The organism is Bacillus sp. FSL R5-0603 (assembly GCF_038050295.1).
GTDB lineage: Bacteria > Bacillota > Bacilli > Bacillales > Bacillaceae > Bacillus > Bacillus subtilis.
Window position 1 is genome coordinate 2171597 of sequence record NZ_JBBOYP010000001.1, and the last position, 112673, is coordinate 2284269.

The window sequence follows — 112673 nt, forward strand, 5'->3', positions numbered from 1 at the left end:
TGGCTCTTTCAGGGCATCGATTCCTTTTCCGTGAATCACTACATCGCTGCTGCTTTGCTCAATGTGAACACCCATTTTTCTAAAGCAATCGATCGTGCTCAGACAATCTGCTCCCGGCAGAAAGTTTTTAACTGTTGTTGTGCCTGTCGCTAGCGCGCCAAACATAACAGAGCGGTGAGAAATGGATTTATCACCGGGAATATGTATTTCTCCATGTAAGGCCTGCACCTTTTCTCGTTTCATTTTTTCCACCTCAATCAGCATAAAAAGTTTCATATTCCGCCCGGGCTTCAATGCATTGTTCTGCCCTTTTGCGGTCGTCATCAGACTGAAAACTGATCCTTAAAATCCCGTTAATATCTTCTCGTGTTTCGATAATGCGGATATTCGTGATACTGATGCGCTCCGCAGCTAAGATCGCTGTTATCTCGGATATCACACCCGGATGATCGGGTACATCCACATATAAATCATAAAATGCAGGTATCGCTCCCTTTTGCCGAAGCGGCAGCCCGTCACGATAATCCTTGGCTGTTTTAAAATAACGAAATAGATTTTCCGCATCTTCTTGTTCTACATATGTACGGATCTTGTCAATTTCACGAATCCACTCATCAAAACGGTCTAAGATTTTATCTTTATTATGTAATAAAATATCCCGCCACATTGCCGGGCTGCTTGATGCAATCCTTGTAATATCTCTGAACCCGCCGGCAGCAAAACGCTTAACAAGCGGATACAGGTTTTCCGAATGATGGGTTTGGTGAACAAGACTGGCTGCTACAATATGCGGAAAATGACTGATTACACTTGTAACACCATCATGCTCCTCTGGCGACATTTCCACAAAATGGGCATTCGTCCCCTTCAGCAGGTTTTTTAACTGTTCCACAGCTTGTTTGTCCGTTTTCTGGCCTGGGGTTAAAATATAAAATGCATTTTCAAACAGGAACTCCTTCGCAGCGGCCACTCCCGATTTATGTGAACCCGCCATCGGATGCCCTCCGACAAATTGATAGCGGCTAGGCAGCACTTGATCAGCGTAATCAACCACTTTTTGCTTTGTGCTTCCTACATCCGTAATCAAAAGCTCATGTTCAATTCCTGAATGAGCCAGCTCTTCAAGCATAACCAGTGTTTGTTCAACAGGTGTCGCAATGATTACTGTAGCTGCCTCTTTCGCACCGCTAATAAACGAATCAGCACGATCGTCTATCACACCTAATTTTAATGCCGCTACCGCCTGTTCATCAGAGATGTCGATTCCGATAATCCGTTTGCCGGGATGATTTTTTTTGATGGCTAGGGCAATCGAACCGCCTATCAATCCGAGACCGGCGAGCAATATTGTATCTTTCATTTGATTCATACGTCATCACCTGGTTTATAGACTAAAGAGGTGATATTTGATCACCTCTTATAAAATTTCAGCTAAAATGGCAAGTATTTCTTCATTTTGCTCTTTTGTTCCGATCGTAATCCGGAGTGATGTCGGGAAACCTAATGCATTTCCTGACCGGACGATATAGCCTTTTTCCAGCAGAGCCTGAAACAGTTCATCAGCAGGACGTTTAAAGTCAATTAACACAAAATTTGTCTGTGAAGGGTAGCACTTTAAACCATGAGTTTTCGCAAAATCATAATACTGCTGAAGGCCTGCATTATTTTGCTCGACACAGGAAGCAATAAACGCTTGATCATCAAGTGCGGCAATCGCCGCAGCCTGGCCCAGACGGCTCGTATTAAACGGCTCTCTCGCCGGCTCAATCTGGCGAATCAGGTTCTCGTCAGCAATTCCGTATCCGACCCTGAGCGCTGCCAGACCGTATGCCTTTGAAAATGTGCGCAAAATCATCAAATTGGAATACTTGCTTAAGAGCGGCACGGTTTCCGGGTAATCCTCTGCTGTTACATATTCATAATATGCTTCGTCAAGAACGACAAGGACACGAGAAGGAACGCGCTCCAGAAATGCGAGTAATTCTCCTTCAGATGTATAAGTGCCAGTCGGATTATTCGGGCTGCATATCCAAACGACTTGTGTCTGTTCGTCGATGGCTTCTAACATGGCGTCTAAATCATGTGAGCCGTCGGGACGAAGTGCAATTTCACGTACTTCAGCACCTTCAATAACCGCATTATGTTTATATTGCGGAAAAGTCGGAACAGCAGTGATCGTATTGGTTTTATTGTTTAGAAATGCCCGGCAGATGATCTGAATGATTTCATCAGAACCGTTGCCGAAAATAAGTGATGTTTCGCTGACATCGAGGTGCTTACTGAGCCTTGTCCGCAAAGCGGCGCTATACCCGTCCGGGTAAAGGGCTAGCTGTTGAATCTCATGATGAAGCGCCTCTTTTGCAGCCTCTGAACAGCCGTAAGGATTTTCGTTTGAAGCAAGCTTCACAACTTTGTCCAAGCCATATTCTGATTTCACTGCTTCAATCGGCTTTCCAGGCTGATAAGGCTTCAGCTGTTTTAAATGTTCTTTGATACGCAAATCAGTCACCTCATTTTAAACTGTACAAGCCGCCAAACGCCATTGCATAATCCTCAAACTCCTGCAGCGCCTGATTTCTCGTTTCAGCGCTGATGAGCCGGTCCTTTAATTCTTCTATTTTTCTGACGAGCGCACTTCCCACTACGACACCGTCACTAATCTCATTCATCTTTATGACTTGTTCACGGTTTGATATACCGAACCCTACGGCAACCGGAACAGTGCTGAGATTCTTCACTGTCCGAATGAACGGGTACACGGATGAATTGAACTCATTGCGGACACCGGTCACACCCAGAGAAGACACACAGTAGACGAAGCCCTCGGCTTGTTCAATAATGGTTTTCAAACGGCTTTCGCTTGTCGGCGCAACCAAAGAAATATACGTCACCTCATGGCTTTTACATTCCTCTTGAAGGCTGTTGCTTTCTTCTAGTGGCAGATCCGGAACAAGCAGACCGTCAATATGATTTTCCCGCAGTAAAGCGAAAAAGTATTCTTTGTTCAATTGTAACACAGGATTATAATACGTAAAGAGGATAATCGGAATATTCACTCCGTTTTTTTTCATTTCTCCGCCTAATTCGATTGCCTTTACGATATTCATTCCTTGATCAAGTGCCCGCTTTGAAGCCCGCTGGATCACCGGACCGTCTGCAAGCGGGTCAGAGTATGCAACACCAAGCTCCAATGCAGTGGCGCCTGCTTTTTGGAGTGACTTCGCCAGTTCAATCGAAACCTCAGGAACTGGATCGCCCGCCGTAATAAACGGGATAAACAATTTTTCTGATGGTTGAAGATCCAATTTAAACATGGGCTTTCACCTCTTCTTCCAATACCTTCATTAATGTGTTGACATCCTTGTCTCCCCGTCCTGATAAACAGACGAGAATGAGTTGACCGCGATCCATTCCTTTGGCGAGTTTGAATGCTTTCGCTAAAGCATGGGCAGATTCGATTGCCGGCAAAATCCCCTCTTTTTCTGACAAAAGCTTTAATGCATCCACCGCTTCTTCATCAGTGATACTGTCATAAGTGACACGGCCGCTCTTATGCAAGTATGCGTGCTCCGGACCGATTCCAGGATAGTCGAGACCGGCTGAAATAGAGTAGGGCTCAATAATTTGCCCGAACTCATCCTGAATGAGATAAGTCAATGAACCGTGAATAACCCCTACGGTTCCTTTCGAAATAGTGGCGGCATGAAGAGGCGTATCAATTCCTTTTCCTGCTGCTTCAGCGCCGATCAGTTCAACATCTTCATTTAAAAATGCCTGAAACATACCCATCGCATTGCTTCCTCCGCCTACACATGCCACTACTTTATCAGGCAGAGTGCCTTCAATACGTTTCAACTGATCCTTCGCTTCCTCTCCGATCATTTTTTGAAATTCACGGACCACTTGCGGATAAGGATGCGGGCCGACAACTGATCCAATCATATAAAAGTGATCCTCACAATGCTGAACCCAGTACCGGATCGCCTCATTTGTGGCATCCTTCAATGTTCCGTTTCCGCTTGTTACAGGCACTACCTCCGCTCCAAGAAGCTTCATGCGGAAAACGTTCAGAGACTGGCGGGCAACATCCTCTTCACCCATAAACACAGTACAGGAAAAGCCGAATTTGGCTGCAACTGTTGCAGCGGCAACGCCATGCTGGCCGGCACCAGTTTCAGCAATGATTTTCGTTTTGCCCATTTTTTTAGCAAGCAGCGCTTGACCTAGCGCATTATTGATTTTATGAGAACCTGTATGGTTTAAATCTTCTCGTTTCAAATAGATTTTCGCGCCGCCTAAGTATTCAGTGACTCGATCAGCGTATGTTAATGCAGTCGGCCGTCCGGAATAGTCCTTTAACAGCTTATAATATTCTTCACGAAAAACAGGATCATCCTTGATTTGCTTAAATGCTGTTTCTATTTCATCTAACGGCTGCATGAGTGTTTCCGGAACAAACTTTCCGCCAAAATCACCGTATCTGCCTATTTCATTCGGATATGGATACATATCGGTTCATCCTTTCTTCTAAAAGCCTCATCAGATTCTGATCTTTTTGTCCGTTTTTTTCAATTCCGCTGGCAAGGTCAATTCCTTCTGGCTGCCATTTCAATAGGCCTGTGATGCTATCCGGATTCACGCCGCCAGCGATAAAGCAGCGTTTACCAATAGCCGCCTGCTGATATTCCGGCACACATTCCCAAGAAAATGCAACACCAGTTCCGCCTCTAGACCCTTTTACAGATGAATCAATCACAAAGCCGTCAACATGATCTTTAAAGCGGGCTATTTCTTGAGTTGTGTTATCTTGATGGTGAAGCGCCTTCCATATTTCACAGCCTGTCAGCTTGCGAAGAGCATCAGCATCCGCCGGTTTTTCATCACCGTGAAGCTGAATAACGTCGAGCTTCAAGCTCTTGGCAACACGTGACATCGTCTCTAGTGATTCATTAACAAAAACACCTGCAACCTGTTTTTCGACACGAACTTGGTTCAGCCATTTTTTCACATCTTGCGGAGATACTTTTCGTTTGCTTTCAGCAAAAATAAATCCTAGGTAATCAGCCTGTGATTCCGCCGCAAGATGCAAATCATTTAGTGACCGAATACCGCAATATTTTAATGCCGGTTTCTTCACAACCTCACTCCCCAAACAAAGCATGGATTGCTTTACGCTGAGAAGTTTGTCTCATCAATGATTCACCGATAAGTACAGCTCGCGCCCCATGTTCATTGACAAATGTTAAATGTTCTAAAGAACCGATTCCGCTTTCGCTGACAAGCAAGGATTCTTTCGGAACGAGAGATGCGATTTGTTCTGTCTGCTTTACAGATGTTTCAAACGTTTTTAGGTTTCGATTATTTACGCCGAGAATGTCGGGTGTGAATTCTTTCAATATTTGTTCTAGCGTTGATGCATCATGAACCTCCACTAACACGTCCATCCCCTTTTCACCTGCTTCAAGATATAATTCATGAAGGTGTAAGGGATCAAGCACCTCGCCGATTAACAATATGGCATCCGCTCCGATTCTTCTTGATTCCTCTACTTGAAGAGAATCAATAATAAAATCTTTTCTAAGTACAGGAATCGAAACAGCACGCTTTACGTCTGATAAATAGCTGTTTTCCCCTTGAAAAAACGGGGTGTCTGTTAAAACGGAAATCGCATCTGCCTTCGCAGCCTTATAGTCTTTTGCAATCTGCACAGGCACAAAATCCTCTTTAATAAGCCCTTTTGACGGCGATGCTTTCTTCACTTCGGCAATCAACCCGATAAACCGATTCGGGCTTGCCAGCGCCTCCTTAAATGAACGTTTCTCGAAAGGCTGCTCTACCGGCAGAACCAGTGTTTTCACTTCTTCTTTCTTTTGTTTGATGATTTTTTCAAGCATAGATCTCTTCCTCTTTCTGCTTTAGTCGTTCAAGCTGCGCAGCAGCGCCTCCGCTTGTAATCGTCTCTAACGCCAGCTCCGTTCCTTCCTTGAGTGAGGCGGTAATTCCCGCCGTGTAAATCGCAGCACCCGCATTTAAGGCCGTAATAGATAAAGCGGAACTGCTGCTTTTATTTTCAAAAATATTCTGAATGAGATAGGCGCTCTCTTTCGGTGACTGCACCTGTAAATCTTCAAGTCTGCCATTTGTGAAACCGAAATCTTCGGGTGAAACGGTATATTCCCGGCGCTCTCCGTCCTTTAATTCAATCACGTCGGTCGGTGCTGTAATTGAAAGCTCATCTAAACCGTCACGGCTTGATACAAACATAACGTGCTTCGGCTGAAACGTCTCCAGTGCGCTTGCCATCAGTCCAGCTTTTTCAACAGAATAGACCCCAATCACCTGACGCTTCGCCTGTAAAGGATTGCTGAGCGGCCCAAGCAGATTAAATACCGTTCTGAAACCTAGCTCTTTTCTAGTACCTGCTACATGTTTCATAGACGAATAGTAAAGCGGCGCAAAAAGAAATCCCATGTTGTTTGTTTCAATGCTGCTTTTGACCTTTTCGGGAGTGGTTTGAATAGAAACCTCTAGCTCCTCTAAAACATCAGCGCTTCCGCTTTTAGAAGAGACAGAGCGATTGCCATGCTTAGCGATTTTTGCGCCAGCTGCCGAGGCAACAATTGCCGAGGCCGTTGAAATATTAAAAGTGGAAATACCGTCTCCCCCGGTTCCGCATGTATCAACAATATCAGGAAGTCCATCGACTGTAAGAGCGTGTGCCCGCATTGCCTTCACAAAACCCGCAAGTTCTTCTGGCGTCTCCCCCCGATGAGCAAGAATAGACAATATGCCACCCATTTCAGAAGGAGTCATTTCCGCTGCCATCATCATATTCATCAGCGTTTCAGCCTCACCGGCAGTAAGGGTTTTTCCGTCAACGCACAATTGTAGAAATCTGTTCATCAGCTTTATCCTCCTTGCTATGAAACATGTCTTCTGCAATATGAATCGTTTTCAGCAGCGCACCGGCTTTATTACAGCTTTCTTCGTATTCGGCTTCCGGAACTGAATCAGCAACAATGCCCGCACCTGCCTGTATCGATGCAACACCGTTCTTTACACTCATCGTGCGAATCGTAATACAAGAGTCGATATTCCCGTCAAACCCAATGTAGGCAATACACCCTCCGTATGTCTCTCTCGGTGTTGGTTCGAGCTCTTGCAAAAGCTGCATGGCACGGATTTTGGGTGCGCCTGTTAAAGTCCCCGCCGGGAAAGCAGACATCAGTGCATCGACAGGATGAACCCCTTTTTTCAATCGGCCTGTAACCACCGAGATAATGTGCATGACATGTGAAAAGGAGACAATTTTTGTGAACTCCGGCACAGAAACAGAACCATACTCTGCTACTCTGCCGATATCGTTTCGGGCAAGATCAACGAGCATGTAATGCTCCGCCTTTTCTTTTTCATCCTTCATCAGCTCAACCTTCAGTCTCTCATCTTCAGCTTTGTCTGCGCCGCGTTTTCTCGTACCGGCAATCGGATGGATTTCTAAGTGCCCGTCTTGAACGTGTATTAACCGTTCCGGAGAGCTGCCGACTATTTCTCTGTCTTGCAGTTTCATATAATACATATACGGAGAAGGATTGACGATCCTAAGCACTCGGTATAACTCAAAAGCATCTGCTTTTATCGGCACCTCAAATTTCTGTGACAAAACGCCCTGAAAGATATCGCCTGCTTTTATATAGCTTTTGATTTTTTCTACATCAGCCATAAAAGCCGATTTTTCATAATTAGAAGATACCGTCTCAAAGCTGGGCGTCTTGTATGAATCAGCAGAGAGAAACAGCTCTTTTATGTTTTTTTGGTCCATCATTTTTTCGATGAGATTTTGGAGCTCTAGATGATTTTGATGGAATACATCCATTTTTTCGTCTTCTGTTTCCTCTCCATTGAGTCTTGCATATTGGATAAAGTGGACGTTTTTGGTTTCATGATCATACGCAATTAATGTCCGGCAAACAAACAGCATACACTTTTCCATGTCTGTCTCTTTTGTATGCGAAGGAACAGAAGGCTCAATCAGCGGGATCATATCATAGCTTAAGTACCCGACAGCTCCGCCGACAAAAGGAATGCCAAGCTGAGGTGTTTTGATTTTGTATGTGGTATTCATCCAGTTCAGCACTTCTTTTAGTTCATCTCCTGTGTAAAGAGATTTGCTGTCCTGATCAGCGGCCGAAAAACGGCCCTGCTCTTCTTTAATTGTGAGAAATGGATTCAGGCCGATAAACGAATATCTGGACCAAGTGGATGTATCGTCCTTGCTTTCAAGAAGATACGTAATCTCCCTGTCAAGCTTCTCTATCATTTGAATGGGTGTCAGTGTATCGACTGTGAAGGTCTCCACAATCGGTATCGTGTGGTGGGACAAGCTGTCCTCTAAAAATGCGGAAATGTTTGATTGGAAATTCATTGCTCTCACTCCTTATGGCAAGGAGAATGAGAAGATGGCATGAGAGGATAAAATACTATATAACAAATAAACCCAAAAGAAAGACTTCTTTTGGGTAGAATAAACATACATGTCTCAGCTCAACTAAACTCATTCTCTGCTACCCTATTCTCTAACTCAACTCATTCTAATCGCTTTATACACACTCTTGTGTATTTCTAAGCTATTCTTATCGTATTACAATTCAGTATTTTTTGTCAATGATAAATCGGGCCTCAATACGACGGCTTTTTCTAAATATACATGTCTGATCTGATCCTGAGGGACATCTGTCTGGACGGTCATCATGACTCTTATGCACTTTTTCAGACCGCCTGTTACGTCCATTTCCTGCATACATGTTACCGGTACATACTGCCATCCTGAAAGCTCGCGAACAGCTTTTGCCGGGAAAACAGCGTGCAAATCAGGTGTAGCCGAAAGAAGCATTTGAACAACATCTTCCGGTTTTGTATGATTTTCTTCTATGATTTTCTCTAACAGCTGTTTTGTTTTTTGTAAAATTTCTTCTTCAGTATCCCGTTCAACTGTAGTTGCTCCGCGAATTCCGCGAATCATCATGATGTCTCCTCCAATCGCCATTTGTTCAGCCAGCTCTCAAGTTCATTTCTGGAAAATGTATGATCAGCAACTTTCCCTAATTCGTTGAGCACAATAAACTGAATCTTCCCGCCACGGGTTTTCTTATCATTCATCATACGGTCCAAGAGAACCGAAGTTTCCGTCTCTTTTCTGATTTGACTTGGATAACCCAGGCTTTTTAGCCAGCTGACCAAACGTTTTCTGTCCATTTCACAGCCTACAGTCTTTTCGCTTATATATAAAGCAAACTGCATTCCGAGGGCTACGGCATCACCGTGAGTGATCTGCCCGTATCCATATTCCGCCTCAACGGCATGACCGAGCGTATGCCCGAAGTTTAAGTAAGCTCTTATCCCCTCTTCTTTTTCATCCTGCTGAACGACAGACGCTTTAATTGAAATGCCTTTAAAAATCATGTCATTCAGCTGATCACTTGTGATATCACGCAGTGAGTGGATATTCAGCAGCTCCTCCAGAAACGCTCTGTCATAGATAAAAGCGTGTTTAATCACTTCTGCCATTCCGGACCTAAGCTCTTTTTCAGGCAGAGAACGCAGGAAATCTGTATCATAGAGCACGGCTTTCGGCTGATAAAACGCACCGATTAGATTTTTTCCAAGCGGATGGTTCACGGCTACTTTTCCTCCGACTGCGCTGTCATGCGCCAAGAGCGTCGTAGGCATTTGGATGAAATCAATGCCGCGCATAAAAGTGGCTGCCACAAAACCGGCAAGATCTCCTACTACACCGCCTCCAAAAGCGATGATGCATGAGGAGCGATCCATATGAAATCGAATCGCTTCACTCTGCAGCTTTGTGTACATGTCCATGGATTTCGCCTGCTCTCCACTCGGTACCATCACTTTTTTCACAGGCCATTTATCTTGCAGCAAATGAAGCATTTCATCACCATACAGGCGGTCCACTTCTTCATCCGTGACAAGCATAATCCTTGTTAAAGGCCTGTTTAAAGAGGTTAATAGTTCGCAAGCCTTTTTTCTGATACCTTGTCCGATAAAAACAGGATATGACGAGGAAGCAGTTTGAACATGCAGTGTCTTCATTAAAATTCCCTCGACAGTTTTCTCATATTCTCCACATTTTCTCTAATGCGGTCAATTTGATCTAATCCGAATTGTTCAACGACTGCGTTCGCAATTTCCCAAGCGACAGCCGCTTCAGCGACTACACTTGCCGCAGGAACAGCACAGCTGTCTGAACGTTCTATGCTGGCGGAAAACGGTTCTTTCGTTTCAATATCGACACTTTTCAGCGGTTTATACAAAGTCGGAATCGGCTTCATGACTCCACGGACAACGATTGGCATTCCTGTCGTCATGCCGCCTTCCAGTCCTCCAAGTCTGTTAGTAGCACGGGTGTATCCTTTTTCCTCGTCCCAAATGATCTCGTCATGGACTTCGCTTCCATTTCGGCCTGCTGCCTCAAATCCGATGCCGAATTCCACACCTTTAAATGCGTTAATTGACAGAACAGCGGCAGCAAGCTTGCTATCCAGCTTGCGGTCATAATGGACATAGCTGCCCACGCCTACCGGCATTCCCTCGACAATGACTTCTACTATTCCGCCGATGGAATCTCCGTTTGCCTTTGCTTCATCAATGGCAGCCATCATTTTTTTGCCTGCCTCTTCATCGTAGCATCTGACAGGAGACTCTTCCGTTACGCGCTGCAGGTCTTCAATTGACGTATATTCTGTTTTTTCAGCTTTAACAGCGCCAATTTGCAACACGTGGCCCGCCACCTTAATGCCAAGCTCAGAAAGAATCTTTTTAGCTACAGCCCCTGCCGCCACTCTGACAGTTGTTTCCCTTGCTGAAGAACGCTCAAGCACATTTCTCATATCACGATGATTATATTTAATTGCACCGTTTAAGTCAGCGTGCCCAGGTCTAGGTCTGGAAATCTGGCGCTTCATTTCCTTTTCTTCATCTTCTGTAATTGGAGCGGCGCCCATGATTTTTGTCCAATGCTTCCAATCGTTATTTTCAACTACGAGAGCAATTGGTGAACCGAGTGTACGTGCATGGCGCACCCCGCTCATAATTTTGGCCTGGTCTTTTTCGATCTGCATGCGGCGGCCGCGGCCGTGTCCTTTTTGGCGTCTGGCAAGCTCAAAATTGATATCTTCCTCCGTTATGTAAAGCCCGGCAGGTACACCCTCAATAATGGTTGTCAGTTGGGGGCCGTGTGATTCTCCGGCTGTTAAATATCTCATGACTTCTTCTCCCTTCATCGCATTAACGCTTTTAAGTAAGACTACTATAACATATTTTTCAGCAAAAAGTCAGTCTATCTTTTTTGATAAAAGAATGTATCGGCTGGGACTAGGCCAAATTTCTCGGGATTGAAGATTTGCTCGGTGCTGCCGACAAAAAGAACTCCATTCTTCTTCAAGCTATGTGCCATTTTTAAATACAGCTCTTCCTTCGCGCTTTCTGTAAAATAAATAAATACATTGCGGCACACGATTAAGTCAAAGTCTTGTTCATAACGATCCGCCAGCAAATTGTGCTTTTTGAATGTAATATTCTTTTTGATTTCCGGTTTCACTTCATAACTTCTATTTGCGTTTTGCGTAAAATAACGATCTTTCACAGATAGCGGCACTTCCTGTAAAGACCGCTCCTGATAAACGCCTTTTTTCGCTTTTTCCAATGCTTTTTCATCAATATCCGTCGCCAAAATCTGATAGCCCGGAAGACCTTTTTGCTGGTCCAAAAGCATGGCAAGCGTGTATGGCTCCTCCCCCGTTGAGCAGGCGGCACTCCAAATCTTTAAAGGCCTAGAGGTCTTGATTAACGGCAGAATTGCAGTCTCAAGAACTTCCCATCTTTTATAATTACGATAAAATTCTGAAACATTGATCGTCATTCTGTCCAATGTTTCATTTAAGAGAGCTTGATCCTTTTCCAATGCCGCAGCAAAGTCCTTAAAGCTTTGGAACCCCTTTTTCTCATAAAGTGACGTTAGCCTTCTCTTCATTTGTGCTTCTTTATATAGTGTCAAATCGACTCCGGTTAATTGTTTCCATTTCGTTGTAAATACGCTGTATGTATCCATCTCTACTCTCCCAGTCTCGCTGTCTTTTTGTCCTAGTATAGCTTGTTTTATCAGGAAATTGTATTGTTTCAATAAAAAAATCAGCTTTTCAGCTGATTTTAGATCGTTGGGAAAGGCAGAGGTCTGATGCACACTGCCATTCAACCCTTTATTCACTTTAATGTAAACCTTTACAAAACAGATCAAAAACCGGCGGCGTTATATGATGCCGGCTCTGTTACTTATTTTCACAATGATTAATAGATCCAGCCTGCCATAAGCTGCTGATATGATACTAATTCTTCATTCTTAAAGAAAATGTTAATCTCGCGTTCTGCACTTTCGAGAGAATCAGAGCCGTGGATGATATTTTTTCCGACAAACATGCCATAATCCCCACGAATCGTACCAGGTAAAGCTTCTTTAGGGTTTGTCTTCCCGATCAGCTGTCTCGTCACTTCAATGACATTTTCGCCTTCCCACACCATTGCGAATACAGGTCCTGAAGTAATAAACTCAACGAGCTCTCCGAAGAAAGGCTTTCCTTGATGTTCGGCGTAGTGTTTCTCAGCCATTTGTTCAGTCACTCTCATTAACTTGGCGCCAGCTAATTGTAAGCCCTTACGTTCGAATCTAGATAAAATGTCCCCAATGAGCTGACGTTGGACACCGTCTGGTTTCACCATGATAAAAGTCTTTTCCATCATATTCTCCACCCCATCATTATGTATGTATAGGCTTTCACACTGCACACCGAAATCGTAACATCTTTCTGACTATTAATCAATCCGGGGCGGAGAAATTTCTTAATATCTACAAAAATTAAAATTTTCTTTTACCGATATATTTTGCGATGGCTGCAAGAGACGAGCGTGCGCGCCCTCGAGGAAGCGTGTTTAATTTCTGAAAAGCTTTCTGCAGATACATTTCGCTTACTGCCATAGATGCTTCAATTGCATCTGTTTTTTTGATTTCTTCAATGATTGGTTCAAGCTGTTCCTGCGTTGTCTCACTGTTAATCAATTTAAGCTGGTTTTTTAATGCAGGATTTTTCAGGGCATACAGCACTGGCAATGTGACGTTTCCTTGAAGCAAATCTCCTCCAACGGGTTTACCCAGTTCTTCTTCAGTTGAAGTAAAATCAAGAATATCATCAATAATCTGATAAGACATGCCGACGTAATACCCAAACCAGTACAATGCCTTATGAATCTTCTCATCAGCTCCAGACGCAATGGCACCAAGCTGGCAGCTGACCGCGATCAAGAGAGCCGTTTTTCTTTTGATACGGCGGAGATACGTTCTGAGATTTTGTTCCATGTTGTATTTGTCTTTGATCTGCTCAATTTCCCCTAGACAAACTTCAACGATCGTCTGTGACAAAATCCTATGGGCTTTCGGTTCGTTAATTCTCGTCATCATTTCAAGAGATCCCGCAAGCATATAATCGCCTGTGTACATCGCAATACGATTGTCCCACTTTGCTTTGATTGTCGGTTTCCCTCGGCGAAGCTCCGCATCATCAATGACATCATCATGAACCAAAGATGCCATGTGAATCATTTCCAGAGTGACGGCGACATATTTAATCTTATTAATATCGTAATCGCCAAACATGCCGGAAAGCAGCACGAAAACAGGCCGAATACGTTTCCCTCCGGCCTGCAGCAGGTGAAGACCTGCCTCGCTTAAAAGCGGGTAATCGGAACGTACGGTTTGTTCAAGTTCTCTTTCGATTACATCAATATCGTCATTTAAAAAAGAGTAGGCCATTTTAAATTTCATATCATTCACCCAAACATCTGTGTTTTCATTTCCATCCGATATGCGTGGCAGCGACTCCGCCAGTAAACGAATGATATTTAACATTTTTCAGGCCCGCCTCTTCAAACAGGCCTGCCAGTTCCTTCATTCCAGGGAAATCTCTGGCTGATTCTTGAAGCCAAGAATATTCTTTATAGCTCTTCGCAAACAGTTTCCCGAAAAACGGCATAATGTACTTAAAGTACATAAAGTAAGCCTGTCTGAATCCGAACATTTCAGGCTGGGACGTTTCCAGACATACAACCTGCCCGCCCGGCTTCACTACACGTCTCATCTCTTTCAGTACAGTCAAGTAATCAGGGACATTGCGGAGTCCGAAGCCAATGGTGACATAATCAAATGTATCATCATCAAAAGGAAGCTCCATCGCATTTCCGTGCAGCAGTTCAACTTGGCTGAAGCCGCCGTCTTTTACTTTCTGCTCGCCGACACTCAGCATATTTTCACTGAAATCCAAGCCCTTGATCTCGCCGCTTTTGCCGGCCGCTTTTGCAAGAGCGATCGTCCAGTCAGCCGTTCCGCAGCAGACATCAAGTGCTTTTGCGCCTTCTTTTACATTCATGATGCGCATCGTTTTGTCGCGCCATTTTTTATGCTGCTGAAAACTGATGACAGAGTTCATTTGGTCATAGTTTTTATATATTTTTTCAAATACTCCGTGTACGCGCTGTTCTTTTGAGTCCTGCATAATGGTTTACCCTTCTTCCACTTTCTGATGATAGGTTTGATCTTGGCTGATTGTCTTCAGGCGGTTTATTAAAATGTTCTGAATAGGTGAATTTAGAGGCAGAAGTGACTCAATGCTGTTTTTCGCTTTTTTAAAACAATCTTCTAATATCTCTTCTTTTGTTTTTCCCAGCTGTATAAAACTGCCGATCACATCCAGAAATGCATCATTTCCGTTCATAAGCCGCTTAAATACAAAAAAATCACTCGACAGCTTTTTCCAGCGCGGAAGGCTGAAGTGTTCCGCCACACGATGGAATAAAGCTGATTCAACGATGCCGACACTTTCGAAAAAATCGTTTTCGTCCTTGAAAGAACGGTCATACAGACGAATTTTATGTTCGTTGATTTCTTTAATGGCTGTAGCAAGCGTCCGAATCATGTAGATATCCTTCATTTCAGATAGTAAAGAGTAGTACAGCCCGCTGAAATAATCGCCCGCGAGAACAGTCAATTGGCGGTTTTTGTTTTCGTCTCGTTTTATGACTCTAGCTGTCGTCACTTCATCATGGGTATCAAGGGCGCTTTGTACAAGCATCGCTGTTACAATATAATTTTCTCTGTCGTTGTTTTTTATGTCAGCTTCTTCAAATAAAGCATGAAAAAGAAGAAGCTTATCCTCATCAATTTTCGGCGCAGAAATATGCTTCGCTAAATAAGGATGAGACAGCTTTTGTTTTAATTTCGTGTTCAGATTGGCTAAAGTTCCGTAGATGTCTTGCAAAAATATCACCCTTGTCCCCAAATTCACATTTATTTCTTAATCTATGTATGAGTTTTATCTTTTCATTCGCTTACGCAGGTATCATTATAGCATAAAAAAAAGAAATTGGCTGTATCCTCCCGCTGTTTGCGAGCATTTGCTTTTAACAGCGGGGACAGCCAGCTTATTTTTTTTCGCTTTTCATTTCTCCGTACGCGGTTTGAATCAGTGCCTCTCCTCTGACTTTAATGGCAGAAGTATGCTCTGTAAACTGAGCGATGATCACTTCTCCCTTGTCGAGTTTTTCGGAATGGTGAAACTTTGTGTCTGTTCCTCTTGTCAGGCCGATCACATTCACTCCGTCCTCAACGGCTTTAATGACGACAAAATCACTTGAATGCTTTTGGTTCATTTATAGCACCCTCTATCTTTATTAGTCCTGGCGTTTAATATGTTCCAATACTTCTGCACGGGCAGCGGCATCATCTTTAAAAACGCCTCTGACTGCTGAAGTCACAGTTTTCGCACCCGGTTTTCTTACACCGCGCATCGTCATGCACATGTGTTCCGCTTCAACCACTACCATTACGCCATGCGGATCAAGCGTTTCTACGATGCTTTCTGCAATTGTAGAAGTGATGCGTTCCTGAAGCTGCGGGCGCTTTGCAACGGCTTCAACGGCACGTGCCAGTTTGCTGAGTCCTGTGACCTTTCCGCCTCGCGGGATATATGCAACATGTGCTTTTCCATAAAAGGGAACAAGGTGATGCTCACACATAGAATGAAACGCGATATCTTTTACAAGAACAAGCTCCTCATGGTTTTCACCGAAGATAGTCTGGAAATGTTCTTTTGGATCTTCATTCAAGCCGGAGAATACTTCGGCATACATCTTTGCGACTCTTTTCGGAGTATCAAGAAGCCCTTCTCTATTCGGGTCTTCTCCGATCGCTTCTAAAATTTGACGAACAGCTTGTTCGATTTGCTCTTTATTAACTTCTTTCATGTTCTATGTCCTCCACCAATGAATACATTTAATTTCGATTCTAGCACATATGCCCCGCTAAAAGCAAAGTGAATGCCCTGTCAGGAAGCCCATGCTCTTGAAATATGAAAAGCCCCTTAGAAAGGGGCTTTTCTGTGAAGAAATAAAGTGTATGTAAGCTAGATGCATACACGATCTATATTCACAATTATTTTCCGGCAACTGCGTCTTTAAGCGCTTTACCTGGTTTGAAAGCAGGTACTTTGCTTGCTGGAATTTCGATTTCTTCACCTGTTTGAGGGTTGCGTCCTTTACGTGCAGAACGTTCACGCACCTCGAAGTTACCAAAACCGATCAGTTGGATTTTATCACCGTTTTTAAGTGCATCTAAGATCGTATCAAAAACAGAGTCAACTGCTTTTGTAGCGTCTTTTTTAGACAATTCGCTTGCTTCAGCAACCGCATTGATAAGTTCTGTTTTGTTCATGCCTTTCACCTCCTCCCAAAAGGATACATTCAGTTCGTTTATTATCATTTCTTCACAGTTCAGTCTGATTCTAAACCTGTCTCAGAAAAAAATGAGAGCAAGTAAGAGAAAGACAATTAAACGGCTTTTTAAGAAAAACTGCACTCTGAGGAATGTTTGTCCAACAAAGTGAAGAATTTCTGTATGTAGAGTAACACATATAAAAAGCCATATCAAGCATTTTAAAGCGTCAATCCCTTGCTCGTCAAGGATTTAAGGTGATTTGCCGAACAAATATTCCTTTTTTTCCTTTTTTCATCCTATTCCTTGATCCTTTTCCATTATTAAGAGCAAAGAAAAAAGACCTCCCATTCTATAAAGAGGTCTACCGGTATTACAGGATGATGGCGATTAAGCCGCCAGAGCCTTCGTTTATGATTCTTTCTAATGTTTCTTTTAATTTATACCGTGCGTTTTCAGGCATTAATGACAGCTTTGCCTGAATCCCTTCTCTCACAATTGAGCTCAGCGACCTTCCGAAGATATCGGAATTCCAGATGGAGAGCGGATCATCCTCAAAGTCCTGCATTAAATAGCGTACAAGCTCTTCACTTTGTTTTTCCGTTCCGATAATCGGGGCGAATTCGCTTTCGACATCGACTTTGATCATATGGATCGACGGAGCGACAGCTTTCAGCCTCACACCGAATCGCGAGCCCTGCCTTATAATTTCCGGCTCATCGAGACTCATATCAGCTAAAGCAGGCGCTGCAATGCCGTATCCCGTCTGTTTGACCATTTTTAAGGCATCAGATACTTGATCATATTCTGTTTTCGCATGGGCGAAGTCTTGCATGAGCTCAAGCAGATGGTCTCTTCCTCTGATTTCGACGCCCACAACTTCTTTTAAGATTTGATCATATAGATGATCCGGCGCGTACAAATCAATTTCTGCCACTCCTTGGCCCAGCTCAATTCCGGCTAATCCGGCACTTTCAATGAATTCAAACTCGCTGAATTGGCCGACAACCCTGTCTACGTCCCGGAGCCGTTTAATATCCTTAACCGTTTCCTTTACGGACTCCTGATAGCTTTCACGCAGCCAATGGTTTTCTTTCAGCACCATTACCCAGCTTGGGAGATTGACATTCACTTCTAGCACCGGAAACTCGTAGAGGGCCTCTCTGAGCACATTCAGCACATCTGATTCCCGCATGCTCTCTACACTCATTGCCAATACCGGGATATCATATTTTTCGCTTAAATCCTGGCGCATGGCTTCCGTTTCCGGGTGATACGGCCTGACTGAGTTGATGACCATAATAAAAGGTTTGCCAACCTCTTTCAGCTCTTCAATGACTCTTTCTTCAGCCTCTATATAGTCACTTCTGGCGATATCTCCAATGGTGCCGTCTGTCGTAATGACAACCCCGATGGTCGAGTGTTCTTGAATGACTTTTCGTGTGCCGATTTCAGCAGCCTCATGAAATGGAATCGGTTCTTCGTACCAAGGCGTATTGATCATCCGCGGCCCGTTTTCATCTTCATATCCTTTAGCGCCGGGCACTGTGTAACCTACACAATCTACTAATCTTATATTCACATCGAGTCCGTCTGACACATGAACAGACATCGCCTGATTCGGAACAAATTTAGGCTCTGTAGTCATAATGGTTTTGCCGGCTGCGCTCTGCGGCAGTTCATCCTGCGCTCGGGCCCGGTCTGCTTCGTTACTGATATTCGGGAGCACCACAAGCTCCATAAATTTTTTAATGAACGTGGATTTTCCTGTACGGACAGCACCTACGACTCCTAAGTATATATCGCCTCCTGTTCGTTCAGCGATATCCTTGAAAATATCGACCTTTTCCAAGTGATCCCCTCCCGGACTTCCTATCCTTTTCAATTTTATTAAGCTCTTTCAATCAAACACAGGACACTATATGTGTATGACGTTGTCCTATTTGAATATGACATCTTTAGAAAATTTCTCATCCTCAATCTATTAATATAAAAAAACCTTTCTCCCTATTTGTATGCAAGGGAGAAAGGTTCATTCCTTTTTCAAATCATTTTCTAAAAAAACAGGTTCCTGTTTGTCATTTACCGTATATTTTACAGAAAACGCGGGGACAAAGGGGGTTTCCTGCCAAATCATATCCTGGATTTCAGTCCCGGGTTTAAACGTTTTTTTGCTTTTTTTGAGGCAAGAAGCCAGCTCAGTCCGGTAATCGGCATATATTTCTCCGTCTCCGTCAATCATAAGCGGCAACGAATTCCCTGAGATTGGGCTTGTCACTGTAAGAGAGCTGCCATCCCCAAGCTTCTTCTCATCGAGTGTAAATAAATCACGAGATAGCACACTCTTGTAAGGCGGATATTGATGCTCCTGACGATACATTTGGATGCGCAATTTCACATCGCGAATTTTTTCTGCCATCTTTAGATCAATTAATTTAACAGTCGGATCGTTCTCTACGTCAACAAGCACGTATTGATAGTCTCCCCCGCTTTCAAATGCCGTACTTGGAGGTTCAGCTATGTATCTTGGCGCTAACCGGTTAAAGTCTATCGGATATTTTTGATATAGCGGTGTCGACATATCTTTGGTTTGAATAGGAAGCAGCCCTCCATTTGCCTTTTGAAATTCATCAACAGCAGATTGAACCTGCTTTAGCTGGTCTTGATAAGGAATGGCATGCACACTGCTCTTCCTTTCATTTGGATATAAACATCCGGATAAAAACACGACTGCCGCAAAAATGATTGCGCACTTCAGTTTACCCATACAGCACTTCCTTTTACAGCTTTATTCATTGACAGGGCCGCTAAAAACCACGACAAACACAATAATTCCAGATATGAGCATACACATGTATGCGAATGATGAAATCGCAATCTTCAAAAAACGGTTTTGGCACTTAAAGCGGCTTAAATAGATGGAAGCTACAGCCAGAAACATCAGACCCATGGACCCTAGAGCAAACCACATTTTCATCAATGCCAGATTCAATGACGTGCGCCTCCCCGATATGTATGATGTAAGCGTTATATTATATTTTAATATACAGCGCCGGAAAAGATCAACCAGATTTTCCATCCTTTGATAGAACAAAAAAAACTGAAGCAAAGAGGGGGACCTTCGCTTCAGTCAACTTGACTATATTCACCTGCACGTTTAAGAAACACTCTCTTGGACTTCGATGCTATAGTATGCGACTTGGCATACAGATGCATCCTCTATTGCCTAAATCGGCAAAATGTTTCAGGAGATCCCAAGACTTGGGTGTTCTTCTGTTTTTCGGGCTTTCGTTCAATTAAGATATGCGATTCACCATTTGATTGACACTTTTACTTCACTTGATTTTCAAACGTATTTACCAAATCCTCCATCTCGTGGGTTTTCCCTCTCGCCATTAAAGATTCAACAGCGGTTTCCACTTTTTGTCCGTTGAATAGGACCTGATGGAGAGCTTCTGTAATCGGCATTTTAACATCATATTTCTTCGAAAGCTGGTAAGCCGCTTTCGTCGTGCGGACGCCTTCGACTACCATTCCCATCTCTTCAAGAACATCTTCAAGCTTGTACCCTTTTCCGAGCAAATTGCCCGCACGCCAGTTTCTGGAATGAACACTTGTGCACGTCACAATCAGATCGCCTACTCCTGTCAATCCAGAGAACGTCAAAGGATTTCCGCCCATTTTCGTTCCGAGTCTCGCGATTTCGGCAAGTCCGCGTGTAATCAAAGCAGCTTTGGCATTGTCGCCGTACCCTAAACCATCTGTAATTCCTGCAGCAAGGGCAATAATATTCTTTAAAGCCCCTCCGATTTCAACTCCGATAATGTCAGGATTTGTGTACACCCGAAAATTGTGATTAATAAATAGATCCTGCACCTCTTCTGCTGCCCTCATGCTCTTTGAAGATGCAGTAACAGTTGTGGGGTGCCGCAGCCCTACTTCTTCCGCATGACTCGGGCCGGAAAGGACAACGATATCTTTCCTGACATCACTCGGGAGCTCAATTTCCATAATTTCAGAAATGCGCAGAAGTGAATCTGGCTCAATACCCTTGCTGACATGAACAAAGACTGCCTTTTTCGTTATAAAAGGGACAGCCTGTCTCAGCACTTCCCGAATTGCTTTTGTCGGGACCGCAACGATAATAACATCTGCGTCTGAAACAGCCTCTTTCATATCTGTTGTTCCTTTAATGGATGTAGACAGCTTAACATTCGGCAAATAATCTTTGTTTTCATGCAACTCATTAATTTGATGAATTAAATCTGCACGGTGAGCCCACACACACACTTCATTTCCATTATCAGTTAGAACTAAAGCCAGTGCTGTTCCCCAACTCCCCGCTCCAAGCATTGTGACTTTTTTCATGTTTGATTCACACCTTTTTATTTTCTAGCTCTTGCAAATATTTTGATTGGTGTCCCCTCAAAACCGAACGCGTCTCTGATTCGGTTTTCTAAAAACCGTTCGTATGAAAAATGCATCAATTCCGGATCGTTTACAAACACAACGAAGCTTGGCGGCTTTACAGACACTTGGGTCGCATAGTAAATCTTCAAACGAGAACCGTTATGAGTCGGTGTCGGATTCATTGCCACAGCATCCATGATGACATCATTTAAGACGTTTGTTTGAACTCGAAGTGAATGATTTTCACTTGCTTTAATAATCGCAGGCATCAGCGTATGGATCCGTTTTTTCGTTAAGGCAGACATAAATAGGATTGGCGCATAATCCAGAAATTGAAAATGATCGCGAATATTTTCTTCAAATTCTTTCATCGTGCTCTCATCTTTGTCAACAGCATCCCATTTGTTTACGACGATGACGACGGCCTTGCCCGCTTCGTGTGCATAACCGGCGATACGCTTGTCCTGTTCAATAATGCCTTCTTCGCCATCCAGCACAACCGCCACGACTTCTGAGCGGTCAATCGCTTTCAGCGCCCGCAGTACACTATACTTCTCAGTCGTTTCATAGACTTTCCCTTTTTTTCGCATACCTGCAGTATCGACAATGACAAACTCCTGCTGGTTGTAAGTAAATGACGTATCAACAGCATCTCTTGTCGTTCCAGCCACGTTGCTGACAATAACGCGTTCTTCGCCGAGCATTGCGTTCACAAGTGAGGACTTTCCGACATTCGGACGTCCGATCAGACAGAATTGAACAACTTCCTCATTGTATTTCGTTTCTGGAATGTTTTTAAAATGCTCTGCAACGGCATCCAGTAAATCACCCAGTCCGAGTCCGTGTGTTCCCGAAATTGGATACGGCTCGCCAAAGCCTAGCGAATAAAAATCATAAATATTCGCTCTCATTTCTGTGTTATCCAGTTTATTAACCGCTAAAACAACAGGCTTTTTTGTGCGGTACAAAATTTTCGCCACTTCTTCATCAGCAGCTGTCACGCCTTCACGGCCGTTCACCATAAAAATAATCACGTCCGCTTCATCCATGGCGATTTCAGCCTGCTGGCGAATCTGCGCTAAGAACGGCTCATCACCGATATCAATACCGCCCGTATCAATCAAATTAAAATCATAATTCAGCCATTCAGCCGAGCTGTATATCCGATCCCTTGTCACGCCAGGGGTATCTTCTACTATTGAAATTCTTTCTCCCGCAATCCGGTTAAAGATTGTGGATTTTCCTACATTTGGTCTCCCGACAATGGCTACGACAGGTTTACCCATAGTACCCTTCCTTTCAATCCAGCCGCTTTCATTTTTACATAAATTTTCAACCGGTTATTAAAATCATTTCATTCACTTTTATGAAAAGAAACCCTTCAGAGGAAGGGCTTAACTCATTTATTATATCAGTTTTTACTGGGATCACAACTATTCTTAAAAATGTTTCACGATCAAATACACGTCATCTCCGATTCTGTGAGCTATTCCATCAAGGATCGCCTCAAGATTTTTAGCGAAAAGCTCCATCTCCTTTTGGTCATTACAAAAAAAGACAGGTGCTCCCCCTGCAACCCGGTTTGGATTTGTCGTGATTACAGACAAAATCACTTTCGTAAGAGATTCACTCATCCTATCACCTTATCCTGATTCTTGATAAATTCAGTCGGCATTCTAATCGCATTTTCCAGGGTTGGAACATTGCTAATAATTTGAACAGCCGTTTCGGGATGGTGAATTTGCGGGAGAACAAATACTGCCACTCTCCCATCATTTAAATCCCGTTTTGCAATTGGTGTCAAAGATGGCTCTCCTGAATCCCGATAAACCCCGAGCACATTGGAAACATCAAATAAAATGGCCTGACGCTGCCCTAAATTTGCTATCGTCGCTGCTGAATTAAAGTTTTTTGGCGTTAAAATAAAGCCCATGCCATGCTTTAAAATCAGTTCCTGTTTCTCTGGAAGCCCGATATTCATCATATAAATATTATCAACAAACAGTCCCGGACCGTCAAAGCGCGGCTTTATGTACTCGATGTCTACAATATCCTTCAACACACTGCCCGACATAAATTTCATGGCCAGTAAAAAACAAACGACAGCCGCTATGACAGCAGCCCAGATGGATAAAAACACATACGCAGAGGTTGTCAAAAGCGCTGTAAAGATCACAATATAATTTCTGCTTTCAAACGCAATGGCAATCCCCTCAATATATGTGCTTCCCCTTGAGACAAGTTCATACGAATCCATTTGCGTCAATGTGTTCCGCTCCATGTTTCGGACATCTCTAAATTGCGTCGCTGCCAATGTTAAAAATGTGATGGCCGTAAATTCCTCCTGCAAAAGCGCCGGCATAATAATTGCACCTAAACCAGCCGCTATCAACCCCAGCGCGATGTGAATCACTTTCCCATGAACATAGGTCGGATACTGGCGGTAATCCGTTTTCAGCATATAAAGCCTTGTCGCAATTCCGGCAATGACCCCAGCAATAATCGGATAGATGTAATCACTCATGACATTTTGGTAGCTCCTTTGTTTGATCTTTTGCTTTTCTGACCAATCTGGCTTGCGAGGTGTTCGTATTTAGATATGCCAAACAGCAATATCATCCCCGCAGAACACGCATTCAGCCATTGAAAGCCGCCGACAGCCATAGCCCCGGCCAACTTCTGGATCACAAATGAATACACCAGTTCGCCTTGGCACATCCCTAGGACAAATAAGACAAGCTGCTTCTCAAAATTCCTTTCAACAGAAGCTGTTAAAAGCACTATTAATATAACAGCAGCCCACTCAGGTTTTATGATGAACCAAACCGGGTCATATAATGCAAAAAGATAAACAAACGCATACGCGGCAACAAGCGTCAGATAGACCATGATATAACGAAAACGATACATTCCCAAATACCCGGCATAGACACATCCGCAAACGAAAAACATCAAATATGCAGCATTCAGGGAAAAATATAAAGCGATGTCATGTATGCTTAGAATAATATTAGTTAAAATAAAGACAGAGACGGCAATTCGTCTTTTCGTCTTTTCAAAAATAAATGTTGTCAGAACCCACAGAAACCACATTGACCAATAGTAATAAAATTGTTCCATTTTACTTCCTCCATATTCCCAGTATGGAGTTCAAGCACATTTTTTAAACAATCGATCTCACATTAAGGAGTATGATCATGGGAAAAGACAGACAAGAGAAAAAACTCAAAGCTTCAGGCAGAGTCGAATCAGACCGCGACCAGTCCATTCACTATGACGGAGCGACAAGCCTTGAACAAAACGGAAGATTCAAAAAGCGAAAATCATAATACAAAAAGCCCAAACCACATATGGTTTTGGGCTTTTATCATTTATCGCACACTATAGCTTGATGTATTGATCCCTCTCTCTGTGAGCCAATGATGGGTTTCACCTTTGATCACAAGAGGCGCCTTTTGTAAATCGGCAATCGTTCTGGCACCCAGCACGGTCATAATCATCTTTAATTCCTCAAGGATCAGCTGAATCTCCTCAAGCAGTCCTTCCTCACCGCTGTCAGTCAGCGCTTTTAAAAAATGCCCTGCCATTCCGGTGCAAGAGGCCCCAAGCGCAATTGCCTTTGCCACGTCAAGCGCATCTTGCAGACCGCCAGAGGCGATCATGGTGCTTGCGGGAAACTCAGAGCGGATTTCCGCCAAACTTGCAGCTGTCGAAATGCCCCACGAGTTAAAAAAGGAGATTTGCCGCTGTCTTCGGAGATTTTCGATTTTCGAGAAATTTGTTCCTCCGTAACCGCCAATATCAATAGCTGCAGCACCAGCTTCATACAGCTTCTCTGCTGATTCCTTGCTCATACCGAAGCCGACTTCTTTCACAATGACCGGTACACTGACCCGGCTGCAAATTTGTTCAATACGTTCCAGTGCGCCGCTAAAGCTTCTGTCTCCTTCAGGCATCACAATTTCCTGAATCACATTGAGGTGGATCTGCAGCGCGTTTGCTCCAATCATCTCAACAGCTTCCTTTGCCTGAGCAGCCGTTGCCTCGCTTCCCAGGTTGGCAAAAATCAGCCCGTTTGGGTTTTCCTTTCGAACGATTTCATAGGAAAGACGCTCTGATGGATCTTTTAATGCTGACATTTGCGATCCCACAGCAAGAGGTATTCCAGCCTGAAAAGCCGCCCGTGCAAGCGATTTATTAATCTCATATGTAAGTTGTCCGCCGCCGCCAGTCATTGCATTGATAAAAATCGGCGAACTGCTTGAAAGTTCGCCGATTTTTGTGGAAATATCTACTTGTTCTAATGCAAGATCGGGCAGACTGACATGAACAAACGTAATATCATCAAGACCTGTTTCCCGCTTTTGGCCGGTGGACAGGGCATGATTGATGTGTTGTCTTTTCCGTTCTGCTCGAGTCACGTTTATCACCAATTATTTTAGTTTATTCAGCTTATCTCCGATCAGATCTCCAAGCTGGAAGCCAGTGCTTGTTTCTTCCTTCGCTTGATATTGACGGTAATCTTCCTGGTCAGCTTTAGGCGTTTCTTCAAGTTCACGCATGCTTAATGAAATGCGCTCCTCATTTTCATTCACATCAAGAACCTTCACTTTTACAGTCTGTCCTTCTTCAAGAACTTCATGCGGCGTGCCGATGTGTTTATTGGAAATTTGAGAAATATGAACGAGACCTTCAACACCTGGAAGGATTTCAACAAAGGCACCGAAGCTTACAAGACGCTGTACGGTTCCTTCAAGCACATCGCCAGGCTTCACTTTTTCGCCGATTTGGCTCCAAGGTCCAGGCAGTGTATCTTTGATTGATAAAGAAATACGTTCATTATCACGGTCAACCGATAACACTTTCACTTTTACTTCTTGTCCCTCTTCAACAACGTCAGACGGTTTCTCTACATGAGAGTGGGAAAGCTGTGAAATGTGTACAAGTCCGTCGATGCCGCCGATATCAACAAACGCGCCAAAGTCAGTCAGGCGCTGTACTTTGCCATCAAGTACACTTCCAACTTCAAGAGACTGAAGAAGTTCTTGTTTTTTATTCGCTTGTTCACTTTCAACAACAGCACGGTGTGAAAGGATCACGCGGTTTTTATCACGGTCAAGCTCTACAACGAGCAGTGACAGTGTTTTTCCTTTATAGTCAGTGAAGTCTTCAACGAAATGTGCTTCAACAAGTGATGCCGGAATAAAACCGCGAACGCCGATATCAACGACAAGGCCGCCTTTCACGACATCTTTCACTTCAGCTTCAAACACTTCTTTTGTTTCAAATTTTTTCTCAAGGTCTTCCCAAGCGCGGTCTGCATCAACAGCACGTTTAGATAAAATCAAAGCATCGTCTTCCACTTTTGTTACTTTCAGGTCAAGCTCGTCGTCTACTTTAACAACATCCGATGCTTTCTCTACATGAAGACTTGATAATTCACTGATTGGAATAATACCGGATTGTTTGACATTGATAATTTCTACATCTACATGTTTGTCTTCTACCTTTGTCACAATCCCTTTAACTACATCTCCAACCTCTGGCACTTGAACATCAATTTGATTCATTTCCTCTGTCATTTGAATAACCTCCTTGGTCCAAACCTACACAGCTTAATTAAAACGGTTTGAAAGCTGAACATATAACATGCCCGCTTTTAGCCGAATATGTATTAAAGAATCATCCAAAAAAGTTTTTTGAATGATCAATAAAAAGTTTTATTAGTATTAACTTCTAATAAAAGGACAGGTTTGTCAAGCAATAACATTCTATCTTCGTTGAAAAATTCAAAAAAAGTGGCATTTGCCATCCTCAGCGGGACTTTTGCTCCACAGCCTCGAGGATTTTATCAGCTACCTCTTGAATGGAAAGCGATGTCGTGTCGATTTCAAGAGCATCTTCTGCTTTACGCAGCGGAGATACTTCGCGCTCTGAATCAAGCTTGTCTCTTCTTGCAATTTCCTCAATTAATGTTTCGTAGTTGACATCAAAGCCTTTTTTCACATTTTCTTCATAACGGCGTTTCGCTCTCTCTTCAACAGATGCCAAAAGAAAGATTTTTACTTCTGCATTTGGCAACACATGCGTCCCGATGTCACGACCATCCATGACGACGCCGCCTTTTTCCCCAAGCTGCTGCTGGCGTTTCACCATTTCTTCTCTAACACTTCTGTGCTTGGCCGCAATTGAAACTTGGTTGCTGACTTCATCTGTTCTGATCGCCTCAGTTACATCGGTGCCGTTTACAAGCACTTTTTGTCCATCTTTTGTTGTAATCAGCTCAATGTCTGTCCGCTTTAGCAACTCAGCCAGTTTTTCTTCATCTGTCAGATCAACGTTTTCCTGTAAAGCCGCGTACGTAATCGCCCGATACATCGCTCCTGTATCAATATATATGTACGATTTTTTCTCAGCCACAATTTTGGCAACGGTGCTTTTCCCCGCAGCTGCCGGGCCGTCGATTGCAATCGATAATTTCTTTTCCATAATTCCTCTCCTTGCTCTTTTCTCCTCTATGGATTGTATCACGAACTTTATGAAAAAGGGTGAAAAATTGATGAATAATTAATGTTTGAAGGTTTCAATCCTATTGTTTTCCTCCATTTTATCCACCCCTTCATATTGAATCACTTTTGATACGTATGGTTCAATATGCTGATAGTGAAAAAGAAATTGGACACCAAATAAAATGATGGCCTGAATGAACAATAATTTGATCAGCAGCCGTTCAAATGTTTTCATTGGAGCACCTCCATTACAAATAGTATGGAAGTGTTTGCCGATGTTTATTCCATTCGGGCCTTTCTTCTCTTATTTAACTGGCGCCTGATGCAGTATTGAAGCAAAGCCTGCTGGTCACCTGCTGCAATTTCTGAATACTCTAAAGTCATTTTGCGTTTTCCTGACTTGGGGTCATTAAAGATTCGTCTGACAACTGCTTCTGTTTCTATTTGACGTGTGTGCTCCTCTTCAGGAAGACGAATGATCAGACGCAATGATTCCCCCGATTGAAAAGAAAAGCCATCAGCTAAAACCACGGCGATGCCGCCTGCACTGATGTTATAGGATAGTGTGCGGATCTCTTCCTCATTTCCCGGCTGAATTTGCACATCTAATACCGCATCAGTTCTTACATATTGGCGGCGCTGGATTCTTTTCATTTTTTCACGGGGAGGCATTTCAAGACAGATCATTTGAAGTTTGTCCTTCACTTTACCTTTTATACGGCTTATAAAGCGATAAGGAACTTCGTCTTTTCCCACAAACTCTACCGTTACTTCCATATCGTTATGTAAAATCACAGTTCGCCCTGTAACTACATCAACAGGATACGCGATCAAAAGTTCATTGTTTTCGATGCTGACCGCCTTGCTTTTTGCCTTTTTCAATTCATTTTCTTCTATATATTCTAAAAGTACATTTTCTCCAATCTCTATCATTGACTTCACTCTTTCGCATTCAATATACTCACGTTTTTATTAAAGCACGTAATGAAAAAAAGGAAAAGACATTTAGTCCTTTCCTCCTGTTTTTATAGGTCTTTATATATAGGTTCTGCATTTTTTAGTTTTTCAACCTTTTCTTCCGATCCGTCTTTGGCATTGATATACATTCTGAATGTGTCATTTTCAATTGTCCCAAGCATTTCGTAGCATAACACTTCTTGACCTAGTTCATTTGTAATCAAAGCGAGCCTTGTTTCTCTCACTTGTACATTTTTATTTAATTTAGACTTTGCCTCTGCTTCAGTAATTGCAGGCTTAGGTATGGTTCTTTTTCTGTGAGATGTGAGGAAGTCTCTTGCTGAAAAGCCGACAACCTCACCGTCATCCAAGGCCACTTTCATACGAATTGCCTCCGGGTACATCCGGACTTTATTTTCAACAGGAACATATGAAAATACACCAATTTTATCATATTGGGCACTTTCATCAATTTCCAAATCATCTGTTTCAAATCCGTTTTTCTTTAAAAATGCAAGCGCTCGGTTCGATCCGTCATTTAAACTGATTTTCTGATCTTTCACTTCTCTGTTTTGGATCAAATATACCGGATGCCCGCCCTTCTTCGTAATATCCATATAAATCACTGCTTTATGGTCTGGGTCTTTCATGCTGATGCTATATACATCGCGATTTGTTTTTTTTCCGCTCTTTACCACTTTAATTGAATAATTGTCATCTGGGGCAAAGCGCTCAGCAATTTGTTTTGCTTCCTGTTCGGAAATTTGTTTTCCCTTCAGATGGCTGAAGCCTTTCTCTTCTTTTTTCGTGCTGGTGAAACTCGGGCCAAGATCAGTGCCAGTGGAGAATGCACCAACATTTTTTTCGACTGTTTTAAAGCTGTTGATAATCGTATTATCACTTTGTTTTTCGTCAGAAGCCAAGGCCATTTCTACGTCCATCCAGCGAAGGTTTTTGCTCATGACAAGGTGCTGAACATGACGCAATTCATTTTGTATATCTTCGGACTGCTGATATAGCTTATTTAGTGATGTATACTCGTTTTTATCAAGCGGCTTTTGGTCCAAATCTCTGACTGACGTTTTATAGCTGAAATCGCCGATCTTTGATAATAGCTCTTCAGTTTTATTAAACGGCATTAATGTAAGCGGCAGCTGACTGACACTGTTATGAGCTTCTGATGTAATCCTCCACACATCGATCAATGCAGGCGACAGTGATTTTTGGCTGTTCATGGCAAGTGTTGTTCCGATTTTATCATGAAGCTGATCCATCTGATAGGTAAGCTCATGAAACGCCCGCTGATAGTTATTTTCAGCATGAAGAAGAACTGCGTCTTTTTCCTGGTGTTCTTTGTATCCCCAGTAGCCTGTACCGACTATTGCAATACCAAGCACGGCGATTAAAATTCCTCTGATCATTTATTACACCTCTTTTTATGCTTTCTCATATCTGCTACTCACAGAAAATGTGTTTACCGATTCTTTTAATCTGTGGACGCCCCCAAATCCACGGACTTGTAGCCGTATCCGGATTAAAGTAGTAAAGTGCTTCCTCTGATGGGTCCCAGCCATTGATGGCATCCAGCACTGCTTCTCGGGCCGTTTCATTCGGCTGCATGTAAATTTGTCCGTCGGCTACTGCTGTGAAGGCAAGCGGCTCAAAAATAACCCCCGCTACTGAATTTGGAAATAACGGGCTGTTCAAACGGTTTAAAATGACTGCTGCAATAGCAACCTGCCCCTCGTACGGCTCGCCCCGGGCTTCGCCATAAACCGCTTGAGCAAGCAGCCTGATATCGTTGTTGGAAAATCCACCAGGCATGTTCGCTGCTACCGCATCCTGTTTTCTTGCTTTTGCTGGTGTATTTTTTTGCTGTTTATTCGCATTCGCTTTAGGCTGCTGCGTTGTTTTTTCCGCAGGCTGTTTCTGCCGTGCTTCTGCTTGTTGTCTTGCCTTTTGTGTTGCTGCTTTTGATGGTTTCGTCTGATACTTTAGCGGAATTTTTCCGTAATGCGTGAATGTGTTCCCTTTATTGAGCTGTTCCATGACATATTCACGATAGTATTTTGATTTACATATTAAGGTTTGCTTTGTTTTAGCTCCTACAAGGCCGTCAACCTCTTTTAACCCGAATTGATCCTGAAAATTTCGAACTGCCCAGTACGTCCCCCATCCATAAACCCCGTCAATTTTTCCGTTATAATATCCGTTGTATTGAAGACGCGCCTGAAGCTCGACCACATCATCCCCTGTTGCCCCTCTTTGAATGACCTGATTCGAAAAGGCAGAGATCGTTTCAGTATTAATAAACGTCGTTATTGTAAAGGAAAAAAGGATGAGACATGCCATAATCGATCCTTTGGACTTCATCTTTTCAAGCCTCCTACTGCAAATTTTTAAGTGTAATCGTATTTTCTGTAACGAGGTTATTTTTATACACTCTTTCCTTGTTATCCCTCAGAACATAAAAACTGCACACAAAAAAGCCGCACGGTTGCTGTGCGGCTTCTATACTTGCATCATATTAACGGAACGGGCTTTTTTCGCTTTACGCAAACCAAACCACCATAAAAATACCATAAATGGAAGCATATAATAAATCCAATTGCTAAGCGCTGTTAGGATAAAATCATATGATCCATGCAAAAGGGATGGGACAACTAAAGAAAGAGTAAGCCACTTTACCCGCGCCTTATCAGCGGAAAAACGGGCTTTTCCAAGGTAAAATCCCATTATAACGCCAATCAAGGCATGGCATGAAACAGGCAGCAGCGCCCTGACAAACGCATGCTCCACGCCGTGGCCAATTAAATAAAGAATATTTTCGAGGGTTGCAAAACCGAGTGATACACTTGTACCGTACACAATCCCGTCATAATGCTCATCAAAGTGGGCGTGCGGGTAAACACTGATCATCAGTATAAACCATTTTAATGATTCCTCCAAAAACCCCGAAGATAAAAAAGAAACGAAAAAGCTTCCGCCTCCTACATTCTCTTTTTCAAGTACATACTGGATAAACATTATGGGAAATACAAGAACAACCCCGAGAAAAAACGACCGTAGCACCATATGTACAGGTTCATTATCATACTGATCTTTTAAATAAAAATAACTTAATAACGCGATGCCGGGGGCAATTCCTGCAGAGATGATTGCAAACATCAGGCAACCTCTTTCCTTTATATTCCTACGTCTATCCTACCATGTTGTTTAAAATTTTACATCTGTCTGCACTTAAAAAAACAAAAAGAGCATACGAATGCATCATATGCTCCTCATCTTTAATGGTTTTCTCTTTTGGCGATTTCCGCTGCGATATGCCCCCCGTGAAACCTGCCGTTTTCAATAAATATTTCATTTGCATTGTTTCCCGCAGCAATAACACCGGCAATAAAGACACCTTCAACGTTCGTTTCCATCGTTTCTTCGTTGAAAAATGGACGTCCTGTTTCTTTATCAATTTCAACACCAATTTTTTCAAGAAATTGATGATCGGGATGATAGCCTGTCATGGCAAATACAAAATCATTTTTAATGGTAATGAGTTCTTTCTCTCCGGAGCGAAACACAACTTCATTCTCGGTGATTTTTTCGACACAAGCGCCAAATTCCATACGGATTGTACCGTTTCTGACGAGAGCTTCAAATTCCGGCAGAATCCACGGCTTAATGCTCGGAGAATACTCATTGCCCCTATATAAAACTGTGACACGCGCCCCAGATTTCACGAGTTCAAGGGCGGCGTCCACGCTTGAATTTTTCCCGCCGATGACAACAACATCTTTATCAAAATACGGGTGGCCTTCTTTAAAATAATGAAATACTTTCGGCAAATCCTCACCGGGTACGCCCATATAGTTTGGATGATCATAATAGCCTGTGGCGATGATACAATATGGCGTCGTGTAGGTCTCTTTTGACGTCTCAATAACGAATGTGTTATTTTGCGTTTTCGTCACTTTACGCACCATTTCAAACGCATTTACACGGATGTTTTTCCGTTTAACGACTTCACGGTAATACGATAAAGCCTGAATTCTGACAGGCTTCCTGTTCTCTGTAATAAATGCCACATCTCCGATTTCGAGCTTTTCACTTGAGCTGAAAAAGGTTTGATGCGTCGGATAATTGTAAATACTGTTAACGACATTGCCTTTTTCGATGACGAGGGCATCAATGCCAATTTGTTTTAGGTGAATGGCAGCAGATAGTCCACAAGGTCCTCCGCCTATAATAATTGCTTTTTCTTGAATCATTTCTGTCAACTCCTGCGATTGGCATTTCACTTCATATTTTCTATTTCCGAATAAAAAAATCTCCTATTTTATCATAGGAGAATTTTTATTTTTATGCAAATCATCAACTTATATCCAGCCTCTAAAACGCGAAGCTTCAGCCATTTTGCGAACGCCGACCATATATGCAGCGAGCCTCATGTCAATTCTTCGGTTGTTAGCCATTTCGTAAATATTGTTAAATGATTTGACCATCATTTTTTCTAATTTTTCTTCTACCTCTTCTTCACTCCAGTAGAAGCCTTGGTTATTCTGAACCCATTCAAAATAAGAAACTGTTACGCCACCGGCACTTGCCAGCACGTCTGGTACAAGCAGAATGTCCCGGTCTGAAAGAATTTTTGTTCCTTCAAGCGTTGTTGGTCCGTTCGCTGCTTCAACGACAATTTTAGCCCGGATATTATGGGCATTTTCTTCTGTAATTTGATTTTCAATCGCAGCAGGAACGAGAATATCACAATCCAGCTCCAGCAGCTCTTGGTTGGTAATGGTATCGTTGAAAAGCTTTGTTACGGTACCGAAGCTGTCGCGTCGGTCGAGTAAATAATCGATATCAAGGCCTTCCGGATCATAAAGTCCGCCATACGCATCTGAGATGCCGACAACTTTTGCCCCCGCATCATGCATAAATTTTGCCAAATAGCTTCCCGCGTTTCCGAAGCCTTGGACAACGACACGCGCACCTTTAATATCGATGCCTCTCTTCTTAGCCGCTTCTTTAATACAGATGGTAACACCTTTTGCTGTCGCAGATTCTCTCCCGTGAGATCCGCCAAGCACAAGCGGTTTGCCTGTAATAAATCCAGGCGAATTAAATTCATCAATTCTTGAATACTCATCCATCATCCAAGCCATGATTTGTGAGTTTGTAAATACATCCGGTGCCGGCACGTCTTTTGTCGGGCCGACAATTTGGCTGATCGCTCTGACATACCCTCTGCTCAGACGCTCCAGCTCTCTAAACGACATATCCCTTGGATCACAAACAATTCCGCCTTTACCACCGCCATATGGAAGATCAATTATGCCGCATTTTAAACTCATCCAAATTGAAAGCGCCTTCACCTCTTTTTCTGTTACGTTCGGGTGAAAACGTATCCCGCCTTTCGTTGGACCGACAGAGTCATTGTGCTGCGCACGATATCCTGTGAAAATCTTTACTGAACCGTCGTCCATACGAACAGGTATTTTTACCGTTAATAATCTCATCGGCTCTTTTAACAATTCGTATACCTCTTCAGGATATCCCAATTTTTCCAGAGCCTTATGTATTACGGTTTGGGTTGATTTTAATACATCAAGTTTGTCCTCTTCTGTATGACCGGTGTTTCGATCGGCTGCCATTTGAGTTAACCTCCTAGAATCTTCTGTTTCTCACATGCTCCCTTTCAGAGAATAGTATACACCTTCATATGATCTGTGCATAGAATAAACGTTATGTTTTTCCATGTTTTTTAACGAAAAAAAACTGCTGAAATCAGCAGTTTTCCGTTGCATTCTTATGAAAAATGAGTTTGTATCGTCTCTACGGCATTACCGTCCATAATGAGCTTACCATACTCTTGCAGGCGATAAATCGTTAAAGTTGTCGGATTGCCGTATTCAGCCAGAACCGCCACAACCCCTTCAGCCGTATGTGACCCTAGATCTTCAAGGCTTAAAAAGTACTGCCCGTCATAGTGGTAGACAGTTCCCCCTGTGATACCGATTCGCTGTAAGCTTTCTGAAAGCTGAATGATATCTTCAAAGGAATGGAATTGATATATGATGTCCGCGCTTTCATCAAGCTTGACTTGCATTTCGATGTAATCATCATCATACTCATCGTCTTCTGAATCGGCATCTTGGTTCTTTGTTACAATCACGACCATCCCTTGTGCTTGGAGAGAATACACTTCCACTGCAATCGGTCCATTCGCTTCAAAGCCGAGCTCTGTATTTGCTTCATTCATCATATCTTTAAATAACTGGTGGACTTTGAATGAGTCCTTCCAGAGGTCTTCTTTTGTCAATCCCCGGTCTGTTAAATCATCGAGGGTTAAAAAGATTTTGATCTTATTATAATTCAGACGCTCAAGCCGCATAACGTTCCCTCCTGCCTCTACTTGCACACAAATCATATAACACATTATATGAGATGATGAGTCATAGGTTCTTAATTGTTATCAGTTTACACTGAGTTCACTAGTAAGACAAGCACAATGCAGTTTTTATTGCCATATGGATTTTTGCTTTTTAGAAGTTATTCTGGCGCGCAAAGAGTCACAATGTGTGTTTCAGGCTCAGCACCTAAACGAAGAGGCACTTTTGTCGTGCCGTAGCCGTTGCTGATCAGATATGCCGCGTTTTTAACAATACCTGTTTTCCCCAGTTCATAAGGGCCAAATTTTCCAAACCTGATCTGGCCTCCATGGGTATGTCCGCTGAGTATCACATCAATACCGTCATCTTCATTGATTTGTTCATGAATCTCCGGATTATGGCAAACCAGAATATTCAGCTGGCTTTCATCAAGTTCTTTGATGGCTTCCTCATAATGATCCATCTCCATCCTGATATCATCAACCCCCGCAATCGCAATCGTATGCCCATTGTATGAAAACGGGACTGACTCATTTCTCAGAGTGATGACGCCGTGCGCTTTAAATATGGAATACAGCTTATGCTGCCTGACTTCATAATCATTATTCCCCCACACAAACACGATAGGGACCCCGAAATGTACGAGCCTTTTGATGTTTTCCTCGATTCTCGCACTGGGCACCCCGCCCTCAGCTAAATCACCGCCGATTATAACCAAGTGGGGGGCATGGCTTCGCGCTTTTTCTAAAAGGTCTTGATCGATGAGACGTTTGTGAATGTCTGAAATAAAAAAGATTGTCAGAGGCGGCTTGCCCTTCATCTTTGATAAAGGAAACGTATGTGTCTTCAAATGATTGCCTTTTGCTGTTGCATACATTTTTGCCGTCATTGCCGCTGCCGCAACAGTTAGTACACCGGCAATTTTCACTGATAGCTTCATAAAAAACTCTCCATTCTTTTTAGAACTTATCAATAAGACGGACAATAAAAAAAAGACGTTTCTATCGTTTGAGAAAACGCCCCATTTTATTTACTTTCAAAATATAGATTAATGTCATATTTGTGCTTCATCATGTGAAAAACAGACTCTCTCGCCTTCCATTTATCGGGCTGCGGCCAGAGATCAGTGCTTTTCTGAATAATTTCACATCTCAGTTTATGGAAATCAGTCTCGGATTTTTCTTCCTTTTTCTTGAAATAATATGAAGTGCAGTAGGCAAAAGCGGTTGCCAGCATCCAAAATAAATAAAAGGTATGGCTAAGTATTTCTTGAAGTATAAGCTGAGGCTCCGGGCTTTTGATCATGATCATAACACATAATAAGCCTAGGCAGATAAGTGAAGCCCATCGCCATCTGCGGCATTGTGCTGCATAATTTTCGAATTTTTGTTTTCGTTTTACCAGCGCTTGGAGCATCTGTTTGGTCGGCGCGTCTGTAAACTGATCCAGCTGATTCCATAAGGATTCCATACGCTTCACACCTTGTCCATTTTCATTGCTACAATATATGAACGTAAAATAAAAATAATACCCTATTCATCCATTAAGGGGATGTCCAAAACTTGTCCGGTGTAAACATCATTTCCATTCAGATGATTATACGCTCGAATTTTTTCTTCTCCTGTCCGGCTTTTATAATACTTCATGGAAATGCGGTATAGCGTTTCTTTCTTTTGGACGGTGTGCTTGACAACGCGATTCGGCACATTTTGAACTGGCTCAGCCGGCTGCTGTTGCTGTTCTTGCTGTTGTACTGTTGATTGGGAAGAGGAAGCAGCCGCGGCGGTTGCTTCCTCCTTATTTGCCGAGTCTTCTTTTTCCGCTACAGCAGTCTGTTTCTTATCAGCAGCTGTTTTTGCCGGCTCTTTTGGCTCGGAATCTTCAGGCTCTTTTTTTGACTCCTTCTGCAGTGCGGTCTCTTTAGTGTCTGCGGTATCGTTTTTATCCTCTGATTTCGGGACAACCTCATATTTGCTTTGGCTGCTGTCAATAAAAACATCTTCATAATCGTCATGATTATCCGGGTGGCTCTTTAGATAAAATAAGGTGACTAAAACGATAACCGGCACAAATACAAATATTACTGCAAGTACTGTGAATAATGGCGTTTTTGTTTTGCCTTGCTTTTTTTTCTGTTCTCTTTGATTTTTTACAGATTGTCTTGTCGGAAGGCTTTCTCCATCATCGACATAATCGTCCGCCAATGCGGCGTTTTGATCTTCATAAAGATTCTGGGCTTTTCTTCTCTCTACTCTCGACATGTTCGTCATGTTTATCCCTCCTCACATGTTCAAAACGAATCTGACAGGCAAACACGGCATCAATGATAAAATGCGCCGTCATCGGAACAAATAAGTTGCCGGTCCATTCATACATCAGACCGAGCAAAAAGCTGATTGCTGTCACCATAATAAATAACAGCCATTTTGACAAATACCGAAAGTGCAGAGCGGCAAATATAAGGCTGGCCGCCCATAAACCGATATGAGTCTGCAGCACTCCCCTGAATAACATTTCTTCCGCGAAAGCAATCAGAAGCGTTAAAAATATAATATGAGGGATTGACCTCTTACTGAATATTTTTTTATTGATTCCGCCGTCATCATATAAATGAGACGGAAACCATTTCATTACTGCCATATCGACTAAAATAACAATAACAGCTATAGAAACACCATACCAGATGATTCGCATATCGCGAATGTCCCAGAGCTTTAATACGTCCCGTACATCCTCAAAAAAGAACAGTCCTGCTGCAGCAGCGGCAAAGATGATGAGTAGCTGCGTCAAATATAACTGCTTCAGCATATCACGGTCAGACATATGCTGAATATAATCTTTTTGCTGTTTCAGTTCAGCTCACCTACAGTCTGCAAGCTGAATATCCGGTGCAATTCCGAACTCCAGCTGTCTAATGGCGCCATTTTACTCCGTTCCCCTTTTTGTTCATACAAGGATAAATCAAAACCGCAATGTGAACAGCACGGGAGGTTTCCGTCATCAGGCTCGTATGATTCATCAAAGTAGGTTAACAGTGCCTGCCTTAAACAGCCATCACGCTGAAGCAAAAATGATACACGGTGCATTTTTTCCAGCTTCAGCTCCATGCGATATGAAATTTCTTTCTTCATCAGTTCAACTGATGTTTTTCCCTGCATAAAGAGATGAATCATCATACGGGCCTGTGTCTCTCCGACGCCATAATGAAGTAATACGTCACGCAGCCTTCTCTCATCCCGCTCCTCCGTCTTCTCTAGCACACGGATTACGTCGGCGATTTCTTCAGCTGTGACACTCTCCATCTGGATAATCTGTTCCTGCAATTCAAAATCCCCTGGCGCCCGCAGCAAAATGCTGACACTCGGCTTTCCGTCACGGCCCGCTCTGCCGATTTCCTGCATAAAAGCTTCTGCCGTCTGCGGGAGGTGAAAATGAATCACATATCTGATATCGGGTTTATCGACACCCATTCCAAACGCATTCGTACAACATATCACATCAAGCTGGTTATGAATAAACTGCTGCTGAATTAAAATCCTGTCCCCTGACTCCAAACCGCCATGGTAAAAGTCGGCTCTGCTGCTCGTTTTGCTTTTAATTTCACCCGCTAATTCCTCAGCCCATTTCCGTGTCGGACAATAAACAATTCCCGGGCCTTGCAGGTTTTCAACCAGCTGAATGACCCTATCTATTTTTTCGGCAGTGTCCGCCGCATTTTCAACCCTCAGTGCGATGTTTGGGCGGTTGACTGAGTTGAGATGGCGTACAGCATGCTGCAGCTCCAGCAGGTTCATGACATCTTGCAGCGTTTCCTTTGTAGCCGTGGCGGTCAATGCCAGAACGGGCGGGTGTCCAAGTTTTTTTCTCAGCTGTCCGAGCTTTGAATAATCAGGCCTGAAGTCGTGTCCCCATTCAGAAATACAATGCGCTTCGTCAATAACAAATAGGCTGATCGGGACGCTTTTCAATTTTTCCAATACATATGGAGACTGTAAAGCTTCAGGAGACAAGTACAAAAATTTATATCGATGAATATGTTCTAAAACAAATTGTCTTTCCTGCCTGTTAAGCATGCTGTTCAAAGCTGCAGCACGCTTTTCCCCCCGGGCTTTGAGCTGCTGCACCTGATCCTCCATTAAAGAAAGCAGTGGAGAAACGATTAATACCATGCCGTCAAGCATATAACCAGGCAGCTGGTAGCAAAGCGATTTCCCTCCCCCAGTCGGGAGCATTGCAATGGTATCCTTCCCGCTGAGTATGCTTTCAATAATGTCCTGCTGCCCTTTTTTAAAGGAAGTAAAACCAAAAAACTGATATAACGTTTGCTGTAATTTAGTCATATTGCTGCACCTGCTTTGTCAATGCCAGTCTGATTTGAAAGTAGCTGAACCGCTGTTCCAGCCCGTCGCGAATTTGTTTGATTTTATTCGTCCGCATCCGTTTGGCAAACTCTGCGATTTGAAGCTGGTCTTCTGCTGATACATAGTCATTAATCATAAACGCAGGCTCATGGAGAGAAATCTCGACAATGTGGTCTTCAATCGTCGCTGTTTTCAGCTTTCTGATTTCAGCAATTCGCTGTATCGGAAACCCTTGTTTGACCATCTGCCATGTTTTCCTCGTCGACTCTGTCAGGGCATTATCTAAGTGCACATCAGAAAGGAGATCCTTTAACAAAGCATCTTCACACTCCGGAAGAGAATGAATAAAATAATGTACCGAAGCCCAAAACATGATATAGACATACCATTCGTCTTCTTTCAGCGTATCAGCAAGCTGCCTGCTCGTATAACCGATCCGATGGTGCGAGGTTAAGGAGTAGACAAAAATTTGCGCTGCTTTGTTTTCAATCTTTTTCAAATGCGCCTCAAGCATGGCAAAAAGGCTTTTTGCCATCTCTATATGATCCGTATGCCGGGACAGGTATTTCTTTACCCAGTGAAGTGTCTTATGATCCTTTGTGACAGGGATATACTGCCTGCTCCCTTGCTGTTTATGGGATAGGACCTGCACAAGCAGCGAAAGCCTTTTCCAAAGCACGCCGGCAGCCTGCTGATAATGAGCGCCGTGACAATAAACGGGCCAAGGCCGCTCGCTAAGGGCATGTCTCAAAACTGCTGCGCCGCTGGCTGTCACTTTGTATGTATCTGATTCAGACATTGGCGCGAGATATGAATGCTTTTCAAGCTTGTCAAGCGACGCAGAAATATCGCTTCTCGAACATTTTGCCGCCATTCCAAAGTATTTTGCAGTCTGAAATAAGCCGGCATCTTGAATGGTCTGTGACGATCTCTTGCCTTTGAATAGGTGAAAAACAGCGCTTCCCGACCGTTCCCCGTTTATTTTGCAAAGACAATCGAGAACCATAATATCGAAGTAATTTAATGACAACCTATCCACCTACATTCTTCCTGACAAAAATCGTTGATTTGCTCTTTTTATTTTAACAGATTTCAAACAGAAATCGACGTTTAAAGTCATCATTAAGGGGGATGTTATGTAGATAACCCCTTATGTGATAAGCATTCTCAATCATTTTTCTGTTGAAATGTGGCAGCAACATCATTACAATAAGTAAGAGGAATAGGTGTTAAATTGATTAAATATAAAGATTGATCCATTTGTTCCACCAAGAACAATCTGGGAGGTTTTATTCATGGCAAAGTACACAATCGTAGACAAAGATACATGTATTGCATGCGGCGCTTGCGGAGCTGCTGCACCAGACATTTACGATTACGATGATGAAGGCATCGCGTTCGTAACGCTTGATGAAAACAAAGGTGTTGTCGAAGTTCCTGAGGTACTGGAAGAAGATATGATTGACGCATTTGAAGGATGCCCTACTGATTCCATCAAAGTGGCGGATGAGCCATTTGAAGGCGACCCGCTTAAATTTGAATAGAAGTAAATAAAAAAAGCTCCCGAACGGGAGCTTTTTTATTTAATGGATATGTGCACTTCGCTGCTGCTCAATCCATGGCTTAAGCTTGATAAAAATTAGTGAGAATACAACCGTAATTACAATACCTTTTATCATGTTAAACGGCAGAATACCTGCGACGACTGCTGTTTTTAGCGCGCTGTCGGATAATGCCGGTGAATGTAAAAACCACGTGTATGCCGGAAGAATCAGAACATAATTTAAAATACTCATTAAAATGGTCATCGCTGCAGTTCCCAAAAGCAGGCTGACAGCCAAGCCCTTTGCTGAGTTGAGTTTTTTAAATAAGAAAGCAGTCGGTAATATAAAGAGTGTTCCTGCAATAAAATTCGCAACTTGCCCTACAGGAACTCCGGCCATGCTTCCCTGAATGATATACTGAAGAACATTTTTTATCGCTTCTACGGCAATACCCGCCAAAGGTCCGTAAATCAGAATGGCAATAATAGCGGGAACGTCGCTAAAATCGATTTTTAAATAATCCGGAAGACCCGGAAACGGGAAATTTAACAGCATCAAAACAAATGCAATGCTGCTCAGCATGCTGACCACAACTAATTTTTTTACTTTCACTTCATTCTCTCCTTTTCGATCACATCTTACTCGAAAACGGAAAGGTTCTTTTCCAGCCAATAAAAAAACCGCTTCATATATATAAGCGGGGTTTCGAAAATTAGGCTAGGCAAAGAAACGTTTGAAAAATTCAATTTCAAAACGCTTATGAACCTCCATCTTCTCCCATCCAGACTGTACTGTCGGCTCCGGAATCTCACCGAATCCTGCTGTAAAGACAGCTCGCGGGCTTAGAGCCATTGGCTCATCACCGCCGGTAGGGAATTTCACCCTGCCCCGAAGATTGATCATATGAAATTTAATTACATTATAAACGATAACTGGTTGGCTGTATAGAGAATTGCTTCAAATTATATATATTACCTGCAAGCTGTCAGATCATTGATTTATTAGGCTTTACTTTTATCCTTTACTGCGTCAATACACGTTGACACTCTTTTGAGAATATGTTAAATTATCAGATATTTAGTTTGTCAATTTAGGAGGAAATCTAACGATGTTTCGAGTATTGGTCTCAGACAAAATGAGCAACGACGGTTTACAGCCACTTATTGAATCAGACTTTATTGAAATCGTTCAAAAAAACGTAGCAGATGCAGAAGATGAATTACATACTTTTGATGCTCTTTTGGTGCGAAGCGCGACAAAAGTAACAGAAGACCTTTTTAACAAAATGACTTCTTTAAAAATTGTCGGAAGAGCCGGTGTCGGTGTCGATAATATCGATATTGATGAGGCTACGAAACACGGGGTAATCGTGATCAATGCTCCGAATGGCAACACCATTTCGACAGCTGAGCATACATTTGCAATGATCTCTTCTTTAATGAGACACATTCCGCAGGCTAATATCTCAGTGAAATCCAGAGAGTGGAACCGCACAGCTTACGTCGGTTCAGAGCTTTATGGAAAAACGCTTGGTATTGTAGGATTAGGCCGAATCGGAAGTGAAATTGCACAGCGTGCGAGAGCATTCGGTATGACTGTGCACGTTTTTGATCCTTTCTTAACGGAAGAAAGAGCGAAAAAAATCGGCGTAAACAGCCGTACATTTGAAGAAGTGCTTGAAAGTGCGGATATCATTACCGTTCACACGCCTTTAACAAAAGAAACAAAAGGCTTATTGAATAAAGAAACGATTGCAAAAACGAAAAAAGGCGTTCGCTTAATTAACTGTGCGCGAGGCGGAATTATCGATGAAGCAGCACTTCTCGAAGCTTTGGAAAACGGGCATGTTGCGGGAGCAGCGCTTGACGTTTTCGAAGTTGAACCGCCAGTTGACAACAAACTTGTTGATCATCCATTAGTCATTGCCACTCCTCACTTGGGAGCATCAACGAAAGAAGCACAGCTCAATGTCGCCGCCCAAGTGTCAGAAGAAGTTCTGCAGTTCGCAAAAGGCCTGCCTGTCATGTCAGCTATCAACCTGCCTGCCATGACAAAAGATGAATTTGCTAAAATTAAGCCCTACCATCAAATTGCAGGAAAAATTGGCAGCCTTGTATCACAGTGCATGAAAGAACCAGTACAGGATGTTGCCATTCAATATGAAGGCACAATTGCTAAACTTGAAACATCGTTCATTACAAAAGCCCTTCTGTCAGGCTTTTTAAAACCGCGCGTAGACTCTACTGTTAATGAGGTCAATGCCGGGGGTGTCGCAAAAGAACGCGGCATCAGCTTCAGTGAAAAAATTTCCTCTTCTGAATCTGGATACGATAACTGCATCAGCGTAAAAGTGACAGGAGACCGCAGCACCTTTACTGTAACGGCTACGTATATTCCTCATTTCGGAGAACGAATTGTCGAGATCAATGGATTTAATATTGATTTTTATCCGACAGGTCACTTGGTGTATATCCAGCATCAAGATACAACAGGTGTCATCGGCCGAGTAGGACGTATTCTCGGAGATAATGATATTAACATTGCAACCATGCAGGTTGGCCGTAAGGAAAAAGGCGGAGAAGCCATCATGATGCTTTCCTTTGACAGACATCTGGAAGATAAAATTGTGAAAGAACTAACAAATGTCCCTGATATTGTGTCTGTGAAGCTCATTGATCTGCCATAATCAAAAAAACTCAAGCTATATAGCTTGAGTTTTTTTATTGTTCTATCCTCGTGTGTTTTTATGCAAAATGTCTAAGACACTCCTTAGCTCAGAAACAGGTATTTGACCTGGTGCGGACGCCTCTTCTCCAGCTCCAAAAGTACAAGCCGATCCAAAAACCTCACCGCTCAGCCTGCTGATGAGCCCTATTGCAGCCATTGACATTGTAATAATGGGGCGGTCTGCATATTTTGTTTTCATTGTATACGTCGCATCAAGCAGCGTTAGGAGATCTCCAGTATCATTCGGCATGACAGCCATTTTTGGAATATGCGCGCCTAAGTCCTGCATTTTTCGAAGTCTGGAAAGAATTTCATCTTTCGAAGGCGTTTTTTCAAAGTCATGATTGGACATCACCACATAGACGTTGTTTTCTTCCGCCATCGATACTAACGCTTTTACATTTGCATCTCCTGAAAATAATTCGATGTCTATCAGATCGATGTCTTTTGTTTGGATTGCCGATTCCAGCAAAGCAAGATAGGAGCTTTCGTCCATCTCCATGCTCCCGCCCTCTTTGTGGGTTCTGAATGTAAATAGAAATAGCTTGTCTTCTAAAGATTTACGAAGCTTAGAAATGAGCTTTGTGACCGCTTCTCTGTCATTCGCTTTTTCAAATACGTCGACTCTCCATTCAACAATGTCCGGATTCAGTAATTTTACTGCCTCTGCTTCATTCAGAATTTGTTTTTCCGTCTTTCCCATCAGCGGAACGATGATTTTCGGCATTCCTTCCCCGATGGAAACTCCTTTAATTGTTAACACGTTCACTCATCTCAAATCCTTTCAATCGTTACCTTGTTTTATTATACACGTACAACTTTTTTTTGAAAATTTCTATTATATGAATAGCAACTAAAAAAGAGCCTCAAAGGGCCCATTTTAGTTTAAGAAAATCGGATTTGGAGCAGCCGGTACCGGAATTGCATCTGATACGTCATATTTGCCGATTTTGTTTGTTCTGGTTTCGGTAAAGGTCACTTCTGTGAAGCCAAACTCTTTTGCGGTTAAAAGAAGTCCCTCAATCATTAAAATACCGGCAATAGAATCCTCAACTTCTGAGTCCTTTGAGAAACGGATATATAAGTGCTTCTGTTTCTTCGTTACAGATTGGACAGTACCCGCTTGAATAAGCGGTGTTGTATCTTTTTGACTGCTCGATTCCATTTCATTAATCGCTTCTTTTACTGTATCAAAAGAATTATTTGACGGAACGAGAAAGTCTTGTCCTTGTTTATTTTTGTACAAGTAGTAAGCTCTTTTTGACTGTTTTGGAATCGAAATTTCCGTAAAAGTGCCATATGAGCCAATCCGAACCCCAGTCTCATTTTGATCCGATAAAAATTTGACTTTTTCATAAGGACTCCATTTTAAGGATTCTTTAAGCAATTTTTTTAACAGTGTATCATCTTTTACAGAAAATGCCGTAGCTGGCTGATGGACTCGTATACTTAATTCCTTCTGCTTTGGTTTTTCTTTTATTTCTACTTCATCTATGAAGGATGGAATTGTAATGGCATGATCAAGGATGCCCAATTCACTACTTTCAAACAGCATATCCTGGATCGTTTGGTCTGCATTTGTTTTTTGGATGCTGACGGGTATGATTGCGGATGTATCGGCATCAGCAACTGCTACAGTGATGTAATTGTCTTGTTCCTTTTCAGGAACGACAAACGATGTATGATCCAGGGATGACGCAGCTTTTGGGCTGTCTTCTGTCTCAGTTTTCGTTACTGCGTTCTTTTGGGACGCTTCTTTTTGTTGAGGCTGTGCCTGATCAAAGAAATGAGGAGAAATAATGAAGGCGATAAAAACCGCAATTGCAGCGGCACACGCGGGGCCAATCCACCTGACAGCGGGCTTATTTTTACGCTTTTCCATCGTCAGCCGCTTGTAAATAACCTGAGGCGAACGATGGTCTTTAACTGCCGGAAGTTGACTTAACAACTCCTTTATCTGTTCTTCGTTCCATTCTGACTTCATCATCCATTAGCTCCTCCCTCAAAAGCTCCATATGTTTCCGAAGTACTTTGAGCCCTCTGTGTTGGGTCGTTTTTACTTTGCTTTCCGAGAAGCGCAGAGCCTTGGCTGTTTCCTGTATTGAATATCCCTGAATAAACCGCAAGATAATCACAGCTCTTTGATCGATTGTACATTGATCAAGCGCAGCATAAATTTCCCGGACATTTTCATGTTGAACCGCAAGTTCGTCCGGCAGCAATTGCTGATCCCTGACATCCTGTGTATCCCAGTCAAATGTACCGAGTATACGCTGTCTGATTGTTTGCTGTTTACGAAACCAGTCTATCGCAACATGGCGTGCGATAGACAAAAGCCATGTTTTTTCACTGCTTCTTCCTTCAAACGTATGATAAGAATTTAATACCCGGATATAAACCTCTTGAAGAAGGTCTTCTGTCTGGTTTTTATCCTTTACCATATAAAATAAAAATTGGTACAAATCTTGATGATATGTATCATATAATAATTGAAAGGTTTCTTCCATTTGAAACCCCTCCGTTCACTTTTTTGTCGTATGAATAGCTTGAAAAGTTACATTACAACTATATTACGAGTAACTGGAATTTGGAAGGGAATTTATATTAACATATCCTTAAATTTTATTAATGTTGGCTATTAAAAAAACACCCGCTAGTCAGCGGGTGTTTCTTATGGAACAAGATTCTTCGGCAAATTCAGACTCGATTTTACCGTTTTGTCGGAATATAAAAAGTAAATGTTGTTCCTTTATCTATTCGGCTGTGCACAGTAATTGATCCGTTGTGGGCTTCCACGATATTTTTAACGATAGCCAGCCCTAACCCGGTTCCTGCTCTGCCCCTTGTCCGCGCTTTATCTGCCTTATAAAACCGCTCAAAGATAAATGGCAGATCTTCTTCCGGTATGCCGGACCCGGAGTCTTTGATATCAATTTTCAATCCATCCTTCACAGAATGGACTGAAATGGAGACACTGCCGCCGGCTGAAGTATGCCGCAGCGCGTTATCAATCAAATTGGTAAATACCTGCTCCATCTTGTCTTCATCAAACATAAATTCCTCTTCTGTGAGAGAAATGTCATGATCTAAAGCAATATTTTTTTCTTTCGCAACACCGGAAAACTTCCGAATGATCTTTTCTAAAAACTCATTCACATTGATTTTTTCATAATGTAAGCCTGTATGGCCTGATTCCATTCGGGCTAAATCAAGCAAATCATTAACTAAACGGCCCATTCGGAGTGATTCGTCATAAATGATTTGGGCAATTTCTTTCCGGTCTTCTTCAGAGCTTGCAATGTCATCGACAATTGCTTCACTGTATCCCTGAAGCATGGAGATCGGTGTTCTCAGCTCATGACTGACATTTGCGATAAAATCCTCCCGCAGCTTATCAAGGCGGCGTTCTTCTGTCATGTCACGCAGTACGGCAACCGCTCCTCTGACGTGCGATTCCGCATAAAGCGGCGACATCAAAAGCACCCATGATCTGCCTTGAAGCGTCATCTCAATCATTTGTTCTTTTTCAGTGCTGACAGCGTTTTGAAACAGCTCTTTTGCTTCAGGCGGAAGGTTGTCGCCTTCTTTGATATTCATGTTCTGTTCATAATACCAAGCCTGAAGAAAACGTTCAGCCGGCGGGTTGGTCACAAGAATCGTACCGTCAATATTAATGGTAATAACCCCGTCAGCCATACTGCTCAAAATGTTAGAAAGCTGCTCTTTTTCTTGATTGAGCGCATTGATATGAAAGTTAAGCTGCCGGCCCATTTGATTAAAAGCGGTCGCCAGTTCACCGATTTCATCCTGAGTTAAAATCGGGATTTTTGTATCGAACTTGCCCTTCGCCAAATCCTGCGCGCCTTCTCTCATTTTTCGGAGAGGGTACGTGACCCTGCTTGATAAAAAGAATGCGAAAAATGTGGTCAGCACAATCGCAATTCCAGCGGCAAGAAATATATAGCGGGTCGTATGTTTTGTTGTATCTTTAACGGCAAGCAAAGACTGGGATAAAAAGACCATGCCTTTCTTTCCGTCTTTTTCATACGGGACACCTACAATCAGGCGTTCATTATCCGTGTCTGTATCGCTCAGTCCCGTCCGTTTGCTTACTTTTTTATGGTCTTGGAGAGCTTTATTTAAGTCTTTGTCATGCTGTATTTGCTCAACCGTAATAGACGACAGGCGATTTTTATCATTCGGAGAATACCAGTGGTTTTTCTCATCCTGGATGATGGCAATGCTTGTTAAGTTATCAGCGAGCTCCCAAGTGATTGACCTTGCCAGTGCCTGGTCCTCGTGATTTTCTAGGATGACAGCAACTTTATTCGCAAGCTGTGTTAAATCATTCTCAGCTTCTTCCACATGGTAGTTTTCAATAAACTCCAGCAAAAGAACCGTTAAAATGAACAATACGATCAAGACGAGTGAAAGGATCGTAAACCACAGCTTGCCTACTACGCTTTTCCAAAATTTCATTCAGCGCCGACCTCAAATTTATAACCTACACCCCATACGGTGACAATTTTTTTCGCAGCTTCCGGAGATACCTTGTTCAGCTTCTCTCTCAAGCGTTTGACGTGAGTGTCCACTGTCCGTAAATCACCAAAAAACTCATATTGCCACACTTCTTTCAGAAGCTTTTCCCGATCATACACCTTGTCAGGCGTTTTCGCTAAGAAATATAGAAGCTCATACTCTTTTGGCGTCAGGCTCACTTCTGTTCCATCAGCTGTTACGCGGTGAGCATCATGGTCTATGGACAGATGTGAAAACACGAGCACATTTTTCGTCGGTGTATTGGCATTGAAATAAGAAGTTTGGGATGCTCTTCTCAAAAGGGCCTTTACACGCAGCACGACTTCTCTCGGGCTGAACGGCTTAACAATATAATCATCTGTTCCCGCTTCAAACCCCTGCACCCGGTTTGCTTCTTCTCCTTTTGCGGTCAGCATGATAATGGGTGTCGCTTTTTTTTCACGAATTTGCCGGCACACTTCAATTCCATCAGTCCCCGGCATCATCAGATCAAGCAAAATCAAGTCATAATTGGCTTCAAGCCCTTTGGCAATGGCTTCATCACCATTTTCAGCTTCATCTATAGCATAATTTTCACGTTCAAGATACATTCTTAAAAGGCGGCGAATTCTGGCTTCGTCATCAACTACTAATATTTTTGTTTCGTTCGTTTGGTCCATGTTTTCCCCCTGCTTTCCTTCTGTTACTTTCATTTTATCAAATCGTGAGAAAGTTTGAGAACTGTGTCGCTTTCAAAGGACTATGCATAAGAATGAAGTCCGGCAAGCACAAGATTTACGAATATTAAATTAAACATAATAATAGCAAAACCGATTACGGCCAGCCATGCTGACTTCTCACCGTGCCAGCCTCTTGACAGTCTTAAATGCAAGTAAGCGGCATAGAACAAAAATGTGATCAGCGCCCATACTTCCTTAGGGTCCCAGCCCCAAAATCTGGTCCACGCGAGCTGGGCCCAAATCATTGCAAAGATCAGCGCGCCGAGTGTAAAGATCGGAAATCCAATTGATACGGCCCTGTACCCAACCTCATCCACCAGATCAAGATTGACGTTTTTCACCAGCGGATGTAATAGAGCGCTGATTCTTTTTCTGATGATCAGACGGAGAGCCCCATACAACACAAGACCTGCTCCAAATGACCAAATGACAGTGTTCACTTTTCTGCCTGAGAAAAGCGCGGGAAGATCAACAAGCGGTTCCATTCTTCCTTCGGTCAAAAGCTCTCCCTGATGCGGACCGACAAGCGCGGGCATTTCGTACACCATCACGCTTTTTTCTTTACTTTTGTCCACCCAGTTAAACTCCGCTTCATAGCCTGCAAGACGAAATGCTGATGTGATTGCAATAAAGGCGACGGTTGTGACAAGGATAAACATAATCGCTTCAAGCCAGAAGGTCTTTTTGCTTGGCTTTGTCTGGTCTACATGCTTCAAAAGAAAGATGACACCAGCGACAAAGCTGATGGCAAGTATAGCTTGCCCAAGCGCGGCCGTTGTTACATGAATATACAGCCAGTTACTTTGGAGCGAAGGAATTAAAGGCGAGATATCTGTCGGAAACATGCTGGCGTAGGCAATCAGCAATAAAGCAATTGACAGCGTAAACAGGCCTAATGAAGGCAATCTATAGAGAAAATAAAGAATGATAAACGCCAAAACAAGCATCATGCCAAAAGCGGTGGTGAATTCAAACATATTGCTGACAGGCGCATGGCCGCTGGCAGCCCACCTTGTGATGAAATATCCAAGGTGGCAGAAAAAACCGACAATAGAAAGGGTGATTCCAATGTTGGCCCATCGGTTTGGCCTGCCCTTTTTATCTTTATTCCCGCGTATGGCCCCGCCGAAGATTGGGACAGCGATTAAATACACAAGAAAGGCCGCATAAAGAAAATTTCCGCTCAGCTCTGCCATGACATCACTCCCTTTTCGCCTATTTCTGTGTTTTGATTAATTCTTTTTGGTCCGCCGGTTCAGTCAGTCCGGAATCAGCCAATATAAATGCTAAATCCTTCTTCAGGCCAAACCAGTTTTTATTGGTATGCCCCGCTACCATAACTGCACCGTCCTGTGAGTGCAGCCAAATTCTTCGATGCTGCCAGTACATACCTTGAATGACACCGATCATAAAAATGGCTCCGCCGACAGCAAGCACCCAGAGTGTCAGATCCTTTCTGACTGTAAGTCCAGTAATGTTTTTCGTTTCGACATGGTCAAATTTCAGCTTGTATTTATTATTGCCTGATCCTTCGATGGTTTCTTGGATGGCGACAAAGCTCTTTTCGCCTTTCGGTTTGTCCGGCGTTATAATATTAAAGACAAAAGCCGGATTGTTAGGGATCTTTGTTTTTGTGCTCGGCTCTCCGTCCTGATTAAAATAGAAGTCAGGCAGGTAGCTGGCGATTTCCACCTTGTAACCGTTGCCAAGATCATAGACCGAATCTGGATCCAGAAGGTTGATCTTCAGGCTCCCAAAGGATTTTTTTGTTTTTTTATCAATCAGCTTGAACACCATTTGGTCAAGCTGATTCTCTTTGTAATCCACCTGGTAAACGGAAAAAGAATCAAAACGCAGCGGCTGATTGACACGGATGTCTTCTTCTGTTACTTTTTTCAGGTTCGGCTTCTCGCCATAAACAATTTTTCCTTCTCTCTTGTAGAGTACGGCATCGGTTTGAAAGTTCTTTGCCACTCTACCGTCCCCGACTCTGTCAATGGCATCTGCAAATACCTTTTTTTCTGTTTTGCTGTTATAGGTCTCTACGCTGAATTGATTGTTTTTCAAATAATATTTTCCGTCTGTACCGGGAATTGCGGCGGTTTCGCCTTCTCTGACCCAAAGCGTCTCATCGACGTACATGCCAGGCACAAATCTCAGCATCGCACCAACCAGAAAGATGATCAATCCAATATGGTTGACATACGGGCCCCAGCGGGAAAAGCGTCCTTTTTCAGCAAGAATGCTGCCCTCTTTTTCTCTGATTCTATAATGTTTTTTCTTTAATAGAGCAACTATCTTTTCTTTCGATTCCCCGTTCAGTACAGTAACTGTTTCACTGAACAAGCGCTGCCTTCTTAAAAAAGCTGGGCTCCTTCTGACGCCTTGGTTTTTTAACGCTCTGTACAGCGGAATGACCCGATCAAGGCTGCAAATCACGAGTGAAATGCCGATCGAGGCAATGAGCAGCAAATACCACCAAGAACCATATAAATGATGAAACCCGAGCAAATAATAAAGCTGGCCGAACGTGCCGTACTGCTCCTTGTAATAAGTATCAGCCTGTGCGCCCGGAGGCAGATAGGCTTCCTGGGGAAAAATGGTGCCGAACGCTGATGCGGCAAGGGTTATGACGATAAGCCATATTCCCACCTTAACCGAGGAAAAGAAATTCCAAATTTTATCGATGATCGTTTTGTTATAGGTTTGCGAACGTCTTGCGCTTCCGTCATATCTCATATCAGCGAGCGGAGGTTGAGTTTCCTGAAGAGCTCTTCCGCACGATTCGCATAAAACGGTTCCGACCGGGTTTATATGTCCGCATTCACATTTGACTTGCTTCATCCTGAAGTCTCTCCGGGTTTTATGAGATTCATATAATCGTGTATCATGCTTTCTGTCATAGTGCCGGTCACCACCTTGACAACTTTTCCTTCCGGATTGATCAAAAAGGTTGTCGGAAGCGGAGATACGTCATAGGCATCAAGCACTTGGCGATCTGTATCCAGAACAACCGGGAAATTGACTCCGTAGGATTTCATAAAATTATGTACTGCTATCTTTGACTCCCCAACATTTACAGCGACAATTTCAACACCTTGGCTTTTAAAATGCTTATATTGGTTTGCCATATAAGGAAACTCTTTTTTGCACGGTTCACACCATGTACCCCAGAAATTCAAAAAAACACCTTTCCCTTTTAAGTCACTGAGCTCGATACGTTTCCCATTCGTATCCTCAAGGACAAAATTCGGTGCGTCGGACCCTTCGGATATACTCTCTTTGCCGGCAAATACAGCATTGTAAATGGTATAGCCGAGTGCGCAGATTAAAACGAGAAGGATGCCGGTCCGAATGAATAAACGCCTTTTTTTCTTCATTGTCCACTGCCCCCTTCCCCCTATTGCAGATCCATTCAATTATATCATTGCACATTCATTTCACATTTCTTACTTTTTGAAGGTTATGTGAAATTTAGAAAGCGTTTTTACCGTGATCCGCCAGTGCTCTGAGCCTTTTTACTTCGTGAGGCGTAAGCTCTCTGGCATCGCCCGTGTGCAGGCCTCGCAGGTTTAAAAACGCGTATTCCTCACGCTTCAGCTTGATTACCTCATGTCCGATCGCTTCAAACATGCGGCGCACCTGTCTGTTGCGTCCCTCATGGATCGTCAGCTGAATAATGCTTGTCTGCTTTTTCTTATCCAAAGACAGCAGCTTCGCTTTAGCAGGCGCTGTTTTGCCTTCCTCCAGCCTAATTCCGCGCTCCAGCTTTCTGAGCAGCTCTTTAGGCGGGATTCCTTTCACCTTCGCCACGTATGTTTTGTCTATTTCATACTTAGGATGCATTAGCTTATTGGCGAATTCGCCGTCATTGGTTAAAAGCAAAAGACCGCTCGTATCATAGTCCAGACGCCCAATCGGATAAATGCGCTGCGGAATATTTTTAAAAAAGTCCGTCACCACTTTGCGTCCTTTATCATCTTGCGCTGCGGAAATAACGCCTCTTGGTTTATATAAGAGAAAGTAAACCGGCTCTTCGCGTTCAACCTTTAACCCGTTTACCTCAATCTGATCAGAACCGGTGACCTTAACACCTAGCTCTGTTACTACTTTGCCATTCACCTTTACTTTTCCTTCTTTAATCAGCTCTTCTGCCTTTCTGCGCGACGCAACTCCGGCATGAGCAATCACTTTTTGCAGTCTTTCCATGTCTTTCACCTCAAGTATTATCTTACTTTTTTCAACCTTAACAAACAAGCTTTTTCAAATTCCTATGCCAAATCTAAAAAAAACGCCGTTTTCAGGCGCTCCCAAATAATAACGTAACGATGATGATAGATGCAACTACGCCGATTAAATCTGCAAGAAGTCCCACCTTTAATGCATCACCCATTTTTTTAATGCCGACTGCTCCGAAATACACAGTCAGTACGTAAAGCGTTGTATCTGTAGATCCCTGCATGACGGAAGCCAGCCTGCCGATAAAGGAATCGGGCCCGTATACTGCAATTAAATCGGTCGTCATTCCGAGAGCGGCCGTACCGGAGATCGGGCGGATCAGAGCAAGCGGCACTACTTCAGCAGGGATGCCGATAGCGGAGAAAACCGGTTTTAAAAGATCCATTATAAAATCAAGCGCGCCTGATGATCTGAAAACAGTTATAGCGACAAGCATTCCGACTAAATAGGGGATAATGGAAAAGGCAATTTCTATCCCCTCTTTCCCGCCTTCGACAAACGATTCATATGTCGGAACCTTTTTGATCGTTCCATAAAGAAGAATTCCGGCAATAATGATTGGAATCATGGCTAAAGACAGCCAGTTGATGATTTCCATCCGCTCACCTTCCCTTCTTTTTGCGGCGGTAATAAAAATACCGATCAATGATAATGGCACCGATTCCGGAAATAAGCGTTGCCAAAATGCTTGGCCCGACGATATCTGTCGGCGTTTTGGAGGAATATGCCATTCGGACAGCGATCACCGTTGTCGGGATGAGTGTGATGCAGGACGTATTAACAGCTAAAAAAGTAATCATCGAGCGGCTTGCTTCCGATCGGTTTCCATTCAGCTTTTTCATTTGTTCCATTGCTTTAATGCCAAGCGGAGTTGCTGCATTTCCGAGGCCGAAGAAATTCGCCATAAGATTAGATAAAATATAGCCCATCGCCGGGTGATCTGGCGGTATATCAGGGAACAGTTTAGATATAAAAGGCCTGCACATCCGGCTGAAAATATCCAAAAGCCCTGACTGCTCGGCGATTTTCATTAAGCCAAGCCAGAAAACAAGCACGCTCATCAATCCAAATGAGATCGTAATCGCTTCTTTCGCACCCTTAAACACGGCTTCATTTACATCTTGCAGAGTTCCGTTGCACATCGCAAAAACGAGACCGATCACAGTTAAACTGACCCAAATTATATTGACCATTTTGCTCCGCCTGCCGCATTCAGAAAGATTGATTTAAACGTTTCAAAAAATTGTTTCTTCGGTTTTTGATGCCGCTCATTTTCATAATAGATCGGCACTTTTGCGATGGTTGCATCGTTGAACATGATCTCCATGTGCCCTACGATGTCAGGGATTTTCGAGGCATCTTTTTCCCATGCTTTTTTCGGCTTGAGCAGTGTGGTATTAATTTTTACATCTTCTTTTTCCTCTTCGGTCAGCAAATAGGTGATATCACGTTTGATAAAAGCCTTCGATTCATAAAATGTGCCTTTCAGCTTTGGAATATCCCCTTTTTTTGCAATTAAATAGGTTTGATAATGCTCAAACACATAGTTAAACATCTTCATATGGTCATCCCAATCATTAGGGTCATTAATGGTGACGGCTATCAGGTCAATGCCGTCCTTTGAAGCCGTAGAGACCAGTGTCCGTTTTGCAAGTTTTGTATAGCCTGTTTTTCCTCCTGTGCTGTACGGATATAGCATGGTCAGCAGTTTATTTTTGTTTTTCCATACGCTTTCCATCGTTTCCGCTTTGTATATTTTTGTGCCTGAAATCTTTTGATAGTCTTTCAGCTTCATAGCATATTTAGTTAAAATGGCCATGTCATAGGCTGTTGAATAATGATTTTCATGGTCGTCCAATCCGTGCGGGTTTTGAAAACGGGTGTTTTTCATACCGAGCTGCTCGGCTTTTTGATTCATCATATAAACAAACCCATCGAGGCTCCCACCGACATGCTCAGCAATCGCGACAGCCGCATCGTTTCCTGATCTTAGCATCAGGCCATACACAAGATCTTTTAGCTTCACTTTTTGACCTTCTGTTAAATAAATGGCGGAGCCTTCTGTTCTGACAGCATTTGCCGAAACCGTCACCGTTTGATCCATTTTGCCGGATTCGATGGCGAGGACGGCGGTCATAATTTTTGTGATGCTCGCGATCCGCCTTTTTTGATGCTCATCCTTGGCATATAACACTCTGCCTGACGCACCGTCAATAATGATCGCGCTTTTTGCACTGACATCTATAGCAGCATGTGCTGTATTCACATTTACGGTTGCAATTAGAAAAGAAATCATGATCACGAATACTGCTTTTTTGAAAATGCGCATGTTTGCTCACGTCCTTGTGGTGGTTTGTACAAGTTTATGCGCATGTCCATCAGTTATGAATAACAATTATATTTCTGGAAGCAAACATAAAAAAACTCTCCCTGAAAAAGGGAGAGTAAACGTTATCTGATTGGCGCCATGCTTGATCCGGACGCTTCGTAATGAGCCAGCTCTTCCCTCATCTTCAGAAAGGCCGCGCTCAACGGCAATAATAATTGCTCAAGCGACGCAGGAACAGCATGATAAAACTCAATTGCGCTGACCCCTGTATAAGACGCCCGGCTATTTTCACACCACGTGTCTTTTTTCGGCATAAAGAACTCTTCAATGCATTGGTGATACACATTATAAAGTGTTTTTTCCGCTCTGGCTTCCTGAAAAGGCTTCTGCATCAGGAGACGGCGGCACGCTTCTGCGCCTCCTTCACAAAATACTGCCATTCTTCTCAGAGTGCTCAGCACATCACAGCAGTATCCTTTTTCAATAGGCAATTCAGCCTGTAAGGACTCAAGCGTCGTTTGATTTAGGTAATCGTTCACGGTATTGACAACCATTGATAAGAATTCGCCTGTTTTTTGAGTCTGCGCTCGCACAATCGAATGTCCCATTTCGTTTGGTATCTTCCCCTCATGTCTTTGTCTCTCACATTTTGCTTCTTTCATGATAGCTTCTTCCTTATATCTTATGATGATGAAAAAGCGCGATTCATTAAACTTCTATTTTATATCTTCGAAGGTTTGGTTAAAGTTTTCAAAAAATAAATCTGCTTCTTCTTGAAGAACGTCTTCTTCCGCATTTTCAGGCAGCGGCGGAAGCTCGTCCAGCGTTTTCAGACCGAATTGTTCAAGAAAAGTCGGCGTAGTACCGTATAAAATGGCCCGCCCCGGACCATCGGCACGCCCTACTTCACACAATAGCGCCTTCGCGACAAGACTGTGTAAAATCCGCTCTGATTTTACTCCTCTGATTTCTTCAATTTCTGCTCTCGTAATTGGCTGTTTGTATGAAACAATGGCCAGTACTTCTAAAGATGCTTGAGAAAGGCCCTTTGACGGCACTTCAATCAGTTTTTTCAAGTAAGGCGCAAAGTCTTTTTTGGTAGAGAGCATGTACGTATCTGCATACTCAATAAGTTCAATCCCTCGTGTATCTTCGCGGTATTCGTCCGCCACATCCGCCATGATCGTGTTCAGTTCAGGCTCTTCGATTTCAAGCACTGTTAACAGCTGCTTTTTTGTAAGCCCTTCATCGCCTGCCGCATAAAGAAGGGCTTCCACAATAGCTTTCCAATTCACGATATCAAGCCCCATGAATGGATTCACTCCCCGTAATGTAAATATCTGAAAAATTGTGCTCCTGTTCAATGAGGACAAGCTGATTTTTCATCAGCTCAAGAACAGCTAGAAAGGTCACTACTAAATGTTCTTTTTGCTCATATGGAAACAGATCCATAAAGTTTATTCTCGTTCCTCTAGATTTCAAGCTGTGCACGATTTCGTTCATTCTGGCTTCGATTGGTATGTCCTGTCTTGTAATTGTTGTTTCCATCGGCCTGTTTATTTTTTTGCGTTTCAGCACTTTTTGAAAAGCTCCGATCATATCATAGACCGTGACAGAGAGCTTTTGCTCAGACTGTTTTACTTCTTTTGCATATTCACTCAAATCACTCGGCGGTTTCGTGAACGATTTTTGTCTTTCTTCTTCCCGTTCTTTTAAATCCTTCGCCGCATCTTTATATTTTCGATACTCAATCAGCTTTTCAATCAGTTCCTCCCGCGGATCTTCTTCTTCAAGTAATTCATCTTCAAAAAGCTCCTCCTCTTGCTTCGGGAGCAGCATTCTGCTTTTAATGCTGAGCAGCGTGGCAGCCATAACCAAATACTCGCTGGCCATATCGAGCTCAAGCACACGCATCGTATGTACATATAATAAATATTGTTCAGTGATCTTCGCCACAGGTATATCATATATGTCAATTTCAAGACGATTGATTAAATGAAGCAGCAGGTCCAATGGGCCCTCAAACGTATCAATTTTCACTTGATATTCTTCCATCATCTCACCATTTTCAAGTATCACTCTCATTGCCGTAAAAACTGGCTACCCTATAGTATAAGCCACCAAAAAGCTCTCGTCCAATACTATTTCATTTCCTGTTTTGAACAAGTTTGTACAGAATATTCAAAACACGAGAGGTGTTTGCTCAGAGCGCTGAAGCGGGAGAAAAAGCCTTAGCTTCTGGTTTTCCTTTCTAATAGAGGCCGAGCGTTCTTTTTTCCTTTTATCCCTTCTATGGTACACTAAAAGCACATTAAAGGAGGAAACACCTTGTATCCGAAAGCTTATATAGATTATCTCGTTGAGTTTCACGCGACACGGGATTATTTTGAATGCCATGAAATATTAGAAGAATTTTGGAAGGAAGATCCGCCAAAGAAACGAAAACGCTATTGGGTGGGCTTTATTCAGCTTGCAGTTGCTTTATATCATCACAGAAGGCAGAATACAGCCGGGGCAAAAAGACTGATGGCGAACAGCATCCGGATTCTTCAAGCAGAACACCGGGCAGTCGAAGACTTAGGGCTTGATCATGGCCGTTTGCTCGAACTTATGCAATCGGTTTACGAACAAATCGAAACGGGCTCTGCCTATAAAAGCATTATGCTGCCAATCAAAGATGAGAAACTGGAGGAAGCATGCAGGATCGAATGCAGGAAAAAAAAGTATACATGGGGGCAGCCCAGTGCACTCAGGAACATATTTCTTATCGACAAACACCGTTTGCGGGATCGGACTGACGTTATCCGTGAACGTGAAAAAGAAATAGAACGCAGAAAAAAAAGCAGAGGCTAATCCAGCCTCTGCTCAGCGTGTCGACAAACCCTCGCATTCGTTGTCAAGCCTGTGCGTTGGTGCTCACGAATGAAAACATTCGCTCCGCTCCAATGCTCAGCTTTCCTAGACTTCAAGGGTTTTCAATCGCGCTGAAAGGATGACAAAAACCTAAAACAAAACTGTTTTCGGATTTTGTCATCAAACTAAAGCAGAGGCTGATGACAGCCTCTGCTTAATTATTGTATGAAATGTCTTGATCCTGCTGACCTTGACAACGTTCGAAAAAGCTCTGCGTTAATTCATTTGGAACCAGTACTTGCGTTTTGAATAAATGCTTTAAAGCATCCATCATCTGTTTTCCGATTCCTTGATGGCGATGAGAAGGATTCACACTGATATGCCGGATCTCAACCTCAGAATCCTTTTTTTCGACTCCGATTGCTCCGACGATATCCTCGTCCTCTTTCCAAAGAAAGAGCTGGCGGTCTGTATCCGTTTCGTAGTCCTTAATTGTCTGCTGAAGCTGCTTAAGGTCTTTTTCATTCGGCATAAACGAAAGAAGCCCCATCGCAATCTTTTCAAACGATTTTTTATAACGAATTAACATAAAAACCCCTCTATATCCAAAATGTCCAGTCTGCTATTAACGGATACGAATAGGTGATCCGTTTTCTCACATTATATCATTTTCGCCATATTTTTAAACTGTTTTCAGCAAATTATTCAAATGAGCGATTTAAATTTGCCATTTCAATGGCAGAAACAGCACAATCTACACCTTTGTTGCCCGCTTTTGTGCCGGCACGCTCGATAGCCTGTTCGATGTTTTCAGTTGTTACAATTCCAAAGATGACAGGTACACCAGTAGTGTTTGCTGCTTGCGCGATGCCTTTTGCAGCTTCATTGCAGACATAATCGTAATGTGTCGTCGCGCCTCTGATGACAGTGCCCAATGTGATAATAGCATCATATTTTTTTGTTTCCGCCATTTTTTTCGCAGCAAACGGTATTTCAAATGCGCCTGGAACCCAAGCCACATCAATATCATTTGTGTCTACGCCATGTCTGAGCAGCGCATCTTCTGCTCCGCTCAGCAGCTTGCTCGTAATAAAATCATTAAATCTTCCTACTACGATTCCGATTTTAAGACCTGTACCAACTAAATTTCCTTGTATGATATTCATATGATTCCCATCCTTTTTTGTGATATTTGTGATTAGAAATGAAGTAAATGACCTAGCTTGTTCATTTTGGTTTGCAGATATTTTTTATTGTGTTCTTTCGCCTCCATTTGAAGCGGCACTCTTTCTGAAATACTGAGTCCGTAGCCTTCAAGGCCTGCGATTTTTCGCGGATTATTCGTCAAAAGCTTCATATTCCGGACACCGAGGTCGCGTAAAATTTGTGCTCCGATGCCATAGTTGCGAAGATCCGGCAAGAATCCAAGCGCCTCATTGGCTTCTACGGTGTCATAACCTTCTTCCTGAAGCTTATAAGCTTTTAATTTATTGATTAAACCGATGCCTCGTCCTTCTTGGCGCAAGTACAGGAGCACTCCACGGCCTTCTGCGGCAATTTGGTTCAGCGCGGCGTGCAGCTGCGGTCCGCAGTCACAGCGATGAGACCCAAACACGTCACCTGTGAGACATTCTGAATGCACCCGGACCAATACCGGTTCTTCTCCGAACGGCACATCTCCCATCACAAATGCGACATGCTCTTTTCCATCTACCTCATTTGTGTATCCATAAACCTTAAATGTCCCAAAATCAGTAGGCAGCGTAATGTCAACTTCACGCTCGACAAGTGTTGTCAGATTGTAACGGTATTGAATTAAATCTTTAATGGTGATCATTTTTAATTGATGCTTTTTCCCAATTTCAATGAGCTCAGGCACTCTCGCCATCGTTCCGTCTTCATTCATAATTTCACAAATGACGCCGGCTCCTGGAGATCCGCAGGCTTCGGCAAGATCAACAGCAGCTTCTGTATGGCCCGCTCTTTTCAGGACACCTCCTTTTTTCGCAATCAGCGGAAAAATGTGCCCCGGACGCTGAAAATCAGATGGCACGGATGTGCTGTCCAGCAATGCTTGAACGGTAAAAGATCTTTCTTGAGCGCTGATACCTGTTTTCGTTTCACGATGGTCTATGCTTACGGTAAATGCAGTGTGGTGAGAATCTGTATTATGCTCCACCATAGGGTGAAGATCAAGCCTGTCTGCGATTTCCTCACTGAGCGGCGTGCAGATCAGTCCTCTCCCATGTGTCGCCATAAAGTTAATGACTTCCGGCGTTGCATGCTCGGCAAGAGCCACAAAGTCTCCTTCATTTTCTCTGTCTTCATCATCTACAACGATGATGACTTCGCCTTTTTTTAAAGCGTCCAGTGCTTCTTCTATCGGATGAAACATGCAAATCTTCCTCTCTAAAAGCCGTTTTCGCTTAAGAAGGCTTTTGTAATGGTTTGTTGGGTCTTATTTTCATTGGCTTTATGCAAAAATCGATACATATATTTTCCGATCATATCGCATTCGATATTCACTTTAGAGCCGATCGTTTTTTCTGAAAAGATCGTTTCGCTGATCGTATGCGGTATTAAGGAGATCGTCACTGTGTCTTCTGTCAGGCCGAATATGGTTAAGCTCACGCCATCCACAGTAATTGATCCCTTTAAAACCAATGTTTTTGTTAATGACGGGTCCATTTTTAAATCATAGTAAACTGCGTTGCTTTTCTCTTCAATTCGTGTGATTTCCGCAGTTCCGTCGACATGGCCTGAGACGAAATGGCCTCCGAAACGGCCGTTTGCCGCCATTGCTCTTTCCAGATTTACTTTGCTTCCTTTTGTTAAATCATTCAGTGACGTAGCTTTGACTGTTTCAGGCATAACATCCACTGTGAATTGATTTTTTGTAAAATCAGTGACAGTCAGACAAATGCCGTTCACTGCAATGCTGTCGCCAAGATGAACATCCTCTAAAATCTTTGAGCATTTAATAGTTAAGGCCATTGAATGCCCTGCTTTTTTCATGGATTCGATTGTGCCTGTTTCTTCGATAATTCCTGTAAACATGGTCACCATCCTATTCCTTTGTCGGTTTTGCCGTCAGTTTGATATCACGGCCGATTTGGGTTATATCAGTGAATTGTAATAAGGGGACATCTTTCATTGATTGAAAACCTTCACCGGAGATTAAGCTGGGAGCATGCGTTCCTCCGATTAGTTTAGGGGCAAAATAGAAGATGATTTCTTGAAAACAGCCTTCTTTGACAAAGCTTCCGTGAACAGCTGAACCGCCTTCCACATACACCGACATGATGCCTTCTTCCGCTAGGATCTTCAAAACATCAGGAATTTGAATGCGCTCGGTTTCAAGTGTAAATATGTTCACTCCGAAAGCTGAAAGCCGTTTTTTCTTTTCCTCGTCTGCACGTGCCGTCGTAAAAATCCATGTCGGCGCTATTTGATCGCAAATCACTTTAGCGTCCTCAGGAATCGAGAGTACGGTATCAAGTATGACCCGAACCGGCTGTTTTGTTACATTCGGCAGTCTGCAGGTTAAGCTCGGATTGTCGGCTTTCACTGTGCCAACTCCGACTAAAATGCTTTGGTGTGTTTTCCTGTATTGCTGAGCATCCTGTCTTGCAGCCTCTGACGTGATCCATTTGCTGTCACCCTTGCTGGTAGCTATCTTGCCGTCAAGGCTGGCAGCCGCTTTTAGCGTGACGTACGGAAGGCCTGTCCTCATAAAGTGCAGAAATTTTTCATTCAGCCTCTCCGCCTGGTCTGCCAGGATGCCTTCCCTTACCTCAATGCCGGCTTCTTTCATCATGCTGATCCCTCTTCCAGCCACAAGCGGATTAGGATCTCTCATCGCCACGAACACTCTTTTGATGCCAGAGTTGATAATCAATTCTGCACATGGCGGTGTTTTTCCGTAATGGCTGCACGGTTCGAGTGTAACGTAAATGTCGGCACCCTCTGCATGTGCTCCAGCCATATGGATGGCATGAACTTCTGCATGAGCTTCACCATATTTTAAATGGGCGCCCATTCCGACAATTTGTCCGTCCTTTACGACAACAGCGCCGACAAGCGGATTGGATTCGGTCTGTCCTTCGCCCTGCTTCGCAAGATCTAATGCCAGCTTCATGTAATACTCTTCCATTTGTTTCCCTCCCCTCTTTAGTTATTTACCGTCAAAAAAGCCCCGAATTTATAAAAAATCCGGGGCTTTAGGTATTTTACGCAATAGGAAATAACACTATGCATTTTTGAACCATTTGCATAGCGGTTCATCATCCTTCTCCCATCCAGACTTTCACTGTCGGCTTCAGCTTAAACTGAATCCACCGCGTGCTTATGCACACGGGTCACGGGCTCTAAAGCAAATGTGCTTTACTACCGCCGGTCGGGATTTCCACCCTGCCCCGAAGGATACAATCTTTATTCATTTGTCCTTATTGGCTATTATAGCGATCCTTTTTAAAGTACGCAATGAAATAAACTTACAATTTGAGAAAAACAAAACATCACCCTTCGATCCGAAAGGTGATGTTTTGTTAATCATTCACTTTTGCAACCTTGATTAATCCGTCGATCCGCTTTGATTTACTGAAGTAAGCCTTAATCTTGTCACCTTCTTTTATATCAGATAAATCCTGATTTAATTTTTTTCCGTTGAAGATGATTTTCGTTCCGTTTTCTGCTACTCCATGATACTCTGAGCCGTCAATTTTCGTCACTTTATATTCCTGGATGGTGTATTCCTCTTCTTCCGAGGACAAGGTTTGTCCAATTGCTGTCGGAACATCCTTCAGCTCAACATCATTTATGTACATATAACCGCCTGCAAGTAAAAGCAAAAGCACTAACAGAATGGTAATCTTGGTTTTTATTCTTCCCATTTCTAAACCTCCAGCCAATATGAATCTATTCATTCATATGAGTTATTCCTTTTTTTCATGAATAAAAAACCGTAAATTCTCGTAAATTATTAATATAACGATGCATAACGGGAATATGTTTCACATTTCTGCAAAAATTTCTTTTCTATAGATATACGAATTTATGTTCTGTTTTTAGGGGATGACCGTAAAAAAGATATAAAAAAAGCAGTCCCAATGGGAAACTGCTTGATCCTAATTTGTTTTGCGCATTTCGTTAAACGGGTAGAAAACAAACTTTGACGTACCCGCAATTTGTTTTTTCGTGAAGAGGCCAAGTCCGTTACGGCTGTCCATGGAATTCCGACGATTGTCACCCATCACAAAATACTTGTTATCAGGCACTTTAACCGGGCCGAAATCATCGGTCAAATGGTCAAAACCGTCCTGTTTCGCTCTCTTTTTATTAGCCGCCAAATAAGGTTCGTCCACCTTTTTCCCGTTGATATAGAGCTGGTCATTTTTCATCTCAACCGTATCGCCGGGAAGGCCGATAATACGTTTGACATAGTGAACATCATCTCCGTTTAACACGACGATGTCTCCTCTATCAAACTCGCCGATGTATTTGACTGTCATATTAACAAAGACCCTTTCACGGTTGTGAAGTGTAGGATACATAGAGTCACCATCAACGACATACGGCGCAAAAATAAAGTTGCGGATGAGCAAAGCAAGAACGACAGCAATCACAATTGCTTTTGCCCATTCTAATATTGATTTTTTCTTCGAAACATTTTCTGATTTCAACTGATTTCCTCCAATAAACAACGGTCTTCAATTTATGTTATCACGAATCGAAAAAAAATCCCATTAGGACCATTGAAGTGATTTTACAACATGTTAATCTTCATCTTCTACCCACATCATGCCTATTTTTTCTTGTCGATCATAACTAAGCCTGCAAATATTGAAAGAAATGAATCGCATAATTCAGAAGCGATGGACTCAGAAGAAAGAGAGTTCTCATATGCTAAATCTTTAGATCGTATATAAGGCATGAGGTTACGAACAGTTTGTTCATTTACTGCATTCCATTGATCTTCCAGTCCATGATACCCATGGCACTTGACAAAACAATTCACGTCATGAAGGTTACTGGAATGTTGGCGGCAACCTATTTTCACAGGTGATAACCGCACCCCGTTTTTTGCTTTCATAATATGTTTAAAATCATTCAAGCTCGAAAACATGGATCAGCCTCCAAAAAATAAATCCAATATATTCCCGGCAGTTGAAGACTCTTTATTATAAAACTCTGAATATCCGCAGTTCTTACAGTAAACCACTAGAAATCGGTTATGCTGCACGTCAAACAGCTTTGATAATCCCGTGCCGGTTGTAGCTATTTCTTTTTGTCCGGCTTCAGTACTGCCGCATTTTATACAGCCTTTGTTGTCCATATCGCGATCTCCTTTTCATTACATCACGTTTGTTTGATTTATTTTACTACAAAATACCAATCCCAATGAACCATACTACTTTAAAGTTTGCTTAATTTTGATCACCCGTTCTTTACATACTAATTGGGTTCGTTTCTCAGCTTGGTAAATCTTCTGGAGAAACGGAAAAGCTCCATGACCAAAACATTTAAACCCAGCCAAACACCGCCGAAGGCGTAACCCGCATCAACATCACTCGGATACTGCTCATTAACGTACACACGGCTCAGCCCGATGAGGAATAAAACGATAATAAACAAAAAAACGCAACAGTTTGCAGACACGCCTTGTGAGAATGACGAACAAAAAGATAAGCACAAAAACCAAAAATGACAAATGCCGTTAACGTCTGTTCGCTCAGGAATGGATATAATACATGACTTTCCAAAGGGAGCGTGAACAGGATGAAGGGAATGAAAGAGCCGTCTGATTCCTTCTTCATAAAGCTCTTCACCAATGACTAGGAAAAATAAGAAAGAGAGTTCGATTTTCCGGTCTTGCCCTTTGAATACCGTCCAAAGAAAAGTTAGAACAATAATGGCTAACAGAACACCTCTCGACACAAAAGCTTTCTGAATTGCAGCTGGGCCCAGTCTATACCCGATCCAATACGACATGCTCACTCCCGCACAGCTCCCCAATCCGACCGCTAACATGCTTAGTTTCTTGAAACACGAGAACACCGGCATAGCTCATCAGAAACTCTCCAGATTCTGGTAAAGATAGAAACTCTAACATTAAGACAATAAAGAGACGGCATATCCATGCTGTTCAAATAACCCCGTCAAAACTTGCACGTGATTCTCCTTAAACTTTTTTGTTCTTTTATCATTCCCAATCCACTTTCTGTATAATCAGCACAATTTTATCTTCAGTCGTCCGACAATATGGCGGGATCTTCTCTCCCTATACTCGTCACTCATACATTCTTTTTTGACATAGGAGGAGCAACAGCATGAAATGGGAGGAAACAAAAGATACGCAGGGAGTTTGCCAAAATTTTGGGCAGTTCGTTCTGCCACCAAGTCAGGTGTTTGTTTGCCTACCTCATTCCTTGGCCATTCCCCATTTTTCCCGTTTGAGGTTCGCAATGATAAAGTATTTCACTTAGTTTCGTACATGAAGAGGTAAATTCTTTGCTCACCGAACTATGATAGCTGCGCATGACGATTACTGCATTGCATAACCACTGGTTATTTAGTGAGCCGTGTGCAATGTATATGCACTTTGAGTCAGCACACAGGATGATCCTATTACAATCGCAGAAAAGCAGCTGCCGCATTCAGCGTAGTTAAAAGAATAGACAGATAGCTAGTCTTCCGGAAGGAGGCGCTTTTTTCGAGTTTTTTAAATCAATGAAAATAGGCATCTCCTAAATATTTTTGCCGATAAGTTTACGCTAATCAACTCTAGCACTAATACATATAAAAAATAGAATGATATGAAAGGAGACTTGATAGTATGATTGATTATCCTATTAATATAAACAACGTTTCCGGGAACAGTGTAATTAACGTAGGCGGCGCTTTTATGATCAGGCCATTAACTTTGTCCAAATCTGTGTTTGGCTCCGGAGGTTTAAACACAGGAATTGTCTTTGAAAATAACTTTGTAAGCAAAGCTAAAATGATTAATCATCAATTTACTGATCAAAACGTCACCAAAACTTTTTAATCGATTCATTACGGGGGCTTGCGATGTCTCACTAACTAAACACCTGGTTTTGCCAACCGCCATCAGCACTCGGCGGTTTTTTATTGAATATTTTTACCCAATAAAAAAGCTCCCTCTATATGAGGAAGCCTTTTGCCTGCCGATTAGCCTTCTACGCGAACTTCTTTCATGACATCGCCGTTAGACATGTTTTTCGCGAATTCTAATCCGCTTGTTACTTTACCGAATACAGTGTGAACACCGTTCAAATGAGGCTGTGGCTCATGAACGATGAAAAATTGGCTGCCGCCAGTGTCTTTTCCGGCATGTGCCATAGAAAGTGCGCCCGCCTCATGTGTATGCGGGTTACCTTCTGTTTCACATTTGATTGTGTATCCTGGGCCGCCAGTACCAGTTCCGTGCGGGCATCCGCCTTGGCTGACGAAGCCAGGGATCACTCGGTGGAATGTAAGCCCGTCATAAAAGCCTTCGTTTGCAAGCTTTTCAAAGTTTGCAACAGTTCCAGGTGCAGCTTCAGGATAAAGTTCAAATTCAATTTTGTTCCCGTCTTCTAATAAAAAGTAACCTGTTTTCAATTGTATGCCTACTTTCTTTATTTTAATTTTCAAAGGAGATTATGTATGATAGGTTATAGCCTGTCTCTCCTTGTCGCGGCTATTATACCACACCTTTCGGGGGAAAACGAATCTCCCGGCTTTACTAAAAAATAAAAATGAAACCTGAATCCCTTTATCTCCGTCTAACCTAACGGAACTGTATTTTTCATGATTCAGGTCCTCACAAAGCAGCACTATCCAGCTGCTTGTGAAATTGAAGGAGGTCAAACTGCTTTGAAGAAAATTTGGATTGGAATGCTGGCAGCGGCCGTTTTGCTGCTGACGGTTCCGAAGGTCAGTTTCGCGGATGCCGCAGTTGGAGATGTCATTGTAACACTGGGTGCTGATTTGTCAGAATCCGACAAACAAAAAGTGCTTGATGAAATGAATGTCCCTGATAATGCCACAACGGTAACCGTGACCAATAAAGAAGAACATGAATATTTAGGAAAATATATATCGAACGCGCAAATCGGTTCGAGAGCGATTTCTTCATCCTCAATCACCATTGCCAAAAAAGGCTCCGGATTGAATGTTGAGACCCATAATATCAGCGGCATCACGGATGAAATGTACCTGAATGCACTGATGACAGCCGGTGTTAAAGATGCGAAGGTGTATGTTACAGCACCGTTTGAAGTATCCGGGACTGCGGCTTTAACTGGATTGATTAAGGCGTATGAAGTTTCTTCAGACGAAGCGATCTCGGAGGATGTTAAACAAGTCGCCAACCAAGAGCTTGTCACGACATCAGAGCTTGGAGACAAAATCGGTAACGAAAATGCGGCAGCCCTGATTGCAAAAATCAAAGAAGAGTTTGCTAAAAACGGGGTGCCTGATAATAAAGCTGACATCGAAAAACAAGTGGATGACGCAGCTTCTGATTTAAACGTCACACTTACTGACAGCCAAAAGAACCAGCTTGTCTCCCTATTCAATAAGATGAAAAACGCTGACATTGACTGGGGACAAGTCAGTGACCAGCTTGATAAAGCGAAAGATAAGATTACGAAATTCATAGAATCAGATGAAGGCAAAAACTTCATCCAGAAAGTCATTGATTTCTTCGTATCTATCTGGAACGCGATTGTATCTATATTCAAATAAGAAAAGCGCCGAAAAATCGGCGCTTTCTTTTATTGCTTTACACCCGTTTTAAATGGCAGATCAAGTTTTACAATATCTTCGTATGTTTCTCGCTTCACGACTAAATGAGCCTCACCGTTTTCGACAAATACAACGGCGGGTCTCGGAATACGGTTATAATTGTTGGCCATGCTGTATCCATAAGCGCCTGTACAAAAAACGGCAAGAAGATCGCCTTCTTTTACTTCCGGCAGGTCAATATCCCAAATCAGCATATCTCCGCTTTCACAGCACTTTCCGGCAATCGATACCGTTTTGTCATGCGCTTCTCCGATCCTGTTGGCTGCCGCAGCTTCATATTTAGCTTGGTAAAGCGCAGGACGTATATTGTCGTTCATGCCTCCGTCTACTGCCACATATTGGCGGACACCCGGCACTTCTTTTTGAGAGCCAACCGTATAAAGGGTTGTGCCTGCGTCTCCCACGAGAGAACGGCCCGGTTCGATCCAAATTTCCGGAATATCAAAACCGTAACGGGAGGCATTTTCTTTCACAGCTTCAATAATTTTTTCAACGTATTCAGTGGCATGAAGCGGTTCATCATCTTCCGTATAACGAATGCCGAAACCTCCTCCAAGATTCAGCACCTTGGATACAAATGAATATGAATCTCTCCACTCGTTTAGTTTTTTGAAGATTTTTTCCGCTGCTAACACAAAACCGGCCGTATCAAAGATTTGCGAGCCGATATGGCAATGGACACCCAGCAGCTGAATGTGTTCCGATTGTAATACTTGTTCAATGGCCCGTTCAGTTTGTCCGTTATGAAGATCGAAACCAAACTTTGAATCTTCCTGGCCCGTTGTAATGTAGTCATGCGTATGCGCTTCTACTCCGGGGGTGATCCGAAGAAGAACATCGATGGAGTGACCCGTTTCTTTACATAGGTCTTCAAGAAGCGCAATTTCATAGAAATTATCCACCACAATGCAGCCGATGCGGTGCTCAAGCGCCATGCGCAGTTCTTCCCTGCTCTTATTGTTCCCATGAAAGTGGATGCGTTCCGCCGGAAAGCCTGCCGCAACAGCCGTATATAGCTCTCCTCCGGATACGACATCTAAAGAAAGTCCCTCTTCCTCAGCGAGCTGAATCATTGCGACTGATGAGAATGCTTTGCTCGCATATGCCACCTGTGCTTTCAGCCCTGCGGAAATAAACGCCTGCTTAAAGCTTTTAGCACGCTCACGTATTAAAGCTACATCATATACGTAAAGAGGTGTACCATATTTCTCCGCTAAATAGAGAGCATCCACACCTCCGATTTCTAAATGACCATGTTGATTTTGTCTGCTTGTGCCGTGTAAGAACAATGTCATTCCCTCTTTCTCCGCTTATGGATGAAAGGACAGTTTTATGGACTGTCCCTTCATAATTAAGACATACATTATCATACTCTTCAGTCAGTTTCAATGCGATTATGAATTGGTAGGCTGCCTTAAGCGATTTTTGGGGTGAACGATACTGGGTCTTACTTTTGCGCCAGGTTTCGCTGTGCGGACAAGAACCTGCCACAGCGCCTTTCCGTTAAAGGGAATCAGCGGCCATAAGTACGGTGTCTGAAGGGATTTGATGCTTGCCATGGCAATAATTAACACTGTAAATCCGATGACGAGCCCTTTTATATGAAATAAGGCAACGAGTATCATGAGGACAAGACGGCTCATTTTGTTTGCCAAGCTTAATTCATAACTAGGTGTCGTAAAAGTTCCAATCGCCGCAAGTGAGACGTACAGGATCACCTCAGGAGAAAAAAGGCCGACCTCAATCGCAATCTGCCCGATCAGAACAGCGGCAATTAAACCCATTGCTGTCGATAAAGCCGTCGGGGTGTGAATGGCAGCCATTCTGAGAAACTCGATTCCTAAGTCAGCTAAAAATATCTGCAGGATGATCGGGATATGCGTATCTTTATTTAAACCGATAAATTTCATATTGTCCGGAAGCAGATCAGGCTGAAGCACAAAGAGAAACCAGATCGGAAGAAATAAAGTAGAAGCAAGAATACCAAAAAATCTTACCCATCTTAAAAAGGTCCCGACTGAAGGCGCCTGCCTATATTCTTCTGCATGCTGCACATGGTGAAATAAAGTCGTCGGGGTAATGATCACACTCGGCGATGTGTCCACTATAATGATAACATGGCCTTCAAGAACATGATTTGCGGCCACATCCGGTCTTTCTGTATAGCGCACGAGCGGAAAAGGATTATAGCTTTGATTAACAATGAATTCCTCGACAGTTTTGTCCGCCATTGTTAATCCATCGACATCAATGGATGCAATTTCTTTTTCTACGATCTCAACCAGATCCGGATCAGCTATATCTTCTATATAACAAATGCTTAAATCCGTCTTTGACCGCTCACCAACTTTAGTCATCTTGACTCGAAGGCGCTCGTCTCTGATCCGCCTTCTGAGAAGGGCCGTATTGACGACGATATTTTCAACAAATCCGTCTCTGGCTCCCCTGACTACCTTTTCCGTATCAGGTTCTTCCGGGTTTCTGCCTGGATAGCTTCTGACGTCAATTATAAATGCGAAGCCTGCACCTTCAACAATGACCGCGACGAGCCCGGACAGCACTTGGTCGGTGGTTTCATCCAAGGTTTTTACTTTTTCGACCTGGGCGTTAAGCAGCCTGTTTTCGACGATGTCGACCAGCTCATCAGGGTCTTCTTTCCGATTGTTAATGGCAACAAGCTCTCTCATTAAATGAATAATATAGGCTGTATCACATAATCCATTTAAATAGTAAAGCTGGATTTCTTTATCTAAAATCGTGAGCTTGCGAACACCTACATCATAGCTTGTCCCCATCCCGACACGGTTTTTGAAGTACTCTTCATTTTTAGCTGGATTCCGATAAACCCGAATTTTCTCTTCCTTGTGGTCCGGCATGATACCCGCTCCTTTCTAAAATAAACTCGACCGCTTTCATGGTGATTGGCGACCCTTTTGAGATATCGTCTTTTCTGCCCATTTTGCCGATATCCCCGATACCGACAATAAGCGGGAGATCAAGTTTATCAAGGCAATAGACTGTATCTCCACTCATTCTGTGGTCATCAAATTCCCTTTCCCCGACTTTATCGACGCCGTATTCAGTTATTTCTCCATTGCGGTCAATGCTTACATCGACCCTGGTCCATTCAGCCTGATGTGTTTTTGACGCGACCGCAATCACACCGAGCACTTCAATAGACGGATGTGTTGCGACATAGGTTAGAGCGGCTTCTCCCGGACCCTCTCCTTGAAGGCCGGAGTCGTCAAACATGACAAATACAGGATCATACGGTGCTGAGGCGATCAGCTTGACAAGCTCGGCGCCGCTGCGGGTGGAAGGATTCCCTTTTGATTGTGAAATACACCGGCCTCCCACTTTGCTTGCGGCGTATTCAATTGTTTTAGCGGCATAAACATCCCCGTCTGTTACCAGTATGACCTTGCGTTTTGTCGTCATGTCGGCATTATCCTTTCGGTTTGAAAATAACAGCTACGATAAAGGCGAAAAGAATAGCGGCTGAGATACCGGCCGAGGTCAGCTCAAAAATCCCCATGCCGATTCCGATAAATCCGTGTATATGCGCCTGATGCATGGCGCCGTGCAGAAGACTGTGACCGAAGCTGACGATCGGAACGGTGGCGCCTCCTCCGGCAAATTCAATAAATTTATCGTAAATGCCGAAACCATCTAATATTGCACCGATTACAACAAATGATGTCATGACATGAGCTGGCGTCAATTTAAAAATATCCAAGAGCAGCTGGCCGACGATACAAATGGCCCCGCCGCAGACAAAAGCCAAAAGGTAGTCCATGTTAAGATGCACCTCCTGCACGCTCAAATACAACCCCGTGGGCGATAGTCGGGATGGTTTCTTTTTGCTGGATCATCGTCGGGCTTAATAGCGCCCCGGTCGCCACGACAAATACACGGTTTAATTTTCCTTCTCTCAGCTGCTTAAAAATATGAGAGTAGGTGACAACCGCTGAACAAGCACAGCCGCTCCCCCCGGCAAAGACCTGCTGATCCGGAGTGTAAATCAGAAGCCCGCAATCATCATGCTTTGTGCCGACTGGATATCCATCTTCTTTTAAAATGTCTTTTACGATTGGAGAACCGACGCCTGACAGGTCACCTGTCAGGATTAGATCATAATCATCCGCTGTCCGGTTGAGATCTTTAAAGTGCTGCTTAATCGTATCAGCTGCAGCCGGAGCCATAGCCGATCCCATATCAAAAGGATCTGTAATTCCTAAATCAGAAACCTTTCCGACAGTCGCACTTGTGATTTGGATATCACCCGGTGTCTGACTGATGACAACTGCACCGCTTCCGGTTACAGTGGAGGTAGCAGTGTCCGGTTTTTGCCCTCCGTATTCTGTCGGATAGCGAAACTGTCTTTCCGCAGTTGCATTGTGACTGCTAGTGGCAGCGAGTGCCCTTTTGGCAAACCCGCCATCAACTAAGGCTGATGCGACAGCCACTGTTTCCATTGATGTTGAACAGGCGCCAAACATACAAAGAAATGGGATTTTCAAGTGTCTTGCCACATAGTTAGCCGTCACGTTTTGATTCAGCAAGTCGCCTGCCAGCAATAGGTCAATATCATCTTTTGTCAGATTGTTTTTTTGAAGTGCAACATTAACAGCGTCTTCCATCAGCTGCCGTTCCGCCATTTCCCAGCTTTTTTGATTACAATGCATTTCGTCATAGGTTTTATCAAATAAAGAGCCGAGCGGTCCGTCTTTTTCCTTTGGTCCTGCTGCCGTTCCCGCTGAGTTGACAAATATGGGATGTTCAAATACCCAGGTTTGCTTTCCTGTTAATTTCATTTTCTTCTCCTCCTATGACATCAGTTTCTCAAAAGCAAACCGAATCATTCCAACGATGTATGCAGCTACAACTCCGAAAACAATAACATTTCCTGCCAGTTTAAACATATTTGTCGCTACTCCAAGCACTAATCCTTCGCTTTTATATTCAAGAGCCGCGCTTGCCATACTGTTGGCAAAACCTGTGACAGGTACGGCTGAACCTGCTCCTGCGAATTGTCCGATTCTGTCATAGATGCCGAACCCTGTAAGCAGGGCAGAAATTAGTATCAGCGTTGCAGCTGTTGGATTCCCCGCAGTTTTTTCATTGAAATCAAAAAAATGGATATAAAAATTTTGCAGACCTTGCCCAATTGCACAAATGAGCCCGCCCACTAAAAAGGCTTTTACACAGTTCCAGACGTAAGGCGGCTTAGGCTGATATGTTTTCACTTTTGATTTGTAATTTTCTTTTATGTTTGTCATCTTGAAACCTCCTTATGAATGGTCAATAAAGTACAGCCAGTGAAATAAAGATCCCGCGATTTTCCCAATCACGATGGCCATTAATAAAATAATGATTTTACTTCTGAGCCCGATTCGTTTCGCCAAAATCGGCAGGACATTTAAAACCTCTGTAAGAGCAGCCGCTAGCATCCCGACGAACAAACCTGCCAGAAGCCCGACCGGCACAGCTATCCATTTTGTTAGATAAAGATGATGCATATGAAGCGTCTCCCATCCCCCGCAAACCGCGCCAAGAATAACAGCCGCTTCATAAGCCTGAACAAATCTCATTGTTTTGGTGAGCTGCATCAGCCGCGGAATGATTCCCATTACGGTTAAAAAAGCAACGAAACCCGCCCCCACCGTTATGCCTCCGCCGAGCCCGACAAAAATAATGAACAATACACTAACGATCATGCAGATCCTTTATGGTTTCTTGATTCTCATGCATGGCCACATATTGATCGAGATCAAGCTGATAGTTAAACATCTCAACCTCAAGCGGGCTGGGCTCTTCATTTAGGCGCTTTTTAAATATGTGGTTAAAAAACACGATCATCCCCAGTCCCAAACCGATGCTGTATGGGATTTGAAGCAAATATGGATAGTCATTCCTCTCTCCGGTTATGATTTCATATAGTGCGATATGAACATCTCTCATGCTTACATCCTCATGAAAGTTCATGATGGCAAGACACGATCCAATAAAAAGAAGCAGCCAGACACCGATAAATAGAACCGTTGATAAATTTCGCTTTCGATACTGAATTTCAACAATGGTTTCTGCTCCGCCTACGGTTTGAACATCAAGTGTCGGATCTTGTAAATGAATGGCTCTGAGGACTTGTATGATATCCAGAATTACGATATTTTTATCTTTTTCGCTCACCTGATAAAGCGGCATAGCCGAAAGTTTCTTTTTCAGCTGAAGCTGCCCTTCTATTTGCGCGGCATCTCCAACGGTAATAATATCCCCTGGATGTGCCAGCACCCGGTGGCGAAGCCGGATAAATATTCGTCGTTCCATCATTGATCACCATCTTTCGGTGGTTATATATGTAGTATGTGGTTCGATTTTGTTCTCATTCATCCGCTCGAAAAGACCATAAATTACCACGCTTTTGCACACAAAAAAGCTAGCCTGCACTGCAGACTAGCCATCCGTATGATCCATTTGAACCTTGATCTGTTTTAATATTTTCTTTTCAAGCCTGGAAACCTGCACCTGAGAGATCCCGAGCCGCTCAGCCACCTCGGACTGTGTCTGGTCTTTATAATATCTGAGATAGACGATTAGTTTTTCCCTTTCCTCCAAATCGCTGATCGCTTCTTTCAGCGCAATTTTGTCAAACCATTTTTCTTCTGAGTTGTCAGCGATTTGATCGAGCAGGGTAATCGGATCTCCGTCATTTTCATAAACGGTTTCGTGAATCGAAGATGGAGCCCTTACCGCCTCTTGGGCCAGTACAACATCCTCAGCTTCAATCTCCAAATGGTCAGCGATCTCCTGCACCGTCGGCACTCTGCCCAGTGTTTTCGAAAGCTCATCCTTCGCGCGCCGGATTTTGTTTCCAAGCTCTTTTAATGACCTTGATACCTTTACGGTTCCGTCATCACGGATAAATCGCTGGATTTCTCCGATAATCATCGGCACTGCATACGTTGAAAAACGCACATCATAGGTTAAATCAAATTTGTCAACAGATTTTAACAGCCCGATGCAGCCGATCTGGAAGAGATCGTCAGGCTCATATCCTCTGTTTAAAAACCGCTGTACGACAGACCAAACAAGACGCATGTTTTTTTCTATGAGGAGGTCTCTTGCCTGCTGGTCGCCATTTTGGCTTTGTTTGATTAATTCCTTTACTTCATGATCCTTCAGCTGAGCGTTTTTGCCGTTTTTCTTAACCTCCACATCCATAACAAATCTCCTTAATTACAAAGCGCTTTGCTTTTTGATAAGTGCTTTGTTAAGCGAATCGTTGTTCCCATTTCAGGCGATGAATCGATACTGACATCATCCATGAAATTTTCCATAATGGTAAAGCCCATTCCAGAGCGCTCAAGCTCAGGCTTAGTCGTAAATAGAGGCTGACGGGCTTCTTCAAGATCTGTAATGCCTAAGCCTTCATCACGAATAGTCATATATACGACATGATCTTCCAGCGTCACTGAAATGTAAACTTTCCCTTCACAGTTCTCTTCATATCCATGAATAATCGCATTCGTGACAGCCTCTGACACGACTGTTTTGATTTCAGTCAGTTCATCCATTGTCGGGTCCAGCTGAGCTATAAATGAAGCAACTGTCACACGGGCGAACGATTCATTCTGACTGAGGGCAGAAAACTCAATGTGCATTTCATTTTTCATGATGCCACCCCCAGTGTCAGGAGCGCCTGCTGTTCAGATTGTTCAAATCGGATAATTTTAAACAGACCCGACATATCAAACAATCGCTTCACCGCAGGAGAGATAGCGCAAACAACCATTTCTCCGCCAATTTGCTTAATTTGCTTGTATCTTCCTAAAATAACGCCAAGCCCCGAGCTGTCCATAAAGGAAAGGTCCTCCAAGTTCAGCACGATATGGCGAATATCATCCTTCTCCAATGATTGAGTCACTTTTTGCTTCAGGGTTTCAGCCGTATGGTGATCGAGTTCGCCTGTTAATCGAATACAAAGCACAGATTCTTTGACATGCATGTCAATTCCAAGGCTCATGCTCATTCCTCCTTGATATGATCGGATAATGAGTGTTTCGATTTCGACGGAATGAATTCCTTCACCGTGACAAAACTAGTGGTCATTCGGCATAATTACTTAAATTTTGTCCAGTCTCCCATCGTCCGCTTCAAGAATGTGATAAACCCGGCTTTCTTCATATCTTCTTTTGCAGCAACAGGACTTTCAGCGAGTACTTCTCCATCCTTTTTCAGAACAAGAGTGCCAAGCTCTTGGCCTTTTTGAATCGGAGCACTAATATTGTCCTTCATCTTGATTTCTTTTTTCACATCGTTCATATCCTCGCCTTTTTTCGTCAATATTGAAATCGGCTCAGATGTAGTGAGTTCGATAAATTTTTGTTTCCCTTTTTTGACCTTTACTTTTGCTACTGTTTCATTTCGTTTATATAAAGGATGCGTTTCATACTGGCTAAAGGCGAAGTCAAGCATTTTTGTCACTTGCGCGTTTCTTTCTTTAGGCGTGCTCGCTCCGAATACAACCGCTATGGCCCGCATGTTTCCTTTTTTAGCCGAAGCAGTCAGACAATATTTCGCTTCGCCTGTATAGCCTGTTTTTACGCCGTCTACACCAGGATAAAATTTGATAAGGCGATTTGTATTCACAAGCCAAAACTTTTTATCTGTATTTTCACGCAGATAATCTTCATACGTGCCGGTAAACTTCGTAATTGATTCGTATTTCAATAATTCCTTAGCCATGATTGCCATGTCATAAGCAGAGCTGTAGTGTCCTTCCTCGGTCAATCCTGTTGGGTTTTTAAAGGATGTATTTTTCAATCCCAGCTCTTTTGCTTTTTTGTTCATTTTCTTCACAAATTCTTCTTCAGAGCCGGAAATAAATTCAGCCATGGCGACGGAAGCGTCATTTCCCGAAGCGATTGCGATGCCTTTCAGCATTTCTTTGACAGTCATTTCTTCGCCGGGCTCAAGGAATATCTGTGAGCCGCCCATTGACGCCGCATGCTCGCTTGTACGGACCTTATCACTCATTTTGATTTTGCCTTTATCTAAAGCTTCCATAATCAAAAGCATCGTCATAATTTTCGTCATGCTTGCAGGCGCCAGTCTCTCATTGCTGTTCTTGTTGTAAAGCACTTTTCCCGTGTCACGTTCTATCAGCACCGCAGACTTCGCTTCATGAGCAAGCTCCGATGTACGTTTTCCGTCTTGTTTTGCAAATGCAGACGGTGCAAATGTAAGCAGCATTATACCAATCAACAAAGTGGATAAAAGACGTTTCATCTCAAAAGCCCTCCATTTCATAATCCTTTTTATTTTTTCCAAGCGGGATGGTTTTATACGCCACTGATGGAAAATGTTTCGAATTTTGGGCATAAAAAAAGACAGCTGTGTGATATCAGACACAGCTGTCTTTTGGTCCTGCATTGATTCATATTTATTCGTACTGAGCGACGATCGCTTTAACAAGCTTTAAGAATCCAGCTTTTACTTTTTCGGTCACTTCCATAACTTCATCGTGACTTAAAGGCTGATCCAGAATTCCGGCTGCCGCGTTAGAGATGCAGGAAATGCCAAGAACCCGCATTCCCGCATGATTCGCCACAATGACTTCCGGAACAGTAGACATGCCGACAGCATCAGAACCCATCGTTCTTAAGAAACGGACTTCTGCCGGTGTTTCGTAAGAAGGTCCTGTCACAGCAGTGTACACGCCTTTTTGAATTGGGATATTAAGGTCTTTCGCAATCTTTTCAGCCAGGCTGGACAGATCTTTGTCATAGGCTGAAGACATATCTGGAAATCTGGCGCCGAAATCTGCTTCGTTTGGCCCGATTAACGGGTTTGTTCCCATAAAGTTGATATGATCGGTAATAATCATTAAGTCTCCCGCACGGAATTCAGTGTTGACACCGCCTGCGGCATTTGTCACGATCAACGCTTCCACACCGAGCGCTTTCATCACGCGTACAGGGAATGTGACTTTCTCCATTGAATAGCCTTCATAAAAATGAAAGCGGCCCTGCATTGCAATGACGGAAACTCCTTCAAGAGTGCCAAGCACAAGCTGTCCGGCATGCCCTTCAACAGTAGATACCGGGAATTCAGGTATGTCTTCATATTTCAGCTTGACCGGATTTTCGATTTCGTCCGCCAAAATGCCAAGACCTGAGCCTAAAATAAGGCCGATCTTCGGAGATTCCGGCAGGTTTTGTTTAATAAAAGCGGCTGCGCGTTCAATTCTGTCCTTCAAGAAACAGTCCCCCTATTGTAATAAAGATAAAAAGCTTTTCCCGTATTTCGGTTTATTCGTTTGGAAATTATCAGCGATCGTTGCGCCGATATCAGCAAATGTATCAGCAAGCGGCAGCATTTGCGCTTTCTTATGTTTTTTGCTGTAAGCGAGAATCGGCACATACTCGCGTGTATGGTCAGTCCCATGATGAATCGGATCATTGCCGTGGTCGGCTGTAATAATTAACAGATCGTCTTCTCTCATTTTTTCAAACACTTCCGGAAGCCGCGCATCAAATTCTTCAAGCGCGCGTCCGTAGCCTTCAGGGTCACGGCGGTGTCCGAATAACGCATCAAAATCAACAAGGTTCGCAAAGCTCAGACCCGTAAAGTCTTCTCCCAGCGTATCGATCACCTTGTCCATTCCGTCCATATTAGAAACCGTTCTGCGTGAAGAAGTAATGCCTTCTCCGTCGTAAATATCAGAGATTTTACCGATTGAAATCACATCTAAGCCGCTGTCTTTCAATTCATTCATGACAGTGCGATCAAACGGTTTAAGGGCATAGTCATGGCGGTTTGGCGTTCGTTTGAATTGACCCGGCTCTCCGACGAACGGCCGTGCAATAATGCGGCCAACCATATATTTCGGATCAAGCGTCAGCTCTCTCGCCGTTTCGCAAATGCGATACAGCTCCTCAAGCGGCACAACCTCTTCGTGAGCGGCAATTTGCAGAACAGAGTCAGCAGACGTGTAAACAATTAAAGCCCCTGTCTCCATGTGCTCCTGACCAAGCTCATCCAAAATCGCTGTGCCGGAAGCCGGCTTGTTTCCAATAATTTTGCGGCCAGATCTCTTTTCCAGCTCTTGAAGCAATTCATCAGGAAAGCCTTCCGGGAACACTTTAAATGGTTTATCAATGTATAAACCCATAATTTCCCAATGGCCGGTCATCGTATCTTTACCGTTTGACGCTTCTTGCATTTTTCCATAATAGGCAAGCGGATGTTCTGTTTTTTCTACACCTTTGATATCTTCGATAAGACCAAGGCCGAGCTTTGCCATATTTGGCATATGTAATCCATTCATATGCTCGGCAATATGACCGAGCGTATGAGCGCCTTCGTCATTAAAGTCAGCGGCATCCGGCGCTTCGCCGATTCCGACTGAGTCCATCACAATTAAAAACACACGATTATATTTGTATGCAGGCATCTTGAAAGCCTCCTTTTTTTCTATACGTCTATTGTATCGCTAAGAGGTCTGACAACTCAAGTATAAACCGTTTTCATTCCCGTTGACAATGCATTTGGAAATAATGAGAAACTTCAATATTTTCTGTCGCTCTAAACAAAAAAGCCGCAGCCACCTGCGGCTATGCTCGCGGATGAAACTGCTTGTACACATCCTTCAGCCTTGTTTTCGTCACATGCGTATAAATTTGCGTCGTGGATATATCCGCATGACCGAGCATTTCCTGCACCGCTCTTAAATCTGCCCCGTTCTCAAGCAGATGCGTCGCAAAGGAATGCCTGAGTGTATGCGGAGTCAGCTCTTTCTTAATGCCGGCTTCCAACGCGATTTTTTTCAGGTTCTTCCAAAATCCCTGGCGGCTGATCTGTTTGCCGTGATGATTTAAAAAGAGGGCGTCAGATACATTGTTTTTTAACAGTTTTCCCCTGGCTTTTGTCATATATTCCTCAATGGCGGAAGCAGCGGCTTCACCAATTGGTACAATCCGTTCTTTTCTTCCTTTGCCGAAGCATCGGATAAACCCCATAGATAAATGAACATCTGCCGTTTTCAACTCAATCATTTCACTGACTCGTATGCCTGTCGCATAAAGCAGCTCCAGCATTGCTTTATCCCGATAGCCGAATGGGCTCGTCAGCTTAGGCGTGTCCAATAATCGCTCGACTTCATTGAGTGCGAGCACCTTCGGAAGCGCCCGTTCCGTCTTTTGTGTTTCGATATGAACGGAAGGGTCCTTATCCGTTACTTTTTCCCTGAGCAGAAATTGATGAAAAGAGCGAATGGATGCCAAATGCCGCGCCGATGTCTTGCCGGATTTCCCCGAGTCCTTCAAATGCTTTAAGTATTGGATAATATGTATGCGGGTAACGTGATTCCAATCCGTAACATGAAGGGTTTCTGTTAAGTAGAGAGAATAGCTTTTCAAGTCACGTTCATAGGATACGATCGTATTTTGAGAGAGCCCTCTCTCTACCATGACGTAGTGGATGAAATCCTTTATTTGATCTTTCAATCTTGATCTACTCCCCATTTTGGTAAAAAAAGATCAACCGGTCGAGCCATCCGCCTTTTTCATCCTGATCCATTTCAACAACTTTTACAGCGGAGCCTTCCGGTTTATCATACCGATGATAGTTTTCATACTCTTGATTCACCCATATCATAGCATAATAGAACAAAGCGGTAAAACCGGTAAACAGGATGAAAACTTTCAATGCATCGACAGCTGTTTTCAGGAATCTTCCCATGTCCTAATCGATCCTTTCCTATGGTTCCAGTTATATAAACCATATGCCAAATCAGAAAGGTTTTATACATAGAAACAGCAAAAAACCCTTTCCCCATGAGAAAAGGTTCGCGCTCGGCACCGTCTATTCAGTTTCTTTTCCGTTACAGCGGTGGCAAATGCCGTGAAACGTCAATCTATGATCTTTAATCTTAAATTTCCAATCACGTTCAATGATTTCTTCCACGTCTTCAAGCAAATCTTCTTCAATTTCATCAACGGCTCCGCACTCCATGCACACCAAGTGGTGATGAAAGTGAGCTGCGCCCTCTTTCCGAAGGTCGTAACGGGACACACCGTCTCCAAAGTTAATTTTATCTACGACTTTTAATTCAGTTAATAATTCAAGCGTACGGTATACTGTAGCGAGACCGATCTCAGGAGATTTCTCTTTTACGAGGAGGTATACATCTTCTGCGCTTAAATGGTCTTCTTCGTTTTCAAGCAGCACTCTTACTGTCGCTTCACGCTGTGGCGTAAGTTTATAGCTGGATGAGTGCAGTTGTTTCTTAATACGATCAATACGGTTTTCCATGTCTTTCCCTCCTACGCCGCATTCCATGACTCATTATAACAAAATACGCGCAGAGTTCCAACTATAATTATTATAAACTGATAAATAAAACGGTTTTCTTTTAATAATGATTTTAAAAAAGTCTGGATGTAAGCTTTTCCATTAAAACAGGAGATAAGTATGCTTCAAAGAGAGATGAGATCAGCGCTAAAAACAGAATGACCAGCAGCACAAAGGCATACCGCCCGAACCATTGAATCGGCGCGTCATGGAGGCTTCGTTTCACGAACAGCTGTCTGATTAACTTTAAAGAAAACGCTATTGCACATGTGCCCATAATGAGATAAGCCGGAATCAGCAGCACATTTTGCGGCAAAACGGAGACAAATGATAGAAAAAACCCGCTCACTCCCATCTGATTGACAAGGAACCCGACAGTAAAGCCGACAACGATCCCTTTCAGAAAGATCATGATGAAAATAATCGGCATCCCAATGACGGAAATTCCCAGTATCCACATCAGGCCTAAATACTTTGCATTATGAAAGATACTTTGCCCAAACATATCAGCTGAACTTGCCTGTTTTCCATCCGAAAGCTGTCCAAAAAATTGACTTAAGTAGTAGTATAAATCTTCTTTCTGGCTGATGGTCATACTGTTGACAATAATCGCGCCAAAGATGACACCCATGAAAAACAGCACTGACACAAATATATAAAGAGAGAGATGATCTTTAACATGCCTGAGAAACATGTCCTTATAAGAGATTTTTCGCATACCGTTTCCTCCCGCCCGCTCTAGTGATTTGATTTAATAGATTGTATGAAAGAAACAGAAAAACATGCCCTTTTTCAAAAAGAAACGATAGAGACGAATGCTAGGCAGCTTTTTTGGGCACAAAAAAATCCTTATTATCAACCGCCGTATGATCATAAGGATTCTTATGCTTCCGTTTATTCAAAATCTCTTTTTTGCTTTTTGTCATTCTTTCATGCGTGCTGAAAGATGGTGTGCTGCCTCTTGCTAATAAGACGTCACGTCCACCGTTTCTCAGTTGATGCTCCCGCTTTTTTTTCGCTTGGCTTTTTGCCATGTGCTCACTCCCTTTTTTATTTTCAAAGGAATGATAACAAAATTGAACAATGATAAGAGAAAAAACAGCACCTGCTACGACAGGTGCTGTTTAGCTACATTTATTTCACTGCTGTAAGAGCTGCATGCTCGACAGCTGCTGCTACCGCATGATGGACTTTTGAATCAAGCGGCTGAGGGACAACATCACCTTGTTTAGTGCAAGCTGCGATGGCCTCTGCTGCTGCGACAAGCATATCATGATTAATCTCCGTGCTTTTTGCGTTAAGCGCTCCTCTAAAAATCCCCGGAAAACCGAGTACATTATTAACAGAACGCCCGTCAGCTGCATATGCGGCGCCAGCCTGCAGTGCGGCCTCCGGCTCAATTTCCGGCTTCGGATTCGATAAAGCCAAAATTACTTGACCAGAACGTACAAATTCCGGTTTTATTAAACCCGGAACGCCCGTTGTAGCAATGACAATATCACATGTTTCCATGAGCTCCTCAATACTGGAAACTGCCTGTCCGCCGTATTGTTCGAGACGGTTCATTGCTGACTCTGATTTGTCTGTTCCGTACACAGCATTCACACCATAAGCCATGAACATCCGGCAGATGGCCACGCCTGCTGCGCCAAGGCCGATTTGCCCCACTTTCGCTTCCTTCAGGTCAACCCCCGCACTCCTGCATGCCGAAATGGCAGCTGCCAGCGTCACTACAGCTGTACCATGCTGGTCATCGTGCATAACAGGGATGTTCAGCTCCTCTTTTAGGCGATCCTCGATTTCAAAACAATGCGGCGAACCGATATCCTCAAGAAGGATGCCGCTAAAGCCCAGAGAAATATGTTTTACTGTTTTGATGATTTCTTCAGGATCACTCGTATCAAGCAGTATCGGAATGCCGCTAATACCCGCCAGCTGATCAAATAAAGCAGCCTTTCCTTCCATGACAGGCATGCCAGCCACAGAGCCGATATTCCCAAGGCCTAAAATTGCGGTTCCATCCGTTACAATTGCAACAGAATTGCTGATCGTTGTATAAATAGAAGCTTTTTCAGGTTCTTTTTCGATCAGTCGGCACACGTCCGCAACACCTGGTGTGTAGACACGTCCCAGCTCTGCCAGTGAACGGATCGGCATTTTGCTTTTCATTTGGATTTTTCCGCCTTCATGTGCGGACAGGACTTCATCAGATACGGTGTGAAGCCTGATCCCTTCTCCGAGGGCCTGTACAGCCGCGATCACTTCCTGAAGCTGTTCTTCATTCTCCACTTGAACGGTAATATTCCGCATTGTGTAATTGGGTCCGACTTTTACCGTCTCCACTTCACCAATATCCCCGCCCAGAAGGCCGATGGCCGTAGCCACCCTTCCAAGATTTCCGGGAACCGAAGGCGTTTCGATCATCAGTGTCCGAATCATGTGTTTCGCTATCATTCAGTGATCCTCCCCTATTAGCCTAGTTTTTCGGCTTTAACTGTATTGTTTTTCGTATACCATATAAATTTTCCTGTATAACCATAGATAATTGCAAGACCTATTGCTACAAAACTGAGCCACATAAACGGCAGATAAGAGAAGGTAGAAACACCTAAAATACCAGCCATGTAAATCCCATTATCAGACCAAGGAACCATCCCCGAAGTCAATGTTCCCCCGACCTCTGAGTTACGTGATAACACTCTTCTGTCCAGATGTAAGCGATCATAGCTGTCTTCCATAATTTTCGGAGTCAAAATAAGAGATACATACATCGCACAGCCGAAGATGTTTGCTAAAAACGCTACGATCAGTGTAGATAAAGTGACATTGCCGGCAGATGTTAATTTCTTTTCAAACATAGAGACGATGACTTTCAGCACGCCGAGTTTCTCAAGCAGGCCTCCAAAACCAAGACCAAATATAATCACGACAAGGGAACTGAGCATTCCGACAATTCCGCCGCGGTTTAACAAGCCGTTCAAAAATTCAACATCGGTTTTAATAGAAAATCCGTTGTACGCAGTGGCAATCGCATCCGCAATATTCATGCCCTGGAACACAGCAGCCCAGATTGCGCCAAGCAAAGCACCGATCACGATAACCGGCATCGACGGCTTTTTCATCGCTAATAAGACAATGACGACAACAGCCGGAATCAGCATCCAAATATGAATATCAAACGTATTTTGCAAAGATGATTTCAAAAATTCAACTTTATCAAGATCAATATTTTTCCCGCCGTACATAAAGCCGGTAATAGTAAATAAAATAGCCGTAATCACATATGCAGGTATTGATAAATAAAGCATTGCTCTCACGTGGTCCAATACATCAACTTTTGATAGTGAGGAAGCCAAAACTGTACTGTCAGACAGAGGAGAAAGCTTGTCCCCAAAATATGCGCCTGAAAGGATAGCTCCCGCTACAAGAGGAAGCGGAATCCCTAATCCTTCTCCAATTGCGATCATGGCGATGCCGGCAGTTCCGACTGTTCCCCATGATGTTCCTGTTGCCACAGACATGATTGAACAAATAATCAATGTTGCTAGTAAAAAGATACTAGGGTGAATAAATTCTAATCCGTAATAAATCAGTGTCGGCACAACGCCTCCGGCAATCCATGTTCCAATGAGCGCCCCAACTGAAACGAGAATCAGAACAGCTTCAAGACCGTTTGATATTCCATGCAGAATCGCATTTTGCATATCTTTATAAGAATAACCGAGTCTGATTCCGAGAATCATTGCAATAAACCAGGAAATGAAGAGCGCGAGCTGTATCGGCAAGTCTAAAAAGACTGTAAACGACATGACAAGTGCTAAAAATGATCCTAGTACAATAATAATTTCGAATAGTGTTGGCAGTCTTACATCCTTCATAAGAAGTCCCCCTTCATGTAAAAAGCTAAAACGCTTTCAATAAATAGTGCAACACGTATACTATACTTCCTCATCCCTATGTTGTAAACAGCTTATTCATCCGATTATTCGGAGATGAATAAGCTGCATTTTGTTCAAATTTTATTTTTCTAAGAGTTCTTTTCCTGCAATCCCTGGTTTTGTCATTTCATATGGATTTAAAATAATATCCAATTCTTCTTCTGTCAGCACATCATGCTGCAGGCAAAGGTCACGGACTGATTGGCCTGTCATAATCGCTTCCCTGGCAATTCTGGCAGCCGCTTCATATCCAAGATGCGGATTGACAGCTGTGATCACGCCTGCGCTTTTTTCTACGTATTGCTTCATACGCTTTTCGTTGGCTTCAATGCCTTTTAAGCAGTTGTCAGTGAACGAACGGAAGCCGTTGTTCATGATGCTGATGGATTGAAGCAAATTAAAGACAAGCACGGGCTCCATGACGTTCAACTCAAGCTGGCCGGCTTCTGAAGCAAGGCAGATTGTATTGTCGTTTCCAATAACCTGGAACGCAATTTGGTTGATCAGCTCCGCCATAACCGGATTGACTTTCCCCGGCATAATAGATGAACCCGGCTGACGTGCAGGCAGAGAAATTTCCGCAAGTCCGGCGCGCGGTCCCGACGCCATTAAGCGCAGGTCGTTTGCGATCTTCGACATGTTCATCATGCAGACTTTTAATGAAGCTGATACCTCTGTATAGGCATCTGTATTTTGTGTCGCATCAACAAGATGATCAGCGCCGACAAGAGGAAGCCCGCTAATATCAGCAAGGTGCTTTACTACCTGTTTGATATATTCAGGATCAGCGTTCAGCCCTGTACCAACAGCAGTTGCGCCCATGTTGACTTCATACAGGTGCTGGCGCGATTGCTTGATTCGTTTGATATCTCGCTCGAGAACACGGCTGTAAGCTTCGAATTCCTGGCCAAGACGGATCGGAACCGCATCTTGAAGGTGTGTCCGGCCCATTTTAATAACAGAGTCAAACTCCTGTGCTTTTTGCTTAAACACACTATGCATATCTTCCATTGTTTTCAGCAGTTTTTCCAAGAGCTTCAATGTGGAAATATGAATAGCAGTCGGGAACACATCGTTCGTAGACTGTGACATGTTCACATGTGTGTTTGGACTTAAATGGATATAATCTCCCTTTTTATGTCCCATGATTTCAAGCGCCCGGTTTCCGATAACCTCATTCGCGTTCATGTTCATAGAAGTTCCGGCACCGCCCTGAATCGGATCGACGATAAACTGATCGTGCCACTTGCCTTCCAGAATCTCGTCAGCGGCTTGTACGATAGCTTGGCCAATTCCTTCATACAGCCGTTTCACGTCCATGTTGGCAAGAGCCGCAGCTTTTTTCACAATCGCCAGTGCGTTAATCATTTCCTCATGGATTTTGTATCCTGTGATCGGGAAATTTTCAGAAGCACGGAGCGTCTGAATTCCGTAATAAACATCTGCCTCAATTTGTTTTTCCCCAAGGAAGTCTTTTTCCACGCGATATTCTTTTTGGCCGTTTAACATAATCTTTAACCTTCTTTCTCTTTGCTGGTTATCGTTTTTACATTTTACAGGACAACGTCATCAGCTATCGGCGTTTCCATAATTCTCTTGACGACAGGAAGATCCGAAGACTGACCTAGCGCCCACATCAATTTTGGCACAATTGCTTCTGTGTTCATATTTCTTGATCGGATAATTAAGTCTTGGTTGACTCTGCGGCCAACCTCGTAAATGCTCATGTCTTCGCCTTCTTCAAGACATTGAGTCGTAATGACGACGACAATGCCGCTTTCGATCAGCTCATTCACTTTTGACAAAATGTCCCTGCCTTCAAACGGCACCCCTCCGCTGCCATAACTCTCAATGACAATTCCTTTGTACATGCTTTTCAGGGCATCAAACATTTCGGGCTTTAAGCCTGGATGCAGCTTCAGCAGACATACATCTGTGCATAGTGAAGTGTCAACTGTGAAGGTGTCGTTCTCAGGTTCCGTTACTTGTTTGTTGTATTCGATCCCGTCTTCATTGATAAAAGCGATATATGGGTAATTGATGCTTTCAAATGCGTCGTAGCTTTTCGTTCTTAATTTGATCGCACGCGTTCCCTGAATGACTCTGCCGTCAAATACAACATAAACGCCGCCCACGCCTTCACAGGCAAATCGAATGGCATCAGTAATATTTTTTTTGGCATCGGTTTTTTGGAACGTGATCGGAATCTGCGAGCCGGTGATGACAATCGGCTTTTTGGCATGCTGCAGCATATACGATAGTGCGGCAGATGTATAGGCCATTGTATCTGTACCGTGAGTAATAACAAACCCGTCATAGGCATCATAATTTTCCTTAACGGCTTCCGCTATTTCCACCCAGTATTCAGGCTGCATATTGGTGCTGTCTATATTCATAAGCGACTGAGTTTCCATTGTGTAATCGTTATCAAGTTTTGATACGTAACTTAATAATTCATCAGCCTTGACTCCGGGAGCCAGCCCATTTTCCCCTTCAACTGAAGCAATCGTTCCCCCAGTTGTCAACATCAATAATTTTTTCATACCATGCACCTCTTCACTGTATCTAAAGATGGGTTGCGAGAAGGTATTCGCTTTTCGCATACTTTTAATGCAATTATAGACACGGAAAATAAAATACGCAAGACATTATTATTCAATTCGCGTACACTTCCTAATACCTATATGATATAATCAGCTCAAGGTGAAAAAGGAGCGGAAGTTCATGAATCTAGATCGTTTAACTGAATTGAGAAAAAAGAAAAATTGGTCGCTTCAATATACAGCTGACCTTCTCGGTATCGCAAAAAGCACATATGCCGGCTACGAGTCAGGCTACCGACGGCCTTCACTTGAAGCGCTTGCCATGCTGGCTGACCTCTTTGACACAACCTGCGATGAACTTTTAGGCCGCGAGAAACAAAAGCAGACTGCTCCTCAGGCCATAGAATTGGCCACGTGGAGCAGCCTTGACTTTACCATTTCTGTTGATGGCCAGCCGCTGAGTGAAGATGAAATCATCCAGCTGATTACCTTTATACGCACAAAAAGAAAAGTACAGGAGGAACTGAGTTAATCTTTAGCTCACGGTTTAATTTTACCGTAGGTTCCTCCTCCTCCGGCTTTCAATTCCAGTTTTCCGGATCTCGCTTTTACGATAAGCGCCGCGGTTTTCGGCGGGACAACGCGAGCCAAATCTTCTTCTGCAGCCTCATGAAGAACAGCCATTTCTGTTCCGAAGGCTTTTTTTAGTTTGTCCAGCGTTTTCGGGCCTACACCCGGAACAAATTGCAGCGGGATCTGATGTACATATCGCGGACGCGGGACGCGAACTTCAAGCTGATCACTCAATTCACGCAATCTTTCGCTGACTCCCTTGGTAAATCTGGCATTTCCGCAATTCACGCACGCTGTTTCCCCGCTTACAGCAGGCTCTCCGCACGCTTCGCAAGCAGTCTGATAATATTTCCCCAATAACGGGTCCAAGCCATAATTTGCGATAATTTTCCTGTCATCTTGTCCCTTTAATGCAAGAGCAAATTCAGTAAAATCAGCTGACTGCACATATAGTTCATTATATTCTCTGCCGATTTTCCCCAACGAATGCGCATCAGAATTTGTTAAAAAAGGATACGGATTCAATTCAGATACCTGTGATGCCATGTCTGTATCACAGCTTAATCCAAGCTCCACCGCGTCTATCATAGATGGATCCAAAACCTCAGTTAAGCTTGATTTAACCCCTTTTCCATATAAGCTTTTATGCGGCGTAAAGATATGGGCGGGGATAAACAAGCCGCCCATATCCTGCACTTTTTTTTGCAGGTTTAAGCCCGTTTCATAAATCCGCTGCGAGCTTAAATGAATATTTTTCAGCCGGGCTGACAGCCAGTTTGAAAACTGTTTCATATCAGCCAGCGTCGGCATAAATACGAGCACATGGATTGGTCCGCTACAGGCTTCATCATAAATCTCCAGCTCGCTCCCCAATAAAAGAGTCGTGCTGCGATAACGGATTCCTCCCCCGTCAAGCTCGCGATATTTTCCAGATGAAATGCCTTCCTCAAGCTCGAGAATGACTTCCGGAGAATGACAGTCGATAATGCCGAGGAGTTCAATTCCTTTATGTTCACTGGCTTCAACCAAAATTCTGTCCAGCGTTAATGTTTTGGCGCCTGTTATTTTGACAGCCCTTCCTGTAAAGGTCCGGCCGATATGAATGTGCAAATCCGCGTAAATCTTTTTCATTTTTGTGCTTGGAGCGCTTCTTTCAGTTGAAGATACTGAATCGCGTAGGCTGTTTTAGCATCATATACTTCACGCGATTCAACCAGCTTTAGCGCATCTTCAAGCGTCACCTCCATCACTTCAACAAACTCGTCCTCATCAAGCTCCCGTTTTTCTTCAAGCACAGAAAGCTCCTCAGCAAGAAAAACGTGAACGATCTCATCTGCAAATCCGGGTGATGTATAAAACGCAGTTATTTTTGTCAGTTTTTTTGCTGTATAACCGGTTTCCTCTTCAAGTTCCCGAAGTGCCGTATACTCCGGCTCCTCACCTTTTTCAAGCTTACCGGCCGGAATTTCAACGATCGTCCGCTCAAGCGGCTTACGGAATTGTTTGACCATGATGATTTTCCCTTCATCTGTGACGGCTAGTACCGCTACAGCTCCAGGGTGTTTCACAATTTCACGTTTACTCGTTTTGCCGTTTGGCAGCTCTACATCCTCGACAAATAGATCAATAACTTTACCTGAAAAGATCTGTTCTTTGGCAATTGTTTTTTCTTCTAATGATTTCATTTCTTCATCTCCCGTTCTGTCTCTATATGATGCCCCATACATTTTATCATACTAGAGAAAAGGAGGCCTTTTCGTGAAAGTGTACCGCATGCCAAAAGGTGTTGTCTTAGTCGGAAAAGCATGGGAAATTCGGACAAAGTTAAAAGAGTATGGACACACATTTCAATATGTAAAAGAATGGGTCTCAAAGCCGTAAAAGTTGAAACTTTGGCTCCTTTATATTACGGTCAATACAAAGCCTAAAAAAGGAGTGTGCACATGAGAAAGCGCAAACTGGGTACATCTGATTTAGACATTAGTGAAGTCGGACTCGGCTGTATGTCTCTTGGAACTGAAAAAAACAAAGCATTGTCCATTTTGGATGAAGCGATCGAGCTCGGCATCAACTATTTGGACACAGCGGATTTGTATGACCGGGGACGCAACGAAGAAATTGTCGGTGATGCGATCCAAAACAGACGTCAGGATATTATTCTGGCAACAAAAGCGGGAAACCGTTGGGATGACGGAAGCGAGGGCTGGTATTGGGACCCTTCAAAAGCTTACATAAAAGAGGCGGTAAAAAAGAGCCTTACACGTCTGAAAACAGATTATATCGACCTTTATCAGCTTCACGGCGGCACGATAGAGGACAACATTGATGAAACGATTGAAGCGTTTGAGGAATTAAAACAAGAAGGTGTCATCCGCTACTACGGCATTTCTTCCATCCGCCCGAATGTGATTAAAGAATATGTAAAAAAATCAAACATCGTCAGCATTATGATGCAATTCAGCCTGTTTGACAGACGCCCTGAGGAATGGCTCCCGCTTTTAGAGGAACATCAAATCAGCGTAGTCGCCAGAGGTCCTGTTGCCAAAGGGCTCTTAACTGAAAAACCGCTTGATCAAGCTTCAGACAGCATGAAACAAAACGGGTACTTGTCCTATTCATTCGAGGAACTGACAAATGCCCGCAAGGCAATGGAGGAAGTGGCTCCCGATCTTTCCATGACAGAAAAGTCGCTGCAGTATCTGCTAGCACAGCCGGCTGTCGCTTCAGTGATTACAGGCGCCAGTAAGATTGAGCAGTTACGGGAAAATATTCAGGCAGCAAATGTACGGCGTTTAACCGAAGAGGAAATCAAAGCGCTCCAATCTCATACGAAACAAGACATTTACAAAGCTCATCGCTCATAGCAGAAAAACCAGCACCTGTACGGGTGCTGGTTTATTTATATTGATGCCAATCCATTTGGCTTTCATTTAGGAGTTCTTCAAAACTCTTATTTTTTTCGTTCTCTTTTTTCTTTCTGATCTGTTCTGCTTTTTCTCTTTCCTGCCTCTTTTCATCCTCTTCCTTCAATTGGCTCTTCATCTCCATAAGCTTTGCTTTGATATCGGATTGAAGGCCGTCTTTTAGCTGGTGTTTGTCAGCGGATTTTTGTTTTTTCATTCAGACTTCCCCCATGTTTTGTTTGAAGACAGTTTATCACGGAGCATATACACTGAACAAGCAGACTCTCTTCTGATTACTTTCTCAGCGAAGCAGTGTTTAGGTATAATGATTTTAAACACGAATTACCTATATTTAGTTGAAAGGTGCTGTGACTTGTTGAAGAAAATCTTTTTGGCCATTGGCGCTCTCGTAACAGCTGTCATCGCAATCGGAATTGTTTTTTCGAATATGATTCTATTCATCAAGAGAAAAACGGATGAGGACATTATCAAAAGAGAGACAGACGACGGACATGATGTGTTTGAATCATTTGAACAAATGGAGAAAAACGCTTTTGTGATACCCTCCGCTTACGGGTACGACATAAAAGGATACCATGTCGCACCGCATGACACACCAAATACCATCATCATCTGCCACGGGGTGACGATGAATGTACTGAATTCTCTTAAGTATATGCATTTATTTCTTGGTCTCGGCTGGAATGTGCTCATTTATGACCATCGCCGGCATGGCCAAAGCGGCGGAAAGACGACCAGCTACGGGTTTTACGAAAAGGATGATCTCAATAAGGTTGTCAGCTGGCTCAAAAACAAAACAAATCATCGCGGATTGATCGGAATTCACGGTGAGTCGATGGGAGCTGTGACCGCCCTGCTTTATGCTGGTGCACACTGCAGCGATGGCGCTGATTTTTATATTGCCGATTGTCCGTTCGCATGTTTTGATGAACAGCTTGCCTACCGGCTTAGAGCGGAATACAGGCTCCCGTCTTGGCCCCTGCTTCCTATCGCCGACTTCTTTTTGAAGCTGAGAGGCGGCTATCGCGCACGTGAAGTATCTCCGCTTGCTGTCATTGATAAAATCGAAAAGCCGGTCCTCTTTATTCATAGTAAGGATGATGACTACATTCCTGTTTCTTCAACCGAGCGGCTTTATGAAAAGAAACGCGGGCCGAAAGCGCTGTACATTGCCGAGAACGGTGAACACGCCATGTCATATACCAAAAATCGGGATACGTACCGAAAAACAGTGCAGGAGTTTTTAGACAACATGAATGATTCAACAGAATAAAAAAGCGAAAGGCCTCTTCGGCTCTTTCGCTTTTTTATGTTACAGAACGTCGGTAATGCCATCCATATTTTCTCTGATCCATTCAATCGCAAGATCTATCGTTGTAAACTCCTGCGTCTCGAAGGTCATTTCATCCTGCAATAGCCAGACATCTTTCTTGATGGACTCTGCTCCTCCAATTGACCAGTGAAGCAAGGTATAGGGATGGTTTTGATTCAGGAAGGATACCCACGTTTTATTTTGTGCTGTGTTCTTCATTGCCTTCAGCTTTTGTTCCACGTTTCGCGTCTCCTACTTTACTAATATGCTCATTCTGGGGCTGAGCATTTCAGCCGGGCTTTTCAGTGCCAATGTTTTGGCTTTTTCATTGTAATCGATCGTCATTTGATCGTCAAAAAACACTTTTTGCGACGATTGGATATACAGCGGAATGCCGTTCGTTTCCAGCTGCTCGCACTGTCCCGTTAATTCTTCTGCCAGCCAGATTGTCGGGACACCGCTTACCGCGCAGCCGCATCCTTCTGCATCGTAACGAAGCTGGGCTTTTTTCCCCGGGTTGGCGTCAAACGCCTGCTGCAGTGCCTGTTTTGCTGCATCTGTCACATGTATGTTCATAAGGTGAAACCCCCGTTTTCATCATTTTTGCTATTGTAGCATACAACACTGCCATTCGCATTGTTTCTGCCTTTTTTCCACCGCTTCGCATTTTCTTCTGCAGTCTTGATCCACTCATCTTTCCCTTGTATGTACTGATTGATGCTGTCAGGATGCTGGGCCGCCAGCCGTTTTTTGAGAACGGCGTATTCTTTCGCTATGTTTGGATGAGCTCTGAGATAATCTCTGAATAACAGATGCCTTTCAATAGCAGGGTTTCCCTGTTCGTACATATGGACATGATGAGTGCGTTTATTTCCGCCCTTTTGGAAATAACGCCTGCCCGCTATGCCGTTCTCACCTTTTGGTGTATAGCCGTTAGCCTTCATTTGTTCATCAAATTGGCTCACGGCTTCAATGCTTCTGACTTCAATTAACATATCAATGATTGGCTTCGCTGCCATATTCGGTATCGATGTGCTTCCGATGTGATGAACAGCGATAATCTCCGGCCCGAACACAAGTTTCAGCCGTTCTTTTTCTTCATCGAAACATTCTGCCCATTTTTCGTTGTAGAGAATGACCTCAACTTTTCTTTTCGGATACAAATGAAAGACCGACAGCAATAGACCCTGCGCTGCTTTGACGGTTTCTGCCTTTTGGAATCCAGCCTGTGTATAGAGTGACACGGCCGGGGTATTGTTCTCAGCTGTGACTACTTCGATTTTCTCAGCGTCTTCATTATGATCAATGACAAATTGCAGAAGTGCTCGTCCAATTCCTTTTCTGAAACCGTCAGGATGCACAACAAGCCTGCAAATGGTGAGATGATGCATATTTTTCTCATATGAAATGACACCGATCAGCTTGCCGTTTTTCCGATATCCCGCAAACCGTTCATGGGATGCTTGAATATCCTTCACCTTCTCTTGTAAAGCGGGAATACCGTCAAAACCGATAATCTCTGTTTCCTTTATGTAGGCGGGGATCTGTACGGCTAAAATCTCACGCGCTATCGTGTCTTCCTTATGCTGGAGAAATTCAATCATTCGTGTTCCTCCTGAAACAGCCGCTGTCTGTCGACTTTTGCGACGCGGACTGCATACGACTCGTACCAAACGCTTTTTCCTTTTTCTTTTGCTGCTTGATGTTCAGTGTGATGCCTCCAATGGTTAATTGCGTCCATACTGTCCCAATAGGAAACTGTGATGCCCCTTCCATCCGCTTCACGTACGCTTTCCACGCCTAAAAATCCAGGCTGATCCGCCGCAAGCGATACCATCCGCTCCGCTGTTTCTCCATATCCTGTGTCATTTTCGCTTTTGACAGAAGAAAAAATGACTGCATAGTAAGGAGGCTCAGGTGTTTTTGATAAAAAATCCATCATATTTCCCCCTCATATGTTTTTGACAAACAGTACCCTGTCTTGGCCCGGGCCATCATAGTTTGCAAACACTGAGATGCCATTTACCGTTTTGGTGCCCTTTTCAATATCAAACCCCAATTTTGTGTGATATGCGATTGATACCTTATTCACAGGTGAAGTGACACACTTTACCCGGGTGCAGCCTCTTTGTTTTACTGTTTCGATAAATACATCATACAATTGTTTCCCAATTTGCATTTTTCTGAAATCTGGATGCACACCGGAAAAATGAATGTACGCCGTTTCAGGATCCGATTGCGATTGAAATCCGATTAAAAATCCCGTCATGCTGTTATGTTCGGATGTAATAAAGCTTGTGTCCTGAAAATGCTCAAAAAATAGTCTCGGCAATTTTTCTTTCAGCTGTCTGCCGCCCCACCATTCATTCAGTACAGACGTTACCATTTCATAATCTGAAGACGTGATTGTTCGAATATCCATTACGATTTGATCTCCCTCCGTCTGGCAAAACGAATGTCAGCTCTTTTTCTCACAATATAAAAATTATATTTTGCCTGGCTGGAATTGTAAATGCCTTCTTTCCTTTATCATACGTTTCCAGACTGCCGAGGGAACAATGTTTGATCATTTTACGCCTATTTCTCCCCCAAGCAGGAGGAGAGACTTTACAGCACAATATCAAGCACTTGATCAAGTCTCAGCTTATAAAGCTGATCCTCGTCTCCTTTTATCCATACTGCTTTTTCAAACTCTTCATACCGGCAGATCTTCCCGGTGCAGCGGACAATCTCACCGTCCTGAAAGCAGCTGACAGTGATATCCTGAGCGAACTCCATCGCGGCGCAAAGCGTTTGATTCATCTCTTCCAGCTTATCGGGGTCAAGGATCGGCTTTTGCAGCTTCTGTTTAAGCCGCTTTCTCTCCAGCAGGCTTTGCTTATGTTCCGGCAGAAACATCCTGCTCCCTTCCCACAGCAGGTTGCCCCTTTTTAAATGATCGTTCATTTATAATGCCCCCCTATTTTAGCCGCACGTTCAAATGCCTGGCCTGCCGCTGTCAGTGACGCCGCCCTGATGAGTGCTGTGTCGCCGAATCGATTTTTAATGCCGTCCATCACATAGCCTAGGCTCATTTTCTTTGCATAATCCTGAAATAAATTGAGCTGCCATATGTCATCAGATGAGAGCTGAGACAGATTGACACCGAGACGGCGGACAGGTTTCCCGTCCCAAAATGTAAGAAACAGCCGGCGTACAGCCTCATATACATCCTGCGTAGAATTAGTCGGCTCTGCCAGCTTCACTTGCCGGTTGAAGCCCGTCGGCCAATCAAAATCAGCACCCCGGCAGCTCACTGACACCGTCTGCCCCATGACTCCGGCGTTTCGGCTTCGCCTGCACACTTCTTCACTCAACTCAAGCAATACGACCTTGATTTCTTTGTCAAAGTGTTCGTAGTCTCTCGGGAGAGTCATTCCATGGCCTATCGCCTTTTGCCCGTCCAGAGACGAAGTTGACACAGGGGAATAGTCGATTCCGTTTGCCGTCATCCACAGCACGTGGCCGTTAATGCCCCATTTCTTTTTTAAAAGATCGAGCGGAAAAGCCGCGAGCCCGCCGATCGTGCTGATGCCCATTCGATTTAAATGATGCTTCATGCTGCTCCCGACGCCAAACATGCTGCCCACCGGGAGCGGCCACATTTCGGTTTTCATATTTTCTTTCGTTAAGGTAAAAATGCCGTTCCTATTCTTTTTGGCAAAATTGTCACACGCAATTTTGGCCAGCGCTTTGTTAGGGCCGATTCCCACCCGTGCATAAACGCCGATCTCCCGCATGATTCTGCCCTGAATGCTTTTCGCGATCTCCATCGGCGTCCCAAACAGCTTCTGGCTGCCTGTAATATCCATGAACTGTTCATCGATAGAATACGGCTCCACAAGGTCTGTATACTCCTCTAGAATGGCCGTAATTTGCAGTGATACATCAATATACCGTTGCATACGCGGCCGGAGCACAACAGCCTCAGGACACTTTTCCTGCGCCTCCCACAGCCGTGAAGAATTCACCACACCCTTTTGTTTCGCCAGCGGGCAGGCAGCCAATACGACTCCGCCCCTTTTTTCAGGGTCACCCGAAACAATGACGGGCTTATTTTTCAAATATGGATTTTCCGCTTTCTCTACAGATGCATAAAACGATTGCATGTCAACGAGAAAAATCACTTTTTCTTTCATCATACACACCTCTAAAAAGAACTTATGTTCGTTTTTCATTATATGCGAAAGTATGTTCGTTTTATACTGGTAAATGATTCTTGTCTGACAGAAAATATGATCCAAGGGTTTGAGAGAAGAAAAACATTTAGTAGAATAAAAGCGAAACATAAGGATAGGAGAGTCATGATGGAGAAATTTGTCGAAAAAATGCTGGGACAGGCATTGCGTCAATACGGCAGAAACGTTGCTATAGATCCGTTAAGCCCGCATGAAAAAAAAAGCCTGAAAGCGGCTCTACAAGAGAGACGGAATGAAGAACCGGATGAGGATTTGCATGCGCATATAGAAGATATCATTTATGACTATGTCACAAACCAAGGCCTGTTCTCTTAAACGCATGACTGTCAGTTCTTTCAGCCGCTGATGCGGCTTCCCTTTGAAAACACCGCCTGAAACAAATAAACAGTCTCATGCTTACAGAAAAAAGCAGAGTTTTCTCACGCTCCATAGATTCATATGGCCTGGCATAAAATTTCCCTCAATGCTCGCGCAAAACGGAATAAGCTGTCCATGATCACGCGTATACACTTTTTTGAAGAGATGTGCTCTCTTGTTCTGTCATGCGGTCCATCGGTTTTCAGCTTACATCTTGATCTCATAGCCGGTTTCACTGCCGATATGATCTACGTCCTGGCGGCTTAAACTAACACACTCTCACTGACCAATCGCTTTGCTTTTCATCGGACATCCCGTCATTTTCCTTCTCCAATTTCAAGATGTAAACTCCGTCAGCCACACGCATCCTCAACGCATAGTATATTGCCATCCATACAATCAGGCATACTACATGTCAAAAACGAAATATTTTGAATGATCTATTGGAGAAGGAAATTTTTTCATATATGATAGAGAAAGATCTTACATACAGGAGAGACTATAATTCATGAAGAAATGGAAAGATATCCACCCGATCAGCTGGACAATTATAATCGGAACCATTTTCGGCAGAATGGCAACATCGATGAGCATTCCTTTTTTAGCGATTTATTTGACAGCCGTCCAAGGCGCATCAGCTTCCTATGCAGGACTGGTCATTGCCGCGAGCTCATCAGTCGGCATCCTCGCAAGCTTTTACGGCGGATATATCTCAGATAAATTCGGCAGAAAAAACATGATGCTTGTATCGATTTTCGGATGGATGCTGGTATTTGCAGGCTTTGCGGCGGCATCTCATCTCTGGGTGTTTTTTGTAGTCAACGCATTAAACGGTCTTTGCAAATCACTGTTTGAGCCCGCTTCAAAGGCCTTGCTGTCTGATATGACAGAAGAAAAAACGAGACTGCTAGTTTTTAATTTACGCTATGCAGCTATTAATATCGGCGTTGTCTTCGGACCTGTGCTTGGCCTATATTTCGGCTCATCGCAATCGACTACGCCCTTTTTGGTGCCTGCAGTCATTTACGGACTATACGGAATTGTGCTTGCCCTCCAGTTTAAAAAACATCCATCCTTATCAGCACCAGCCCAATCCCGAAATATGAGCGTGCGGGAAGCGTTTATGGTCACGCAAAAGGATTATCTTTTTACCATTGCTTTGGTCGGCATTACGCTATGCACCTTCGGCTACTCACAATTGAGTTCCACATTCCCTCAGTATATGGCGCAGAGCCCCTTGATCGGCAATGGAACGAAGCTGTATGGGCTGATGCTGACATTAAACGCAATCGTTGTGTTGGCGACGCAATTTCCCATTGTCCATTTTGCAAAACGGTTTTCGCCGCTTTGTTCTCTTATGCTCGGTAATGTGATGGTTAGTATCAGCATGGCCATTTTCACCGTATCGCACGGTGTTCCATCAATTGTGATGATTGTCATCACATTTACAATCGGCGAAGTTCTTTTGTTCTCTATGATGGATTTGTATGTAGACCAGATTGCAAAACCAGGATTAAAAGGCACTTATTTCGGGGCAATCGGTTTTTCACAGCTCGGAAACGTCATCGGCCCTTGGGTCGGGGGGATATGTATAGACCTGTTTGGCGCTGGCCGGCCGATTTATATTTTTTCTGTCCTGAGCGGCATTACCCTGCTCGGCCTGCCATTTTTAGCGTTCGCCTATCGGCAAATGAAAACAGAGACCACAAAACACCGTTCCCGTCTGGAAAAGCCGCTTTAAATAAAAACGGAAGAGAATGAATCTCTCCCGCAAACATGAGGTGAAGAACATGAATATAGGTGATGTGATGTTTCAGCTGTTTGTATTTATTATATTTGCCGCTGTCATCTTTGCGGCTGTTACAGGCTTCAAGTATGCGAAAAACCGAAAGGCGCAGCTGGATCGCATTGAGAAAAAGCTGAACAGCCTGTCCGAAGATCACGATTAACAGCTTGGGGCAACGAGCTCTACCTTAATCCGGTCTGGATCCTCACAAAAGACTGCATAATGCCCGTCTCCTCCGGCAAAAGGATGCCTGTCTCGGTACAACACACGATAACCTTTTGCCGTCAATTTTTCAGTCATCTGATCGACTTGAAGCTTGGATTCAGCATGAAATGCGAGATGGTTCAGACCGACTCGGCATCTATGGTATTTCGGCTCTAGAAATGGCTCTTTCGCCTGCACAATCACTAGGTAAAAACGATCTTTCTTCCAGCTGATGCCTGAGCTCCATTTTTGATACTCTTTATAGCCAAGTTCTTTTAAGAACCAGCCCCAAAACCGCCTAGACGCCTCCAAATCAGAGACATACAGTTCAATATGATGCACAATTTCATACCCTCCTTACCAGCACTTCCTCGACCTTATGCCCGTCTCCCTTACGCAAAATGAGATCTGACCTGAATTTAGTCGGCAAAATATTTTCATATAAATTCGGCCGGTTGACACTCTCCCAAATCGAGGCTGCCATCTCGTCAGCCTCCTGATCGGACAAGTCTTTAAATTTATGAAAATATGAATCAGGATTTTGAAAAGCAGTTTCCCGAAGCAGGCGAAAACGCTCTAAATACCAAGTGAAAATCCGGCTTTCCTCCGCATCCACATAAATCGAAAAATCAAAGAAATCGGAAACAAAAATACGCGGGTTTTCCCGGTCATCCTCCAAGGTGGGCGACTGAAGAACATTAATGCCTTCAATAATCACAATATCCGCCTGTTCTACAACCTCGAACACACCTTCCTCGCGGTCATAGGTTAGATGGGAATACACCGGGGCCTTTACGCTGTCCTTTCCTGATTTTAAGTCATTCAAAAATTCGAGCAGCGCCTTTACATCATAGCTTTCAGGAAACCCTTTTCTAGACATCATATTTTTCTTTTTCAGCTCGGCAGTAGGAAATAAAAAACCATCTGTCGTGATAAGGCTCACTTTTGGACGGTCAGGCAAACGCGAAAGCAGCTTCTGCAAGATCCGCGCCGTCGTGCTTTTTCCGACTGCGACACTGCCGGCAATGCCGATAATAAACGGAATTTTGGCTGAATGTGGGTGCTTCAGAAAAACATTGACATGCTTATTGCGTTCAGCCGCAGACTTGACATGCAAATGAAGCAAGCGAACAAGCGGAATATAGATCGTTTCCACTTCTTCAACAGATAGATAATCATTCAATCCTTCCACAGCTTTTGCCTCTTCTTCAGATACAGCAATCGACAAATGCCCCCCAAAACCAGACCAAGACTCCCGATTGTGCTGTGTATATAAAGTATGTAAGTTAAGTTCTTTATTTTTCACTGTTTACACCTGACTCTCTGTAGGTTAAAACCCTTACAAAGATTGTAACGGAAAACCTTTTCACTGTCTGCTTATTTTTCATTTCGTTTTTTTAGCAAATCAGCACCGATTCGGTTATACGCAGCCATTTCTTCTTTTGGAACCATGCTTCCTCCCGTTCCCCAGACGACATGTACGGCATGTTCCATCTTATATTTCTGACCATAGCGCCTTCCCTCTTCTGTCGAAAAAAGCTGAACCGGCCCGAACATGCCGGCAAGAGCAGAGGGCTCTAAATATTTATCTTCAGATACAGCCAGCATATGAAGCAAAGTATAAAGCGTATTGTCCTCTACCGTATAACAGCCGCTCAGAAGCGGTTCAATCAGCTTGCCGACAAATCCTGACGGCCTCCCTACGGCAAGTCCGTCAGCAGCCGTCTGATTATCCAGGCCGATATCCTGGACGGAGACCTTCTCGTGAAGTCCTGAATAAAGCCCTAACAACATACAAGGTGAATGAGTTGGTTCTGCGAAAAACACATGAACATCATCTCCGTATAAAAGCTTCAGCCCAAATGCTACACCGCCCGGTCCTCCGCCGACTCCGCACGGCAGATACACAAACAAGGGCGTCTCAAGACTTGGCTTTATATTCATACAGTCAAGCTGTGTTTTTAATCGGCTTGCAGCCACAGCATATCCTAAGAACAGCTGACGAGAATGTTCATCATCAATAAAATAACAGAATGGATCTTGTTCCGCCTGCCGTCTCCCTTCGTTCACCGCTTCGCTGTAATCTGTTTCGTACTCCATAACAGTGACTCCCTTTTGGCGGAGGAGATCCTTTTTCCACTGCTTAGCATCGGCGGACATATGCACTGTCACGCGAAACCCGAGTGCCGCGCCGATGATGCCGATGCTTAAACCTAGATTTCCTGTCGAACCGACAGCAATCGAATAGCGGGAGAAAAACCCGGTAAACCGCTCTTCCTGTAAGATGCGGTAATCATCGGTTTCCCGAAGCATTCCTTCTTGAAGCGCGAGATTTTCAGCATGCTTTAACACTTCATAAATCCCGCCCCTCGCTTTAATCGATCCTGAAATCGGAAGCTCATGGTCACACTTTAAAAGCCATCTTCCCGGAAATGGCTGCTGATATGCCGCTTCCAGCTTTTCCTTCATATGCTGCACCTCAAAAAGCGGAGACTCGATGATTCCTTTAGCGCCTTTCGTCTCAGGAAACACCTCGGCAATGTAAGGTGCAAACCGCCGCATTCTTTTTTCCGCTTCCGCTATCTCGGTTGCCCACTCATCTGCACGGGGTAATGGCCCCTCTTTCTTGCCTGAATTTTCCCAGAATACAGGCTCTGCATCAATCAGTTTCTGAATAAACAGATCTTTAAGCAGAGCATGAAGGACTTCTGAATGAACTGACATTCAACAATCTCTCCCTTCCACTATCAAAAACTGCCTCGTTCGAATCAAGCCATTCCATAACAGGCAGTTCCATATTATTTTTTCATGAGCGCGCGTCCTGCCAGCTTTTCTACAAAAGCTGGAAACAGCTGATACAGCTTAGTGCCGGCATTCATTAAACGCGGAAGATTGATCTCCCGCTTTTTCGTAAAAATTGCAGCTGTAATTTGAGCAGCCACGTCATCAGGATCAAGCATCCAGCGGCCGACATTTTTGGCGTAGTCCCCGCCTTTATCAGCAATGGAAAAAAAGTCCGTCTGAATCGGTCCCGGGTTGACTGTCGTCACATAAATGCCGGTTCCCGAAAGCTCCATCCGCAAAGCGTTTGAGTAACCTAACACGGCATGTTTGGTCGCGGAATACAGGCTCGACTTCGGTGTTGCGATTTTCCCCGCTTGAGAGGCGATATTGATGATATGGCCCTTTTTTTGCTCAAGCATTTGCGGAAGCACCGCTTTTGTACAGGCGATCAGGCCGAAGACATTCACATCAAACATCGCTTTCATGTCATCCAATGTAGAGTCTAAAACCGTTTCAAATATACCGAAACCTGCATTGTTAATCAGTACATCAACCGAGCCGATCTGATCGCGGACCCGGGCGATATCCTCTAGGCGGCCCACATCCAGAGGAAAAATCTCACACTGTCCGCTCCATTCCTCGGTTATTTTCCTTTTGATTTCTATCAAACGATCCTCGCGTCTAGCCGACAGCAGGACATGGGCTCCTTCAGCCGCGCATAAGTATGCGATTCTTTCACCAAGCCCTCCTGAAGCGCCGGTTATCCAAATCCTTTTTCCCGCTATATGTTTCACCCATTTCACCTCTTCATTGTTTTAAAGTATGCGGTATTTCCTTCCCAATATGACGTGATGGCTTCTTCAGCCTCCAACACATCAAGGTGACCTGCCGTTTCTGACATCGTTAAAAACAATTCTTTTTCATATACAGCAGGAAAAAGCTGCTGACAGACCTGAAAAGCGGTCATCGGCTTTTCATCCAGCATGCGACGCACATCCTCCGTCCTGTTCCTCTGCTTGTCAAAACGCTTCTCAATCAGCGCTTGTACACTGGTGATAGGCTCGCCGTGACCAGGAAATACGATTGTTGGATCAAGTTGAGACAGCCTTCGCAATGACCGCTGATAATCCACTAAAGGCTTTGACCTGACGTCTCCCGCTTTCGGCGCTTCCAAAATCGGATTAGACGAGCTGTTTGCCAGCAGTAGATCGCCGCCAAGCATCCTTCCGCTTTTTTCATGGAACAGAACGATATGCGATTCAGCATGTCCAGGCATCTCCAACACAGACCAGCCCTCAAGCCCATCTATGCCCATACCTTCTCTGATTGATTTTGTCAGAGATCTCGTACAGGAAAATGCGTACGCTGATCGAATCAGCTTTTCCGCCTTCCCCGTATCAAATGGAACGCCTAATTCAGGCAGCAGCTTTTGAAAAAAACGTTTTTGCCAATCTATAAAGGCTTGATTTCGGCTGATATAAGGTTCGTTGAATGTATGCCCAATCACTTCGATTTCATCTGAAAAGACATCAAGCAAGCCTGCATGATCAGCATGATGGTGAGTCAGTACAACCTGCTCGATATCTGACATTTTCACATTTACAGCGGCAAGCTGCTCTTGTAGGGCTCTGGCAGCCTCTTTTGTATTCGGCCCGGCATCGATAAGTGTCAGTGCATCACCTTTTACGAGGTAAACGATAACATCGCCGACAGCAAACGGCGTCGGGACGCGGATCGCAATTACATCTTCAGTTGTCATCCTTTCGCTCCTTGTCTTCATTCATTATTCATATTTTAGCTTTTTCTCGGTCTTGTGTCATTATTGCAGAATGAGAACAAACCTTTTTGAAAAAGCTATTGACATTAGCTTATCCGCCATTGCATAATGAACAACAAACTAAAACGAGAACCATTGGAACGCTATGACGAGGAATAGTATACAAGGCAATGGCCTAAGAGAGCGATACCCCCGGCTGAAAGGTGTTGCGGCCCGCTTGTTTGTAGAACCTGCCCTCAAGTCGCGGTTAGGAAAACCTAAACGTTTCCCGCGTTACGGGATTTGAGCTGAGCACAATTTGTGCTAATGAGGGTGGTACCGCGAACCTTTTCGTCCTTTACGTGATGAAAAGGTTTTTTGTTGTTCTGATAGAAGGAGGATATCAATGAAAAAGATAGGATTTGTCGGCGCCGGGTCAATGGCAGAAGCAATGATCAACGGCATTTTGCAAAGCGGCATCACAAAACCAGAACATATCTATATTACAAATCGCTCAAATGACGAGCGTCTGATTGAATTAAAGGAAACGTACGGCGTGCGTCCATGCAGAGATAAAAATGAGTTTTTCACTCACACCGATATCATTATCCTCGCTTTCAAACCGAAAGACGCGGCGGAAAGCATCGACAGCATCCGGCCGTATATCAAGGACCAGCTTGTAATTTCAGTACTTGCAGGCCTTACCATCGAAACCATTCAGCATTATTTTGGCAGAAAGCTCCCGGTCATTCGCGTCATGCCGAATACATCAGCAGCAATCAGAAAATCAGCAACCGGATTTTCCGTAAGCGCTGAAGCAAGCCAGAATGATATTAGTGCCGCAAAAGCTCTATTGGAAACAATCGGTGATGCAACACTGGTTGAGGAGCGACATCTTGACGCTGTCACTGCAATCGCAGGCAGCGGCCCGGCCTATGTGTATCGTTATATTGAGGCGATGGAAAAAGCGGCACAAAAAGTAGGATTAGATAAAGAAACGGCAAAAGCACTCATTTTGCAGACAATGGCAGGGGCAACAGATATGCTCCTTCAAAGCGGCAAACAGCCGGAAAAGCTGCGTAAAGAAATCACCAGTCCTGGGGGCACTACAGAGGCAGGTCTTCGCGCTTTACAGGACGCCCGCTTTGAAGAAGCAATTATTCACTGTATTGAAGAAACAGCTAAACGGAGCGCAGAAATTAAAGAACAGTTTGCCGGTGCCGCCTTAGAGAGACATTCTTAGATGTAAGACAAAAGCAGAAGGCACAGTGCCTTCTGTTTTTTATTTTTCCCGCAGCAGCTGGCCGGCAGATTCTGATTGCTTTAATAGCACGGAGATCGTAAATGAAAGCAAATCGGGAAGCACTTCAAAGGAATAAGGCATATACAATCTTTCCGTCCATTTATGCGGGTCTTTACCAGCCGGACCGACATTTAAAACCGGGACATATAAAGCCTGATTTTTACCGCTTGGCAATGAATATCCTCTGTTAAAGAGCGGCATATTGCTTGTGTATGCATCAACCTCCTGCTTTTCCAGCTGAAGATAACTCAAGTCCGAAAGTCCGGGGAAGTACTGAACCTCCCGTAATGCAATGCCGTATCGCTCAGCCGCATAATGCTTTAACTGATCTGCTGTATTTCTGATCAATTGATCATCCTTTGAAGAAACAGCTGGATAAAGCGGCGGACTATAAAATAGAACGATGAGCGGCGCATCCTCCTTACAAAGCGAAGCAAGCTCAGAAACAATTTTCGTCGAAAAATCCCTGTCTCCAAGCTCCCCCCTGTTAGCAAAGGCATAATTTAGAGCCCGCTCTGTTTCCGAGATCCCCGCACGCTTTTTTGCACGCGAGACCAGCTCATCAAATGTCAAAACAGTGACGTCCCGTTCAATGGGCTGAAATGGCTCAAATTGTTGAAAATCCTGTGTTTTCTTTCGAACGTTCGACATGATTTCCTCTGCCGCCTGTTCTGCTGTTTTCAGCAGCATCTGATGCAGCTCACTAGCTGAGCGTTTCATTGACAGCACATTAAATAATGTGACAGCTGTATGCGGTGTCTGGACTGAATATGCCTCTTTCAAGTCCTTTTGCATTAAGTTTACCGGCGGCGGAGTGACCTCGCAATCAACCTTTTCGCAATAATCAGCATTCAGTTCAAGCAAACGGTTAATCTCAGATACCATTAAATTCGCGTTTAGGCCTGAAAACGGCTCTCCAACATGTGTCTCAATCCCCTTGCAGAAAAAACCCGCAAGCACCTTGCCAATGCTTCCTGTATAAAAATATTGCTGCTGATCGCCGGGAAATTTTTCAAACATCGGTTCGGCATTCAGGCAAGCGGTTAATGTGATATCATGCTTTTTCTCCATTTCCTTCAATGCAGGAACCGCTTCAATCATGCCTCTTGAATTCACTTCCTCGTCCGGAACCGTTATCAACAGCAGATTGCCCTCAAAATGCCCGTTCATTGCCCTCTCCAGCATCGACAGTTGAACACAAAGCCCTGCTTTCATATCCATCGTCCCTCTTCCGAACAGCCAGTCTCCGCTTTCGGCATCTCTTCTCACACGTTCCGGGAGCAGCTCTTTTTTCTCTAAAAAGGAGCTCAAAAGCTCAGCAGGCTTGCAAGCCATATGTTTAAATTCGCCGTAATCTTCTATGTCAACGACATCAAAATGACTCAGCAGAAGCACTGTCTTTTTGACATTCTTCTTTTTGACTAGAGCCGTAAGAAAAGATCTGCCATCGTCCATCGGATGAAGTGTTACATCATCAGGGTGCTTTTGAAAATAGGGCTTGTCCTTCAAAATAAAATAAAGATACTCTGCAAGTGCTGCCTCGCCCTTCGAACCGGTGATGCTTTCGTATTGTACAAGAGAAGTTAAAAGTGCCAGCAATTCGTCCTTCGTCTGCCAATTCATTGATTCCGCCCCTCCTATGAATAAAAATGCTTCAATACTGAAAAATAAACTGATTTCTCGTCTATTATACAGAAATGTTTGACAAAACCGGTTCTTTTGAGCAGTTTATATGACGGGAATGAAACGACTTGATATAATCAATCTCTAAAAACCTTACGGGAGGCGAAAGAAATGGCCAGAAAATTATTTACACCTATTACAATTAAAGATATGACGTTAAAAAACCGCATTGTCATGTCGCCAATGTGCATGTATTCTTCTCATGAAAAGGACGGAAAATTAACACCGTTCCACATGGCACATTACATATCGCGCGCAATCGGCCAGGTCGGACTGATTATTGTAGAGGCGTCAGCGGTTAACCCTCAAGGACGAATCACTGACCAAGACTTAGGCATTTGGAGCGACGAGCATATTGAAGGCTTTGCCAAACTGACTGAGCAGGTCAAAGAACAAGGTTCAAAAATCGGCATTCAGCTTGCCCATGCCGGACGTAAAGCTGAGCTTGAAGGAGATATCTTCGCTCCATCGGCGATTGCGTTTGACGAACAATCAGCAACACCTGTAGAAATGTCAGCAGAAAAAGTAAAAGAAACAGTTCAGGAGTTCAAGCAAGCGGCTGCCCGCGCAAAAGAAGCCGGCTTTGATGTGATTGAAATTCATGCGGCGCACGGATATTTAATTCATGAATTTTTGTCTCCGCTTTCCAACCATCGCACAGATGAATACGGCGGCTCACCTGAAAACCGCTTTCGTTTCTTGAGAGAGATCATTGATGAAGTCAAACAAGTATGGGACGGTCCTTTATTTGTCCGTGTATCTGCTTCTGACTACACTGATAAAGGCTTAGACATTGCCGATCACATCGGTTTTGCAAAATGGATGAAGGAGCAGGGGGTTGACTTAATTGACTGCAGCTCAGGCGCCCTTGTTCACGCAGACATTAACGTATTCCCTGGCTATCAGGTCAGCTTCGCTGAGAAAATCCGTGAACAGGCGGACATGGCTACTGGTGCCGTCGGCATGATTACAGACGGTTCAATGGCTGAAGAAATTCTGCAAAACGGACGTGCCGACCTCATCTTTATCGGCAGAGAGCTTTTGCGAGATCCATTCTTTGCAAGAACTGCTGCGAAACAGCTCAATACAGAGATTCCGGCCCCTGTCCAATACGAAAGAGGCTGGTAATGCCCATAAGAGATATCCTGTAGAGGATATCTCTCAGCTTGTAGAGAAAACGATGTTTTTTCTACAAGCTTTTTTGTTTTGTAATGTTTCTTTAGATTTTCAGCTGATTTCAAAAACAGAAAAGAGCTCCCACATACCTAGCTCTGCTTGGCTAGGTATGTGGCAATCTTCTTCATGTTCTGGCATGCGGCTGTGAGGAGAACTTGTTCGCTCACATTCCGTTTTCCCCTCAACCTGCAATAGCGAAGCCCGTGCAGTTGTTTTGAATCTGCAAAGCTTCGCTCTATTTTTTCTTTTCTTTTTTTGTAGAGTTTTTTTCCTGAAACAGACAAGCGATTTTGCCTGATCTTTTCTTTGTGGTCTTCCCATACATGCCGGGTGATGACTTTCTGATGTTTTTTTGATTTTGTGCAGTTTTCAAGAAAAGGGCATGAGGAACATGTTTCAGGATTTGATTTATATGACCTGTAGCCTTTTCGGTTAGTTGTTGAGTATGTGAGTGTTTGCTGGTTCGGGCAAATGTACCTGTCTTTTTCAATGTCGTAATGAAATTTCCATTTTGGAAACAAGCCTCTAGTAGGGTGATATCTTCTGTAGGCAATGACGCCAAAAATATGACGGTCAGATAATCCTTTACAGATGGGAGTTGTTAAATATCCGGAATCAAGGGCGACAGCTTCTACTTGAAAACCAAATCGTGCGATTTGGTGATCTAATCGATCAAGATAAGGCACAGAATCATGGACATTTCCAGGTGTGACATAGGCATCGGTGATAATGTTGTATTTCATATCTGTTGTGCGGTGATCTAAATAGAAAAAACCTTCTGGTTTGTTTTCGCGATACAGATATCCACTTTCGGGATCAGTTGTACTGTGGCGGATCTCTTTTTCAGCTTTCACCTCCTCTTTGACTATTAGTGGCTTTTTTCCGTGTTCCTCTCGATCTTCTTTGATGGCTTCATTTAAATCTTTGATATAGTTTTGTGTATCCTGTTCAATCGTTTTTCTTGTGTATTTATGCTTGTTGGCATTGGCTTTAAGGTGAGTGGAATCGGTGAATAGGACACGTCCGCCCACCATGTCATGATTGATGGCCTGAAGAACGATCTCATCAAAAATATATTGGAAGATGGTTGTATCTTTAAAACGTGTGCGTCTGTTCCAGCTGATGGTGGAGTGGTGCGGAACTGGATCGTTTATGTTCAATCCCAGAAACCATCTGTACGCCATATTGTAGTAAATTTCTTTTTCGAGCTGTCTTTCTGAACGGATACCATAGAGGTATCCGATAAACATCATTTTGAATAAAATCAGCGGATCAAGTGAGGGGCGGCCTTTGTTTTCACTGTAATAAGGTTTAACCTTTTCAATGATAAAAGAGAAGTCTATGTATTTATTTTTCGAAGCAGATGATCTTCTTCGACAAGTTGGTCGAGAAGAACAAATTCGGCTGCGTTTTGAGAAGAATTTCTTGTATGGAACATGAGAAAGACACCGTCCTTTTGAAGTCTTTCTTTTATTTTATTACAGAAGAATGGATATTTTAAGGAAAAGTAAAGGCTGCCGAGATTTTCTCGACAGCCTGGAGGATATCTCTTTTTTTATTTTTAGAGAAACGATCGGCTAAGGTTCTCCGTCTCCCTAGTAGAACCAATTAGAGGAGATGACTCCAATGAAATCAGCTTGGATGGAAAAGACATATACAATTGACGGATGTGCGTTTCATACACAGCACCGGAAAGGATCAAGCGGTGTAACGATTGTCTTTGAGGCCGGCTATGGTACTTCTTCTGAGACGTGGAAACCATTAATGGCGGACATTGATGATGAATTTGGCATTTTCACATATGATCGGGCAGGCATAGGAAAAAGCGGGCAAAGCAGAGCTAAACGAACAGCTGATCAACAAGTGAAAGAATTGGAGAGTTTGCTTAAAGCAGCTGATGTAAAACCTCCTTATTTGGCTGTTTCACACTCATACGGAGCTGTCATCACCGGTTTATGGGCCTGCAAAAACAAGTATGATATTATCGGCATGGTCCTTCTTGACCCAGCTTTAGGCGATTGCGCCAGCTTTACCTTTATACCCGAAGAAATGCACAAATCACATACGAGAAAGATGATGCTTGAGGGCACACATGCAGAGTTTTCAAAAAGTCTGCAGGAGCTCAAAAAGCGGCAAGTCCACTTAGGAAACATGCCTCTTCTTGTGTTGTCATCAGGAGAACGGACTGAGTTATTCGCTGCTGAACAGGAGTGGCAAAACTTGCACAGCAGCATATTGTCTCTATCTAACCAAAGCGGCTGGATTCAAGCTAAAAACAGCTCCCACAACATCCATCATGATGAACCTCATATCGTTCACTTGGCTATTTATGACGTATGGTGCGCAGCGTGTCAGCAGGCCGCTCCTCTTTACCAGGCAGTCAATTAACGTAAAAAAAGACCGGGCCATAAGAGATTCCCGGTCTTTTATATTATTTTGTTTCACGGTGAAGGGTATATTTCTTTAAACGCGGTGAATATTTTTTCAGCTCCAAACGGTCTGGATTGGTGCGTTTATTTTTTGTTGTGATGTAATTTCGGTCTCCCGTTTCAGTGCAGGCTAAAGTAACATTTACTCTCATAATTAACATCTCCTTATAAAGCGTAATGATTACGTTTTATTATACAACGTTATCACAAATTGTCAAATAAGAGCTCCGCCTTCAGCCTCGCGGGACGTTTACCTCTAAGAAATCATATGCCGCCACGCTATTGGGGAAAACGTCAACCGCTTCTTTTTGAAGCTCCAAAGAAGCATCTCCCTGATATCTTGCGCTGATATGGGTTAAAATGAGCTGCTTCGCTCTTGCTTCTTTCGCTGTTACAGCCGCTTGTTCGGTTGTACTGTGATAATAATCATAAGCAAGTTTACGGTCTTCCTTAGCAAAGGTTGCTTCATGAACAAGCACATCACAATCCCTCGCAAGCTCTTTTAGTTTGTCACTTACTCTCGTATCACCGGAGAACACAACAGATCTTCCCTTTTTAGGAGGCTCCAGAAAATCATTCCCATTGATGATTCGTCCGTCTTCAAGCGTTACCGTTTCGCCTTTTTTGATTTTCTGATATACAGGTCCGGGCGGGATGTTCATTTCTTTTAATACATCAGCCTTCAAGGAACCCGGTACGTCTTTTTCCTGCACACGGTACCCGAAGGCTTCCACTCCATGAATAACAGATACCGCTGTGACAATAAACTGATCGTCCTCAAACACGATTCCTTCTTCAATTTCCTGGACCGCAAGCGGATATGTCAAATGGGTCTTCGTGACGGCAAGGCTTGTTTCAATAAACGCCTTGATCCCTTTAGGTCCGTACACTGTCAGCTCGTCCTCTCCGCCTTGAAAGGAACGGCTCCCCAGAAGCCCCGGAAGTCCGTATACATGATCGCCGTGCATGTGTGTAATAAAGATTTTCTCTATTTTACGAGGTTTAATCGTTGTATGTAAAATTTGATGCTGTGTGGCTTCCCCGCAGTCAAAAAGCCATACCGAACGCCTTTCTTCAAGCAATTTTAATGCCACCGACGTTACATTTCTCGCCTTGGCGGGAATGCCGGCTCCCGTCCCTAAAAAAAGTAATTCCACGTTTCCTTCCTCCTACTAGAACCAGATACCTACAAGAATACAGGATCAAGCTCAAAATGTGAATCTTGCCTCTGAAAAGAACAATCCTTTCGTGTTAGAAACATTTTTTCAGCATTCTGCTTAAAAAAGGGCTTAAATGTTTGCTTTCGTTGAATTTTAGATTTAAAATGAAGGAAATATACGGGGTGTACTAAAATAAAGCTTCGAATAAAGTGAGGTACTTTTAGTGAAAACAAACCAACAACCAAAAGCAGTAATTGTCATATTCGGTGCAACTGGAGATTTAGCAAAACGAAAATTGTATCCGTCTATTCACCGTTTATATCAAAACGGACAAATCGGAGAAGAGTTTGCAGTGGTAGGAGTTGGAAGAAGACCTTGGTCTAATGAGGATCTTCGCCAAACTGTTAAAACATCCATTTCCTCATCTGCAGATAAGCATATAGATGATTTCACGTCTCATTTTTACTATCACCCGTTTGACGTGACAAACCCTGGCTCTTATCAAGAGCTTAACGTATTGCTTAACCAGCTGGAAGATACATATCAAATTCCTAACAACAGAATGTTCTACTTGGCAATGGCTCCTGAATTCTTCGGAACGATTGCAAAAACATTAAAATCAGAGGGTGTAACAGCTACAACCGGCTGGTCCCGCCTTGTCATCGAAAAACCGTTCGGCCATGATCTGCCAAGCGCACAGGCATTGAATAAAGAAATCCGCGAAGCATTTACGGAAGATCAAATTTACAGAATCGACCATTATCTAGGCAAACAAATGGTTCAGAACATTGAAGTGATTCGATTTGCCAATGCGATTTTCGAACCGCTTTGGACAAACCGCTACATTTCAAACATTCAAATCACATCTAGCGAATCACTAGGCGTTGAAGACCGCGCAAGATATTACGAAAAATCAGGCGCCCTTCGCGACATGGTGCAAAACCAT

The 112673-nt window shown here is 43.4% G+C and carries 129 protein-coding genes, 4 pseudogenes and 2 riboswitches (2 of these 135 running past the window's edge); of the genes and pseudogenes, 19 read left to right on the forward strand and 114 right to left on the reverse strand.

The genetic code is table 11. The features are described from left to right. The 28 genes from aroA to NYE56_RS11055 all read right to left on the reverse strand — a co-directional run. A protein-coding gene (gene aroA / locus NYE56_RS10920) for a 3-phosphoshikimate 1-carboxyvinyltransferase (RefSeq protein ID WP_341283849.1) crosses the window boundary here: on the reverse strand, positions 1–243 show its start. The gene continues 1044 nt to the left of window position 1, outside the view; 243 of the gene's 1287 nt are visible here — the first part of the coding sequence; the start codon lies at positions 241–243; its stop codon lies off the left edge, out of view. Between the two features lie 10 nt (positions 244–253). After that, positions 254–1369 (reverse strand): prephenate dehydrogenase, encoded by a 1116-nt coding sequence (locus NYE56_RS10925; protein ID WP_014480118.1) that lies wholly within the window; start codon positions 1367–1369, stop codon positions 254–256. Between the two features lie 48 nt (positions 1370–1417). Continuing rightward, complete coding sequence (hisC, locus tag NYE56_RS10930; protein WP_161986171.1) at positions 1418–2500, reverse strand: histidinol-phosphate transaminase; 1083 nt, start codon at positions 2498–2500, stop codon at positions 1418–1420. 10 nt (positions 2501–2510) lie between these two features. Continuing rightward, complete coding sequence (trpA, locus tag NYE56_RS10935) at positions 2511–3314, reverse strand: tryptophan synthase subunit alpha (RefSeq protein ID WP_021481539.1); 804 nt, start codon at positions 3312–3314, stop codon at positions 2511–2513. Then, complete coding sequence (trpB, locus tag NYE56_RS10940) at positions 3307–4509, reverse strand: tryptophan synthase subunit beta (RefSeq protein WP_101502409.1); 1203 nt, start codon at positions 4507–4509, stop codon at positions 3307–3309. The genes trpA and trpB overlap by 8 nt, the downstream gene beginning before the upstream one ends. Next, positions 4490–5137 carry a phosphoribosylanthranilate isomerase gene (locus NYE56_RS10945; protein WP_341283850.1) on the reverse strand — a complete coding sequence of 216 codons (648 nt, stop codon included), beginning with the start codon at positions 5135–5137 and terminating at the stop codon, positions 4490–4492. Before NYE56_RS10945 ends, trpB begins: the two co-directional genes overlap by 20 nt. A 4-nt stretch (positions 5138–5141) precedes the next feature. Continuing rightward, the gene (gene trpC, locus NYE56_RS10950; protein WP_341283851.1) at positions 5142–5894 is read right to left on the reverse strand and encodes an indole-3-glycerol phosphate synthase TrpC; all 753 of its coding nucleotides are present in this window, start codon (positions 5892–5894) and stop codon (positions 5142–5144) included. Then, on the reverse strand, positions 5887–6903 hold the full coding sequence (gene trpD / locus NYE56_RS10955; protein WP_187953628.1) for an anthranilate phosphoribosyltransferase: 1017 nt from the start codon (positions 6901–6903) through the stop codon (positions 5887–5889). The genes trpC and trpD overlap by 8 nt, the downstream gene beginning before the upstream one ends. After that, positions 6875–8422, reverse strand: a complete 1548-nt coding sequence (gene trpE, locus NYE56_RS10960; protein WP_216998828.1) for an anthranilate synthase component I — start codon at positions 8420–8422, stop codon at positions 6875–6877. The genes trpD and trpE overlap by 29 nt, the downstream gene beginning before the upstream one ends. Before the next feature lie 216 nt (positions 8423–8638). Further along, the gene (gene aroH / locus NYE56_RS10965) at positions 8639–9022 is read right to left on the reverse strand and encodes a chorismate mutase (RefSeq protein WP_004398675.1); all 384 of its coding nucleotides are present in this window, start codon (positions 9020–9022) and stop codon (positions 8639–8641) included. Further along, complete coding sequence (aroB, locus tag NYE56_RS10970; protein ID WP_341283852.1) at positions 9019–10107, reverse strand: 3-dehydroquinate synthase; 1089 nt, start codon at positions 10105–10107, stop codon at positions 9019–9021. The genes aroH and aroB overlap by 4 nt, the downstream gene beginning before the upstream one ends. Next, the gene (gene aroC, locus NYE56_RS10975; RefSeq protein WP_004398727.1) at positions 10107–11279 is read right to left on the reverse strand and encodes a chorismate synthase; all 1173 of its coding nucleotides are present in this window, start codon (positions 11277–11279) and stop codon (positions 10107–10109) included. Before aroC ends, aroB begins: the two co-directional genes overlap by 1 nt. A gap of 74 nt (positions 11280–11353) precedes the next feature. Continuing rightward, positions 11354–12124, reverse strand: coding sequence for a protein-glutamate O-methyltransferase CheR (gene cheR, locus NYE56_RS10980; protein WP_014477188.1), 771 nt, complete (start codon positions 12122–12124; stop codon positions 11354–11356). A 236-nt stretch (positions 12125–12360) separates the two neighbouring features. Further along, positions 12361–12810, reverse strand: a complete 450-nt coding sequence (ndk, locus tag NYE56_RS10985) for a nucleoside-diphosphate kinase (RefSeq protein ID WP_010886554.1) — start codon at positions 12808–12810, stop codon at positions 12361–12363. 115 nt (positions 12811–12925) lie between these two features. Beyond that, positions 12926–13888 (reverse strand): heptaprenyl diphosphate synthase component II, encoded by a 963-nt coding sequence (gene hepT, locus NYE56_RS10990; RefSeq protein WP_003246013.1) that lies wholly within the window; start codon positions 13886–13888, stop codon positions 12926–12928. Positions 13889–13913: 25 nt separating this feature from the next. Beyond that, positions 13914–14615 carry a demethylmenaquinone methyltransferase gene (gene menG / locus NYE56_RS10995; RefSeq protein ID WP_268555447.1) on the reverse strand — a complete coding sequence of 234 codons (702 nt, stop codon included), beginning with the start codon at positions 14613–14615 and terminating at the stop codon, positions 13914–13916. Between the two features lie 6 nt (positions 14616–14621). Next, positions 14622–15377, reverse strand: a complete 756-nt coding sequence (gene hepS / locus NYE56_RS11000; RefSeq protein WP_014480130.1) for a heptaprenyl diphosphate synthase component 1 — start codon at positions 15375–15377, stop codon at positions 14622–14624. A gap of 163 nt (positions 15378–15540) precedes the next feature. After that, complete coding sequence (mtrB, locus tag NYE56_RS11005) at positions 15541–15768, reverse strand: trp RNA-binding attenuation protein MtrB (RefSeq protein WP_003230576.1); 228 nt, start codon at positions 15766–15768, stop codon at positions 15541–15543. Positions 15769–15789: 21 nt separating this feature from the next. Continuing rightward, positions 15790–16362: a GTP cyclohydrolase I FolE gene (folE, locus tag NYE56_RS11010; protein WP_003225516.1), complete on the reverse strand. Its 573-nt coding sequence runs from the start codon at positions 16360–16362 to the stop codon at positions 15790–15792. A 187-nt stretch (positions 16363–16549) separates the two neighbouring features. Next, positions 16550–16828, reverse strand: coding sequence for a non-specific DNA-binding protein Hbs (gene hbs, locus NYE56_RS11015; protein WP_003153447.1), 279 nt, complete (start codon positions 16826–16828; stop codon positions 16550–16552). Between the two features lie 373 nt (positions 16829–17201). Then, positions 17202–18680, reverse strand: a complete 1479-nt coding sequence (gene spoIVA / locus NYE56_RS11020) for a stage IV sporulation protein A (protein WP_014480131.1) — start codon at positions 18678–18680, stop codon at positions 17202–17204. Between the two features lie 180 nt (positions 18681–18860). Continuing rightward, positions 18861–19595 (reverse strand): hypothetical protein, encoded by a 735-nt coding sequence (locus NYE56_RS11025; RefSeq protein WP_268555448.1) that lies wholly within the window; start codon positions 19593–19595, stop codon positions 18861–18863. 21 nt (positions 19596–19616) lie between these two features. Then, the gene (locus NYE56_RS11030) at positions 19617–19820 is read right to left on the reverse strand and encodes a DUF2768 domain-containing protein (RefSeq protein ID WP_004399143.1); all 204 of its coding nucleotides are present in this window, start codon (positions 19818–19820) and stop codon (positions 19617–19619) included. 338 nt (positions 19821–20158) lie between these two features. After that, entirely contained in the window at positions 20159–21196 is a 1038-nt protein-coding gene (locus NYE56_RS11035; protein WP_003230566.1) for an NAD(P)H-dependent glycerol-3-phosphate dehydrogenase, read from the reverse strand. Positions 21197–21213: 17 nt separating this feature from the next. Beyond that, the gene (gene der / locus NYE56_RS11040; RefSeq protein WP_014480134.1) at positions 21214–22524 is read right to left on the reverse strand and encodes a ribosome biogenesis GTPase Der; all 1311 of its coding nucleotides are present in this window, start codon (positions 22522–22524) and stop codon (positions 21214–21216) included. A 153-nt stretch (positions 22525–22677) separates the two neighbouring features. Beyond that, positions 22678–22872: a capping complex subunit for YIEGIA gene (locus NYE56_RS11045; RefSeq protein WP_014480135.1), complete on the reverse strand. Its 195-nt coding sequence runs from the start codon at positions 22870–22872 to the stop codon at positions 22678–22680. After that, complete coding sequence (locus NYE56_RS11050) at positions 22869–23762, reverse strand: YIEGIA family protein (RefSeq protein ID WP_003230562.1); 894 nt, start codon at positions 23760–23762, stop codon at positions 22869–22871. Before NYE56_RS11050 ends, NYE56_RS11045 begins: the two co-directional genes overlap by 4 nt. Then, complete coding sequence (locus NYE56_RS11055) at positions 23759–24358, reverse strand: YphA family membrane protein (RefSeq protein ID WP_003230560.1); 600 nt, start codon at positions 24356–24358, stop codon at positions 23759–23761. The genes NYE56_RS11050 and NYE56_RS11055 overlap by 4 nt, the downstream gene beginning before the upstream one ends. Positions 24359–24435: 77 nt before the next feature. Here NYE56_RS11055 and NYE56_RS11060 point away from each other — a divergent pair, with 77 nt between their 5' ends. After that, positions 24436–24567, forward strand: a complete 132-nt coding sequence (locus NYE56_RS11060; protein WP_003225499.1) for a YpzI family protein — start codon at positions 24436–24438, stop codon at positions 24565–24567. Between the two features lie 42 nt (positions 24568–24609). Here NYE56_RS11060 and fni read toward each other — a convergent pair whose 3' ends face one another. The 17 genes from fni to NYE56_RS11145 all read right to left on the reverse strand — a co-directional run bounded on the left by fni (position 24610) and on the right by NYE56_RS11145 (position 40478). Then, positions 24610–25659 carry a type 2 isopentenyl-diphosphate Delta-isomerase gene (gene fni / locus NYE56_RS11065; RefSeq protein ID WP_341283853.1) on the reverse strand — a complete coding sequence of 350 codons (1050 nt, stop codon included), beginning with the start codon at positions 25657–25659 and terminating at the stop codon, positions 24610–24612. A gap of 12 nt (positions 25660–25671) precedes the next feature. After that, a complete protein-coding gene (gene rpsA / locus NYE56_RS11070) occupies positions 25672–26820 on the reverse strand; it encodes a 30S ribosomal protein S1 (RefSeq protein ID WP_014477197.1) in 1149 nt (382 codons plus the stop codon). 232 nt (positions 26821–27052) lie between these two features. Continuing rightward, on the reverse strand, positions 27053–27727 hold the full coding sequence (gene cmk, locus NYE56_RS11075; protein WP_014480138.1) for a (d)CMP kinase: 675 nt from the start codon (positions 27725–27727) through the stop codon (positions 27053–27055). Positions 27728–27805: 78 nt separating this feature from the next. Then, on the reverse strand, positions 27806–27982 hold the full coding sequence (locus NYE56_RS11080) for a YpfB family protein (protein WP_124058516.1): 177 nt from the start codon (positions 27980–27982) through the stop codon (positions 27806–27808). 44 nt (positions 27983–28026) lie between these two features. Next, complete coding sequence (gene dgrA / locus NYE56_RS11085) at positions 28027–28680, reverse strand: cyclic di-GMP receptor DgrA (protein ID WP_335450667.1); 654 nt, start codon at positions 28678–28680, stop codon at positions 28027–28029. 92 nt (positions 28681–28772) lie between these two features. Then, positions 28773–30125: a germination protein YpeB gene (gene ypeB, locus NYE56_RS11090; protein WP_029726759.1), complete on the reverse strand. Its 1353-nt coding sequence runs from the start codon at positions 30123–30125 to the stop codon at positions 28773–28775. A 34-nt stretch (positions 30126–30159) separates the two neighbouring features. Then, complete coding sequence (gene sleB, locus NYE56_RS11095; RefSeq protein ID WP_341283854.1) at positions 30160–31077, reverse strand: spore cortex-lytic enzyme; 918 nt, start codon at positions 31075–31077, stop codon at positions 30160–30162. 138 nt (positions 31078–31215) lie between these two features. Continuing rightward, positions 31216–31872: a glutamic-type intramembrane protease PrsW gene (prsW, locus tag NYE56_RS11100; protein ID WP_014480144.1), complete on the reverse strand. Its 657-nt coding sequence runs from the start codon at positions 31870–31872 to the stop codon at positions 31216–31218. Between the two features lie 119 nt (positions 31873–31991). Then, positions 31992–32966: a YpdA family putative bacillithiol disulfide reductase gene (locus tag NYE56_RS11105; RefSeq protein ID WP_004399008.1), complete on the reverse strand. Its 975-nt coding sequence runs from the start codon at positions 32964–32966 to the stop codon at positions 31992–31994. A 108-nt stretch (positions 32967–33074) separates the two neighbouring features. After that, positions 33075–34349, reverse strand: coding sequence for an NAD-specific glutamate dehydrogenase (gene gudB, locus NYE56_RS11110; protein WP_003230536.1), 1275 nt, complete (start codon positions 34347–34349; stop codon positions 33075–33077). A gap of 155 nt (positions 34350–34504) precedes the next feature. Further along, complete coding sequence (locus tag NYE56_RS11115; RefSeq protein WP_003230533.1) at positions 34505–35089, reverse strand: genetic competence negative regulator; 585 nt, start codon at positions 35087–35089, stop codon at positions 34505–34507. Positions 35090–35247: 158 nt separating this feature from the next. After that, complete coding sequence (locus NYE56_RS11120) at positions 35248–36027, reverse strand: metallophosphoesterase (RefSeq protein WP_341283855.1); 780 nt, start codon at positions 36025–36027, stop codon at positions 35248–35250. A gap of 86 nt (positions 36028–36113) precedes the next feature. Then, on the reverse strand, positions 36114–36557 hold the full coding sequence (locus NYE56_RS11125) for a YpbF family protein (RefSeq protein ID WP_003230531.1): 444 nt from the start codon (positions 36555–36557) through the stop codon (positions 36114–36116). 62 nt (positions 36558–36619) lie between these two features. Then, positions 36620–37357, reverse strand: a complete 738-nt coding sequence (locus tag NYE56_RS11130; protein WP_341283856.1) for a LysM peptidoglycan-binding domain-containing protein — start codon at positions 37355–37357, stop codon at positions 36620–36622. Beyond that, a complete protein-coding gene (locus NYE56_RS11135) occupies positions 37308–37910 on the reverse strand; it encodes a CPBP family glutamic-type intramembrane protease (RefSeq protein WP_175404998.1) in 603 nt (200 codons plus the stop codon). The genes NYE56_RS11130 and NYE56_RS11135 overlap by 50 nt, the downstream gene beginning before the upstream one ends. Positions 37911–37936: 26 nt before the next feature. Then, positions 37937–39427, reverse strand: coding sequence for a RecQ family ATP-dependent DNA helicase (locus tag NYE56_RS11140; protein WP_268555458.1), 1491 nt, complete (start codon positions 39425–39427; stop codon positions 37937–37939). After that, positions 39420–40478 carry a helix-turn-helix domain-containing protein gene (locus NYE56_RS11145; protein ID WP_341284393.1) on the reverse strand — a complete coding sequence of 353 codons (1059 nt, stop codon included), beginning with the start codon at positions 40476–40478 and terminating at the stop codon, positions 39420–39422. Before NYE56_RS11145 ends, NYE56_RS11140 begins: the two co-directional genes overlap by 8 nt. 265 nt (positions 40479–40743) lie before the next feature. Here NYE56_RS11145 and NYE56_RS11150 point away from each other — a divergent pair, with 265 nt between their 5' ends. Then, complete coding sequence (locus NYE56_RS11150; protein ID WP_003225461.1) at positions 40744–40992, forward strand: ferredoxin; 249 nt, start codon at positions 40744–40746, stop codon at positions 40990–40992. Between the two features lie 39 nt (positions 40993–41031). Here the strand turns inward: NYE56_RS11150 and fmnP are convergent, their stop codons facing one another. Continuing rightward, the gene (fmnP, locus tag NYE56_RS11155; protein ID WP_004399159.1) at positions 41032–41604 is read right to left on the reverse strand and encodes a riboflavin transporter FmnP; all 573 of its coding nucleotides are present in this window, start codon (positions 41602–41604) and stop codon (positions 41032–41034) included. Positions 41605–41757: 153 nt separating this feature from the next. Then, a riboswitch (FMN riboswitch) is annotated at positions 41758–41892 on the reverse strand. 208 nt (positions 41893–42100) lie between these two features. Here fmnP and serA point away from each other — a divergent pair. Continuing rightward, positions 42101–43678 carry a phosphoglycerate dehydrogenase gene (gene serA, locus NYE56_RS11160; protein ID WP_004398713.1) on the forward strand — a complete coding sequence of 526 codons (1578 nt, stop codon included), beginning with the start codon at positions 42101–42103 and terminating at the stop codon, positions 43676–43678. 42 nt (positions 43679–43720) lie between these two features. Here the strand turns inward: serA and aroD are convergent, their stop codons facing one another. The 15 genes from aroD to scpA form a co-directional block, all read right to left on the reverse strand. After that, on the reverse strand, positions 43721–44488 hold the full coding sequence (gene aroD, locus NYE56_RS11165) for a type I 3-dehydroquinate dehydratase (RefSeq protein ID WP_341283857.1): 768 nt from the start codon (positions 44486–44488) through the stop codon (positions 43721–43723). Positions 44489–44599: 111 nt separating this feature from the next. Continuing rightward, a complete protein-coding gene (rsiX, locus tag NYE56_RS11170) occupies positions 44600–45706 on the reverse strand; it encodes an anti-sigma-X factor RsiX (protein ID WP_341283858.1) in 1107 nt (368 codons plus the stop codon). Next, complete coding sequence (gene sigX, locus NYE56_RS11175) at positions 45642–46226, reverse strand: RNA polymerase sigma factor SigX (RefSeq protein WP_003230521.1); 585 nt, start codon at positions 46224–46226, stop codon at positions 45642–45644. The genes rsiX and sigX overlap by 65 nt, the downstream gene beginning before the upstream one ends. 202 nt (positions 46227–46428) lie before the next feature. Then, entirely contained in the window at positions 46429–48198 is a 1770-nt protein-coding gene (gene resE / locus NYE56_RS11180; RefSeq protein ID WP_046381156.1) for a sensor histidine kinase ResE, read from the reverse strand. Further along, complete coding sequence (gene resD / locus NYE56_RS11185; RefSeq protein ID WP_003246107.1) at positions 48195–48917, reverse strand: DNA-binding response regulator ResD; 723 nt, start codon at positions 48915–48917, stop codon at positions 48195–48197. The genes resE and resD overlap by 4 nt, the downstream gene beginning before the upstream one ends. A gap of 80 nt (positions 48918–48997) precedes the next feature. After that, entirely contained in the window at positions 48998–50173 is a 1176-nt protein-coding gene (gene resC / locus NYE56_RS11190; protein WP_004398799.1) for a cytochrome c biogenesis protein ResC, read from the reverse strand. A gap of 19 nt (positions 50174–50192) precedes the next feature. Then, positions 50193–51821: a cytochrome c biogenesis protein ResB gene (gene resB, locus NYE56_RS11195; protein WP_341283859.1), complete on the reverse strand. Its 1629-nt coding sequence runs from the start codon at positions 51819–51821 to the stop codon at positions 50193–50195. After that, a complete protein-coding gene (resA, locus tag NYE56_RS11200) occupies positions 51818–52357 on the reverse strand; it encodes a thiol-disulfide oxidoreductase ResA (RefSeq protein WP_003230513.1) in 540 nt (179 codons plus the stop codon). Before resA ends, resB begins: the two co-directional genes overlap by 4 nt. A gap of 94 nt (positions 52358–52451) precedes the next feature. Further along, positions 52452–53186, reverse strand: a complete 735-nt coding sequence (gene rluB, locus NYE56_RS11205; RefSeq protein ID WP_004398815.1) for a 23S rRNA pseudouridine(2605) synthase RluB — start codon at positions 53184–53186, stop codon at positions 52452–52454. Positions 53187–53277: 91 nt separating this feature from the next. Further along, positions 53278–53814, reverse strand: a complete 537-nt coding sequence (spmB, locus tag NYE56_RS11210) for a spore maturation protein SpmB (protein WP_003223896.1) — start codon at positions 53812–53814, stop codon at positions 53278–53280. A gap of 4 nt (positions 53815–53818) precedes the next feature. Next, entirely contained in the window at positions 53819–54409 is a 591-nt protein-coding gene (gene spmA, locus NYE56_RS11215) for a spore maturation protein SpmA (protein ID WP_004398980.1), read from the reverse strand. After that, entirely contained in the window at positions 54397–55545 is a 1149-nt protein-coding gene (dacB, locus tag NYE56_RS11220; protein WP_014480157.1) for a D-alanyl-D-alanine carboxypeptidase DacB, read from the reverse strand. Before dacB ends, spmA begins: the two co-directional genes overlap by 13 nt. 122 nt (positions 55546–55667) lie before the next feature. Next, positions 55668–56207 carry a YpuI family protein gene (locus tag NYE56_RS11225; RefSeq protein WP_335450681.1) on the reverse strand — a complete coding sequence of 180 codons (540 nt, stop codon included), beginning with the start codon at positions 56205–56207 and terminating at the stop codon, positions 55668–55670. Positions 56208–56261: 54 nt separating this feature from the next. After that, positions 56262–56855, reverse strand: a complete 594-nt coding sequence (scpB, locus tag NYE56_RS11230; RefSeq protein WP_014480158.1) for an SMC-Scp complex subunit ScpB — start codon at positions 56853–56855, stop codon at positions 56262–56264. Continuing rightward, the gene (scpA, locus tag NYE56_RS11235) at positions 56845–57600 is read right to left on the reverse strand and encodes a segregation/condensation protein A (protein WP_014477220.1); all 756 of its coding nucleotides are present in this window, start codon (positions 57598–57600) and stop codon (positions 56845–56847) included. Before scpA ends, scpB begins: the two co-directional genes overlap by 11 nt. Before the next feature lie 273 nt (positions 57601–57873). On the opposite strand from scpA, the gene NYE56_RS11240 reads away from it, so the two are divergent. Continuing rightward, a complete protein-coding gene (locus tag NYE56_RS11240) occupies positions 57874–58398 on the forward strand; it encodes a DUF309 domain-containing protein (protein ID WP_341283860.1) in 525 nt (174 codons plus the stop codon). A 214-nt stretch (positions 58399–58612) separates the two neighbouring features. Here the strand turns inward: NYE56_RS11240 and ribT are convergent, their stop codons facing one another. The 7 genes from ribT to sipS all read right to left on the reverse strand — a co-directional run bounded on the left by ribT (position 58613) and on the right by sipS (position 64079). Then, positions 58613–58987: a GNAT family N-acetyltransferase RibT gene (gene ribT / locus NYE56_RS11245; protein WP_003223910.1), complete on the reverse strand. Its 375-nt coding sequence runs from the start codon at positions 58985–58987 to the stop codon at positions 58613–58615. A 112-nt stretch (positions 58988–59099) separates the two neighbouring features. Beyond that, on the reverse strand, positions 59100–59564 hold the full coding sequence (gene ribH, locus NYE56_RS11250; protein ID WP_003223915.1) for a 6,7-dimethyl-8-ribityllumazine synthase: 465 nt from the start codon (positions 59562–59564) through the stop codon (positions 59100–59102). A 32-nt stretch (positions 59565–59596) separates the two neighbouring features. Next, on the reverse strand, positions 59597–60793 hold the full coding sequence (locus tag NYE56_RS11255) for a bifunctional 3,4-dihydroxy-2-butanone-4-phosphate synthase/GTP cyclohydrolase II (protein WP_341283861.1): 1197 nt from the start codon (positions 60791–60793) through the stop codon (positions 59597–59599). A 14-nt stretch (positions 60794–60807) separates the two neighbouring features. Further along, a complete protein-coding gene (gene ribE / locus NYE56_RS11260) occupies positions 60808–61455 on the reverse strand; it encodes a riboflavin synthase subunit alpha (RefSeq protein WP_014480161.1) in 648 nt (215 codons plus the stop codon). 10 nt (positions 61456–61465) lie between these two features. Beyond that, entirely contained in the window at positions 61466–62551 is a 1086-nt protein-coding gene (ribD, locus tag NYE56_RS11265) for a bifunctional diaminohydroxyphosphoribosylaminopyrimidine deaminase/5-amino-6-(5-phosphoribosylamino)uracil reductase RibD (protein ID WP_032726066.1), read from the reverse strand. Positions 62552–62680: 129 nt separating this feature from the next. After that, positions 62681–62825: riboswitch (FMN riboswitch) on the reverse strand. Between the two features lie 120 nt (positions 62826–62945). After that, positions 62946–63290 carry a hypothetical protein gene (locus tag NYE56_RS11270; protein WP_003230488.1) on the reverse strand — a complete coding sequence of 115 codons (345 nt, stop codon included), beginning with the start codon at positions 63288–63290 and terminating at the stop codon, positions 62946–62948. A gap of 234 nt (positions 63291–63524) precedes the next feature. Then, positions 63525–64079, reverse strand: coding sequence for a signal peptidase I sipS (gene sipS / locus NYE56_RS11275; RefSeq protein WP_003246166.1), 555 nt, complete (start codon positions 64077–64079; stop codon positions 63525–63527). 266 nt (positions 64080–64345) lie between these two features. Here sipS and NYE56_RS11280 point away from each other — a divergent pair. After that, positions 64346–64583: pseudogene (locus NYE56_RS11280) on the forward strand (hypothetical protein). On the opposite strand, the gene NYE56_RS11285 reads toward NYE56_RS11280, so the two are convergent. From NYE56_RS11285 to NYE56_RS21325, 3 genes and pseudogenes are all read right to left on the reverse strand, one after another. Then, positions 64526–64732 (reverse strand): zinc ribbon domain-containing protein, encoded by a 207-nt coding sequence (locus tag NYE56_RS11285; protein WP_003230483.1) that lies wholly within the window; start codon positions 64730–64732, stop codon positions 64526–64528. The pseudogene NYE56_RS11280 and the gene NYE56_RS11285 sit on opposite strands and share 58 nt — an antisense overlap. A gap of 119 nt (positions 64733–64851) precedes the next feature. Next, positions 64852–65394 carry a hypothetical protein gene (locus tag NYE56_RS11290; protein WP_335450688.1) on the reverse strand — a complete coding sequence of 181 codons (543 nt, stop codon included), beginning with the start codon at positions 65392–65394 and terminating at the stop codon, positions 64852–64854. Beyond that, positions 65366–65568, reverse strand: a pseudogene (locus NYE56_RS21325) (hypothetical protein). The gene NYE56_RS11290 and the pseudogene NYE56_RS21325 overlap by 29 nt, the downstream one beginning before the upstream one ends. A gap of 366 nt (positions 65569–65934) precedes the next feature. Here NYE56_RS21325 and NYE56_RS11295 point away from each other — a divergent pair. After that, a complete protein-coding gene (locus NYE56_RS11295) occupies positions 65935–66066 on the forward strand; it encodes a DUF1259 domain-containing protein (protein WP_341283862.1) in 132 nt (43 codons plus the stop codon). A 166-nt stretch (positions 66067–66232) separates the two neighbouring features. Further along, entirely contained in the window at positions 66233–66445 is a 213-nt protein-coding gene (locus NYE56_RS11300; protein WP_003230479.1) for a spore germination protein, read from the forward strand. 143 nt (positions 66446–66588) lie between these two features. Here NYE56_RS11300 and NYE56_RS11305 read toward each other — a convergent pair whose 3' ends face one another. After that, the gene (locus tag NYE56_RS11305; protein ID WP_003223931.1) at positions 66589–67020 is read right to left on the reverse strand and encodes a peptidylprolyl isomerase; all 432 of its coding nucleotides are present in this window, start codon (positions 67018–67020) and stop codon (positions 66589–66591) included. Positions 67021–67275: 255 nt separating this feature from the next. Here NYE56_RS11305 and NYE56_RS11310 point away from each other — a divergent pair, with 255 nt between their 5' ends. Beyond that, entirely contained in the window at positions 67276–68148 is an 873-nt protein-coding gene (locus NYE56_RS11310; RefSeq protein WP_341283863.1) for a DUF1002 domain-containing protein, read from the forward strand. Positions 68149–68177: 29 nt separating this feature from the next. Here the strand turns inward: NYE56_RS11310 and lysA are convergent, their stop codons facing one another. The 23 genes from lysA to ansA form a co-directional block, all read right to left on the reverse strand. Further along, complete coding sequence (gene lysA, locus NYE56_RS11315; protein WP_341284394.1) at positions 68178–69497, reverse strand: diaminopimelate decarboxylase; 1320 nt, start codon at positions 69495–69497, stop codon at positions 68178–68180. Between the two features lie 105 nt (positions 69498–69602). Further along, the gene (gene spoVAF / locus NYE56_RS11320) at positions 69603–71084 is read right to left on the reverse strand and encodes a spore germination protein SpoVAF (RefSeq protein ID WP_003230471.1); all 1482 of its coding nucleotides are present in this window, start codon (positions 71082–71084) and stop codon (positions 69603–69605) included. Next, positions 71035–71646 (reverse strand): stage V sporulation protein SpoVABEA, encoded by a 612-nt coding sequence (gene spoVAEA, locus NYE56_RS11325; RefSeq protein WP_003230469.1) that lies wholly within the window; start codon positions 71644–71646, stop codon positions 71035–71037. The genes spoVAF and spoVAEA overlap by 50 nt, the downstream gene beginning before the upstream one ends. A gap of 7 nt (positions 71647–71653) precedes the next feature. Then, a complete protein-coding gene (gene spoVAE / locus NYE56_RS11330) occupies positions 71654–72004 on the reverse strand; it encodes a stage V sporulation protein AE (RefSeq protein WP_003230467.1) in 351 nt (116 codons plus the stop codon). A 1-nt stretch (position 72005) separates the two neighbouring features. After that, on the reverse strand, positions 72006–73022 hold the full coding sequence (spoVAD, locus tag NYE56_RS11335) for a stage V sporulation protein AD (protein ID WP_003230465.1): 1017 nt from the start codon (positions 73020–73022) through the stop codon (positions 72006–72008). Positions 73023–73034: 12 nt separating this feature from the next. Beyond that, a complete protein-coding gene (spoVAC, locus tag NYE56_RS11340) occupies positions 73035–73487 on the reverse strand; it encodes a stage V sporulation protein AC (protein WP_003223947.1) in 453 nt (150 codons plus the stop codon). Positions 73488–73499: 12 nt separating this feature from the next. After that, entirely contained in the window at positions 73500–73925 is a 426-nt protein-coding gene (gene spoVAB / locus NYE56_RS11345; RefSeq protein WP_047182829.1) for a stage V sporulation protein SpoVAB, read from the reverse strand. Next, on the reverse strand, positions 73915–74535 hold the full coding sequence (gene spoVAA / locus NYE56_RS11350; RefSeq protein ID WP_015714205.1) for a stage V sporulation protein SpoVAA: 621 nt from the start codon (positions 74533–74535) through the stop codon (positions 73915–73917). Before spoVAA ends, spoVAB begins: the two co-directional genes overlap by 11 nt. 126 nt (positions 74536–74661) lie before the next feature. Next, the gene (gene sigF / locus NYE56_RS11355; protein WP_003230458.1) at positions 74662–75429 is read right to left on the reverse strand and encodes an RNA polymerase sporulation sigma factor SigF; all 768 of its coding nucleotides are present in this window, start codon (positions 75427–75429) and stop codon (positions 74662–74664) included. 11 nt (positions 75430–75440) lie between these two features. Beyond that, a complete protein-coding gene (gene spoIIAB / locus NYE56_RS11360) occupies positions 75441–75881 on the reverse strand; it encodes an anti-sigma F factor (protein ID WP_014477237.1) in 441 nt (146 codons plus the stop codon). Beyond that, positions 75878–76231, reverse strand: a complete 354-nt coding sequence (spoIIAA, locus tag NYE56_RS11365) for an anti-sigma F factor antagonist (protein ID WP_003223957.1) — start codon at positions 76229–76231, stop codon at positions 75878–75880. Before spoIIAA ends, spoIIAB begins: the two co-directional genes overlap by 4 nt. 95 nt (positions 76232–76326) lie before the next feature. Continuing rightward, positions 76327–77496: a D-alanyl-D-alanine carboxypeptidase DacF gene (gene dacF / locus NYE56_RS11370; RefSeq protein ID WP_031315198.1), complete on the reverse strand. Its 1170-nt coding sequence runs from the start codon at positions 77494–77496 to the stop codon at positions 76327–76329. 154 nt (positions 77497–77650) lie between these two features. Continuing rightward, a complete protein-coding gene (locus tag NYE56_RS11375; RefSeq protein ID WP_003230447.1) occupies positions 77651–78466 on the reverse strand; it encodes a purine nucleoside phosphorylase I, inosine and guanosine-specific in 816 nt (271 codons plus the stop codon). A gap of 12 nt (positions 78467–78478) precedes the next feature. Continuing rightward, positions 78479–79663, reverse strand: a complete 1185-nt coding sequence (deoB, locus tag NYE56_RS11380) for a phosphopentomutase (RefSeq protein ID WP_015251776.1) — start codon at positions 79661–79663, stop codon at positions 78479–78481. Positions 79664–79823: 160 nt separating this feature from the next. Continuing rightward, positions 79824–80714 carry a site-specific tyrosine recombinase XerD gene (gene xerD / locus NYE56_RS11385; RefSeq protein WP_004398985.1) on the reverse strand — a complete coding sequence of 297 codons (891 nt, stop codon included), beginning with the start codon at positions 80712–80714 and terminating at the stop codon, positions 79824–79826. Between the two features lie 7 nt (positions 80715–80721). Further along, a complete protein-coding gene (locus NYE56_RS11390) occupies positions 80722–80949 on the reverse strand; it encodes a YqzK family protein (protein WP_014477240.1) in 228 nt (75 codons plus the stop codon). 123 nt (positions 80950–81072) lie between these two features. Then, on the reverse strand, positions 81073–81522 hold the full coding sequence (gene fur / locus NYE56_RS11395; RefSeq protein ID WP_003223972.1) for a ferric iron uptake transcriptional regulator: 450 nt from the start codon (positions 81520–81522) through the stop codon (positions 81073–81075). Between the two features lie 112 nt (positions 81523–81634). Next, positions 81635–82279 (reverse strand): stage II sporulation protein M, encoded by a 645-nt coding sequence (spoIIM, locus tag NYE56_RS11400; protein ID WP_004398593.1) that lies wholly within the window; start codon positions 82277–82279, stop codon positions 81635–81637. 100 nt (positions 82280–82379) lie between these two features. Beyond that, positions 82380–82595, reverse strand: coding sequence for a hypothetical protein (locus tag NYE56_RS11405; protein WP_341283864.1), 216 nt, complete (start codon positions 82593–82595; stop codon positions 82380–82382). Positions 82596–82695: 100 nt separating this feature from the next. After that, positions 82696–84015: an NAD-dependent malic enzyme gene (locus NYE56_RS11410; RefSeq protein WP_268555471.1), complete on the reverse strand. Its 1320-nt coding sequence runs from the start codon at positions 84013–84015 to the stop codon at positions 82696–82698. Positions 84016–84032: 17 nt separating this feature from the next. Then, complete coding sequence (gene mleN / locus NYE56_RS11415; RefSeq protein WP_032726072.1) at positions 84033–85439, reverse strand: malate-H+/Na+-lactate antiporter MleN; 1407 nt, start codon at positions 85437–85439, stop codon at positions 84033–84035. Between the two features lie 141 nt (positions 85440–85580). Further along, positions 85581–87008 carry an aspartate ammonia-lyase gene (gene aspA / locus NYE56_RS11420; protein ID WP_003230430.1) on the reverse strand — a complete coding sequence of 476 codons (1428 nt, stop codon included), beginning with the start codon at positions 87006–87008 and terminating at the stop codon, positions 85581–85583. A gap of 44 nt (positions 87009–87052) precedes the next feature. Next, entirely contained in the window at positions 87053–88042 is a 990-nt protein-coding gene (gene ansA, locus NYE56_RS11425) for an asparaginase (RefSeq protein ID WP_004399032.1), read from the reverse strand. 181 nt (positions 88043–88223) lie between these two features. Between ansA and ansR the strand changes: the two genes are divergently transcribed. Next, positions 88224–88574: an HTH-type transcriptional regulator AnsR gene (ansR, locus tag NYE56_RS11430; RefSeq protein WP_004399024.1), complete on the forward strand. Its 351-nt coding sequence runs from the start codon at positions 88224–88226 to the stop codon at positions 88572–88574. Between the two features lie 8 nt (positions 88575–88582). Here the strand turns inward: ansR and NYE56_RS11435 are convergent, their stop codons facing one another. Together NYE56_RS11435 and nudF are read right to left on the reverse strand one after the other, a co-directional pair. Further along, positions 88583–89746 carry a TIGR00375 family protein gene (locus NYE56_RS11435; RefSeq protein WP_341283865.1) on the reverse strand — a complete coding sequence of 388 codons (1164 nt, stop codon included), beginning with the start codon at positions 89744–89746 and terminating at the stop codon, positions 88583–88585. Next, positions 89743–90300, reverse strand: a complete 558-nt coding sequence (gene nudF / locus NYE56_RS11440; protein WP_341283866.1) for an ADP-ribose pyrophosphatase — start codon at positions 90298–90300, stop codon at positions 89743–89745. The genes NYE56_RS11435 and nudF overlap by 4 nt, the downstream gene beginning before the upstream one ends. Before the next feature lie 73 nt (positions 90301–90373). Here nudF and mciZ point away from each other — a divergent pair, with 73 nt between their 5' ends. Together mciZ and NYE56_RS11450 are read left to right on the forward strand one after the other, a co-directional pair. Continuing rightward, positions 90374–90496, forward strand: coding sequence for a Z-ring formation inhibitor MciZ (gene mciZ, locus NYE56_RS11445; protein WP_341283867.1), 123 nt, complete (start codon positions 90374–90376; stop codon positions 90494–90496). Between the two features lie 62 nt (positions 90497–90558). After that, positions 90559–91479: an aldo/keto reductase gene (locus NYE56_RS11450; protein WP_341283868.1), complete on the forward strand. Its 921-nt coding sequence runs from the start codon at positions 90559–90561 to the stop codon at positions 91477–91479. Positions 91480–91510: 31 nt separating this feature from the next. Here the strand turns inward: NYE56_RS11450 and NYE56_RS11455 are convergent, their stop codons facing one another. Beyond that, entirely contained in the window at positions 91511–91735 is a 225-nt protein-coding gene (locus NYE56_RS11455) for a YqkE family protein (protein WP_341283869.1), read from the reverse strand. Between the two features lie 159 nt (positions 91736–91894). Here NYE56_RS11455 and NYE56_RS11460 point away from each other — a divergent pair, with 159 nt between their 5' ends. Next, positions 91895–92812, forward strand: a complete 918-nt coding sequence (locus NYE56_RS11460; RefSeq protein WP_341284395.1) for an alpha/beta hydrolase — start codon at positions 91895–91897, stop codon at positions 92810–92812. Between the two features lie 39 nt (positions 92813–92851). On the opposite strand, the gene NYE56_RS11465 is transcribed toward NYE56_RS11460, so the two are convergent. The 7 genes and pseudogenes from NYE56_RS11465 to NYE56_RS11495 form a co-directional block, all read right to left on the reverse strand. Next, on the reverse strand, positions 92852–93091 hold the full coding sequence (locus NYE56_RS11465) for a YqkC family protein (protein WP_003230411.1): 240 nt from the start codon (positions 93089–93091) through the stop codon (positions 92852–92854). A gap of 12 nt (positions 93092–93103) precedes the next feature. Beyond that, complete coding sequence (locus NYE56_RS11470) at positions 93104–93427, reverse strand: iron-sulfur cluster biosynthesis family protein (RefSeq protein WP_003226552.1); 324 nt, start codon at positions 93425–93427, stop codon at positions 93104–93106. Beyond that, positions 93424–94455, reverse strand: a complete 1032-nt coding sequence (locus NYE56_RS11475; protein WP_341283870.1) for a bifunctional GNAT family N-acetyltransferase/GrpB family protein — start codon at positions 94453–94455, stop codon at positions 93424–93426. Before NYE56_RS11475 ends, NYE56_RS11470 begins: the two co-directional genes overlap by 4 nt. After that, positions 94448–94793 (reverse strand): annotated as a pseudogene (locus tag NYE56_RS11480) (antibiotic biosynthesis monooxygenase family protein). The gene NYE56_RS11475 and the pseudogene NYE56_RS11480 overlap by 8 nt, the downstream one beginning before the upstream one ends. A gap of 9 nt (positions 94794–94802) precedes the next feature. After that, positions 94803–95273, reverse strand: coding sequence for a GNAT family N-acetyltransferase (locus tag NYE56_RS11485; RefSeq protein WP_004398668.1), 471 nt, complete (start codon positions 95271–95273; stop codon positions 94803–94805). A gap of 185 nt (positions 95274–95458) precedes the next feature. Further along, the gene (locus NYE56_RS11490) at positions 95459–95797 is read right to left on the reverse strand and encodes a YolD-like family protein (protein WP_003230403.1); all 339 of its coding nucleotides are present in this window, start codon (positions 95795–95797) and stop codon (positions 95459–95461) included. Then, positions 95794–97032 (reverse strand): DNA polymerase IV, encoded by a 1239-nt coding sequence (locus NYE56_RS11495; RefSeq protein ID WP_341283871.1) that lies wholly within the window; start codon positions 97030–97032, stop codon positions 95794–95796. The genes NYE56_RS11490 and NYE56_RS11495 overlap by 4 nt, the downstream gene beginning before the upstream one ends. A 165-nt stretch (positions 97033–97197) precedes the next feature. On the opposite strand from NYE56_RS11495, the gene NYE56_RS11500 reads away from it, so the two are divergent. The 3 genes from NYE56_RS11500 (at position 97198) to NYE56_RS11510 (ending at position 99395) form a co-directional block, all read left to right on the forward strand. After that, on the forward strand, positions 97198–97404 hold the full coding sequence (locus NYE56_RS11500; protein WP_268555596.1) for a YqzH family protein: 207 nt from the start codon (positions 97198–97200) through the stop codon (positions 97402–97404). A 550-nt stretch (positions 97405–97954) separates the two neighbouring features. Continuing rightward, the gene (locus NYE56_RS11505) at positions 97955–99187 is read left to right on the forward strand and encodes an MDR family MFS transporter (RefSeq protein WP_268555480.1); all 1233 of its coding nucleotides are present in this window, start codon (positions 97955–97957) and stop codon (positions 99185–99187) included. 49 nt (positions 99188–99236) lie between these two features. Beyond that, the gene (locus NYE56_RS11510) at positions 99237–99395 is read left to right on the forward strand and encodes a hypothetical protein (RefSeq protein ID WP_014477259.1); all 159 of its coding nucleotides are present in this window, start codon (positions 99237–99239) and stop codon (positions 99393–99395) included. On the opposite strand, the gene NYE56_RS11515 is transcribed toward NYE56_RS11510, so the two are convergent. The 5 genes from NYE56_RS11515 to NYE56_RS11535 all read right to left on the reverse strand — a co-directional run bounded on the left by NYE56_RS11515 (position 99392) and on the right by NYE56_RS11535 (position 103979). Beyond that, the gene (locus tag NYE56_RS11515) at positions 99392–99778 is read right to left on the reverse strand and encodes a VOC family protein (protein WP_085186446.1); all 387 of its coding nucleotides are present in this window, start codon (positions 99776–99778) and stop codon (positions 99392–99394) included. The two genes, NYE56_RS11510 and NYE56_RS11515, sit on opposite strands and share 4 nt — an antisense overlap. Before the next feature lie 4 nt (positions 99779–99782). After that, positions 99783–100742, reverse strand: a complete 960-nt coding sequence (coaA, locus tag NYE56_RS11520) for a type I pantothenate kinase (protein ID WP_003245966.1) — start codon at positions 100740–100742, stop codon at positions 99783–99785. Positions 100743–100813: 71 nt separating this feature from the next. Then, positions 100814–102160 (reverse strand): D-serine ammonia-lyase, encoded by a 1347-nt coding sequence (gene dsdA / locus NYE56_RS11525; protein WP_268555481.1) that lies wholly within the window; start codon positions 102158–102160, stop codon positions 100814–100816. A 74-nt stretch (positions 102161–102234) separates the two neighbouring features. Then, positions 102235–103014 (reverse strand): SDR family oxidoreductase, encoded by a 780-nt coding sequence (locus NYE56_RS11530; RefSeq protein ID WP_268555482.1) that lies wholly within the window; start codon positions 103012–103014, stop codon positions 102235–102237. Between the two features lie 5 nt (positions 103015–103019). Beyond that, complete coding sequence (locus NYE56_RS11535; protein ID WP_341283872.1) at positions 103020–103979, reverse strand: MBL fold metallo-hydrolase; 960 nt, start codon at positions 103977–103979, stop codon at positions 103020–103022. Between the two features lie 403 nt (positions 103980–104382). On the opposite strand from NYE56_RS11535, the gene proC reads away from it, so the two are divergent. Then, positions 104383–105219 carry a pyrroline-5-carboxylate reductase gene (gene proC / locus NYE56_RS11540; RefSeq protein WP_268555485.1) on the forward strand — a complete coding sequence of 279 codons (837 nt, stop codon included), beginning with the start codon at positions 104383–104385 and terminating at the stop codon, positions 105217–105219. 39 nt (positions 105220–105258) lie between these two features. On the opposite strand, the gene NYE56_RS11545 is transcribed toward proC, so the two are convergent. Continuing rightward, the gene (locus tag NYE56_RS11545; protein WP_268555486.1) at positions 105259–106902 is read right to left on the reverse strand and encodes a M20/M25/M40 family metallo-hydrolase; all 1644 of its coding nucleotides are present in this window, start codon (positions 106900–106902) and stop codon (positions 105259–105261) included. A gap of 171 nt (positions 106903–107073) precedes the next feature. Between NYE56_RS11545 and namA the strand changes: the two genes are divergently transcribed. Beyond that, complete coding sequence (gene namA / locus NYE56_RS11550) at positions 107074–108090, forward strand: NADPH dehydrogenase NamA (protein WP_341283873.1); 1017 nt, start codon at positions 107074–107076, stop codon at positions 108088–108090. A gap of 137 nt (positions 108091–108227) precedes the next feature. On the opposite strand, the pseudogene NYE56_RS11555 reads toward namA, so the two are convergent. Continuing rightward, positions 108228–109576 (reverse strand): annotated as a pseudogene (locus NYE56_RS11555) (IS1182 family transposase). A gap of 188 nt (positions 109577–109764) precedes the next feature. Between NYE56_RS11555 and NYE56_RS11560 the strand changes: the two are divergent. Next, positions 109765–110526 (forward strand): alpha/beta fold hydrolase, encoded by a 762-nt coding sequence (locus NYE56_RS11560; RefSeq protein WP_341283874.1) that lies wholly within the window; start codon positions 109765–109767, stop codon positions 110524–110526. Positions 110527–110569: 43 nt separating this feature from the next. On the opposite strand, the gene rpmG is transcribed toward NYE56_RS11560, so the two are convergent. After that, positions 110570–110719, reverse strand: a complete 150-nt coding sequence (rpmG, locus tag NYE56_RS11565; RefSeq protein WP_003226511.1) for a 50S ribosomal protein L33 — start codon at positions 110717–110719, stop codon at positions 110570–110572. Positions 110720–110800: 81 nt separating this feature from the next. Further along, a complete protein-coding gene (gene rnz / locus NYE56_RS11570) occupies positions 110801–111724 on the reverse strand; it encodes a ribonuclease Z (protein WP_014477267.1) in 924 nt (307 codons plus the stop codon). 226 nt (positions 111725–111950) lie between these two features. Between rnz and zwf the strand changes: the two genes are divergently transcribed. Then, positions 111951–112673, forward strand: the 5' end (the start) of a protein-coding gene (gene zwf / locus NYE56_RS11575; protein WP_341283875.1) for a glucose-6-phosphate dehydrogenase. It continues 747 nt past the right edge of the window; only the first 723 of its 1470 coding nucleotides appear in the window; it begins with the start codon at positions 111951–111953; its stop codon lies beyond the right edge, outside the window.

Excerpts from the sequence above, each read along its gene's own strand:
- trpA (WP_021481539.1), bottom strand. The coding sequence starts at position 3,314 with ATGTTTAAATTGGATCTTCAACCATCAGAAAAATTGTTTATCCCGTTT.
- mtrB (WP_003230576.1), bottom strand. The coding sequence starts at position 15,768 with ATGAACCAAAAGCATTCAAGTGATTTTGTCGTCATTAAAGCCGTTGAG.
- NYE56_RS11435 (WP_341283865.1), bottom strand. The coding sequence starts at position 89,746 with ATGAAAAAGATTTACGCGGATTTGCACATTCATATCGGCCGGACCTTT.
- NYE56_RS11105 (WP_004399008.1), bottom strand. The coding sequence starts at position 32,966 with ATGATTCAAGAAAAAGCAATTATTATAGGCGGAGGACCTTGTGGACTA.
- NYE56_RS11035 (WP_003230566.1), bottom strand. The coding sequence starts at position 21,196 with ATGAAAAAAGTCACAATGCTTGGAGCGGGGAGTTGGGGAACAGCACTG.
- proC (WP_268555485.1), top strand. The coding sequence starts at position 104,383 with ATGAAAAAGATAGGATTTGTCGGCGCCGGGTCAATGGCAGAAGCAATG.
- NYE56_RS11225 (WP_335450681.1), bottom strand. The coding sequence starts at position 56,207 with ATGAAAGAAGCAAAATGTGAGAGACAAAGACATGAGGGGAAGATACCA.
- trpB (WP_101502409.1), bottom strand. The coding sequence starts at position 4,509 with ATGTATCCATATCCGAATGAAATAGGCAGATACGGTGATTTTGGCGGA.
- spoIIAB (WP_014477237.1), bottom strand. The coding sequence starts at position 75,881 with ATGAAAAATGAAATGCACATTGAGTTTTCTGCCCTCAGTCAGAATGAA.
- sleB (WP_341283854.1), bottom strand. The coding sequence starts at position 31,077 with ATGAAGTCCAAAGGATCGATTATGGCATGTCTCATCCTTTTTTCCTTT.
- NYE56_RS11130 (WP_341283856.1), bottom strand. The coding sequence starts at position 37,357 with ATGACGAACATGTCGAGAGTAGAGAGAAGAAAAGCCCAGAATCTTTAT.
- serA (WP_004398713.1), top strand. The coding sequence starts at position 42,101 with ATGTTTCGAGTATTGGTCTCAGACAAAATGAGCAACGACGGTTTACAG.
- trpC (WP_341283851.1), bottom strand. The coding sequence starts at position 5,894 with ATGCTTGAAAAAATCATCAAACAAAAGAAAGAAGAAGTGAAAACACTG.
- sigX (WP_003230521.1), bottom strand. The coding sequence starts at position 46,226 with ATGGAAGAAACCTTTCAATTATTATATGATACATATCATCAAGATTTG.
- NYE56_RS11470 (WP_003226552.1), bottom strand. The coding sequence starts at position 93,427 with ATGAACATACATGTGACAGATGCAGCAAAACAGGCACTGCAGCAGGCG.
- NYE56_RS10925 (WP_014480118.1), bottom strand. The coding sequence starts at position 1,369 with ATGAATCAAATGAAAGATACAATATTGCTCGCCGGTCTCGGATTGATA.
- spoIIM (WP_004398593.1), bottom strand. The coding sequence starts at position 82,279 with ATGCGAAAAATCTCTTATAAGGACATGTTTCTCAGGCATGTTAAAGAT.
- nudF (WP_341283866.1), bottom strand. The coding sequence starts at position 90,300 with ATGAAATCATTAGAAGAAAAAACAATTGCCAAAGAACAGATCTTTTCA.
- NYE56_RS11060 (WP_003225499.1), top strand. The coding sequence starts at position 24,436 with ATGGGAAAAGACAGACAAGAGAAAAAACTCAAAGCTTCAGGCAGAGTC.
- mleN (WP_032726072.1), bottom strand. The coding sequence starts at position 85,439 with ATGAAGGATGTAAGACTGCCAACACTATTCGAAATTATTATTGTACTA.
- der (WP_014480134.1), bottom strand. The coding sequence starts at position 22,524 with ATGGGTAAACCTGTCGTAGCCATTGTCGGGAGACCAAATGTAGGAAAA.
- gudB (WP_003230536.1), bottom strand. The coding sequence starts at position 34,349 with ATGGCAGCCGATCGAAACACCGGTCATACAGAAGAGGACAAACTTGAT.
- NYE56_RS11495 (WP_341283871.1), bottom strand. The coding sequence starts at position 97,032 with ATGATGAAAGAAAAAGTGATTTTTCTCGTTGACATGCAATCGTTTTAT.
- NYE56_RS11050 (WP_003230562.1), bottom strand. The coding sequence starts at position 23,762 with ATGAGTGATTACATCTATCCGATTATTGCTGGGGTCATTGCCGGAATT.
- NYE56_RS11450 (WP_341283868.1), top strand. The coding sequence starts at position 90,559 with ATGAGAAAGCGCAAACTGGGTACATCTGATTTAGACATTAGTGAAGTC.
- resE (WP_046381156.1), bottom strand. The coding sequence starts at position 48,198 with ATGAAATTTTGGAAAAGCGTAGTAGGCAAGCTGTGGTTTACGATCCTT.
- rsiX (WP_341283858.1), bottom strand. The coding sequence starts at position 45,706 with ATGATGAAGTCAGAATGGAACGAAGAACAGATAAAGGAGTTGTTAAGT.
- NYE56_RS11055 (WP_003230560.1), bottom strand. The coding sequence starts at position 24,358 with ATGGAACAATTTTATTACTATTGGTCAATGTGGTTTCTGTGGGTTCTG.
- dacF (WP_031315198.1), bottom strand. The coding sequence starts at position 77,496 with ATGAAACGTCTTTTATCCACTTTGTTGATTGGTATAATGCTGCTTACA.
- NYE56_RS11410 (WP_268555471.1), bottom strand. The coding sequence starts at position 84,015 with ATGATAGCGAAACACATGATTCGGACACTGATGATCGAAACGCCTTCG.
- ansR (WP_004399024.1), top strand. The coding sequence starts at position 88,224 with ATGAATCTAGATCGTTTAACTGAATTGAGAAAAAAGAAAAATTGGTCG.
- NYE56_RS11045 (WP_014480135.1), bottom strand. The coding sequence starts at position 22,872 with ATGAGTGAATCTCTTACGAAAGTGATTTTGTCTGTAATCACGACAAAT.
- spoVAD (WP_003230465.1), bottom strand. The coding sequence starts at position 73,022 with ATGAAATTAACAGGAAAGCAAACCTGGGTATTTGAACATCCCATATTT.
- NYE56_RS11390 (WP_014477240.1), bottom strand. The coding sequence starts at position 80,949 with ATGGGAAGATTCCTGAAAACAGCTGTCGATGCATTGAAAGTTTTCATC.
- hepT (WP_003246013.1), bottom strand. The coding sequence starts at position 13,888 with ATGAAATTTAAAATGGCCTACTCTTTTTTAAATGACGATATTGATGTA.
- NYE56_RS11405 (WP_341283864.1), bottom strand. The coding sequence starts at position 82,595 with ATGGCAAAAAGCCAAGCGAAAAAAAAGCGGGAGCATCAACTGAGAAAC.
- NYE56_RS11505 (WP_268555480.1), top strand. The coding sequence starts at position 97,955 with ATGAAGAAATGGAAAGATATCCACCCGATCAGCTGGACAATTATAATC.
- NYE56_RS11560 (WP_341283874.1), top strand. The coding sequence starts at position 109,765 with ATGAAATCAGCTTGGATGGAAAAGACATATACAATTGACGGATGTGCG.
- NYE56_RS11510 (WP_014477259.1), top strand. The coding sequence starts at position 99,237 with ATGAATATAGGTGATGTGATGTTTCAGCTGTTTGTATTTATTATATTT.
- spoVAA (WP_015714205.1), bottom strand. The coding sequence starts at position 74,535 with ATGGAACGACGAATATTTATCCGGCTTCGCCACCGGGTGCTGGCACAT.
- menG (WP_268555447.1), bottom strand. The coding sequence starts at position 14,615 with ATGCAGGACTCAAAAGAACAGCGCGTACACGGAGTATTTGAAAAAATA.
- ribT (WP_003223910.1), bottom strand. The coding sequence starts at position 58,987 with ATGTTAATTCGTTATAAAAAATCGTTTGAAAAGATTGCGATGGGGCTT.
- trpD (WP_187953628.1), bottom strand. The coding sequence starts at position 6,903 with ATGAACAGATTTCTACAATTGTGCGTTGACGGAAAAACCCTTACTGCC.
- ndk (WP_010886554.1), bottom strand. The coding sequence starts at position 12,810 with ATGATGGAAAAGACTTTTATCATGGTGAAACCAGACGGTGTCCAACGT.
- aroC (WP_004398727.1), bottom strand. The coding sequence starts at position 11,279 with ATGAGATATTTAACAGCCGGAGAATCACACGGCCCCCAACTGACAACC.
- NYE56_RS11475 (WP_341283870.1), bottom strand. The coding sequence starts at position 94,455 with ATGATTGAATTTCTCCAGCATAAGGAAGACACGATAGCGCGTGAGATT.
- dgrA (WP_335450667.1), bottom strand. The coding sequence starts at position 28,680 with ATGATAGAGATTGGAGAAAATGTACTTTTAGAATATATAGAAGAAAAT.
- NYE56_RS11025 (WP_268555448.1), bottom strand. The coding sequence starts at position 19,595 with ATGGGTAAACTGAAGTGCGCAATCATTTTTGCGGCAGTCGTGTTTTTA.
- cmk (WP_014480138.1), bottom strand. The coding sequence starts at position 27,727 with ATGGAAAAGAAATTATCGATTGCAATCGACGGCCCGGCAGCTGCGGGG.
- scpA (WP_014477220.1), bottom strand. The coding sequence starts at position 57,600 with ATGGAAGAATATCAAGTGAAAATTGATACGTTTGAGGGCCCATTGGAC.
- NYE56_RS11255 (WP_341283861.1), bottom strand. The coding sequence starts at position 60,793 with ATGTTTCATCCGATAGAAGAAGCACTGGACGCTTTAAAAAAAGGCGAA.
- NYE56_RS11140 (WP_268555458.1), bottom strand. The coding sequence starts at position 39,427 with ATGACTAAATTACAGCAAACGTTATATCAGTTTTTTGGTTTTACTTCC.
- spmA (WP_004398980.1), bottom strand. The coding sequence starts at position 54,409 with ATGGTCAATATAATTTGGGTCAGTTTAACTGTGATCGGTCTCGTTTTT.
- spoVAF (WP_003230471.1), bottom strand. The coding sequence starts at position 71,084 with ATGCCGGACCACAAGGAAGAGAAAATTCGGGTTTATCGGAATCCAGCT.
- trpE (WP_216998828.1), bottom strand. The coding sequence starts at position 8,422 with ATGAATTTCCAATCAAACATTTCCGCATTTTTAGAGGACAGCTTGTCC.
- aroB (WP_341283852.1), bottom strand. The coding sequence starts at position 10,107 with ATGAAGACACTGCATGTTCAAACTGCTTCCTCGTCATATCCTGTTTTT.
- scpB (WP_014480158.1), bottom strand. The coding sequence starts at position 56,855 with ATGGGGCTTGATATCGTGAATTGGAAAGCTATTGTGGAAGCCCTTCTT.
- spoVAB (WP_047182829.1), bottom strand. The coding sequence starts at position 73,925 with ATGATCGTTAGTGTATTGTTCATTATTTTTGTCGGGCTCGGCGGAGGC.
- sigF (WP_003230458.1), bottom strand. The coding sequence starts at position 75,429 with ATGGATGTGGAGGTTAAGAAAAACGGCAAAAACGCTCAGCTGAAGGAT.
- spoVAC (WP_003223947.1), bottom strand. The coding sequence starts at position 73,487 with ATGACAAACATAAAAGAAAATTACAAATCAAAAGTGAAAACATATCAG.
- NYE56_RS11545 (WP_268555486.1), bottom strand. The coding sequence starts at position 106,902 with ATGAATTGGCAGACGAAGGACGAATTGCTGGCACTTTTAACTTCTCTT.
- NYE56_RS11115 (WP_003230533.1), bottom strand. The coding sequence starts at position 35,089 with ATGCGGCTTGAGCGTCTGAATTATAATAAGATCAAAATCTTTTTAACC.
- ribE (WP_014480161.1), bottom strand. The coding sequence starts at position 61,455 with ATGTTTACAGGAATTATCGAAGAAACAGGCACAATCGAATCCATGAAA.
- ansA (WP_004399032.1), bottom strand. The coding sequence starts at position 88,042 with ATGAAAAAATTATTGATGTTGACAACTGGGGGAACGATTGCTTCAGTT.
- dsdA (WP_268555481.1), bottom strand. The coding sequence starts at position 102,160 with ATGTCAGTTCATTCAGAAGTCCTTCATGCTCTGCTTAAAGATCTGTTT.
- NYE56_RS11080 (WP_124058516.1), bottom strand. The coding sequence starts at position 27,982 with ATGAAAACATTTGAACGGCTGCTGATCAAATTATTGTTCATTCAGGCC.
- resC (WP_004398799.1), bottom strand. The coding sequence starts at position 50,173 with ATGGCAGAGCTGAGCGGAAATTTTCTTTATGCGGCCTTTCTTGTGTAT.
- NYE56_RS11270 (WP_003230488.1), bottom strand. The coding sequence starts at position 63,290 with ATGGGAAGAATAAAAACCAAGATTACCATTCTGTTAGTGCTTTTGCTT.
- dacB (WP_014480157.1), bottom strand. The coding sequence starts at position 55,545 with ATGCGCATTTTCAAAAAAGCAGTATTCGTGATCATGATTTCTTTTCTA.
- spoIIAA (WP_003223957.1), bottom strand. The coding sequence starts at position 76,231 with ATGAGCCTTGGAATTGACATGCATGTCAAAGAATCTGTGCTTTGTATT.
- ribH (WP_003223915.1), bottom strand. The coding sequence starts at position 59,564 with ATGAATATCATACAAGGAAATTTAGTTGGTACAGGTCTTAAAATCGGA.
- aroH (WP_004398675.1), bottom strand. The coding sequence starts at position 9,022 with ATGATGATTCGCGGAATTCGCGGAGCAACTACAGTTGAACGGGATACT.
- NYE56_RS11300 (WP_003230479.1), top strand. The coding sequence starts at position 66,233 with ATGATTGATTATCCTATTAATATAAACAACGTTTCCGGGAACAGTGTA.
- ribD (WP_032726066.1), bottom strand. The coding sequence starts at position 62,551 with ATGGAAGAGTATTACATGAAGCTGGCATTAGATCTTGCGAAGCAGGGC.
- namA (WP_341283873.1), top strand. The coding sequence starts at position 107,074 with ATGGCCAGAAAATTATTTACACCTATTACAATTAAAGATATGACGTTA.
- aspA (WP_003230430.1), bottom strand. The coding sequence starts at position 87,008 with ATGTTAAACGGCCAAAAAGAATATCGCGTGGAAAAAGACTTCCTTGGG.
- deoB (WP_015251776.1), bottom strand. The coding sequence starts at position 79,663 with ATGCCTGCATACAAATATAATCGTGTGTTTTTAATTGTGATGGACTCA.
- resB (WP_341283859.1), bottom strand. The coding sequence starts at position 51,821 with ATGAAGCAAGTCAAATGTGAATGCGGACATATAAACCCGGTCGGAACC.
- cheR (WP_014477188.1), bottom strand. The coding sequence starts at position 12,124 with ATGGATACATACAGCGTATTTACAACGAAATGGAAACAATTAACCGGA.
- resD (WP_003246107.1), bottom strand. The coding sequence starts at position 48,917 with ATGGACCAAACGAACGAAACAAAAATATTAGTAGTTGATGACGAAGCC.
- spoVAEA (WP_003230469.1), bottom strand. The coding sequence starts at position 71,646 with ATGACGACAAAACGCAAGGTCATACTGGTAACAGACGGGGATGTTTAT.
- NYE56_RS11295 (WP_341283862.1), top strand. The coding sequence starts at position 65,935 with ATGACGATTACTGCATTGCATAACCACTGGTTATTTAGTGAGCCGTGT.
- NYE56_RS11490 (WP_003230403.1), bottom strand. The coding sequence starts at position 95,797 with ATGAACGATCATTTAAAAAGGGGCAACCTGCTGTGGGAAGGGAGCAGG.
- NYE56_RS11150 (WP_003225461.1), top strand. The coding sequence starts at position 40,744 with ATGGCAAAGTACACAATCGTAGACAAAGATACATGTATTGCATGCGGC.
- spoVAE (WP_003230467.1), bottom strand. The coding sequence starts at position 72,004 with ATGGACTACCTTTTGGCTTTTGTCTGCGGCGGGGCCATTTGTATCGTC.
- rpmG (WP_003226511.1), bottom strand. The coding sequence starts at position 110,719 with ATGAGAGTAAATGTTACTTTAGCCTGCACTGAAACGGGAGACCGAAAT.
- NYE56_RS11500 (WP_268555596.1), top strand. The coding sequence starts at position 97,198 with ATGGAGAAATTTGTCGAAAAAATGCTGGGACAGGCATTGCGTCAATAC.
- fur (WP_003223972.1), bottom strand. The coding sequence starts at position 81,522 with ATGGAAAACCGTATTGATCGTATTAAGAAACAACTGCACTCATCCAGC.
- resA (WP_003230513.1), bottom strand. The coding sequence starts at position 52,357 with ATGAAGAAAAAAAGGCGTTTATTCATTCGGACCGGCATCCTTCTCGTT.
- NYE56_RS11120 (WP_341283855.1), bottom strand. The coding sequence starts at position 36,027 with ATGAAGCTATCAGTGAAAATTGCCGGTGTACTAACTGTTGCGGCAGCG.
- prsW (WP_014480144.1), bottom strand. The coding sequence starts at position 31,872 with ATGTTTGCAATCATCTCTGCAGGAATTGCCCCCGGCATCGCGTTATTA.
- hbs (WP_003153447.1), bottom strand. The coding sequence starts at position 16,828 with ATGAACAAAACAGAACTTATCAATGCGGTTGCTGAAGCAAGCGAATTG.
- ypeB (WP_029726759.1), bottom strand. The coding sequence starts at position 30,125 with ATGATCAGAGGAATTTTAATCGCCGTGCTTGGTATTGCAATAGTCGGT.
- rpsA (WP_014477197.1), bottom strand. The coding sequence starts at position 26,820 with ATGACAGAGGAAATGAATCAAATTGATGTTCAAGTGCCAGAGGTTGGA.
- NYE56_RS11285 (WP_003230483.1), bottom strand. The coding sequence starts at position 64,732 with ATGGACAACAAAGGCTGTATAAAATGCGGCAGTACTGAAGCCGGACAA.
- NYE56_RS11535 (WP_341283872.1), bottom strand. The coding sequence starts at position 103,979 with ATGACAACTGAAGATGTAATTGCGATCCGCGTCCCGACGCCGTTTGCT.
- NYE56_RS11125 (WP_003230531.1), bottom strand. The coding sequence starts at position 36,557 with ATGGAATCCTTATGGAATCAGCTGGATCAGTTTACAGACGCGCCGACC.
- spmB (WP_003223896.1), bottom strand. The coding sequence starts at position 53,814 with ATGGAAATCATCAACTGGCTGTCTTTAGCCATGATTCCAATCATTATT.
- NYE56_RS11455 (WP_341283869.1), bottom strand. The coding sequence starts at position 91,735 with ATGAAAAAACAAAAATCCGCTGACAAACACCAGCTAAAAGACGGCCTT.
- folE (WP_003225516.1), bottom strand. The coding sequence starts at position 16,362 with ATGAAAGAAGTTAATAAAGAGCAAATCGAACAAGCTGTTCGTCAAATT.
- rluB (WP_004398815.1), bottom strand. The coding sequence starts at position 53,186 with ATGGAAAGACTGCAAAAAGTGATTGCTCATGCCGGAGTTGCGTCGCGC.
- NYE56_RS11485 (WP_004398668.1), bottom strand. The coding sequence starts at position 95,273 with ATGGATATTCGAACAATCACGTCTTCAGATTATGAAATGGTAACGTCT.
- NYE56_RS11135 (WP_175404998.1), bottom strand. The coding sequence starts at position 37,910 with ATGTCTGACCGTGATATGCTGAAGCAGTTATATTTGACGCAGCTACTC.